This window comes from Mycobacterium sp. DL592 (genome assembly GCF_011694515.1).
In the GTDB taxonomy this organism is placed as follows: Bacteria; Actinomycetota; Actinomycetes; order Mycobacteriales; family Mycobacteriaceae; genus Mycobacterium.
The window spans coordinates 4284407-4399749 of sequence record NZ_CP050192.1 but is presented as its reverse complement, the minus strand read 5'-3'; the positions used below and the strand labels follow the sequence as shown (position 1 = coordinate 4399749).

Genomic DNA, 115343 nt, shown 5'->3' with positions numbered 1-115343 from the left:
CGTCGAAGAACGCAGCGGCGGTCAGATCGGCAGGCGGCGGACCGGGTTCGGGCGCGGCTTCGGGCGCCGGCTCGCGATGCGCGGCCATGCTCGCGTCGCGGGCCACGGCGCTGGCCTGCTCGGCCACCAGCTCGTCGGCCGCACGCTGCGCGCTTGCCTGGCCGGCTTCCAGGCCCGCGAGCTCCTGGTCGTAGTCCCCGGAACCCATGGCACTAACCCTAACTGCGACACTCGTTGGGATGAGCCGCCGACATGTCGAACTGCTGACCCGCGCCGGGTGCAGCATCTGCGAGCGGGTGCACGCACAGCTGACGAAGCTGGCCGCCGAGCTCGGCTTTGAGCTGTCCAGCGTGGATGTGGACGCGGCCGCGGCCGCCGGGGACAGCGCGCTGCGCGCCGAGTTCGGCGACCGGCTGCCCGTCGTTCTGCTCGACGGCAGGGAGCACAGCTACTGGGACGTCGACGAGGCACGGTTGCGGGCCGATTTGGCCGAGGGATGAACAGCCGGACAATTTGGTCAGCCGCCTGCGCACCGATTACCGTGGAAGTAAGTTTCACTAACGGACATTGGCGTGACAGCAAGGGAGCGGGCCAGGTGATCGTGCCGTGAGCGTCCTGCTCTTCGGGGTGTCGCATCGAAGCGCTCCGGTCTCCGTGCTCGAACAGCTGTCGACCGACGAGTCCGACCAGGTCAAAATCATCGACCAGGTGCTGCAGTCCCCGCTGGTGACCGAGGCCATGGTGCTGTCGACCTGCAACCGGGTCGAGGTCTACGCGGTGGTCGACGCCTTCCACGGCGGCCTGTCGGCCATCGGCCAGGTGCTCGCCGAGCATTCCGGGATGTCGATGGGCGACCTCACCAAGTACGCCTACGTCCGCTACAGCGAGGCCGCCGTCGAGCACCTCTTCGCGGTGGCGAGCGGACTGGACAGCGCGGTGATCGGTGAGCAGCAGGTGCTCGGCCAGGTCCGCCGCGCCTACGCGAGCGCCGAAGCCAACCGCACGGTCGGCCGCGTCCTGCACGACCTGGCTCAGCGGGCGCTCTCGGTGGGCAAGCGTGTGCATTCGGAGACCGCGATCGACGCCGCGGGCGCCAGCGTGGTCTCGGTGGCCCTCGATATCGCGGGCGCCCGGCTCGGCAACGGCCTGGCGGGCCGCAGCGCGGCCGTGGTCGGCGCGGGTTCGATGGGCGGGCTGTCGGTGGCGCACCTGGTGCGCGCCGGGGTCACCCACATCCACGTCGTCAACCGCTCGCTGCCCCGCGCGCAGCGGCTGGCCGAATCCATCCGCGAGCAGGGTGTCGGCGCCGTGGCTCTGACGCTGGAGGATCTGCCGACCGCGCTGGCCGCCGCCGACGTGGTGGTCAGCTGCACCGGCGCGGTGCGGCCGGTCGTCTCGCTGGCCGATGTGCACCACGCGCTGGCCGCGACGCAGCGTGACGAGGCCGCGGCCCCGCTGGTGCTGTGTGACCTGGGCATGCCCCGCGATGTCGACCCCGCCGTTGCCGGGCTGCCCGGCGTTTCCGTCATCGACATGGATCGGGTGCAGCGCGAACCGTCGGCCCGCGCCGCGGCCACCGACGCCGAAGCGGCCCGCCAGATCGTCGCTGCCGAGGTTGCTGCCTATCTGGCCGGCCAGCGGATGGCCGAGGTCACCCCGACGGTCACCGCCCTGCGCCAGCGCGCCGCCGACGTTGTGGAGTCCGAGCTGCTGCGGCTCGATCACCGGCTTCCCGGCTTGGACGACGCCCAGCGCGACGAGGTCGCCCGCACCGTGCGTCGGGTGGTCGACAAGCTGCTGCACGCCCCGACGGTACGGGTCAAGCAACTGGCCAGCGCGCCCGGCGGCGACACCTACGCCGAAGCGCTGCGGGAGCTTTTCGAACTGGATCCGCAAGCCGTCGACGCCGTGGCCGCCGGTGAACTGCCTTTGATCACACCGGAATTCGATTCCGGTCTGCCCGAACACACCGAGTAGGACGCTTGGCCGGCAAGGACGACACGGTCATCAGGATCGGCACCCGGGGCAGCCTGCTGGCGACCACCCAGGCCGGAACCATCAGAGACGAGCTCATCGGGCGCGGACGCCGCGCCGAGCTGGTGATCATCAGCACCGACGGTGACCGCTCGCAGCAACCGGTCGCCGAGATCGGGGTGGGGGTGTTCACCGCCGCACTGCGGGAGGCGATCGCCGACGGCCGCGTCGATATGGCCGTGCACTCCTACAAGGATTTGCCGACAGCCCCGGATGACCGCTTCGTCATCGCCGCGATTCCGCGCCGGGAGGACCCGCGCGACGCCCTGGTCGCCCGTGACGGCATGGTTTTGGGGGAGTTGCCAGTCGGGTCGGTGATCGGCACTTCGTCCGTGCGCAGGGCCGCGCAGCTTAAAGCACTGGGTCTCGGTTTGGAAATCCGCCCCCTAAGAGGCAACCTAGATACCAGGTTGAACAGGGTAAGCAGCGGTGATCTCGACGCCATCGTGGTAGCCCGGGCGGGGCTGGCCCGCATCGGACGACTAGGCGATGTCACCGAGACGCTGGAGCCGGTGCAGATGTTGCCAGCGCCGGCTCAAGGTGCGCTTGCGGTCGAGTGCCGCGCGAGCGACACCGGGCTTGCGGCGCTGTTGGCGGAGTTGGATGACCCCGACACCCGCGCCGCAGTCACCGCCGAGCGTGCCCTGCTCGCCAAACTGGAGGCCGGGTGTTCGGCACCCGTGGGAGCGATCGCCGAGGTGGTCGAGTCCATTGATGACGACGGCCGGATCTTCGACGAGCTGTCGCTGCGCGCCTGCGTGGCGGCGGCAGACGGATCCGACGTGATCCGTGCGTCCGGAATCGGAACGCCGGGCCGGTCCGCAGAGCTGGGGCTCTCGGTCGCCGCGGAGTTGTTCGAGCTCGGTGCGCGCGAAGTCATGTCGAACGAACTCCGCGATGGAGCGGTGGAGCGGGAGTGAAGCGATGACTGGCCACGGTAGCGGGCGACGCAAGGCGAAGCCGGGACACATCACGTTCGTCGGTTCGGGTCCTGGTGACCCCAACCTGCTGACGACGCGTGCCCGAACTGTGCTCGCCAATGCGGCGCTGGTCTTCACCGATCCCGACGTGCCCCAGGCCGTGCTCAACGTGGTCGGCATCGACCTGCCGCCCGCCTCCGGTCCGGCCCTGGCGCCGGAAAAGGGCGCGTCGCGCGAGCAGGTTCCCGGCCAGGATTCCGACGGCCCCGTCGCCGACGAGATCGCCCCGCCGGTGGTGTCTGTCGGCCCCGACATCCGGCCCGCGCTCGGCGACCCCGCCGAGGTGGCCAAGATCCTGGTCGCCGAGGCCAAGGCCGGCTTCGACGTCGTGCGTCTGGTCGCCGGTGACCCGCTGTCGGTGGATGCGGTCATCACCGAGGTCAATGCGGTCGCCAGGGCCCACGCCGAGTTCGAGATCGTGCCCGGGCTGCCAGCCACCAGCGCGGTGCCCACCTACGCAGGCCTGCCGCTGGGATCGGCGCACACTGTCGCCGACGTCCGTGGCGAGGTGGACTGGGCGGCGCTGGCCGCCGCGCCCGGCCCGCTGATCCTGACCGCGACCGCGTCGCATCTTCCCGAGGCCGCCCGCACCCTGATCGAGTACGGCCTGGCCGACGCCACCCCGTGCGTGGTCACCTGCAACGGCACCACGTGCGGGCAGCGTTCGGTGGAGACCACCCTGGCCGGCTTGCTGGATCGCGCCACGCTGGCCGGCGGTAACGACCCGGCCGGTCCGCTGACCGGCACGCTGGTGGTCACCATCGGCAAGACCGTGGCCCACCGCGCCAAGCTGAACTGGTGGGAGAGCCGCGCCCTGTACGGCTGGACCGTGCTGGTGCCGCGCACCAAGGATCAGGCCGGTGAGATGAGCGACCGGCTGGTCGGCCACGGTGCGCTGCCGATCGAGGTGCCCACCATCGCCGTGGAGCCGCCGCGCAGCCCGGCCCAGATGGAAAGGGCCGTCAAGGGTTTGGTGGACGGTCGCTACCAGTGGGTGGTGTTCACCTCGACCAACGCCGTTCGCGCGGTGTGGGAGAAGTTCGGCGAGTTCGGTCTGGACGCGCGGGCGTTCTCGGGTGTGAAGATCGCCTGTGTCGGCGAGTCCACCGCGGACCGTGTGCGGGCCTTCGGTGTGAGCCCCGAGCTGATTCCGTCCGGCGAGCAGTCCTCACTGGGCCTGCTCGACGAATTCCCCGAGTACGACAGCATTTTCGATCCGGTCAACCGGGTGCTGCTGCCGCGCGCCGACATCGCCACCGAGACGCTGGCCGAGGGGCTTCGTGAACGTGGCTGGGAGATCGAGGATGTCACCGCCTACCGCACCGTGCGTGCCGCACCGCCGCCGGCCGACACCCGCGAGATGATCAAGACCGGCGGGTTCGACGCCGTCTGCTTCACCTCCAGCTCGACGGTGCGCAACCTCGTCGGCATCGCCGGTAAGCCGCACGCCCGGACCATCGTGGCGTGTATCGGGCCCAAGACCGCCGAGACCGCTGCCGAATTCGGTCTGAGGGTCGACGTTCAGCCGGAGACGGCCGCGGTGGGACCGCTGGTCGACGCGCTCGCCGAGCACGCCGCCCGGCTTCGCGCCGAGGGTGCCCTGCCGCCGCCGCGCAAGAAGAGTCGCCGCCGCTAATCGAAAGCCGGTACATGACTTTCCCCAGGCACCGCCCACGCCGGTTGCGTTCGACCCCGGCCCTGCGCCGTTTGGTAGCCCAAACATCGCTGGAGCCGCGGCATCTGGTGCTTCCGATGTTCGTCGCCGATGGCATCGACGAGCCTCGCCCGATAGCGTCCATGCCTGGCGTGGTGCAGCACACCCGTGATTCGCTGCGCCGTGCGGCGGCCGAGGCTGTCGAAGCCGGCGTCGGCGGACTCATGCTGTTCGGGGTGCCCCGCGACGAGGACAAGGACGCTCTGGGATCGTGCGGTGTGAGTCCCGACGGGATCCTCAACGTCGCACTCCGCGATCTGGCCAAGGACCTCGGTCACGACACCGTGCTGATGGCCGACACCTGTCTGGACGAGTTCACCGACCACGGCCACTGCGGTGTGCTCGATGCCCGCGGCCGTGTCGATAACGACACCACCAACGCGCAGTACGTGAAACTGGCTGTCGCCCAAGCTGAATCGGGTGCCCATGTGGTGGGCCCCAGCGGCATGATGGACGGTCAGGTCGCCGCGATCCGCGACGGTCTCGACGCCGCCGGCTTCACCGATGTGGTGATCCTGGCCTACGCCGCCAAGTTCTCGTCGGCGTTTTACGGCCCGTTCCGCGAAGCTGTCGCCTCCAGCCTGCAGGGCGATCGGCGCACCTACCAGCAGGACAGCGGTAACGCGCGAGAAGCGTTGCGCGAGATCGAACTCGACCTCGACGAGGGTGCCGACATCGTGATGGTCAAACCTGCGATGGCCTACCTCGACATCGTGCGCGCCGCCGCCGAGGTGTCGCCGGTGCCGGTGGCCGCCTACCAGGTCTCGGGTGAGTACGCGATGATCAGCGCCGCCGCGGCCAACGGCTGGATCGACGGCCGCGCCGCCGCGCTGGAGTCGCTGATCGGCATCCGGCGAGCCGGGGCCGACATCGTGCTCACCTACTGGGCCGCCGACGCCGCAGGGTGGCTCGCGTGACGCCGCAGCCGCCCTCGGGCGCACCGGCGCGGCCGACCGACGTCGACACCGGGTTCTGGCTCTGGCTGGTCGCCCTGGTGTTGCTCCTGATCGGCTACGTCGTCGATGCCGTGACGGTCAACCACATCACCAGCGTGGTCATCGCGCTCACCCTGGTGTTCGCGCTGACGCTGGGCGCGGTGGTGCTCACGTTCCTGCTGCTGATGCGGTCGGGCTACCGGTGGACCCGCACAGCGCTCACCGGCGGCGGCGTCGCCACCGTCATCTACACCACGGTGAGCCTGTTCTCGGTACCCCGCGAACCGGTGCCGGCGGTGACCTTCGCGGTCACCGGAATCGTCGGCTCGGTCTTCATCGTCGGCGGCATCTATCTGCTGCACCGCCAGGATGCGCACGGCTTCTTCACCAGATGACTCCGATAGGCTGCCGGACGATGACCGCAACCGAATCCAGGCCCCGCGCCCTCACCATCGCCTTCTGGCTGCTGATCGCAGGCTCCGTGCTGCTGATGGCCGGCGGGCTGCTGGCGCTGACGTTCGGTTTCGAGGCACTTCGCCAGGTGGTCTCACCCACGATCTCCGATGCGTCAGTGCATCAGCTGCTGGCCTTCCGGCGGGCGGCGGGTGCGGTCTGCATCGTCGCCGGCCTCGGCCTGGCCTTCCTTGCCGGCAGGACCCGCGGCGGTGACGTGCGCTACCGCCGTGCGACTCTCGGCCTGGGGCTGACACTGATCGTTCTGGTGGGGGTTCTGCAGGTTTTCGTCAACATCGGCTTGGTGACCCTGCTGAGCCTGCCGCCGATCATCGTCGGGACCCTGCTGCTGAGCCGACCGGTGGTGGGCGCCTGGTTCGATCCCGGCGACACCCCGAGGTCAGATGTCTGAGCAACCACACCCGGAGTCCGGGCCGTTGTTCCACGAGAGCGGCGCGAGCTGGTACTGGCTGCTGGCCGGGCCGGCGGCCGGGCTCTCGATGCTGCTGATCCAGCTCAAGGGCGGTGCCGGCTTTCAGCCGTTCGTACCGATGTTGTTCCTCGTGCTCGTCACCGGCTTTCTCTACCTGCAGGTGAAGGCCGCCCGCATCCACACCAGCGTCGAGCTCACCACGGAGAGCCTGCGCGAAGGTACCGAGGTCACTCCGCTTCGGACGATCGTCGCGGTGTACCCGGAAGCCACCCACAGCGCGAAATCCCGTGAGCCACTGGAGAAATGGCAGACCTCCAGGGCGCTGGGCGAGCTGAGCGGCGTGCCGCGCGGGCGTACCGGGATCGGCGTGCGGCTCAGCGGTGATCGCACCGCGCAGGCGTGGGCCCGCAATCATCGGGAGCTGCGGGCTCAGCTGACGAAGCTCGTCGAGGGCAGGACGGCGAGCTCATCGTGAGGCATGTGGTGCAGCTGGTGCTTGCCGTGCTGGCCGCGGCCGGGGCGGTCGTGAGCTGGATGCAGGTGCGCAGCATCGTCGATGTCGCGCCGGTGACCGACGGGCAGCCCGCCACCACCTCGGTGCTGTACGACCCGCCGCTGATGGTGTTGACGATGGTGCTGGCCACCGCGGCCGGTGTGCTGCTGGTGCTCGGTGTCGCCGGCCTGGTCCGCGCCCGGCGTCGTCGCGCCTAGAAGACGCGCGTCTGTCCTTCCAGCACCGGAACGGTGTCGGGAAGTTTGTAGACCTCGATGCCGTTGCGGAACATCACTGCCTCGCGGGCGTGTTCGGGAAGGTGCTTGACCAGCCAGCGCGGGTCGTCGAACGTCCAGTGCGGGTAGTCCGAGGAGAACAGCAGGATCTTCTCGCATTCCATCCACTCGAAGGCCCGCAGCAGTTCGGTCTTGTCTTCGGGGTAGTCCAGCGGCTGGGTGGTGAACTTGATGTGGTCCTTGACGTACTCGCTGGGTTTGCGCTTGATGTCCATGACGGACTTGCGGGCCTCGTAGATGGCGTCCATCCGCCACATCAGCGGCAGGATCCAGTTGAAGGCGTGCTCTACCAACACAATCCGTAGACCCGGGTAGCGGTCGAAGACGCCATCGAAGACCAGGCTCATCACCTGGTTGGCGGCCAGCAACGAATAGCTCACCATGAAGTCGTGGTTGTAGCTCGGCAGGCCCACTGGCGGGATCGGCAGTGTCTCGAACGAGCCGCGGGCCAGATGGCAGCTGACCGTGATGTCGTGTTTGGTGGCGGCCTGCCAGATCGGGTCGTATTTCGGGTCACCCCACGACGGGCGCGGTTCGGCCTTGATCAGAATCTGCGCCATCAAGGGGTGCCCGGCCCACTTCTCGATTTCGCGGGCCGCGCCCTCGGGATCCTCGATGGCCACCGAGATCGACCCGCGCCAGCGCTGGTGCCAGTTGTTCGCGCCACTGAGCCAGTGCTCGTCGATCCACAGGTTGGTGGCGATCGCTGAGGCCTGCGCCGCCTCGGGCAGTCGCGCTCCGAACGCCAGGGGTTCCAGGATCGCGATGTCGGCGCCGGCCTCCATGATCAGCTGGCGGAACATGAGGTCCGGGTCGGTGCCGGCGAATTCGCCGTCGTCGGGGAAGGTGTCCACCCGCATGGCGTAGGCGTGGGCGTAGTCGGGTGCGTCGTAGTAGATCTTCTCGCCGATCGGATGCGACAGGAAGTACTTCGAGCGCCACGGTTCAGGGATGTAGTCGACGATGACGCCGCGCCGCGGTACGGGGTGCACATCGGAATCGACGCAGCGGACCGCGATGCGTTCGGCGGCCGCGGTCGCGCGATCATGGGTCAGGGTCATCTCGACCACCTCCGCTCGGATGTTCCCATTGTCACTCAGCGCCGCGGTGGTGGCCAGCATCGCCGAGATTGAGTACCCGACTACTCGTGTTCTCGCCGCCCAGGCGCAGCACCGTGGAGGTATGACGGAACCACCGGCAAGCTTGCACGGCCGCCTCTACCTGCTGGCATTCGATCGTGACCGGGGCCGGTTCGGCAGCCGTGACCCGGCGCTGCTGGTCATCGCTCTGCGCGCGGCGAAGGTGACCGATCTCTACCTCAGCGGCCACCTCGTCGACCGGGGTGGCCGGCCCTACCCTGGGCGGGCGGAGGGCCCGGGTGACCCGGTGCTCAACGGGGCCGTCGCGCAGTTCGGCTTCACCACGCAGGTGAGCTGGGACGATGCGGTCACCCGCTCCAACCAGGGCACGACCGCCATGGTCCGTCAGCAACTTCAGGCCGGCGGTTGGTTGCGGCCCCGCGTACACCACGTCCCCGGGCTGTCCGCCGCGACCTGTCTCGAACCGCGTGACGAGGAGATGGTCGCCGAGCTGGCCGGACTGGTCGGCCGGACGCTGGAGCAGGCCATCGCGGGGCAGACGGTCGAGCCGCGGCTGCTGGCGCTCGGCCTGATCGCTGTGCTGGCCGACCTGCCGTGTGTGAGGACCTTCGGTGGGGATGCCCGCCGAAGCCCTCGCCTGTCGGAGTTGGTGCAGGCCGCGGGCCCGCCACTGCAGGCGTTGAGCAGGGTCGTCGAGAGCTATCGCAGCACGTCGCGGTCCTGCGACGGCGACACCGACGCGCGTAACGGGGCGGGCTTCGTCATCCTCTGGTGAGAAGCCTTGACGACATACCCCCCAGGGGTATAGTCGACGGCATGAACACCACCGACCTTCAGTTGAGGGGCATGAGCTGCGCGTCGTGCGCGGCCAAGATCGAGCGCAGCCTCAACAACCTGGACGGCGTAAACGCGACGGTGAACTTCGCCGTCGAGCAGGCGCACGTCCAACACGGGCCGCAGGTGTCCGAACACGACCTCATCCACGCCGTGGAATCCACCGGCTACCACGCCTCGGTCATCGACCACTCCGGTCACATGAACCACTCCGATCACATGAACCACGACGTCCCGGCCGACCAACTGAGGCCGCGGCTCATCGGCTCGGCAATCCTGGCGGTGCCGGTCGTCGCTATCTCGATGGTCATGCCCTGGCAGTTCCCCGGCTGGCAGTGGGTGGTGTTGGCGCTGGCGACGCCGATCGTGTTCTGGGGCGGCTATCCGTTCCACAAGGCAGCCATCAACAGCGCGCGGCACGGCTCGTCGACCATGGACACCCTGGTGTCGATCGGCACGCTGGCGGCCTACCTGTGGTCGGTGTTCACCGTCGTGACGGGGACGGCGCAGCACGGGCACGGCCACGTGTACTTCGAGGTGGCCGCCGCGGTGACCGTCTTCCTGCTGGCCGGCCGGTATGCGGAGGCCAAAGCCAAGCGGTCGGCGGGCGCGGCGTTGCGGGCGCTGCTGTCGCTGGGGGCCAAGGACGCCGTCGTGCTGCGCGATGACACCGAGGTCCGCATCCCCGCCGAGGAACTGCGGGTCGGTGACGTGATCGTGGTGCGCCCCGGGGAACGAGTCGCCACCGACGGAGTGGTCGTCGACGGCGCCTCGGCGCTGGACATTTCGGCGATGACAGGTGAGTCGGTGCCGGCCGACGTCCGGACCGGCGACGAGGTGCTCGGTGGATCGGTCAACACCTACGGGCGAATTCTGTTGCGCGCCAACCGGGTTGGTTCCGACACGCAGCTGGCCCGGATGGCTCGGATGGTTGCCGACGCCCAGGGCGGCAAGGCGTCGATCCAGCGACTGGCCGACCGGGTGTCGGCGGTGTTCGTGCCGGTGGTGCTCGGGATCGCCGCGGTGACATTGGCGGGCTGGTTGGTGTCCGGGCATTCGGTGGCGTCGGCGTTCACCGCCGCGGTGGCGGTGCTGATCATCGCCTGCCCGTGCGCTCTGGGGCTGGCCACCCCGACGGCCATCCTGGTCGGCACCGGCCGCGGCGCCCAGCTCGGCGTGCTGATCAAGGAGCCGCAGGTGCTCGAGACGGTCACCGGTATCGATACCGTCGTGCTGGACAAGACCGGCACGGTGACGACGGGCACGATGAGCGTCGCCGAGGTCGAGGGCGCCGATGCCGATGTCGTGCTGGCTCGGGCGGCGGCCGTCGAATCGGCGTCCGAGCACCCGGTGGCCGCCGCGATCGTGGCCGCGGCCCGCGAGCGCGGGCTCACCGTCGCGCCGGTCAGCGACTTCGTCAACGAACCGGGCACCGGTGTGCGCGGGGTCGTCGACGGGGTGACGGTGCGGGTGGCCAGGGCATCGGACGACGACGGGCGCACCAGCGTCGCGGTGAGCTGGGATGGTCACCAGCAGGGCGTGATCCGGCTGGTCGATTCCGTGAAGCCGACCAGTGCCGAGGCGATCGCCGAGCTCAAGTCCATGGGGATCACCCCGGTGCTGCTGACCGGTGACAACGCCGCGGTGGCGAAGCGGGTGGCCGCCGAGGTGGGTATCGCCCCCGGCGACGTGATCGCCGGCGTGCTGCCCTCGGAGAAGGCCGACGCCATCAAGCGCCTGCAGGATCAGGGCCGCAAGGTCGCGATGGTGGGCGACGGCGTCAACGACTCGGTGGCACTGGCCACCGCGGATGTCGGCATGGCGATGGGCACCGGCACCGACGCCGCCATCGAGGCCGGTGACATCACGCTGGTGCGCGGGGACCTGCGGACGGTGCCGACGGCGTTGCGGTTGTCGGCGCGCACGCTGCGGATCATCAAGCAGAACCTGTTCTGGGCGTTCGGGTACAACGTCGCGGCCATCCCGCTGGCGGCGCTCGGACTGCTCAATCCGATGATCGCCGGCGCGGCGATGGCGTTCTCCTCGGTGCTCGTGGTGACCAACAGCCTGCGCCTCAAGCGGTTTCGCTGACCGCCTCCCTCGCCCAAACGTCGGTTTCGCCGAGGAAGTGCGAGCAGATCCCGACATTTCGTCGATCTCGGCGCAGGGATGGTGCGTGACGTCGGTCACCAGCGGTTGGTACAAAGTGCGGAATCTGTAACACTGTTCCACATGACGGAGCTTGCCGAACCGACGTCGGCCACCGACGCCCTGCCGCTGGGCCCGCAGTCACTGGTGTGGCGCTACTTCGGGGACAACCGCATGCCGCTGATCGGGCCGCGTCCCGCGGTGCTGCAGAACATGCTCGCCGAGCTCGGCCAGGGGGTGTTCGACCACTCGGTGTGGTTCGCTGACACCGCCGCTCGGATCAAGCGCTCACTGCCGCCGATCTTCATGACCGTCTACGGCAGCGACGACGACAACGCCGGCCCGCGGGTCCGCGACTTCCACGTCAACATCAAGGGCGACATGCCAGAGGGCGGCCGCTATCACGCGCTGGATCCCGACACCTACTACTGGGCGCACGCCACCTTCTTCGACCAGGCCCTCTACTTCGCCGACACCTTCGTCAAGCGCCTCACTCGCGCCGAGAAGGAGCAGATGTATCTGGAATCCAAGACCTGGTACCGGCGCTACGGGGTCAGTGATCGCCCGATGCCCGCCGACTACGCCGAGTTCGAGCGCTACTGGGACCGCATGATCAACGAGGTGCTCGTCGCCCACCCCACCGCCAAATACGGCGTCGGCTACGTCACCAAAGGCTTCCCCAGACCCAAAGCGGTCCACCCGCTGGTGTGGCGTCTGGTGGCGCCGGTGTTCAACCCGGTGGCGGCGTTCCTGACCACCGGCGGCATGCCGCCGCGCACCCGCGAGGTACTCGGGCTGCCGTGGAGCGAGCGCAAGGAACGCAACTATCAACGTTTCGCCGCGCTGTGGCGCTCGCGCCCGGTGAACTGGCTATGGGATCATCTGCCGATGAAGGTGCGCTACAACGGTTATGCCAGAGCCGGTTTCGCGCGTGCAGGGCATGCCTGACCTGTCGACGGAAGCCATTCTCGACGCCGCGCTCGTCGAGTTCGACCGGCACGGTATCCGCCGCGTCGCCCTCGACGACGTCGCCCGCCGTGCGGGCGTGAGCCGCACCACCATCTACCGCCGGTTCGCCAACAAGGACGACCTCGTCGCCGCCGTCATGGATCGGGAGAACGTGCGATTGTTCTCCGGCATCGCTGAGGAACTCAAAGACGCACGGCCACAGAGCAATTACTACGTCGAGGCGTTCACCCAGGCCATCCTGCGCAGCCGCGAACACCGGGTGCTGCACCGGATGGTCCTCGACGAGCCCGCGCTCACCCTGGAACTGGCCCGCACCCATTACGCGGCCGCGGTCATGCGTATCGAACAGGCCCTGCAGGTGATCTTCCCGGCCGGTTTCGCCGACCGCATCGGCCCGCAGGCCGTTCACGACCTCGCCGACTGCATCTGGCGTTACGCACTGATGATCCAGCTGCTACCCAGCGCCGAGCCGGTGGAGACCGCCGACGACATCCGGGCTTTCGCCACCAAGCATTTCCTGCCCAGCCTGCCCGAGGCGCTGCGCGCGGTGCCTGTCTAGTCGTTACCGGGGCAGTCGAGGTCGACGTAGGCCGTACCGAACTTGTTGGGGCCCAGCGCGGTTTGATGCACGGCAGTGACTGTGCATTGCGCGAGCGCCCCGTTGGGCTGGCCGTTGAGTTGTACGTCGTAGCCCTGCCCCTGCAGTTCGCTGATGATGTCGACCGCCGAGTTCGTGGTTCTGGCGGCGGCACTCGCAACTCCCGCCGAGGTGGTCACCGCCGCGAGCACTGCTGTCATGATCTCAATTGTCTTGCTGCACTTGTTCATACACCTAGATAGCTGACGGGGTTACAGTTCAGGCCGGCTGACTGGGCGGCGCAAGCACCTCGATGACGCCATCTCTTTCGCGTACTTCGAAGTGCGGCAGCGGTTTCGGCGCGATGGGCAACGCGTGAGTCAAGACCTGGCCGGCGGGGGAGAAGGACGTCGAATGGCAGGGGCAGCGCAGCCTGTCCGAACTCTGGTCGAACCACAGCTTGCAACCCTGATGGGTGCACACTCCGGACACCGCTTCGACGCGACCCCCGGTGCGGCGGACGAAGCCGCTGACCGAACCCAGGTCGAACGCGTGGACTGCGCCCTCGGCCAGTGCGGAACTGTCGGTGATGGTCTCCCATGACCCGTCGGTGGGAATCATCTCCGCCGTGCCCTCGGATGCGACGTCGTTGTCGGCGGTGACTCCGACGAACAACCGGTCCACCGATACCGCGGCCACCGCCGCGGTGGCCGCAGCGGCCGTCCCGACGATCACCTGGCGACGAGTGGCTACCGAGACGCGATCTGGCTGAGGTGCTTTCGGATCAGAGCTCGGGCTCGAGCCATCCTGTGCCAGTATCGCTTTGAGGCCGGCGATGAACTCCGGACGAGGCTCGTCGGCTCCCTCCCGGGCAGCCGTCAATGAGATGGCCGTGCTGATCTGCGCGGCCTCGAAGTCGTCCGGCGTGAATCGCCTGGGACGGCGCCCGGCGACCAGGTCGTCGATGTAGTTGTGCACCTCGCGCTGGCTCATCGCTGCGCTCCTTCGTCGATCTGCGCGGCCAACCGAAGTGCGCGGTGCTGCAGCACCTTGGCGTTGGCGACACTCACACCGAGCTCACCGGCAGTATCGCGCACCGAAAGGCCATGGAGGAAACGATATTCCAGTACCTGCCGGTACCTGTCCGGCAGTGCGGCCAGCACGGCGGCGACCCGCTGGGGAGCGCTGCTCACCTCGGCTGGGGCCTCCACCACGGCGGGAACCTCGGCGATGGTGGTGATCTCGCGGGCCATGGTGGCGCGCCAGTGCGCCGCCAGCACAGTGCGGGCCGTCGCGAGCAGGTAGGCCCGTACCTCGGGCACGCTCGCAGTCAGCCGCAGCGGGCGCATCGCGCTCAGGAACACCTCGGAGGTCAGATCCTCTGCGTCGGCCCGGTTGCCTACCCGACCGAAAATCGTTCGGTACAACCACACCACGTTGTCTTCGTACACCGCCTCCCAGTCCGGATAGCGCTCGTCAGACACCAGGCGCAAAGCACCTCGCGACCGTCGATCGTCGTGCGCGGGCATACTTCCGCCTCTCGTCACATGTTCTAGATATGGCGGGGGGTTACACGCCGCGGCGGTGTAACTACCGACCTACCTCTTGATGAGACGTACCGCGCTACCGAGATGGTTCAGTCCAGGAGGAAATGATCATGAAAACACCACAGCGCCAAAGGTCTGTCGCGCTGACCGCGATCGTGGTGGCCGCGCTCGCCGGCTGCGCACCGACCGGCGGCGCCCCGCCGCCGACGGTCGACTTCGGCGCCAACGGCGGAACATCGGTCGGAATGCCGGGAATGACGGCGATGCCGTCGGCGCCCCCGACGGCTCCGGCGACAGCTTCGTCGGCCGCGCCGCAGGCCCCGGTGGGCGGCACCGCGGTGACCATCACCAATTTCGCCTTCGTCCCGGCCGCGCTCACCGTCACGGTGGGCGCCACCGTGACGTGGTCCAATCACGACGAGGAGCCGCACACCGTTGCCGCCGATGACGGGTCGTTCCACTCGCCCGGAATGGACACCAACGGCACCTACAGCTATACCTTCACCAAACCCGGCAGCTATAGCTACATCTGCAGCATCCATCCGTTCATGCACGGCACCGTGGTGGTGACGCCATGACCGGCGAGCAGGATCCCCGCGAGATGACCCGCCGTCAGCTCATCCGCCACGGTGCCTGGTTCGGGGCCGCCGTCGGCATCGCCGTCGTGGGCGGCGAGGTGCTGTCCCATGTCGCGCCGGCCCCGGCGACCGAGGCCACTCGCCCGACTCTGCGCTTCGTGCAGATCAGCGACAGTCACATCGGTTTCACCGGCACCGCCAATCCCGATGTCACCGCGTCCTTCGGTCGCGCGATCGACCAGATCAACAACCTCGGCTACACGCCGGACTTCGTCATCCACACCGGTGACCTGACCCATCTGGCCACCCCTGCACAGTTCGACCAGGTCAAACAGATGATGAGCGGGATCAACACCCCGCACGTGTTCACCGTTCCGGGCGAGCACGACTCGGTCGACGACGCCGGCCAGAAGTATCGCGCGGCGTTCGGCGCCGGATCGCGCGGCGACGGGTGGTACAGCTTCGACGTCGCCGGTGTCCACGTCATCGGACTGGTCAACACCTTGAACCTGAAGAAGCTTGGCCACCTCGGGGCCGATCAGCTCGATTTCATCGAGAAGGACCTGGCGCCGTTGTCGGCGGACACCCCGATCGTCGTCTTCAGCCACATCCCGCTGTTCGCGATGTACCCGGACTGGGGCTGGGGCACCGACGACGCCACGCAGGCGCTGAGCCACCTGCGCCGGTTCGCGTCGGTCACCTGCCTCAACGGCCATGTGCACCAACTCTTTTCCAAGACCGAAGACAATGTGACGTTCTACAGCGCCACCACCACCGCCTACCCGCTGCCGCACCCCGGCGACGGTCCGGCGCCCAAGCCGCTCACCCTGCCTGCCGCTCAACTCCACGACGCGCTGGGAATCCGCGAGGTCTGCTACCTGCGTGGGCAGCAAGCGCTGGCACTGAAGGAGGAGAGACTGCGATGAGAAGGCTCCTGGACCTCGGCATCGGGCTGACCCTGTTGGTGAGCGCCGCCGCCCACGGTTACCTGTATCTGCACGGTTACCGGCACCTTCCGATGGTCGGTATCGGGTTCCTCGTGCTGACAAGCGCATTCGTCTCACTCGCGGTCCTCATCGCACTGGGTGGACCGCGGTGGCTCCATGCTGCGGCGGTTGCGGGATCGCTTGCGGCGATTGTCGCCTTCGCGCTGTCGCGCACCGTGGGGCTGCTCGGTTTCGTCGAGCACGGCTGGCAGCCCGCGCCGTATGCGGCGATCAGCGTGGGTGCAGAGGTGCTCACCGTGGTGCTGGGCGCCGTCGCGCTCGGGCGCCGACGACACCGTCGGGTGGCGCTCTTGCCTACCGGATAGGCCGGGGTTAAAGTCTTCCCACGAAGAATTCCTCACCCGTGGAATTCAGTGCCTCGAGCAGCAGGAGACTGGGTTGACGGCTAGGCGCGTCCACGCCGGGCGGCGACCGGGGGCAACCACCACCCGTGCGCTCATCGAGGATGCTGCCCGCAAGCAGTTCGCCGAGCAAGGCTACGACCGCACCTCGATCCGATCGGTCGCCAAACAGGCCGGCGTGGACCCGGCGCTGGTCACCCACTTCTTCGGCAAGAAGTGGGAACTCTTCCTGGCCGTCGTGGAACTGGTGATCGATCCGCCCACGCTCATCGAGACCGTCGTGACCGGTGATCAATCCCTGGTGGGCCTGCGGTTGGCCAACGCCCTTGTCGACATCCTCGATGACGAGAGCCGTCGGGGCCGGATGCTGAGCATGATGCGCGCCGCCACCTCCGAGCCCGCCGCGGCGGTGCTGGTTCGTGACTTCCTGACCCGTAACGTGCTGCAGCCCATCGCTGATCGGCTCGGCGTGCCCGACTCGGAGTATCGCGCCGCGCTGGTGATGTCGCAGGTCGTCGGCTTCACCATGGCCCGCTACATCGTGGGTCTGGAACCGCTGGCGAAGCGGCCGCGGGACAAGGTGATCGCTGATCTGGCTGCGACGTTTCAGCGCTACCTGCGCGGGGAGCTCGGACCGTGACAGGCAACAGGATCTCGATCGGCCGTCTGCTCGCCCGCCGCTGGACGGTGTTGGTCGCGGTGGTGGTGATCGCGGTAGCGGGTTTCTGCGTGTACCGGCTGCACGGCATCTTCGGTTCGCACAACAACGTCTCGGCCGGTGGTGCCCTGCCCAACGACAACACCGCGGCGACCCCCAAACGTGTTCTCATCGAGGTCTTCGGCGCACCGGGTTCGGTTGCGACGATCAGCTACCTCGACATCAACGCACAGCCGCAGAAGGTCGTCGACGCTGCCCTGCCGTGGTCCTACGACGTCACAACAACCCAGCCCGGGGTGTTCACCAACGTTGTGGCCCAGGGCAATAGCGATTCCCTCGGCTGCCGGATCACGATCGACGGGCAGGTCAAGGACGAGAGAACGGTCAACACCCTCAACGCCTACACCTACTGCCTGGAGAAGTCCGGATGACCGAGCAGCGAGCTGACGACACGGTGCTCAAGATCGCCCGCGGCATTCGCCGGTTCTCGGTTCCGATCGTGCTGCTGTGGCTGCTCATCGCCGCGACGACCAATGTGTTCGTGCCGCTGCTGGAAGATGTCGGCAAAGCCCACAACGTCTCGTTGATCTCACAGGACTCGCCGTCACTGCAGGCGATGAAGCGTATCGGCAAGGTGTTCGAGGAGTACGACTCGGACAGCGTGGCGATGATCGTGCTCGAAGGCGATCAGCCGCTTGGGCCCGACGCGCACCAGTACTACGACACCCTGGTCCGAAAGCTGATCGCCGACACCAAGCACGTCGAGCACATCCAGGACTTCTGGGGCGACCCGCTCACGGCGGGGGCAGCGCAGAGCAACGACGGCAAGGCCGCCTACGTCCAGGTGAATCTGGCTGGCAATCAGGGTGATTCGCTGTCGCTGCAATCGGTCGAGGCAGTCCGCCATGTCGTTGACACCACTGCGCGCCCCAAAGGCGTCACCACCTACGTCACCGGCGCGGCGCCGTTGTTCGCCGATCAGCTCTCCGTCGGCAGCGCGGGCATCGGCAAGGTCACCGTCATCACCATCGTCGTGATCATGGCCATGCTGCTGTTCATCTACCGGTCCATCTCGGCGGCGGTGGTGACGTTGCTGACGGTGCTCGTCGAGTTGTCGGCGGCGCGCGGCATCGTCAGCCTGCTAGCCAGCTCGGGGATCATCGGCCTGTCCACCTTCGCGACGAACCTGCTCACCCTGCTGGTGATCGCGGCAGGCACCGACTATGCGATCTTCCTGGTCGGTCGCTACCACGAGGCCCGCCAGAACGGCGAGGACCGCGAAAACGCTTTCTACACAATGTATCGCGGGACGGCACACGTGATCCTGGGCTCCGGGCTGACGGTGGTCGGCGCGGTCTTATGCCTGAGCTTCACCAGGTTGCCCTACTTCCACAGCATGGGTCCGCCCGCCGCGATCGGTGTGGCGGTCGCGTTGGCGGCCGCGCTGACGCTGGCGCCCGCCGTGCTGACAGTCGCCTCGCTGTTCGGTCTGCTGGAGCCGCGGCGATCGATGCGCACCCGGACCTGGCGGCGCATCGGGACCGCTGTGGTGCGCTGGCCCGGACCCATCCTGGTGGTTAGCGTCGGGGTGGCCCTGATCGGTTTACTTGCCCTGCCCGGTTACAAGACCAGCTACGACCAGCGCCGGTATCTGCCGTCCAGCGCCCCGGCCGTCGCCGGCTACGCCGCGGCCGAGCGGCATTTCTCGCAGGCCCGGCTCAACCCCGAACTGCTGATGGTCGAAACCGACCACGACATGCGCAACCCGGCCGACATGATCCTGCTGGAACGAGTGGCCAGGGCCATCTTCCACACACCTGGCATCGCCGAGGTGCAGTCGATCACCCGCCCGCTGGGCACCCCGCTGGACCATACGTCGCTCGGCTTCCAGCTCAGCGCGCAGAGCGTCGGCCAGATCGAGAACCTTCCTTTCCAGCAATCCCGGGCGGCGGACATCCTCAAACAGGTCGCCGAGATCGACACCTCCATCGACACCCTCAAGCAGCAACTGACGTTGCAGCAGCAGGCCAACGAGGCCACCGACGAGCAAGCCAAGGCGTTCCACCAGACTGTTGCGATCGCCGAGGATCTGCGCAACAAGATCGCCAACTTCGACGACTTCTTCCGCCCGCTGCGCAACTACTTCTACTGGGAGCCGCACTGTTTCGACATTCCGGCCTGCGCGGCGCTGCGGTCGGTCTTCGATGCCCTCGACGGTCTGGACGCGCTCACCGACCAGTTGGGTAACGTGACGGCCAGCCTCGACAAGTTGACCGCTCTGCAGCCGAAGTTGCTTGCCCTGATCCCGACCCAGATCGCCAGCCAGCAAGCCAACCGCGATCTGGCAATGACCAACTACGCCACCAACTCCGGGATTACCGCCAACAGCGAGGCGAACCTGCAGAACGCGACGGCTATGGGGCAGGCCTTCGACGCCGCCAAGACCGACGACTCGTTCTATCTGCCACCAGAGGTGTTCAGCAACCCCGAGTTCCAGCGCGGGCTCAATCTGTTCCTCTCCCCGGACGGCAAGGCCGCCCGCATGATCATCACCCATGACGGCGATCCCGCCACCCCCGAGGGGATCGCTCACATCAACGCAATCCGTGCGGCCGCAAAGGATGCCGTCAAAGGCACTCCGCTCGGCAACTCCGACATCTACCTCGGTGGCACGGCGTCGACCTACAAGGACATCAGCGAAGGCGCGAAGTACGACCTGATGATCGCCGCCATCTCGGCGCTCAGCCTCATCCTCCTCATCATGGTGTTCGTGACCCGCAGTCTGGTCGCCGCGATCGTCATCGTCGGAACGGTGGCACTGTCGTTGGGCGCCTCCTTCGGGCTGTCGGTCCTGTTGTGGCAGGACATCCTGGGCATCCCGCTGTACTGGATCGTGCTCGCGCTGTCGGTCATCCTGCTGCTGGCTGTGGGATCGGACTACAACCTGCTTCTCATCTCCCGGTTCCGGGAGGAGATCCACGCCGGGCTGAACACGGGCATCATCCGCGCCATGGTGGGATCGGGCTCGGTGGTCACCTCCGCCGGGCTGGTCTTCGCTGCCACGATGGCCGCGTTCGTGTTCAGCGATCTGCGCGCCATCGGCCAGGTCGGCACCACGATCGCGCTCGGCCTGCTCTTCGACACCCTGATCGTGCGTTCGTTCATGACCCCGTCGATCGCGGCGCTGCTGGGGCGCTGGTTCTGGTGGCCACAACGGGTCCGCCCCCGGCCGGCCAGTCAGATGCTGCAGCCGTACGGCACCCGCGCGTCGGTTCGCCAGCTGCTGCTGTGGGATGACGACGAGGACCCCGGCCTCATAGGTGCCAAGGAGACCCGATGACGCAGAGCCTGTGGGGTGTTCTGACGCTGTTCTCGTACGCCGCGATCTTCTTGTTCTCCGCGTGCGCGTTCGTGTTGGTGCAGCGCCTGCTGCGGCGCGCGCCCACCCCGTTGAGCGAGGAGGTGGGCAGCGCCACCATGGTGCTGGGCAAGGTTCGCAAGAAAGAGCCGATGTCGGCCGACGAACTGGCTTACGCCACGCAGATCATCGACGATCGCCGGTCCTTTCTGGCGTTCTGCATTCCCGCCGCGATCATCTCCGTCGGATGCATCTATGTTTTCGGCAGCCTCGAACAGTTGCACGGTCGTCAGCCGTCCATCCGGACCTTCATCGGGCTGGTCCCGATGCTGGCGGGCACCAACTTGACCATTCAGCTGCTGCGCGTCGCGAAGCTGAAGCGCCGACTGCCCGCGGTCTCAGCCCCTGCGGAGCAGGACCGCGTTCTCGAACGGTAGTGCCGCGAAGATCGGTCGCCACAGCACCGAAACATGCTGGGCTGCTTCAGCTTTGGTCGTCACTCGCGGATCGGAGACGGCGAAGGTCCGCCCGTAGCGTTTGAGCCGGCCGCCTCCGGCGGCGGTGATGTTCTTCAGCCAATCCCGGTCCGGGCCGTACGTCAGCAGAACGGCCACCCCCTCGTCGGTGGTGAACACCATCAGCGGGGTGCGGAACGACCGGCCTGATTTGCGGCCGACGTGCTCGAGAATGCCCATTGTCGGCACGAATCCCGCCCACAGTCGCTGCACCGGGTTGGTCACGTGCCTGTTGAATCGGGCCAACCATTGCGGTAGTTGCATCTGCCCATCACACTCGCAACCTATGGCCTATCTCAAGTCCTCATGGTTCACCACGCGCGTGTTCAACAAGATCGCTATGGCGACCGGCATGTTCGGGACCGAGAGCCTGACCCTGACCGCCCGCAACAGTGGAGCCGTGCAAACGATTCCGGTGATCACCGTCGAGGTGGACGGTACCCGCTATCTGGTGTCCACCCGCGGTGAGTCGCAGTGGGTGAAGAACGTGCGGGCCAACCCAACCGTCACCCTCACCACCAAGTCCGGCGCCACCCCGTACCGCGCTGCGGAAGTGCCGGTGGCACAACGTGACCCGATCCTGAAGGCCTACCGTGTCAAAGCGGGCAAGACGGTCGACGGCTACTTCGCGAAGCTGCCCGACCCGGCCGATCACCCGGTGTTCAGCCTCGTCCCGGCCTGAACCCGGATCGGTTCTGCTCACAGATCGCCATTCGGGCCGAAGAACACGATCTGTGCGCAGACTCGATTCAGCCGAGGGCCAGCGTCAGCCGCCCGTCGCGGGATTCCAGCTCGACCAGTTGCGGGCAGCGGCGCTGTAGTTCGCCGACCAGACGCGCACGCAGCGTGTGCTCGGCCGCCGCACAGTTCTGGCAGGCCCCGCCGAGCGCAATCGTCACCGCGTCGCCGGCCCGTTCAGCCGTCACCGAACCGCCGTGCGAGCGCACGAAGTCACCCACCGACCCGTCCAGCAGATCCGCAGTCACCCGCTCCAGGATCTCCCCGGGCGCCGGCTCCACCACCCACCCGTGCGGGTGCACCAGCGCATCCCGCAACGCCGCCGACACCGCCGGGCCGTGCTCGCGCCATGACAGCCCGTCGCGCAGCCACAGCCACACCGCGGTGTGCTCCACCAGCCCGCCGGTCACAGTGCCGTCGGTGAACAGCCGGCCCAGCTCACCCGGGGCAGCGACCACCCGGCCCGGGGGGACACCGTCGGTACCGACCACCCAGCGCACCGCCTGCGGTTCGCCGGTCACCCGCTCGGCGTGCAGCGCGATCACCACAGCGCCGCCACCACCGACCGCGCCGCGAAGGCCAGCACCCACGCCAGCGCGAACATGTAGGCCCACGCGATGGCAGGCCACTTCCAGGAACCTGTTTCGCGGCGCAGCACACCCACCGTCGACATGCACTGCAGCGCGAACATGAAGAACACCAGCAGCGCGGCGATGGTCGGCGCGTCGAACAGCAGCCGGCCCTGTGACGGGCCGCTCTGCACCCGCATCTGGCGCAGGGATTCGGCGGGATGCTCGGGATCCTGCGCGGCGGCCACCTGGCCGAGCGTGGCGACGAACGTCTCGCGCGCCGCCAGCGAGGACAGCACGCCGATGTTGATGCGCCAGTCGAAGCCCAGCGGATTGAACACCGGCTCGAGCGCACGGCCCACCGAGGCGCCGTAGGAGTGATCCAGCACGTAGGCCGACACCGCTGCAGAATCGGAGGTGTCGATACCGGCGGCCGAGATCTCGGCGTCGTGGCGCAGCGGCAGGTTGAGCAGCACCCACAGCACGACGGTGGTGGTCAGGATGATCGAGGAGACCTTGCGCAGGAACGCCGAGGCCGCCGTCCACACCTCGGCGGCCACGGTTCTGAGCCGCGGCACCTGGTAGGGCGGCATCTCCATGTAGAACGGCAGCGATGCCCCGCCGCGTGAGGTGAACCGTTTGAACACCGCGGCCACTGTCATCGCCGCCAGCGCCCCCAGCAGGTACAGCGCGAACATCACCACGCCACGGGCACTGAACGGCCCGACCCGCGCATCGGCGCTCAGCAGCATGCTGATCAGCAGGATGTACACCGGAAGCCGCGCCGAGCACGTCATCAGCGGCGCGCCCATCATCGTCGCCAACCGATCCTTGGCCGACGGCAGCGAGCGGGTCGCCATGATTCCGGGGATGGCACACGCGACCGACGACAGCAGGGCCACGAACGCGCGGCCCTCCAGCCCGGCTCGCGCCATCACCCGGTCCATCAGGAACGCCGCGCGCGCCAGATACCCGGTGCCTTCCAGCACCGCGATCAAGACGAACAGCAGCACGATCTGGGGCACGAACACCAGCACGCTGCCCACGCCGCCGATGATGGCCTGCGACAGGAATGCCGACAGCCACGAGATGTGAACATGGTTGGCCACCTGGTCGCCCAGCCAGCCGAAGAACTGCGCGACGTAGTCCTGCAGTGGGGCGGCGACGGTGAAGATCGTCTGAAAGAAGACGAACATGGTCAGCAGGAAGATCAGCGTGCCGGCCACCGGGTGCAGCAGCACCGCGTCGATGCGCCGGGTCCGGTGGTCGAGGTCGGGGACTTCGTAGCCCGCGGCGCCCAGCACCGAATCCACCCATGCCGTCACTTCGGTGGTCTCGGTGGGCGGCAGCACCACCGGGGTGCTCCACGACTGGTGGTCGGTCATCGTCGCCCGCAGCGCCTCCACCCCGTCGCGGTGCCCGGCCACCACCGGGATCACCGGAACGCCGATTGCCCGGCTCAGCGCGTTGACGTCCAGCGTGCCGCGCCGTCGTGCGAGGTCGTCGGTGAATGTCAGCACCACGCACACCGGCAGCCCGGTCTGCAGCAACTGGGCCAGCAGTCCCAGCGAGCGGCGCAGCGTGGTGGCGTTGAGCAACACCAGCAGGGCGTCGGGGACGTCGACGCGGGTGTTGTGGTGGTCGGTGTCGAGGACGTCGACGACGATCTGCTCGTCGGGGCTGATCGGGTCGAGGCTGTAGGTGCCGGGCAGGTCTTCGACGACGACGCTCTGCTGGTCGTCCAGGCGCATCCGGCCCTCGAAGCGGGCCACGGTGACCCCGGGATAGTTGCCCGTCTTGGCGTGCAATCCGGTCAATGCGTTGAACAGGGTGGTCTTGCCCGAGTTGGGGCTGCCGACGACGGCGAAGCGGGTGAGCCCGACGTTGGCTTCGGCGGTTCCACCGCCGTGGTGGTGGCCGCTCAATGCACCAGTTTCACGTGGATGCAGCGCGACTGTGTGGCCCGCAGGGCGATCTCGTAGTCGCCGACCCGGAAGATCGCCGGGTCGCGCAGGGGTGCCCGGCGCACCATGGTGACCTCGATGCCGGGGACGATGCCGAGGTCGAAGAATCGGCGTGCGGTGCTCGCTTCGACCTCGTCGCCGTAGCCGACGACCGTGGCGCGCTGGCCGCGGTCGAGGTCGGCCAGGGTGGTCGTGTCGGGGGTGCCCACCTGTGAGCCCGAAGCCAGCTGGCGTCGGCTCATGCGGTCGGACACGGAAGACACGGGTAGAGGATATGCGCAGCCGGCAGCACTATTGCTGGGAGTGACGCGCTGTGACCACGCCCACGTCGGCCCGGGAATTTCTCGTCCCTCGGGATGTGTTCAGACGATTGCACGCTTATATAACGTTGTTCCATAAGGAACAGCGAAGTCCTAACAGGAGGACCGTCTCATGACCGACGTCGTCTTCATCCACGGACTGTGGGTCGCCAGTTCCGCCTGGCAGCCGTGGATCGACCACTTCGCCGCCCAGGGCTACCAGGCGATCGCCCCGGGGTGGCCGGGCGAACATGCCACCGTGGCAGCTACCCGCGAAAACCCCTCTGACCAAGCGGGATTCGGCATCGACGAGCTGACCGGCCACTACGCGAAGATCCTCGACCAGTTCGACACCCCGCCGGTGGTGATCGGTCACTCCTTCGGCGGTCTGATCGCCCAGAAGTTGCTCGAACAGAACAAGGCCGCCGCTGCCATCGCCATCGACCCCGCCCCCATCAAGGGCGTCAAGCCGCTGCCGATCGCGCAGTTGCGCTCGGCTTTCCCCGTCCTGGGTAATCCGCTCAACCGTGGCCGGGCCAAGGGGCTGACCCAGGCGCAGTGGCGCTACGCATTCGGCAACGCGCTCACGCCCGCCGAATCGGACGCGCTGTGGGAGCAGTGGTCCATTCCGTCGCCGGCAAAGCCGCTGTTCCAGGCGGCGGTCGCGAACTTCGCTCCGAGCTCGCCCGCGAAGGTGGACACCGCCAAGAGTGATCGCGGACCGCTGTTGATCACCGCGGGAACGGCCGATCACACCGTGCCCTACGTCAGCGCCAAAGCTAGCCACGGGCTGTACCGGAAATCGGATGCGATCACCGATTTCCACGAGTTCGACGGGCGCGGTCACTCACTGACCATCGATCAGGGTTGGCGCGACGTCGCCGACACCGCCCTGACCTGGCTGGCCGACCGAGGTGCCGCCGGTCGGTCATGACGACGTCACCGCGACGTCGCCGCACCAGCAGCGAACAGGTCTCGGCCGCGGTGCTACACGCGGCCGAGACCGTGCTGGACCGCGACGGAACGGCAGGTGTGACGATCCGGGCCGTCGCCCGCGAAGCCGCAGTCGCGCCCATGAGTGTCTACAACAGGTTCGCCAACAAGGAGGCCCTGCTCGCCGCGCTGGCGATGCGGACACTCGACGACCTGGACGTGGCCATCGAAACGCGCGACGGTGATCCCGTCGAGAGGTTCCGCCAAGCCTGCCGCAACTACCGCACGTACGCGCTGGCCCACCCCGCCCGGTACGGGCTGATCTTCTCGAACGGAAGCCCACTGGAGGGCCAGAACACGCCGGCAGCGGCGCACGGCCAGCCCGTCTTCGCCGTCCTGGTGGATCTGGTCCGCGCGTTTGCCACCGAGGCCGCCGCCGTTAACCCGACCGAATCCGCCCAGTCCGTCTGGAGCGCGGTGCACGGCGCCGTCACCATCGAGATCGCCAGGATCGGTCAGACCCCGAACCCGGCCGCCAGCTTCGAGCATCTGCTCGACCTGTTGGTAGCCGGTCTGGCGTGAGCGGGCCGGTTGCCCCGGCTGCTACACCCTGTAGTTGACCGCCCCGCCGCGGCTGGGACACTGGTGGCCATGAGCAGTACGGACCAGGCCGCGCCGACCGCCGCGTCGGCGAGGTTGTTCGCCGAGGCCTGCGCGGTGATCCCCGGCGGGGTCAACTCCCCGGTGCGGGCGTTCAACTCCGTGGGCGGCACCCCGCGGTACATCACCTCGGCCAAGGGCTACTGGCTGACCGACGCCGACGGCAACCGGTACGTCGACCTGGTGTGCTCGTGGGGCCCGATGATCCTCGGTCACGCGCACCCCGCCGTCGTCGAGGCGGTGCAGCGCGCGGCGGCCAACGGCTTGTCGTTCGGTGCCCCCACGCCGGGGGAGACGGACCTGGCCGCCGAGATCATCGCCCGGGTGGCGCCGGTGGAGCGGGTGCGGCTGGTCAACTCCGGCACCGAGGCCACCATGAGTGCGGTGCGCCTGGCCCGCGGCTTCACCGGCCGCGCGAAGGTGATCAAGTTCTCCGGCTGCTATCACGGCCACGTTGATGCACTGCTGGCCGACGCCGGCTCCGGGGTCGCCACGCTGGGCCTGCCGTCCTCGCCCGGTGTCACCGGTGCCACCGCTGCGGACACCATCGTGTTGCCCTACAACGATATTGCCGCCGTCGAAGAGTCGTTCGCCAAGTTCGGCGACACCATCGCCGCGGTGATCACCGAGGCATGCCCGGGCAATATGGGCGCGGTCGCACCGCTGCCGGGCTACAACGCCGCGCTGCGTCGCATCACCGCTCAATACGGGGCGTTACTGATCGTCGACGAGGTGATGACCGGCTTCCGGATGAGCCGAAGTGGTTGGTACGGAATCGATCCCGTCGACGCCGACCTGTTCACCTTCGGCAAGGTCATGAGCGGCGGGCTGCCCGCCGCGGCGTTCGGCGGTCGCCGCGATGTGATGGAACGGCTGGCGCCGCTGGGCCCGGTCTATCAGGCAGGCACGCTGTCGGGGAACCCGGTCGCAGTGGCCGCCGGGCTGGCCACGCTGAGGCATGCCGACGACGAGGTGTACGCCAAGCTGGATGCCAACGCCGACCGGCTGGCCACCCTGCTCACCGAGGCGCTCACCGAAGCCGGTGTCACCCATCAGGTCCCGCGGGCCGGCAACTTCCTGTCGGTGTTCTTCGCCGACGAGCCGGTCACCGACTTCGCCGCGGCGCGCGCCAGCGAGACCTGGCACTTCCCGGCGTTCTTCCACGCCTTGCTCGCCGGTGGCGTGTACGCGCCGCCGAGTGCCTTCGAAACCTGGTTCGTCTCAGCCGCTTTGGACGACGCCGCATTCGACCGGATCGCGGCTGCCCTGCCGGCGGCCGCCCGTGCCGCGGCGGAGGCCAAGCCGTGAGCACCCGCACCCCATCCGATACGCCGGCCGCAGGCGTCCGGACGGTCGTACACGTGATGCGCCACGGCGAGGTCCACAACCCGCAGGGCATCCTCTACGGCCGCCTGCCGGACTTTCACCTCTCCGATCGCGGCCGCGCCCAGGCGCAGGCGGTGGCGAGCTGGCTGGCCAGCCGTGACATCGTCTACGTCGTCGCCTCTCCGCTGGAGCGGGCGCAGGAGACCGCCGCGCCGATCGCCGCCCATCACGGCCTGGCGGTCGACGTCGACGACGAACTCATCGAGTCGCTCAACGTGTTTCAGGGCCAGAAGGTGTCCCCGGGAGACGGCGCGCTGCGCGACCCGCGCAACTGGTGGCATCTTCGCAACCCGCGCCAGCCGACCTGGGGCGAGCCCTACCACCAGATCGCCGTGCGGATGAAGGCCGCCGTCGACCGGGCCAGGGCCAAGGCCACCGGCCACGAGGCGGTGTGCGTCAGCCACCAGCTGCCCGTCGAGACGCTGCGCCGGGCCATGAATGACCTTCCGCTGCACCACTTTCCCACCCGGCGGCTGTGCAACCTGGCGTCGTTGACGTCGTTCTACTTCGACGGCGACGACTACGTCGGCTGGGGTTACGCGGAGCTCGGCGGGCAGTGAAGCGGCTGGCGGTCCTCCTGGTGGCGGCGGCTGTACTGGCCGGCTGCTCCACCGGTGACGACGCCGTCGCCCAGGGCGGGACGTTCGAATTCGTCGCGCCGGGCGGCAAGACCGACATCGTCTACGATCCGCCGGCCAGTCGCGGCAAGCCCGGCCCGCTGTCCGGCCCCGAGCTGATGGACCCGTCGAAAACGATCTCGCTGAACGACTTCGCGGGCAAGGTCGTGGTGGTCAACGTCTGGGGTCAGTGGTGTGGTCCCTGCCGTTCGGAGATCACCCAGCTGGAGAAGGTCTACAACCAGACCCGCGACCTCGGGGTGGCCTTCCTCGGAATCGACGTGCGCGACAACGACATCAGCGCACCACAGGATTTCGTCACTGACCGCAAGGTGACGTTCCCCTCGATCTACGACCCGCCGATGCGGACCATGATCGCCTTCGGCGGCAAGTACCCCACCACCGTCATCCCCTCGACCATCGTGCTGGACCGCGAGCATCGGGTCGCCGCGGTGTTCCTGCGTGAACTGCTCGCCGAAGACCTGCTGCCGGTAGTGCAGCGACTCGCCGCCGAGCCGGGACCGAAACCGGCTGCCCCGTGACCGGATTCGCCGAGACCGCCGCCGCGGGCCCGCTGCTGCTGGCCCTGGGCGTCTGCGTGCTCGCCGGGCTGGTGTCGTTCGCCTCGCCGTGCGTGGTGCCGCTGGTGCCGGGCTACCTGTCGTATCTGGCGGCCGTCGTCGGCGTGGACGATATCGACGCGGCCACCGGCCGGGTGGCCCTGAAGACCACCCGCTGGCGGGTGGCCGGATCGGCACTGCTGTTCGTCGCGGGCTTCACCGCCGTCTTCGTGCTCGGCACGGTCGCGGTGCTGGGCATGACGACGGCCTTGATCACCAATCAGGTTCTGCTGCAACGGGTCGGCGGGGTGCTGACCATCGTGATGGGTTTGGTGTTCATCGGGTTCGTCCCCGCGCTGCAGCGCCAGGCCAGGTTCACCCCGCGCCGGCTCGCCGGTCTGGCGGGTGCGCCCCTGCTGGGTGCGGTGTTCGGGCTCGGCTGGACACCCTGTCTGGGGCCCACCCTGACCGGGGTGATCACAGTCGCCTCGGCCACCGACGGTGCCAACGTCGCCCGCGGAGTGCTGCTGGTGATCGCCTACTGCCTCGGCCTGGGCATCCCGTTCGTGCTGCTGGCACTCGGATCAGGCTGGGCCGTCAATGGATTCGGCTGGCTGCGCCGCCACACCCGCGCCATCCAGATCTTCGGCGGTCTGCTGCTCATCGTCGTCGGCCTGGCCCTGGTCACCGGGTTGTGGAACGACTTCGTGTCCTGGGTGCGCGACGCCTTCGTCTCCGACGTGAGGTTGCCGATCTGATGACCACCACCTCACCGCGAGCCGACGCCGCAGAGCCCGAAACGCCGCGGCGTGGCGGGCCGGTGCGTCGGCTCGGGGGAGTCCTGCGCACCCTGTGGCGCGCACTGACCTCGATGGGCACCGCCCTGGTGCTGTTGTTCCTGCTCGCACTGGGCGCCGTCCCGGGTGCACTGCTGCCGCAGCGCAGCCTCAACGAGGCCAAGGTCGAGCAGTACATCGCCGAGCACAACATCATCGGGCCGTGGCTCAACCGGTTGCAGTTCTTCGAGGTGTTCTCCAGCTTCTGGTTCACCGCCATCTACGCGCTGCTGTTCATCTCGCTGGTGGGCTGCCTCACGCCGCGGATGGTCGAACATGTCCGCACCCTGCGCTCGACCCCGGTTCCCGCGCCCCGCAACCTGTCCCGGCTGCCCAAGTATGCGAGCACCGAGCTGGCCGGCACGCCCGACAGCGTCGCGGCGGCGATCACCGGACGGCTGCGGGGCTGGCGGCGCGTCACCCGCCAGACCGACGAGGGTGTGGAGGTGTCGGCTGAGAAGGGCTACCTGCGCGAGTTCGGCAACATCGTCTTCCACTTCTCACTGCTGGGCCTCCTGGTGGCCATCGCGGTCGGCAAGCTGTTCGGCTACGAGGGCAACGTCATCGTCATTGCCAACGGCGGCCCGGGGTTCTGCTCGGCGTCCCCGGCCGCGTTCGACTCGTTCCGCGCCGGCAACAGCGTCGACGGCACCTCGTTGTACCCGATGTGCGTCAAAGTCAACGACTTCCAGGCCAGGTATCTACCCGGCGGGCAGGCCACGTCCTTCGCGTCGGACATCGAGTACCAGGCCGGGGCCGACCTGGCCACCGACGCCTGGCGGCCCTACCGGCTCGAGGTCAACCACCCGCTGCGCATCGGCGGCGACCGGGTGTATCTGCAGGGCCACGGTTACGCACCGACGTTTACCGTCACCTTCCCCAACGGGCAGAAGCGCACCCAGACCCTGCAGTGGCGGCCCGACGACCCGCGCACACTGCTGTCCTCGGGTGTGATCCGCGTCGACCCGCCCGGTGGCATGTATCCCGACGCCGACGAACGCCGCAAGCATCAGCTGGCCATCATGGGTCTGTTCGCGCCGACCGCCGAGTTCGACGGGACCCTGCTGTCGTCGAGCTACCCGGCGCTCAACGACCCTGCCGTGGCCATCGACATCTACCGCGGCGACACCGGCCTGGACACCGGGCGCCCGCAGTCGCTGTTCACCCTCGATCACCGGCTGCTCGAGCAGAAGCGGCTGACCAAGGTCAAGCGGGTCAACCTGCGCAAGGGCGAGGAAGTGCGGCTCGACGACGGCACCGTGGTGAGGTTCGACGGTGCCACCCCGTTCGTCAACCTGCAGGTGTCCCACGACCCCGGCCAGGTGTGGGTGCTGGTGTTCGCGATGTCGATGATGGCCGGGCTGCTGGTGTCGCTGATCGTGCGCCGCCGCAGGGTCTGGGCCAGGATTGAGCCCTCCCCAACACAGCCCGGTACGGTGAATATCGAGCTGGGCGGACTGGCCCGCACCGACAACTCCGGGTGGGGCAGCGAGTTCGAGAAGCTCACCGAGCGGTTATTGACCGACGTGCCGGACGCGGCGCCGTCGCAAGAGAAGGTCTGAGAGCGTGAATACCGAACACATCGACATCGGCCTGGCCCGGTACTCCGACTGGGCGTTCACCTCATCGATCGTCGTCCTGGTCGGTGCACTGCTGCTGCTGGCCGTCGAGCTGGCCTACAGCCGCGGCCGCAAGGTCGAAGCCCGGGAACTGGTGGCGGCCGGCACAGGAGCGGTCAGTGCCGACAGCGACCGGCCCGGTGTGGTGGTCGACGCCCCCACACTGTCGACCGACGAGCGCATCGGCAAGGCCGGTCTGGCCCTGGTCTACGTCGGCATCGCGCTGTTGTTCGCCTGCATCGTGCTGCGCGGCCTGGCCACCATGCGGCCCCCGTGGGGCAACATGTACGAGTTCATCAACCTGACCAGCTTCTGCGGTCTGGTGGCGGCCGCGGTCGTGCTGCGCAAGCCGCAGTTCCGTGCGCTGTGGGTGTTCGTCCTGGTTCCGGTGCTCATCCTGCTGGCGGTGTCGGGCAAGTGGCTCTACACCAACGCCGCGCCCGTCATGCCCGCGCTGCAGTCCTACTGGCTGCCCATCCACGTCTCGGTGGTCAGCCTCGGCTCGGGAGTGTTCCTGGTCGCCGGTGTGGCCAGCATCCTGTTCCTGCTGAAGATGTCGCGGTTCAACGATCCGACGAGTGACGGCACGCTCGCCCGGATCGTGGCGAAGCTGCCCGACGCGCAGACCCTGGACCGCATCGCCTACCGCACCACGATCTTCGCGTTCCCGATCTTCGGGTTCGGTGTGATCTTCGGCGCCATCTGGGCCGAGGAGGCCTGGGGCCGCTACTGGGGCTGGGACCCCAAGGAGACGGTGTCGTTCATCGCGTGGGTGGTCTACGCCGCCTACCTGCACGCCCGCTCGACCGCCGGGTGGCGGGACAAGAAGGCCGCCTGGATCAACGTCGTCGGCTTCGTGGCGATGGTCTTCAACCTGTTCTTCATCAACCTGGTGACCGTCGGCCTGCACTCGTACGCCGGCGTCAGCTGATCGCGGCTAGGGTTTTGACGTACCGCACGAGAATCACTCGACCCCAAACGAATGTCAGGGGGAAGTGCACGTGTCCGATCGACACGGTCTGCGTCCAGACCACGAATTGACTGATGCGACAACGGTGTTCCGCGCGCAGCGGTTCTCCGATCCCGCCACGTCGGCGTCCCAGCCGGAACCCGATTGGTTGGCTCCGACGCCGCCCATCGGCATCCCGCTCGATCCCATCCCGGCGGCGTCGGCGTACTACAACTCCTACGTCAACGAGGTGCCGGAGCCGTCGTATCGGCCCACTGTGCCGCCGTCGCCGTACCCGGATCTGTCGACGAGTGCCCTGCTGCGCCAGCTGAAGCCGCCGCCGTCCTCGGGCTGGCGCAGGCTGCTGTATCTGGCCTCGGGCAAGCTGATCAACGTCGGCGAGAGCCCCCGCGACTCCCGCAACAAGAATCTCATCGCCCAGGTGAACCGTCCCCTGCAGGGCTGCTACAAGATTGCCCTGCTGTCGTTGAAGGGCGGCGTGGGCAAGACGACGATCACCGCGACGCTCGGCGGCACGTTCGCCTCGATCCGGGGCGACCGGGTGATCGCCGTGGACGCCAACCCGGACCGCGGGACGCTGAGCCAGAAGGTGCCGCTGGAGACCCCGGCCACCGTGCGGCACCTGCTGCGCGACGCCGAGGGCATCGAGCGTTACAGCGACGTCCGGGGTTACACCTCGCAGGGCCCCAGCCGACTCGAGGTGCTGGCCTCCGAAAGCGACCCGGCAGTGTCCCAGGCGTTCAGCGCCGAGGATTACGACCGGGCACTGGAGGTGCTGGAGCGCTTCTACAGCCTGGTCCTGACGGACTGCGGCACCGGCCTGTTGCATTCGGCGATGTCGTCGGTACTGGCCAAGGCCGACTCGCTGATCGTGGTCAGTTCGGGTTCGGTGGACGGCGCGCGCAGCGCCTCGGCGACTCTGGACTGGCTCGACGCCCACGGCCACCAGGATCTGGTGCGTCGCTCGGTGTGCGTGATCAATGCCGTGCGCCCGCGCTCCGGCAAGGTCGACATGCAGAAGGTGGTCGACCACTTCTCCCGGCGGTGCCGGGCGGTGCGGGTGGTCCCGTTCGACCCGCACCTCGAAGAGGGCGCGGAGATCGAACTGGATCGGCTACGACCCAAAACCAGGGAAGCGTTGGTGGAGCTGGCGGCGGTCGTCGCCGAGGGGTTTTCCGCGGCCGAGCCTCAGGACCGGTTCGCCTAGCGGGGTTTGTTGTCCCCGTGGTTGAGCCGCCACAGGAAATCCGGATCGTCGTCAGGCCCGATGACGCGGGTCTTGGGGCGGTTCGCCTGGGCGCGCACGGCCCGCCAGCCGAGGTAAACAACGGCGGCGATAATCAAGGCCAGCAACATGAACAGCACGACAACCTCCTTGGTCCGAATATACGCGCGTCGGTAGGCTCGGCGCCGTGTCAGACAATTCGGGCGGCTCGACTGGCCGCATGATCCGGGACGTCGTCGTGTACACGCTGGCGAGGCTCGTTCTGGTGGTCGTTCTGACCGCTGCGATCTATTACTTCGCCCAGCTGATCGGCATCCATGAGTTCCCTCTGGTGATCGCGGCGCTGTTCGCGATCGTCATCGCGCTGCCGTTGGGCATCTGGGTGCTGGCCCCGCTGCGTAAGCGCGCGACCGCCAGCATCGCGCTGGTCGACGAGCGCCGCCGCACCGACCGGGAGCAACTGCGGGCCCGGCTACGCGGGGACACCCCGGGGGACTAGCCGGCCGGAATCGATTCTGCGGTGAGGGCGGGCCTGAGGCCCATTTCGACGCCCTCAGCGCAGAATCGATGCGTGACGGGGGACTAGCCGAGACCGAGCGCCAGGGCGACGGCGATCGACCACACCAGCATCGTCAGCCCGGTGTCCCGAAGCACCGGGATCAGCTCGCGCCCACCCAATCCACGCCGGACCGGGGCGGCGGCGCGGATCGCCAGCGGGGTGGCCACTAGGCCGGCTGCACACCACGGGGTGGCCGCCGTCAGCGCCAGGGTCAGCACTCCGGCCAGCCCCAGCAGGCACTGGTACAGCATGCGGGTGCGGGCGTCGCCGAGGCGCACCGCCAGCGTCACCTTGCCGGCCACCGTGTCGGTGGGGATGTCGCGCAGGTTGTTGGCCACGAGCACGGCCGAGGACAGCGCCCCGGTGGCCACCGCCAGCGCCGCACCGACCCAGTCGACGCGCAGCGCCTGGGTGTACTGGGTGCCCAGGACCGCGACGAGCCCGAAGAATACGAACACCGCGACCTCACCGAGTCCGGCGTAGCCGTAGGGCCGGGAGCCGCCGGTGTAGAGCCACGCCCCGGCGATACAGACCGCGCCGACCGCGATCAGCCATGGCGCGCTCACGACCGCCAGGGCCAGCCCGGCGACCGCACCGAGAGCGAGGCTCACTACAGCGGCGGTGAGCACGGCGCGTGGAGTGGCCAGTTTGGATCCGACCAGCCGCAGCGGCCCGGAGCGCACGTCGTCGGTGCCGCGGATTCCGTCGGAGTAGTCGTTGGCGTAGTTGACGCCGATGATCAGTGCCATCGAAACGGCCAGCGCCAGCAGGGCTTTCCACCACACGGCGCCGTGCAGCCAGGCCGCCGCCCCGGTGCCGGCGATCACCGGTGCGATCGCGTTGGGCAGGGTCCTTGGTCTGGCCCCCTCGATCCACTGCGCGACGCTTGCCATGCCCGCCATCGTTGCACGCACGCAATGGCTGGCAACTGCGGCGTCCGCCGTGGGCCGTGGTCTCAGGTTTGCTGATTTGTCACGGGCATTGTTTGTGGCGGATAGCTGATGGCGGCGACTGTCAGTTTCGCTGGGACTGGTCAGGCTCTGGCATCTGGCCTCCGAACGAGCACTGAGAAAGGGCGATCACAGCTTTGCCGCAGGATTGCTTCAGGGAGTAGCTGATGTCCATTAAGCGAAGCCTGCCGATCCGCGCGAAGGCATCTCGGAAGATCCTCTTATCAGCAAACTGAATATATGCCTTTGCACTGTTAAGACGGTTCTAGCTACCGAATCAGCTAAGCGCAACTCATTCGATAACGCATTCCAGTCTCGGTCGATGTTCTTGCCACCTTAAATATTTTGCGCGTGAATTGAGTTTGCTATAACCAGCGAAACCATGCCTTACCAGGTCATCCTTCGCGGCGTGGGCTTGCGGGAACGCTCACTGAAACCGCCGATTGGTAGGTTTTTTGATGAATGCCGACGGACCTCGGATTTTCCTCAGGTAGCTTTTGCCGCGTCCACAGAGATCCCCCGACGGGAGTAGTTATGCGCATTGCTGTGCGGTCATCGTTCTCAACCGGGGTAGCGCTGGTGGGGGTCGGAGCTATCGCGTTGGCTCCCATACATCCACGCGCAGCGCTGCCGGGGATCGAAGCCCCCGCGGCTGTCTCCGCGGTGGGCCTCGAACTCACCGCATTCTCCGATCTCCTGGCCGCGCTTCCCGATCCCGTCACACCGTGGGTCAACGTGTTCACCAACGCGGTGACCAATGCGGGCGTGCTCGGCACGGCATGGCTGGCTGACCCGCTGCCCGCGGGCAAGCAGGCCCTGACCAACCTGATCGGTTATGGCGAGACCACCGCGACCGCGCTCGGCGGCGTGGCCACGGCGGCGTTCGACTACCTGACGACGACGGCGCCGCAAGCACTCCAGACGGCATTCCAACAGCTCGGCGACGGGCAGCCCTCTGCGGCGGCATCCACCTTGACCGATGCGTTCGTCGGGTTCGTCCTGGCGGTCGGCTTCCCGCTGTTTCCCGTCGTCGCCATACCCGCACAGATCACTGACAACCTGACCGCGGTGGTTCACGCGGTCACCGACGTCAGCACGCTCGTCAATCTCCTCATCGGTGCCATAGGACCGGTCGGCGGGGTGATCAGGGCGGTCGGCGACTCCGCACAGGATTTCGTCGATGCGGTCGGAACAGCGAATTACTCGGCTGCCGTCCAGGCCGTCTTCGACGTGGCGCCCCGTGTGGTCGGCGCGATCATCAACGGCTACACAACTACTGACGGCTCCCTCTACCCGGGTTTGCTCACACCACCCGATGAGAACGGCGCCAACGCGGGCCTCGCATACACCCTGTTGGTGACCATTCCGCGCGCGATCGGTACCGCGCTCGGAGCCACTGCGCCCAGTAGTGCGGCGTTGCCGGTTGCAGCAGGCGCGAGCGCGGCAGTAGCGCCGCCAACAAGCACCGAAGCAGAGGACACCCCGGAGTCAACCGGCCAGGCCGGGTCGAAGGAGACGACCAATTCGGGTGGATCAGCAACGCCTGGCGATCAGTCCGAACCGGCGAAGATCACCCAGGGCGGCAATGGCTCTTCACGCTCTGGCACGGGTGGCTTCCGCCCAAGCGGCAAGGTGCCGGCTAAATCGTCTGAAGCCGCGGCTTCGCCGGCCGGTAGTGGTGTTCCCGATGGGGGTGACGCGGCCAAGGGGTCAGGCGCCAAGAAGGCTGCCGGCGCCAAGAGTGCCAGGTCCCGTTCGGACGCGGGTAACGACGGTGCCGGAGGCGCGGCAGAGTAGCCGACCGGATGCCGCGCGGCGATGCGGACGGCGGGTCCTCAGCGCAGACGGCAGAGGATCGGCCGTCGCAGCGTGGGCGACGGCTGCGCTGCCGGAGACTTGGCTTCGACGAGGTCGAGACTGATGCGTGGCTGCTTTTCGAGTCCGTCGCGACGGTGCTGCACGACATCGTCAACCGAGGTCTGGTCCAGACCCACCGGCTGACTCTGGTCGACGTCCAGATGTTGGCCTACCTGAAAAGCCATGGGCCCAGCCCGATGGGTGCGATCGCCGAGACGCTGATGGTCACACCGGGTGCTCTCACCCAACAGACCCAACGGCTGGAGCGGCGCCGACTGGTGTACCGGCGCGCGAGCAGTGATGACGGGAGACGGGTGATCGCAAGGATCACCCCGGAAGGTGCCAGAACGTTGATGGCTGCGCTGGAGACGTATTCCCGGCTCGTGCGGGCGAACTTTCTCGACACGCTGAGCAGACGTCAGGTGATCGCCCTTGGCGACGGTTGCCGCCGTATCAACGTCCGCTTGAAGGAGCTCGATCCGTCACCGGGCGTGCCGCGTTCGTAGCGGCTTAGGGGATAGCCGCCGCAATAGCCCACAATGGTCGGATGATCGGAGTCATCGGCGGTAGCGGCTTCTACAGCTTCTTCGGTGCCGACGCCCGCAGTGTCAACCTCGACACCCCCTACGGCGAGCCCAGCGCGCCGATCACCGTCGGGCGGGTGGGGGAGCACGACGTGGCGTTCCTGCCGCGGCACGGCCTGAGCCACGAGTATTCGCCGCACACCGTGCCCTACCGGGCCAACATGTGGGCGCTGCGCGCGCTCGGGGTGCGCCGGGTGTTCGGTCCCTGCGCGGTGGGCAGTCTCACCCACGAACTGGGCCCGGGTTCGATCGTGGTGCCCGACCAGCTGGTAGACCGCACCCGCGGCCGCGCCGACACCTACTTCGACTCCGGCGGCATCCACGTCGGCTTCGCCGACCCGTACTGCCCGACGCTGCGTGCCGCGGCCACCGATCTGCCCGGGGTGATCGACGGCGGAACCATGGTGGTGGTGCAGGGTCCGCGGTTTTCCACCCGCGCGGAAAGTCAGTGGTTCGCCCGTCAGGGTTTCACCCTGATCAACATGACCGGATATCCCGAGGCCGTGCTGGCTCGCGAGCTGGAGATGTGTTATGCGGCAATCGCTTTGGTGACCGACCTGGACGCCGGGATCGATGTCGGCGCCGGGGTGCGCGCGGTCGACGTGTTCGCGGAGTTCGAGAAGAACCTGGTGCCGTTCAAGAAACTCGTGCACGAGGCGATCGACCAGGTGGCCTCCGAGCGAGTCTGCACGCACTGCCTGGCACATGAGGGCGTCGAGCTCCCCTTCGACCTACCGTGAGGATTCTGCTCACCGGGGCGGCCGGCTTCATCGGCAGCCGGGTCTGGGCGGCACTGGTGGCCGACGGGCACGAGGTGGTGGCGGCCGACGCTCTGCTGGACGCTGCGCACGGCCCCGGCGCCGAACTCCCCGAGGATTGTCACCGCCTCGACGTGCGTGACGCAGATGCGTTGAGGCCCTTGCTTGTTGGAGTCGACGCGGTCTGCCATCAGGCCGCCGTCGTCGGTGCGGGGGTCAACGCGGCCGACGCGCCCTCCTATGCCACGCACAACGACTACGGCACCGCGGTGTTGTTGGCCCAGATGTACGAGGTGGGCATCACGCGGCTGGTGCTGGCGTCGTCGATGGTGGTCTACGGGCAGGGCCGGTTCGCCTGTCCGGTGCACGGCGTGGTCGACCCGTTGCCGCGGACCCGGGCCGATCTGGACGCCGGGGTGTTCGAGCACCGCTGCCCACTCGGCGGTGAGCAGCTGAGCTGGCAGCTGGTCGACGAGGATGCGGCGCTGACGCCGCGCAGTCTGTACGCGGCCAGCAAGACCGCCCAGGAGCACTATGCACTGGCGTGGGCCGAATCGACCGGCGGTTCGGTGGTGGCGCTGCGCTACCACAATGTCTATGGCCCCGGTATGCCGCGCGACACCCCGTATTCCGGGGTGGCCGCGATCTTCCGGTCGTCGCTGGAAAAGGGTTTCCCGCCAAGGGTTTTTGAGGACGGCGGTCAGATGCGGGATTTCGTGCATGTCGACGACGTCGCCGCCGCCAATGTCGCCGCGGTGCGATCGGAGGCGGGCGGGTTCCTGGCGGCCAATGTCTGCTCGGGACGCCCGATCTCGATTCTGGACGTGGCCACCCGGTTGTGTGAGGCCCGAGGGGGGCCGGCGCCCCTGGTCACCGGGCAGTACCGCAGCGGCGACGTCCGCCACATCGTGGCCGATCCGGCCCGGGCGCGCGAGCGGCTCGGCTTCCACGCCGCGATCGACCCGGCGGCTGGTTTGCAGGAGTTCGCGTTCGCCCCGCTGCGGGCCTGACCTTTCCCAACCCGGTGGTTGGTCGGGGACCGCTGCGGGCGCATACTGGGGCGCGTGAAGACAGAGATCTGTGACCAGTTCGGCATCGACTTCCCGCTGTTTGCCTTCAGCCACTGCCGCGACGTCGTCGCGGCGGTGACCAACGCGGGCGGCTTCGGTGTGCTCGGCGGCACCGCATTTCGGCCCGATCAGCTCGAGGCGGAGCTGAGCTGGATCGACGAGCAGGTCAAGGGCAAGCCCTACGGCGTGGACATCATCGTGCCCGCTAAGTTCGAGGGCAAAGGCGAGAACCTGACCGTTGGCCAGCTCGCCGACCGCATCCCCGATGACTTCCGCGGCTTCATCGACGAACTCCTGGCCGCCCACGACATCGAGGCCGACGACAAGCCGCGTATCGCGGCGTCGTCGCTGTCCGGCGATACCGGCGCGAGCTTGCTCGAAGTCGCGCTGAACCACCCGATCAAATTGATGGCCAACGCACTTGGCGTGCCGCCGGACTACATGATCGAGGCGGGCAAGCAGACCGGCATTCCGGTGGCGGCTCTGGTCGGCGCCAAGGAGCACGCCATCAAGCAGGTCAACGCCGGCGTCGACCTGATCATCGCCCAAGGCACCGAGGCCGGCGGCCACTGCGGGGAGGTCACCACACTGGTGCTGATCCCCGAAGTGATCGAAGCCATCGAGGCGATCGGCAAGCCGGTGCCGGTGCTGGCCGCCGGCGGGATCGTGACCGGGCGGCAGATGGCGGCGTCGGTGGCGCTCGGTGCGGCCGGTGCGTGGACGGGGTCGGTGTGGTTGACCACGGAGGAGGCCGAGACCGCCCCCTACACCGTGCAGAAGATGCTGGCCGCGTCTTCGCGGGACACCGTCCGCTCGGCCGGACGCACCGGAAAGCCGTCGCGCCAACTACGTTCGGACTGGACCGACGCGTGGCTGCCGAACCAGGGCGGCCGGCAGCCGCTGCCCCTGCCGCTGCAGTCGATGATCGCCGAGCCCGTGCTGCGTCGCATCGACAAGCTCGCCGAGAGTGGCCATCCGGGCGCCCAGCAGCTGGCGACGTACTTCGTCGGTCAGGGCGTCGGGCTGATGAACAAGGTCCGGCCCGCGCGCGAGGTGGTGCTGGAGTTCATCGAGGACTACGTCAACGCCGCCGAGCGGCTGTGCCGGTCCCTGGAGGACTGAGCGGCCGACAGTAACGCCACTGCGTTCAGAACCCCGAAATGCCGCCGTCGGGTTACTGTCGGACCATCGGACTACAAGCCTTTGGGGGCATCGCGCACCGCCTGCACGGCAGCCTCATCGCCGTCGAAGTCGACCCGGGCCAGGCGCCCCGACGCGAACAGCACGAGTTCCTCGATCGGACCGGTGACCGTCACGGCGGGTCCGCTGCCCGCGGTCAGTACCGTCTGCCCGTCCGGTGTGCGCAGTTCCACCCGGGCCGGAATCTTGGCCAGCGTCAGCCGGGCCGTCATCCCCAGCGTGCGGCGCAACTTGGCGCCCAGCTCCGGGTCCGTCGGCCGCGGCGCCCAGTCCGGCTGGGCCCGCCGCACGTCCTCGGTGTGGATGAACATCTCGGCGACGTTGGCCACCGCGTCGAGGGCCTTCAGCGGCGAATACAACGGTGGCCCCGCGGCGATCTTGTCCAGCAGCGCGTTCCACTCGGTGCCGCGTGCCACGTCGTCCTGCACTTTGGCGGTGTGGGCGGCGAACGCCGGGATGAGAATTCCCGGTGCAGCGTCGAGGCGGTATTCGCGGATCACCAAGTGGGCAGCCAGGTCTCGGGCCGTCCAGCCTTCACATAGCGTCGGGGCATCAGGTCCAACACTGCGCAGGCTCTCGACGAGTGCGGCACGTTCACGCTGGGCAACAGACAACGGGGTCTCCCTTCACCGGCATGTCCAAGACTAGTCGGCGAGCGGAAGCCGCACCTCGAACCGTGCCCCGGTCGGCAGGTTGTGTGCTGAGAGTGTGCCGCGGTGGGCCTGCACCAGCCCGGCGGCGATCGCCAGTCCCAGGCCGGAGCCGCTCGGCAGTGACGGGTCGGCACGCGACACCCGGCCGTTGGAGCCGCGGTAAGCGACGTCGAACACCCGCGGCAGATCGGCTTCATTGATGCCCACGCCGGTGTCGTCGACCCGGGCCCAGGCGCCCTTGGCGTCCGAGCCGACCGCCAGTTTCACCGTCCCGCCGGTCGGGGTGTGGGCGATCGCGTTGGCCACCAGATTCGACAGCACGCGCACCAGTGCCCGGTCGCTGCCGACGACCCGTACCGGTTTGGGCGGCATCGACACCTCCAGGTGCACACCGGCGCGCTCGGAGGCGATCCGGTGCGCCGACAGAACGTCGTCGACGACCTCGTCGAGGGCCACCTTCTCGTACGGCGCGTATACCGCACCGGCGTTGATCTTCGACATCTCGAACAGGTCGTCAACCATCTCGGAGAGCCGGATCGATTCCTGCTCAATGTGTTTGGCCTGAACCTGTACTTCGTCGTCACGCACCACACCGTCGGCGATCGCCTCGGCCAGCGCGCGGATACCGGCAAGGGGAGTGCGAAGGTCATGGCTGACGAACGCGACCAACCGACGCCGGGACTGCTCGGCAGCCCGCTCGGCGTCGCGAATCTCCTGCTCCCACACCGTTCTTCGGGCCTGGTAGCGGGCCAGCATCACCGCCGAGGGGACCGTCACCACCGCGACGATGCCCAGCACCACGGCGGTGCGGGCGAACGTGTCGGTGATCATGAACCCGCTGGCCCCAACGACGCCGGTCAGAGTCGCCAGCACCGGTATCAGCACCAGCGCCACCATCGTGACCGTCATCGACCACGACCTGGCCAGCCGAATGATCAGCCAGCCGAGAACAACCACCGGCAGTGAACACGCCAGCGCCAGCAGTGCGATTTCGGCGATGTCACGCGGTGGCACGATCACCGCCGCCGGCTTCACCGCGCCACAAATATCCACGGCCCCAGACCGTTTGGACGCGATGGTGCTCGCCAAGCTTGGAACGCAATCGCTTGACGTGCACTGTGACCGTCGACAAGTCACCGAAATCCCAGCGCCACACCTTCTGCAGCAACTCCTCGCGGGAGAAGACGGTGTCGGTGTGGGTCAAGAAGAACAGCAGCAGATCAAACTCTCGGTTGGTCAGCCCCACCGGGCTGCCGTCGATGGTCACTGACCGCGACGCCGTCGACACCGTCAGGTCACCGACGGTGATCTCCAGCGGTAGCGCCGCCGCCGGCGACGGCGCACGGCGCAGCACCGAACGCACCCGCAGTGCCAGTTCGCGCGGACTGAACGGCTTGGTCAGGTAGTCGTCGGCGCCGGCCTCCAAGCCGGCGATGCGGTCGTCCTCTTCGCCGAGGGCGGTCAGCAGAATCACCGGCACGCTGTAGTCGCCGCCCTGGCGCAGCGTGCGGCACAGTGACAGCCCGTTGGGCCCGGGCATCATCACGTCGAGCACCGCCACGTCGATGCGCTGGGTGCCCAGCACCCGCAGTGCCTCGCTGCCGTCGCCGGCAACCGTGACTTCCAGGCCGTCGCGCTCCAGGTAACGACGCACCACATCGCGCACGACGGTGTCATCGTCGGCGATCAGAACCCTGGCCGTCATAGGTCCGAGGGTAGCGAACAATGGCCCTCACCTGCACCAACGTCACGGTTTCGTCATTGACTCCCCATCGCTGCCCTAAGTTGTCATCATGCCCGAGTGTCCGGTGACCGTGGTGCTGCCCTGCCTCGACGAGGCGGAGTCACTTCCTGCCGTACTCGCGGCCATACCGGCTGGTTACCGCGCTCTGGTCGTTGACAACAACAGCACCGACGGCACCGCCGAGGTCGCCCGAACCCACGGCGCGGACGTCGTTTTCGAGTCACAGCCCGGCTACGGGGCCGCCGTACAGGCCGGAATTGTCGCCGCCGGGACCGCGTTGGTGGCGGTGCTCGACGGGGACGGATCGCTGAATCCGGCCGATTTGCCGCGGCTGGTCGCCGAGTTGGACCGTGGTGCCGACATGGTCACCGGGCGCCGCCGACCCGTGCGCGGACTGAAATGGCCCTGGCATGCGCGGCTGGGCACCGCGGCGGTGTGCTGGCGGTTGCGCACCCGGCACAAACTGGCCGTACACGACATCGCCCCGATGCGGGTGGCCCGCCGCGAGGCGCTACTCGGGCTGGGGGTGACCGATCGCCGATCGGGGTACCCGCTCGAACTACTGGTCCGCGCCGCGGCTGCCGGCTGGCGAGTTGTCGAGGTCGACGTCGACTACGGGCCCCGTACCGGAGGGAAGTCGAAAGTGAGCGGGTCGGTGCGGGGCAGTTTCACGGCAGCAGTCGACTTCTGGAAGGTCATCTCGTGATGCAGCCCCCGATACCGGTGACGGCCCTCGTGGTGGCCAAGGCGCCGGTGCCGGGGCTGGCCAAGACCCGACTGGCAGCGACCCTGGGTGACGAGGCCGCCGCCGAGATCGCCGCGGCGGCATTGCTGGACACCCTCGACGCGGTGGCCGATACCCCGGTGGCGTCCCGCGTGGTGGCGATGACCGGTGAGCTCGACCGGGCGTGCCGCCAGGCGGAGATCCGCGAGCGGTTGCGCGCGTTCACCGTGATCGACCAGCGCGGCGACGATTTCGCCGAGCGCCTGGCCAACGCCCACGCCGACGCCGCGGCGGGGCGGCCGGTGCTGCAGATCGGGATGGACACCCCGCAGGTGAGTGCCGAGTTGCTCACCTCGTGCGCCCGAACGTTGTTGGCCACACCCGCGCTCCTCGGGATGGCGCGCGACGGCGGCTGGTGGATTCTCGGGGTGTCCGAGGCCCGCACTGCCGAATGCCTGCGTGAGGTGCCGATGTCGCAGGCTGACACCGGTGCTGTAACGCTTGCGGCGCTGCGGCACACAGTGCAGAACGTGTCGCTCGTCGAGGAGTTGCACGACGTCGACACCGTCGACGACATCCCTACGGTCCGCGCGGCCTGCCGGTCAACGAGCCGGTTCGCGCACGCCACACGAGAGGTTTGACATGTTGGGACAGCTCTACGACCGCGCACTGGACGGCGAGTGTTGCTGGCTTCGCCACGACGACGGACGGCTGCACAAGCTGCCGGTGCACAGCTGGCTCGGGCAGGGTTCGGATAAGAGCTTCGACACCGCCGTCGTCGATCTGTGTGACGGCCCCACCATCGACTTAGGTTGCGGTCCAGGGCGTTTGGTGGCGCATCTGGTGCGCCGTGGTATTCCCGCACTCGGGGTCGATCAGTCCGAGACCGCGGTAAGGATGGCCCGGCGAAGCGGGGCTCCGGCACTTCTGCGCGACGTGTTCGACCCGCTGCCCGGGACCGGGCGCTGGCGCACGGTGCTGCTGGCCGACGGCAATATCGGCCTGGCGGGTGATCCGCGGCGGGTGCTGCGCCGGGCGGCCGAACTGATGTCGCGCGGTGGCCGCTGCGTGGCGGAATTCGATCCGGATGTGGCCGGAGTGCGTACCAGTTGGGTGCGCCTGGAATCCTCGCGCAGCATCGGGCCGTGGTTTCAATGGGCGGCGGTCGGCGTGGATTGTGCGGCCACGTTGGCAGATGAAGTTGGGATGGCGTTGGTGTCGATTCACCCGATCGGCAACCGTGTTGTGGCTACACTCGCGCTGAAATGACGGGGGACGCGAAAGCTGCCACCAAGTACACCTTGCGTGGCACCGCGGTGACGGCCCGGGTCGGGGTCGCACTGGGCATTGCCGTGACCATCTGCTTTGTCACCGGATTGATCAGCCACTTCATCCAGCATCCCCAGCCGTGGTTCTTCTGGCCCACCCGGCCGGTGTGGCTCTACCAGTTCACCCAGGGGCTGCACGTGATCTCCGGTATCGCGGCGATCCCGCTGCTGGTGGTCAAGCTGTGGTCGGTGTACCCGAAACTGTTCGAGCGGCCCATCATCGGCGGGCTCACCCGGCAGCTGGAGCGGGCCTCGATCCTGGTCCTGGTGGGCGCCATGTTGTTTCAGCTGTCCACCGGGATCATGAACATCGCGCAGTGGTATGCGTTCGAGTTCTTCTTCACCACAAGCCATTACGCGATGGCCTATGTCGCGGCCGGTGCTGTGCTGGTGCACATCGGTGTCAAGCTGCCGGTGATCCGTCGCGCGCTGGGTGAGCCGCTCGACGATGTTCCGGCAGGCGGGCTGATGCCGCACCACGGACCGCGCCGTCGCGCGGTGTTGGCAGGCACCGGGCTGGCGGTGGGTGCGGCGACGATTCTGACTGCCGGGCAAACGGTTTCCTGGCTCAGGAAGGTCTCCCTGCTGGCACCCCGTTCGGGTGATGGGCCGCAGGGCCTTCCGGTGAACCGGACGGCGTGGGCCGCCGGGGTGATCCAGGCTGCACAGTCGCCGCAGTACCGGCTGACCGTCGTCAACGGCGCGACCACCAAGGCGTTCTCGTTGGCCGAGCTTGCCGCGCTACCGCAGACCACCCATCGGTTGCCGATCGCCTGCGTCGAAGGCTGGAGTGCAGAGGCCGACTGGACCGGCGTGGTGCTGGCAGATCTGGTCAAAGCGGTTGGTGGCAAGCCGGATTCCGATGTCCGGATGATCTCGCTGGAGCCGCCGGGCCCGTACTCGCGCACGGTGCTGCCGGCCCGGCACGCCGGTGACTCGATGACGTTGATCGCGCTGAAGGTCAACGGTCAGACCCTCGACCTCGACCACGGGTACCCGTGCCGGCTGATCGCACCCACGCGACCCGGTGTGCTGCAGACGAAGTGGCTGACCAGGATTGAGGTCGTGCAGTGAACGGTATCCGGGTAGCTCTCGTTGTCGCGGGCCTGGCCGTCGGGGTCTACGGCGCGGTGCTGGTGTGGGACAACTCGACCGAGGTGATCATCCGCATCGTGGCCTGGGCGCTGATCGGGGTGCTGTTGCATGATGCGGTGTTCGCGCCGCTGTGCGTGGCACTCGGGTTCGCCGGTCGGCGGCTGCTGCCGCACCGGTGGTGGACGCCGGTGCTGGTGGCCGGGCTGCTGACGGTGGTGCTGGTGGCGCTGGCCATTCCGGTGTACTCCAAGCCGGGTCAGCATCTGGACAATCTCACGGTGCTCGACCGCGACTATCAGACCGGGTTCTGGATCGCGTTGGCGGTGGTGTGGGGCGCGGCGTTGCTTTACCTGGTCGGCGACCGCTTGCTACCAGTTCGTCAGGATCAGGTGGTTCAACAGCAGGGCGCCGGTGATATTGAGGCTCAGCCACCATCGGTGGGTGCGGGCGGGTAACAGGGCACCCGCGGCGGTCAGCCACACCGTGAACGGCAGCCAGATCCGTTCGGTCTCGGCCTTGGACAGCATCGACAGGTCGGCGAACACGATTGCCGCCAGGGCAGCCAGCACCAGCATGTGCAGGCCCGAGCGGCGCTTGATCGCCGCGATGTCGAGTACCCGGCCGATACCGGCCACGCTGCCCAGGCCGATGGCGCACACCACGGACGCGAAGTTGGCCCAACCCCAGTACTGGAACGGCCGGTTGTTCGCGATGCCCTGCCAATAGCGTTGTTGGACAAGAACGTAGCCGTCGAACCACCAGAATCCGGCCACGGCGAACACGGCGACGACCGCCAGCGCGGCCAGCACCGCAGGGATCAGTGTGCGTAGCGCGGTGCGGCAGTCGGCGGCACAGATCAGCACCGCCACCGCGGGCAGCGCAATCAACGCCAGGCCATAGTTGACGAAGATGCCCCACCCCAGCAGCAGCCCCGCCCCGGTGGCGGCAAGCCACGGCCGGCGCACTCGTTGGCGAACGGCCAACGCCAGCAGGGCGATACCCCAGGCGGCCACCCCGGTGAAGTAGCCGTCGGCCGAGACCGCGATCCAGATGGCCGTGGGGGCCACCGCGACGAACGGTGCGACCAGGCGCGCGGTGGCCTCGTCGCTGAGCGCCCGCACCGCCACGATCACCGCCGCGGCTGCGCTGGACCCGATCAGCACGCACCACAACGCGGCCCAGGCGCCGCCGCCGAGTCCGATCCGCTCGAGCCATACGAAGGTCAGCAGGGCGCCAGGTGGGTGGCCGGAGACGTGGGTGATCCACGAATTCGGTTGGAAATCCAGGATTCTGCTCGAGAACGTGCGAACAGCCTCGGGGATGTCAGTGATGGTGGGCACCTGGCGCAGGTACTCGTGGCGTGCGGTGAGCCGGCCGGCGAACCCGCGCTGCCAGCCGTCGATCATCGCCAGCGCGAACGCCCACGCGAAGGACGTCGCCCACACCGTGAAGGTCAGCGCACGCCAGGACAGCCGTTGGGCGAGCGCGGCCCCCCAGATCACGGCGGCGGCGCCGATCACAATCGCCGGTACGGTGCCCCAGCCGATATGGGCGTTCCACCAGCCGAAGATCGGGGCGGCGTCGGCGAACGCCTTGATCTCCGCCGGCTTCATGTTGACCAGCGGTGTGACGATGCCCAGGTTCAGGTGCGGGACGATGAATGCCGCAGCCACCAGGAGAACACCGACGCTGACCGCGATCGCTTCCTTGCGCCCGATGCTCACGGTTATCCAGCTTACGAGGGCCCTCAACCCGGCCAGGACGTCCACTTCTGCACCGTCACCACCAGCGCCGGACCGTCGAGTGAAACCGATTCATACTGAGGGTATTTCGCCCGCAACAACCTCACGCCCCGGTCGAACTCGGGTCCGTCCGCCACGATCGAGGCGACACCGTCGGCCCGTACCCACCACAGCTGGGACCAGTCGTCGCCGTAGTGGTCGACCAGCACACTCACCGATGGATTGGCCGCGATATTGGCCAGCCTGCGCAGCCGCTGCGTGGACTTCGGTTTGCCGTCGACCGCGGTGTAGATGACGTCGCCGTCGACGGCGAACACGATCGGCACCACGTGCGGACGGCCCTCGGGTGTCACCGTCGCCAGCCGCGCGACGGGTGCGGAGGCGAACCGCTCGGTCACACCGGGGTGGCGGGCTGCTCGATGACGGCGCCCGGCTCGGTGGCGATGAAGTCCTCGATGAGCTCGACGACCTCGGCCGGCCGCTCGACCTGGGGGAAGTGCCCCACACCGGTCAGCACTTCCAGCCGGACGTCGGGCCGGGTTGCCTGGGCGGCGTAGGCGTGGTCGACGGGGATGATCGCGTCCTGGTCGCCCCAGATCGCCATCGTCGGCAGGTTTGCCTTGACGTGCAAGCGGTTCAACGCGCTGACCGACTGACCGCGGAAGTCGACCACGGAGCGCAGTGTGCGCAGGAACGCCTGCCGGGTCTCGGCGTCGGAGAACGAGCTGTAGGCGTTCCAGATCTCGGCGCCGCGCGGCGACTCGATCCCCATCTTGGCGAACAGGGAGCGAACCTTTTCGCCGACCGACAGCACCGGCGGTGGCGCGATGATCGGCATGATGAACTCGGCTCCCGGTGCCGACAGCAGTCGCAGGGTCCAGCCGACATCGGGACCCAGCCCACCGCTGCCGATCAGGATCAGGCGCTGGGCGTAGTCGGGATGCTGGTAGACGAACTGCATGGCCACCCCGCCGCCGAGCGAATGGCCGACGACGGTGGCCTGCGCGACGCCCAACTCGTCGAGCAGGTCGCGCAGTGACACCGCGAACGCGCCCAGCGAGTAGTCGCTGCGCGGTTTGGCGGAGTTGCCGTGCCCGAGCAGGTCCGGTGCCACGACGCGGTACTTGCGCGACAGCGGCCGGATTACCGACCGCCAGGTCTGCGAGCTGCCTGCCATGCCGTGGATCAGCAGGATCACCTCGCCCTGGCCTTCGTCGAGGTAGGCCACGCGGTCACCGTGCAGGTCGAGATATTTCAGGTCGCCCATAGGAAAGACCTCCTTCAGTGAACAATTGTTCACCAACCGTAGCCGCCTGGCAAATCTCCGCCGTTTTCGAAGCGGAGCCGCAATGCCCGGCGGTCCAACTTGCCGATGCCCCGGCGGGGCAGTTCGTCGATGATGTGGAGTTCCCGCGGTGCGGCCGTCGAATCCAGCGAGTGGGCGAGGTAGTCCTTGATGTCGTCGATGCTCGGCTCGACCGCGCCGGGGACGACGACGACCGCGGCCACCACCCGCTGACCCAGACGTTCGTCGGGCACCCCGAACACCGCGCAGTCGGCGATGGCCGGGTGCCGCGACAGTACGGCCTCGACGGGTCCGGGCAGCACAGTCAGCCCACCGGTGCTGATCGCTTCGTCGGCGCGCCCCAGAACCACCAGCCGCCCGTTGTCGTCGACCATGCCGAGGTCGTCGGTGTGAAACCAGCCCGCCTCGGCGAACGGGTCGGGGTCAGGCGGGTTGCGATAGCCCTTGGCCAGTGTCGGCCCGCCGATCACGATGCGTCCCTCGCCCGGCTCGGTGCCGTCGTCCAGCCGTATCCGCACCCCGTCGAGCGGAACCCCGTCGTAGACGCAGCCGCCGGCGGTCTCGCTCGAACCGTAGGTGCGCACCACCGCGATTCCGGCGGCCGCCGCGCCGTCGAGTACCGGTCGCGGGGCCGGCCCGCCGCCGAGCAGCACAGCGTCGAGTTCAGCCAGTGCCGCGGTGGCTTCGGGATCCAGCAGCGCCTTGGCGAGCTGAGTGGCCACCATCGAGGTGTAACGCCGACCGGAGCCCAATTGGGCTACCGCCGTTGGCAATTCGGTTGGGTCGAAGCCCGCCGAGACGTCGAGTTCGACGGGCACCGTGCCGGCCTGCAGGCTGCGCACCAGAACCTGGATCCCGGCGATGTGGTGGGTGGGCAGCGCCAGCAGCCAGGTGCCCGGACCGCCGAGGCGGTCGTGCGTCGCCGCCGCGCTCGCGATCAGTGCGGCCGGGGTGAGCATCGCGCCCTTGGGTGTTCCGGTGGTGCCCGACGTCGACACCACCAGTGCGACGTCGTCGTCGATCTCTTCACCGACCCGCAACGAGGTCGTCAGCAGTTCGCTCTCCCGCAGATCTCCGGCAGGGATGGGAACCAGTGGGGCGTCACGCCCGTCGAGGACACCCCCGAGCGCTGCCAGCAGTGACTGTGCCGAGGGGCCGGGGGGGATGGCGAGGGCTCGCAGCGTGGTTATTCGGCTTCCTCACTGTCCCGCGGATCATCCAGCGGCCAGCCGTAGGTGGCCAGCTTGGCCCGGACCCGCTCCACGTCCTCCGGTGAGGGCAGGTCATCGGTGATCTCGGTGATGAGGACGCCGATGTCGACGTGGTCGAACTCGCCGCTGTCGAGAAGCGTCTGCGCGACGGCTTTGACCTCGTCGTCGGTGAGCCGACGACGCAGAAGCGCAAACAGTGGAACCTGGTCCGGGCGGGGAACACCGTCGGGGTAGCCGGATTTGATCCAGGCCACGATCTTGGTGATGAAATTGGACACCACGGCATCTCCCTGGCCGGGGCGTCCGCAGGCGCCCGATGGACGTCGAGAATCTTAGTCGGCACCAAGGGGTGCCGCGCTATGGATCTACCCTGCGCCCGGCGGAACAGGCCAACGTCGGCACTATGGCAGGTGAACAACCGATGAACACCTGCCGGGGGGTTTGCAAATGCCCTGCTTACAGCGATTTCGGTGACTTTCGGCAACTAGGCAAAGGGTCGTCTGACCCAGCAGAATCACAGCCTATGAGCGCCGAGATGATCATCCTGGTGCTGTTGATTGCGACAGCACTGGCATTCGATTTCACCAATGGGTTCCATGACACCGGTAACGCCATGGCCACCTCGATCGCCACAGGGGCGCTGAAGCCCAAGACAGCGGTGCTCCTCGCGGGCATCCTGAACCTGGTCGGCGCCTTCCTGTCGGTCGAGGTCGCTGTCACGGTCACCACGTCCGTGCTGAAGGTGCAGGACTCGAAGACCGGTCACCTGCTGCCGAACATCGATGCGTCGATGGGGCTCACGATCATCTTCGCGGGCCTGATCGGCGGCATTCTGTGGAACCTGCTGACCTGGCTGTTCGGCATCCCGTCCAGCTCGTCTCACGCGCTGTTCGGCGGCTTGATCGGCGCCGGCCTGGCCGCGCTCGGGATGGCGGGTGTCAACTGGAAGGGCGTCACCGAGAAGGTGCTCATCCCGGCGGTTGCCGCACCGGTCATCGCCGGCGTCGTCGCAGCGTGCGGGACCTGGTTGGTGTACCGGATCACCCGCAAGGTGCTCGCGCGTCGCCGCGAGGAGGGCTTCCGGTGGGGCCAGATCGCGACGGCGTCGCTGGTCGCGCTCGCCCACGGCACCAATGACGCACAGAAGACCATGGGCGTGATCGCGCTGGCGCTGATCACCACGGGTCACCTTACCGGCGACGTGAAGAAGGACGGTCTGCCGTTCTGGATCATCCTCTCCTGCGCCTTGGCCATCGGCCTCGGTACCTACATCGGCGGCTGGCGCGTCATCCGGACGCTCGGTAAGGGCCTGGTGGAGATCGAGTCCCCCCAGGGCCTGGCTGCTGAGGCCTCCTCGGCCGCGATCATCCTGAGCTCCAGCGCGGCCGGTATGGCGCTGTCGACCACTCACGTCGCCACCGGCTCGATCCTGGGCAGCGGCGTGGGCAAGCCGGGGGCTGAGGTCCGCTGGGCAGTCGCCGGCCGGATGGCGGTGGCCTGGCTGGTCACCCTGCCGGCAGCTGCACTCGTCGGTGCACTGTCCTACTGGCTGTCCGACGCAGTGAAGTCCCTGACCTCCTCGCAGTTGGCAGGGGATGGCCTGATCTTCGTGATCCTGGTTGGGCTCTCGTTCTACATGTGGTGGCGGGCCCAGCAGCAGAAGGTCGACAGCAGCAACGTCAATGCGGACTGGGACACCTCCACCAACTCGGTAGTCCCAGCTGAGGTCCGCGAGGCAACCAAGGTTGCAAAGCCGACTTCGCCCAAAGCGTCCGTCTGATCGTCGCCCGGAGTAAAGGACAGACCTCATGCAGTATTTCGAGTCCATTATCAAAGTCCTGATCGTCGGACTTGTCCTCGGCGCCGGCCTGCCGGCTCTGTTCGCCACGGGGATGCTGGCCTACTCGTTCGGCGCCGGCGGCGAAGAGGCCGACCACGTCATCCACAAGCCCAATCCGGCGCTGAAGTACTTCGGGATTCTGTTGTTTCTCTTCGTCTCCCTGGTGATCGTGACCGCCGTCCTGTGGATCACCCGGGCGACGATCATCCATCACTTCGGCGTCGACCTGTTCCCGATGCTCCCCAAGAAGTGAGCGGACGATGACTGCTGAAGAGCACACCAATTTTCTGGAGAGCGTTCTCGATTGGCTGCACAAGGGGTACCCCGAGGGAGTTCCTCCAAAGGACTACTACCCCCTGCTCGCCCTGCTGAAGAGGTCGCTGACCGAAGACGAGGTCGTCCAGGCTGCCTCGACGATCCTGCGGCATACTGACTACGACACGCCCGTCACGCCCGAGCAGCTGCGTCAGGCGATCCGGGACGTGATCGAAAAAGAGCCGAATCCTGAAGAGCTGAACCAGGTTGCGGCCCGGTTGGCCTCAGTGGGCTGGCCGTTGGTGGGGGCCACGCACTAGCCGCGGGTGTCCCGGCGTAGCGGGTGGTCGTCGGGAATCTGGACGAAGATCAGCGTCACCCCGTCCGGGTCGACGACGTGCATCTCGTGCAGACCCCACGGCTCCTGCCGGGCTTCGCGGACGATTTCCACACTGCGACTTCGCAATTCGTCTCGCGTGGCGTAGAGGTCGCGGACCTGAAGCCACAGCGCGCCGGGAAACGGGCCGCCCGGAGCCGTCGGCGCGCCGTGGGCGGCGAGTTCGATCAACGACTGCCCGGCGTAGAACACGGTGCCGCCGACGTACTCGCGGGCGACAGCCAGTCCGATGGCGTCGCGATAGAAGCTGACCGAGTGCGGATAGTCGGCCGGCCGGAACAACGTCCGGCTCGCCAGGATCTCCATGGCTTCGTGTCTACCTCAGTTGGGCTGCACGCGCTGACGCTTCATCATCCGGTTGAGCACACCCGGAGCGACGACGTCGATGGCGCGGGCGGTGACGGCGATCCGCGGGGCGATGCGCACCGGTCGGTGCCGGGCGGCGTCGATCATCCACTGGCCGGCCTCCTGCGGGGTGAGCGCGGGAAGGCCGTCGTAGGCCCGGGTCGGGGCGATCATCGGGGTCGCGACCAAGGGGTAGTACAGGGTTGTCGAGTGTACGCCCTGGCCGGACCATTCGGTTTCGATGACGCGGCTGACCGCGCTGAGCGCCGCCTTGGAGGCGTTGTAGACACCGAACAAGGGCGAGGCCTCGCTGAGCACTCCCCACGTCGAGACGTTGATGATGTGCCCGTCGCCGCGTTCGATCATGCCCGGGGCGAAACCCCGGATGAGCCGCAGCGGCGAGTAGTAGTTCAGGGTCATGGTGCGTTCGACGTCATGCCAGCGGTCCAGCGACTCGGCCAGCGGCCGCCGGATCGACCGGCCCGCGTTGTTGACCAGGATGTCGACGGCGCCGACGGTGTCCACCAGGGCGTCGACGGCGTCGAGGTCGGCAAGGTCGCAGGGGATCGCGGTGGCCTGCCCGCCCCCGGTGGTGATGCGTTCGGCGACCGCCTCGAGCAGGTCCGCACGACGGGCGACGACAATCACATCGGCTCCCGCCCGGGCGAACAACTCCGCGCCGGCTTCCCCGATCCCGGAGGATGCGCCGGTCACCAGGACCCGCTTGCCGCGCAGGTCGACGGTGGTGCCGGTGGGCACGCTGAGCGGGGGACGCATGCCGGCCAGCGCGATGGCCTCGGTCAACCTGCGGCGCAAAGGGTTCACGAGCCGTGAGTCTATGGACTGCCCGGAATCAGAAGTACCGCGGGAACGGGCTCCAGTCCGGATCGCGCTTCTCGAGGAACGCATCGCGGCCCTCGACGGCTTCGTCGGTCATGTAGGCCAGCCGGGTGGCCTCCCCGGCGAACAGCTGCTGGCCGACCAGTCCGTCGTCGAGCAGGTTGAACGCGAACTTCAACATGCGTTGCGCCTGAGGCGATTTGCCGTTGATGGCCTTGGCCCAGGCCACCCCGGCGGTCTCCAGCTCGGCGTGGTCGATCACCCGGTTGACGGCGCCCATCTGGTGCATCTGCTCGGCGGTGTAGGTCTCGCCGAGGAAGAAGATCTCCCTGGCGAACTTCTGTCCGACCTGGCGGGCCAGGTACGCGCTGCCGTAGCCGCCGTCGAAGCTGCCCACGTCGGCGTCGGTCTGCTTGAAGCGGGCGTGCTCGCGGCTGGCCAGGGTGAGGTCGCACACCACGTGCAGGCTGTGCCCGCCGCCGGCGGCCCAGCCGTTGACCAGGCAGATGACCACCTTGGGCATGAAGCGGATGAGCCGCTGCACCTCGAGGATGTGCAGCCGGCCCGCCCGGGCCACGTCGACGGTGTCGGCCGTCTCGCCCTCGGCGTACTGATATCCGGTGCGCCCGCGGATGCGCTGATCGCCGCCCGAGCAGAACGCCCAGCCGCCGTCCTTGGCCGAGGGGCCGTTGCCGGTCAGCAGCACCACACCGACATCCGGTGACATCCGGGCGTGATCAAGCGCGCGGTACAGCTCGTCGACAGTGTGGGGGCGAAACGCGTTGCGCACCTCCGGCCGGTTGAACGCCACCCGCACCGTGCCGTCGGAGACGTGCCGGTGGTAGGTGATGTCGGTCAGGTCCTCGAAGCCGTCGACGGCTCGCCACAGGGACGGGTCGAAGGGGTTGTCCGCACTCAAGGTTGTTGAACTCCGTCCTGGGTGATGGTCTGTGCGCCGCAGCTGATGGTCATCGCCGAGGCGACGACCGGGTCCTGCTGGGAGCCACCGGGAACGGTATCGGAGCGGCCGATGGTCGCGACCGGCCCGTCCAGGTCGATCTCGGTGCGGCGCACCGTGTACCCGGCACCGTCGGGCAGCGCCTGCAGTCCTACCAGACGGCGGCCGTCGCCGAGATCGCTGCACCCGATTCCGGTGCCGTTGCCGCGCAGGTTCTGCAGGTCGAACAGGAATGGTTCGCCCTGCCCGTCGTAGACGGTGGAGATCGTGCAGCCGGTGAGGGCGAAGAGGTGCGCGACGCGGCCGTCGCTGACGATGAGTTGTTGCTGACCGTCGGATTGGGCGTCGATCACCAGCGCCTGAAGCGGCATCGGCGACGCGCTGGGTACCCGAACCCGGCCGTTGCCGTCCGCGGTGGAGACGCCGACGAGCCCGTCGGGGCTGATCCACACGGTGCCGCCGGCGTAGGCCTTACTGGCCGAGCCGGGGGGCGGGCCGCCAGCCGTGCAGATCGGATTCGCCTGGGCGGCAGGAGCATTCGTGACAGCACACACCAGTGCGGCCGTGACGATCAACCAGAGCCGGGTCATGAGATCGGGTCGAACCGGAACACCGCGCACCGCCCGGCCAATGCTTCGAACTCGTCGGGCTTGCCCTCGGTGACCAGGCCGGCGTTCTTCATGAAGCTCACGCCGGTCGGCACCAGGGCGGGAAAGGCCCGCAGCAGTGGGCGGGCCTCGTCAGGCGGCAGCTCGACCATGTGCAGGCGTTCGGAGCGTTTGCCCTGGGTCACGGTGACGGCGTCAGCGGCGCGGACGTTGCGCACCCAGTCCGCGCCCGGGAAGCCGCCGACCACATAGCGCTTGCCGTCGACGGTGAACGGGGTGATCGGGGTCGAGCGCGGCTTGCCTGACTTGCGGCCCGGCACCGTCAGCACCACCGGGCCGTCCTTGACGATGCCCAGCCGCATCGCCCCCATGAAGACCTTGTTCATGGGCTTCAGCCACCACGGCGGGATGATGCGCTCAGAGTCGGCCATGACGTCAAACGCTACCCCTCGCGCCGGCCGCTGTGGGGGAGTCGTCGCGCGTGTGCTGCAGCCGCCCCGGATCTGCAGTGCGGCAACCACTTCCGTTGCGCTGCGCCAAGCCCGGCAGTCGCTCAGAGGCGGGCCAGCAGCCCGTCGATCAGCCCGGTCGGCCGCTGCGCAATCGGCAACGGGTCGACCAGAACGAACTCGCACCCGAGATCGCGCGCCGCACCGTCGTTCTCCTCGCTGTCGCCGACCATGATCGCCTCCTCGGCGCTGACGCCCAGCCGCTCGAGTGCGACCAGGAAGATGCGCGGGTCGGGTTTGACCGCGCCGACCTCGAACGAGAGCACGAACTCATCGGCGTCGGCTCCCGCCGTCACGAACGCCGGCCGGATGTCGAACGCGATGTTGGAGACCACCGCGGTGCGCAGTCCACGCTCGCGCAGCGACCGCAGCACCTCGACGGTGTCGGGGTAGGGCCGCCACGAGGCCGGGTCGACGACTTTGTCGTAGAGGGACTCGGCGTGGCGCGACGGCAGGCCTGACTCGCGCAGCACGTGCAGGTAGGCCTCCCGGTGCAGGTACGGCGCGAGGTCGCGGTTCAGCCATGTCTGGTAGGCCGCCTCGGTCAGCTCGATGTTGCCGCCGGTGGGGTGGGTGAGCCGTTCCATCAGCTCGGCCTGGACGTGCGTGTCGACAGCGCGGCGGCCGGCCGGGGACAACGAGTCGTCGACCAGTTCCATGCCGGCGAACCAGCTGTCGTCCTCCTCCAGGCGGAACAGCGTGCCGGAAAAATCGAAGAGGACGGCGCGGATGGGCATGGCACCCATCGTTCCACTCCCGTTATTGACACCCCCGGTAGTAAGTGACGCGCATCACGTATTTCTGATAAGGTGAGCACCCTCACATATGGAGGTGTTCGATGACGGCTGTGAACGAACCGACCCATGCGGCGCTGGCCGCTTCGTCGTCGCCAGGCAACATTTCCCGCATCTTCATGGCCGTCGTGCTGACGGTTCTCGTGATCGCGGCCATCGTGGGCATCGTGATCGCGGCAGCAACAGGACAGGGCCACGCCGTCGTCGGCATCACCCTGATCGCAGGCGGGGTGCTGGGCGCCGCAGCGCTCTGCTGACTCCTGCTTGACGCCAGGGCATCCCTGGCGACCACCGCCGCCGTGGCCTAGTGTTCCCATCACTTCCCCCACCGGACGGCGGCTGATGTCAAGACTGCGCATCGCGATCGCCACCGTGCTGGTGTTGGCGCTGACGTCCCCTGGCGGCGCGGCCGCCCAGCCCGAGGGGCCGTCCTCATTACCAGCCCGGCTGCTGCCGCTGATCACCGCGCAGATGACAACGATGGGCATCCCAGGGTTGATCGTCTCGGTGCAGACACCGGGCGGGGCGTCGTGGCAAGCCGCGCTCGGTGTGTCCAATGTCGCGACCCGCGCCCCCATGGATGTCGCCGACCATATGCGCATCGGCAGCATCACCAAGTCGCTGACGGCGACGGTGGTCCTTCAGCTGGCCCAGGAGGGCAGGCTGCGCCTCGACGATCCGCTGGCAGCGTACTTCCCCGGTGTGCAGACCAATCGGGCCACGATCCGCCAGGCCCTGCAGCTGACCAGTGGAATCGCCGACTACACCACCGATGCGTTTCTCAATGCACTCGCCGTTGCGCCACAACGGGTTTGGTCACCCGCCGAGCTGGTCGGCCTGATCGCCGACCAACCGCCCATGTTTCCCGCCGGGACCAGCTGGTACTACTCGAACACCAACTACGTGATGCTGGGCATGCTCGCCGAGCAGGTCACCGGGCAGCCGTTGGGGCGGCTCATCTCCGATCGCATCTTCACTCCGCTGGGCACGACCGGCTGTTCGTTCCCCGACGCCGCGGACAACACGATTCCCGCGCCGAGCTCACGCGGCTACATGCTCAGCACGGCCTGGGACCGTCCGCCCACTCCGCCGGCGCCGTTGCCGGCCCTGGTCGACGTCACCGACTTCAACCCGTCGTGGGCGGCCGGGGCCGGGCAGGCCATCTGCACCGTCGACGATCTGGTGATCTGGGCACGTGCGCTGGCCACCGGTGAGCTTCTGGACTCAGACATGCGGGCGCAACGATTCACGTGGTACCCGACCGTGGATCCGCATGCGAAATACGGTCTCGGGGTCGTGAACATCAACGGCCTGGTCGGGCACAACGGGGAGATCACCGGCTTCATGAGCCAGACCGCTCGCCGCGAGTCCGACGGCACCGTCATCGTGGTGCTCAGCAACCTGATGCTCGCACCGGATCTCACCGAGCCCGCGACGGCGATCAGTGAGCTGATCTCGCGGGCGTTGCCGCCGCAGCGGTAGCGGTCAGCCGATCGCCCGGCCGGCGCCTTCCCAGAATCGTGCGCGCACGGCCTTCTTGTCGGGCTTGCCCAGCGCGGTCACCGGCACCGAGTCGACGACGATGATCTGCTTGGGTGATTGCACCGAACCCTTGCGTTCCTTGACCGCGGCCTGGATCTCCTCGGTCAGGGTGGCCACCGACGCCTCGTCGGAGGGATGATCCGGGCGCAGCACGATCACCGCGGTGACGGCCTCACCCCACTTCTCGTCGGGGGTGCCGATCACACAGACTTGCGCGACGGCCGGATGCTCGGCCACGACGTCTTCGACCTCGCGGGGGAACACGTTGAACCCGCCGGTGACGATCATGTCCTTGACCCGGTCGACGATGAACCAGAAGCCGTCCTCGTCCTCGCGGGCCATGTCCCCGGTGTGCAGCCAGCCGTCCTTGAAGGTCTTGGCGGTCTCCTCGGGCAGGTTGTGGTACCCGCCGGACAGCAGCGGCCCGGATACGCAGATCTCGCCGACCTCACCTTGGGGTACTTCGTTGCCGTCGGCATCCAGCAGCGCGGTGCGGGCGAACAGGGTGGGCCGCCCGCAGGAGGTCAGCCGCTTCTCGTCGTGGTCGGCCTTGGCCAGATACGAGATCACCATCGGCGCCTCGGACTGCCCGTAGTACTGGGCGAAGATCGGCCCGAAGCGGCGGATCGCCTCGGCCAGGCGCACCGGATTCATCGCCGAGGCGCCGTAGTAGACGGTCTCCAGCGAGGACAGGTCGCGGGTGTGCGAATCCGGATGGTCCATCAGCGCGTAGATCATTGACGGCACCAACATGGTCGCGGTGATCTTCTGCTCCTCGATCACCCGCAGCACCTCGGCCGGGTCGAACTTGGTCAGCACCACCAGTTCGCCGCCCTTGATGATCGTCGGCACGAAGAACGCGGCCCCGGCATGGGACAGCGGGGTGCACATCAGGAAGCGCGGGTTCTCCGGCCATTCCCACTCGGCGAGCTGAACCGTCGTCATAGTGGTGATCGACTGGGCGGTGCCCAGCACACCCTTGGGCTTGCCGGTAGTGCCGCCGGTGTAGGCCATGCCGCCGACGTGATCGGGCGGAAGGTCGGCCGCCACCAACGGTTTCGGCGTGTACTTGGCGGCCTCGGCGATCAGGTCGACCGCCGAATCGGCCAGCGCCTCGGGCACCGGGCCGAGCGTGAGCACCTGCTTGAGGCCGGGCACCTTGTCCAACAAACCCTGCGCCCGCTCGATGAACATCGGGTTGGGGTCGATGATCAACGACGTCACGCCGGCATCGTTGAGTACGTACGCGTGGTCGTCGAGCGAGCCTAGAGGGTGTAGTGCCACCCGCCGGTAGCCCTGGGTCTGGCCGGCGCCGATGATCATCAACACCTCGGGCCGGTTCAGCGACAGCAGCCCGGCGGTCGCGCCGGTGCCCGCGCCGAGGGCCTCGAAAGCCTGGATGTATTGGCTGATCCGGTCGGCCAGCTGGCCACCGGTCAGGGTGGTGTCACCCAGGTGCAGCACCGGCTTGTTCTTGTTGCGCTTGAGCGCACCGACGGTCAGATGGCCGGAATGCAGGGGATGGCGCAGCAGGTCACTCATGCGGTCCACATTAGAACGTGTTCCAGATCGCAAGGAAGGGCTGTCTTACTTCGCCCGGCGCTGCTGATGCCCCCGTACCGATATCTGCAAGCTGCAGACCCTCTTTTCGCCGACGTGGCACCCTGTCCGGTATGCAACAGCCTCCCGAACCGCGTTTCCTCGACGACCGGCCGGCGTACTGGGCCGAGCACACCCCCGACAGGGAAGCCGTCGCGTATCTGGGCCGCAGCTGGACCTGGGCGCAGTGGTACGACCGGATCCGCCGCTGCGCCGGCGCGCTCAAGGACCGCGGTATCGGCCGCGGCGACGTCGTCGCATTCCTGGACAAGAACCACCCGGCCTGTGTCGAGGTGACGATCGCGGCGTCCTCGCTGGGGGCCGCTGCCGCGATCATCAACTTCCGGCTGGCCGCCGACGAGATGGACTACGTCCTCAACGACTGCGGCGCCAAGCTGCTCGTTGTCGGCACCGAGCTGATCCCGGCCATCGACAAGATCCGCGACAAGCTGATCCACGTCGACAGCGTCATCGAGGTCACCCCCGACGGCGAGCAGGGCGACCAGTACGAGGCCATGCTCAAAGCGGCCACTCCCGTCGGGCGCCAGCCTGACGTGAAGCCCGACGACGCCTGCCTGATCATGTACTCCTCGGGGACCACCGGGCACCCGAAGGGCGTCACGCTCAGTCAGCGAAACCTGTTGGCGCACACCCTGAACGCCGGCACGTTCGAGTTCGGGCCCGACGACAAGAACATGGTGGCGATGCCGCTGTTCCACGTCGGCGGCTCGGCGTATGTGCAGTACGGCATCCACGCCGGCATCCCGACGATCATCACCCGCGAGGCCGACGGTGCGTCACTGGCCGGGGCGATCCTGCAGGGCGCCAACCGCACCTTCCTGGTGCCCGCGGTGCTGGGCAAGGTTCTCGAATCCGGGGATGACGCCATCAAGCTTTTCGGCGCGCTCAAGACCTTCGTCTACGGGGCCTCGCCGATGCCGCCCGCGTTGCTCAAGGCCGCGCTGAAGGCTTGGCCGGAAACCGATTTCATCCAGGTGTACGGGCTGACCGAAGTCTGCGGATCCATCACCCAACTCTCACCGGAGGTGCACCGCGACGAGTCCCGCTCGGACCGTCTGGTCAGCGCCGGTCGGCCCGCGCCCGAGGTCGAGTTACGAGTGGTGGACCCCGACACCCTTGACGAGGTACCGACCGGCCGGCCCGGTGAACTGTGGTTCCGCACACCGCAGTTGATGCTGCGCTACCACAACAAGCCCGAGGCCACCGCGGCGGCGATCACCGAGGACGGCTGGTTCCGCTCGGGCGACATCGGCCGCGTCGACGCCGACGGGTTCATCTTCGTCGAGGACCGCCTCAAGGACATGATCATCTCGGGTGGTGAGAACATCTACTCCGTCGAGGTGGAGCGGGTGCTCACCGACCACCCGGCGGTACTCGACGCAGCCGTATTCGGTGTCCCCGACGACAAGTGGGGTGAGTCGGTCAAGGCCGTTGTCGAATTGTCTGCGGGGCAAAGCACTTCCGAGGAGGAGTTGATCGCGTGGTGCCGCGAGCACCTGGCACGCTACAAGTGCCCCCGCAGCATCGAGATCTCCCCGGAGCTGCCGCGCAACCCCACCGGCAAGCTGCTCAAGCGGGATCTGCGCAAGCCGTACTGGGAGAACCGCGACCGCGCCATCTGATGGTGCCATCGCTCGAGGATCTGCTGGAGCGTCTGCACGTCGTCTCGCTGCCGATGCGAGTTCGGTTCCGTGGCATCACTGTTCGCGAGGTGGCGCTTATCGACGGCCCCTCGGGCTGGGGTGAGTTCGGTGCGTTTCTGGAGTACGAGCCGCCGGAGGCCGCTTTCTGGCTCGCCGCGGGAGTCGAATCTGCTTACGGGGCAAAGGTTCCCACGGTCCGCGAGGTCATCGCGATCAATGCGACGGTGCCCGCGGTGCCGCCGGATCAGGTGCCTGCCGTGCTGGCCCGGTTCCCGGGTGCGCGTACCGCGAAGGTCAAGGTCGCCGAGCCGGGACAGACGCTGGCCGACGACGTCGCGCGGGTCAATGTGGTGCGTTCGGTGATCCCCACGGTTCGGGTGGACGCCAACGGCGGCTGGACGGTCGACGAGGCGGTCGCCGCGGCGCGTGCGCTGACAGCCGACGGGGGGCTGGAGTACATCGAGCAGCCCTGCCGCACTGTGGCCGAGCTGGCCGAGGTGCGACGGCGGGTGGGTGTCGCGATCGCTGCCGACGAGAGCATCCGCAAGGCGTCCGACCCGCTGGCGGTCGTCCGCGCCGGGGCTGCCGACATCGCGGTGGTGAAGGTCGCACCGCTAGGCGGGGTCCGTGCCCTGTTGGACATCGCCGCCCAGATCGACATTCCGGTGGTGGTCTCCAGTGCGCTGGATTCGGCCGTGGGCATTGCGGCCGGGCTGGCGGCGGCAGCGGCGCTGCCGCACCTGGAGCACGCCTGCGGTCTGGGCACCGGCGGGCTGTTCGTCTCCGACGTCGCCGACATCACCCCGGTCGACGGCGGCCTCCGCGTCGTCGACGTCAGCCCCGATCCCGCGCGGCTCGCTGCGCTCGCGGCCCCCGCCGACCGCCGCGACTGGTGGATCGCGCGGATCCGCGCCTGCCACCCCCTGCTCCCTTCCGCCCAAGCCGACAAACGGGCGCGAAAGTTCGAGTAGATCGCGCCGTTTCGTCGATCTCGGTCATCGATTCGTCACCCCACCGCAGTCCGCCGCGCGCCATACTGATTCCCACGCGTGTATCGGAGGTTCGGCCATGAGGAAAAGGGTGCTGTCGGTGACGATGGCCTCGCTTATCCGGCCGACCGGACCCGCCGCGGTGAAGGTCAGCACTGACGGCTGCGTCGGCATGGTCGCGCGCGAATTGGTCGCCGCCTCGGTGAGCGGCTCGCGGTGGGAGTCGCTGAGCAGCCGCCACGGTGTGGTGTTCTGGTTCACCGGCCCCGGCGCGCAAGGATTGGCGGTGAATCCCCTTGCAACACAGTTACTTTTGGCGACCTCGGGCTGGACGGCGGTAGATGTACCGCTGTTGCGGGGGCCGGTTCTGGTGGGTGCCCGCAACGCCGTCGGGACACCGACGGCGTTGTCGATGGCTCAGTTCGAGGTGCTCAACTCGTGGTCGCTACTGTCCTGGCGGTCCCGCCGAACGCTGCGACGGCGACTCGAGCGGGCCGGCTAGAGGCAGGCCGAAAACAAACTTCGATGTCCTGATTTGTGGGATACCTGGCGTAGACGCCATGGCTTTCAGCGCGAACACTCAAGGACATGACGCGATCGGTGGTGATTCTCGGCTTCCCCGGTGTCCAGGCACTGGACCTGGTCGGGCCCTACGACGTGTTCACCGGCGCGGCACTGCTCACCGAGGACGGCTACCGCGTCAGCGTGGTCTCGCGCGACGGGGAACCGGTCGCCACCCCGACCGGGCTGGCGTTCGTCGCCGAGGCGATGCCGCACCCTGAAGGCATCGACACCCTGGTGCTTCCCGGTGGCGGCGGCGTCGATGCCGCGCGGGCCCACCCGGCCACCATGACCTGGATCGGCCGCGCCATCGCCAACTCCCGCCGCGTCGTCAGTGTCTGCACCGGCGCCTTCCTGGCCGCGCAGGCCGGCCTGCTCGACGGCCACCGGGCCACCACGCACTGGGCCTACGCCGACCGGTTGGCGGCCGAGTTCCCTGCCGTCACCGTCGACCCCGAGCCGATCTTCGTGCGCAGCACCCCGACGGTGTGGACGGCGGCCGGCGTGACCGCCGGGATCGACCTCGCGCTCGCGCTCGTCGAGGAGGACCACGGCACCGAGGTCGCCCAGACCGTCGCCCGCTGGCTGGTGCTCTACCTGCGCAGGCCGGGCGGCCAGACGCAGTTCGCCGCGCCGGTCTGGATGCCGCGCGCCAAACGTGAGCCCATCCGCGAGGTTCAGGAGATCATCGAATCCGAACCCGGTGCCGCACACAGCGTCACCGAGTTGGCGCGGCGCGCGGCGATGAGTCCCCGGCACTTCACCCGGGTCTTCACCGACGAGGTCGGCGAGGCGCCGGGGACCTACGTCGAGCGGGTCCGCACCGAAGCAGCCCGCAGGCAGTTGGAGGAGACCGACGACACCGTCGTCGCCATCGCCGCGCGCTGCGGGTTCGGAACCGCGGAAACCATGCGCCGCAACTTCATTCGCCGCATCGGTATCTCACCCGACCAATACCGCAAAACGTTCGCCTAAGGACGAAGAGGAGAAGGCCATGACCCAGATCGCCATCGTGTTGTACCCGGGTTTCACCGCGCTCGACTTCATCGGGCCCTACGAGGTGTTGCGCAATCTGCCCGACACCGAGGTGCGCTTCGTGTGGCACGAACCCGGCCCGATCGCCGCCGACTCGGGCGTACTCGTCGTCGGCGCCACCCACTCTTTCGACGAAACACCCTCGCCGGACATCGTTTTGGTGCCTGGCGGCATGTCCACCTTCGAACACGCCCAGGACCAGAAGGTGCTCGACTGGGTGCGCCAGGCACACGAGACCGCCAGCTGGACGACGTCGGTGTGCTCGGGGTCGCTGATCCTGGCCGCCGCCGGGGTACTCGACGGCAAACGCGCGACGTCACATTGGATGGTGGTGCCGATGCTGCGCACCTTCGGCGTCACCCCGGTCAGCGACGAGCGGATCGTGCGGCAGGGCCAGATCGTCACCGCCGCGGGGGTGTCGGCCGGTATCGATCTGGGTCTGTGGCTGGCCGGACAACTCGGCGGTGACGCGCGGGCCAAGGCGATCCAGCTCGCCATCGAATACGACCCGCAGCCGCCCTTCGACTCCGGCCACCTCTCCAAAGCCTCCGCCGCCACCAAGGCGTCGGCCACCGCGATGCTGTCGAAAGAGACCGTTGCCGGCCATCAGCTCACCCAGTCCGTGCGGCTGCTGTGGCGGGCGGCGTTGCAGACGGCCCGCGATAAGCGCAGGAAGGGTCGCGTAGCCTCTGCCAGGTGATCAACCTGGCCTACGACGACACCGGCTCCGGCGAGCCGGTGTTGTTCATCGCTGGAACCGGCGGCGCTGGCCGCACCTGGCACATCTACCAGGTCCCTGCCTTCCAGGCCGCCGGCTACCGCTGCATCACCTTCGACAACCGCGGTATCGGCGCCACCGAGAACGCGGGTGGCTTCTCCACCGAGCAGATGATCGCCGACACCGCGACGATCATCGAAGAGCTCGTGGGCGGTCCCACCCGCATCGTGGCGATGTCGATGGGTGCCTTCATCGCCCAGGAGCTGATGCTGGCCCGCCCGGAGCTGGTCAGCCAGGCCGTGCTGATGGGCACCCGTGGCCGCGTCGACACCACCCGGCAGTCGTTCCGCGCCGCCGAGGACGTGCTGGCCGACTCCGGCATCGAATTGCCGCCGGCGTATGCGGCGAAAGTGCGTGTGCTGGAGAACTTTTCGCCGAAGACCATCAACAACGACAACGCGATCACCGAGTGGTACGAGATGTTCACCGCGTTTCCGCTCAAGCGCACGCCGGGCTGGCGCGCACAGCTGACGGTGGTGCCCACCCAGAACCGGCTGCCGGCCTACCGGTCGATCACCACGCCGGTGCTCGTGATCGGTTTCGCCGACGACGTGATCACCCCGGCGGCGCTGGGCCGCGAGGTGGCCGACGCCCTGCCCAACGGCCGCTACATCCAGATCGGGCACACCGGTCACCTTGGCTTCCTGGAGCGCCCGGACACCGTCAACAGCGCGATGCTGGACTTCTTCGCCGGCACGCTCGTCTGACCTGACCTGGGCGTTCCCGCCCCAAATCTTGATATGACACGCTGTAGTGGTGAACCCATCGACGGCTCAGGCTCGGGTCGTCGTCGACGAACTGATTCGCGGCGGCGTCCGCGACGTCGTGCTGTGCCCCGGCTCCCGTAACGCGCCGCTGGCGTTTGCCCTGCACGACGCCGACCGTGCGGGCCGGCTGCGCCTGCATGTGCGTATCGACGAGCGCACCGCCGGCTACCTGGCGATCGGCCTCGCGCTGGGCGAGGGTGCGCCGGTGTGCGTGGCGATGACCTCGGGCACGGCGGTCGCCAACATGGGCCCCGCGGTGGTGGAGGCCAACTACGCCCGGGTGCCGCTGATCCTGCTGAGCGCCAACCGGCCGTATGAGTTGCTGGGCACCGGCGCCAATCAGACTTTCGAGCAGCTCGGCTACTTCGGTACCCAGGTTCGCGCGGCGATCAGCCTGGGCCTGGCGGAAGATGCCCCCGAGAAGCTGGACTCGCTCAACGCTCAGTGGCGCTCGGCCACCTGCCGGGTGGTCGCCGCCGCGACCGGTGCGCGCACCGCGAATGCCGGTCCGGTGCAGTTCGACATCCCGCTTCGCGAGCCGCTGGTGCCCAATGAGAGTGGGCAGCCCAGTGAGGTCCCGCCCGGCCGCCCTGACGGCAGGCCGTGGACGTACACCCCGCCGGTGACGTTCGACCAGCCGCTGGAGATCGACCTCACCCCGGACACCGTCGTCATCGCCGGGCACGGCGCGGGCGTGCACCCCAACCTGGCGCATCTGCCGACGGTCGCCGAGCCGACGGCCCCGCACGCCTCGAACGCCCTGCACCCGCTGGCCCTGCCGCTGCTGCGGCCCAAGCAGGTGATCATGCTGGGCCGCCCGACGCTGCACCGGCCGGTGTCGAATCTGCTGGCCGATCCGTCGTTGCCGGTGTTCGCCCTGACCACCGGCCCGCGCTGGCCGGACGTCTCAGGCAACTCGCAGGCCACCGGGACCCGGGCCGAGACCATCGGCGAGCCGGACCCGGACTGGCTGCGCCGGTGCGCGCAGGCCAACGAGCATGCGGTGGCGGCGGTCCGCGAGCAGCTGGCCGCCCACCCGCTGACCACCGGGCTGCACGTCGCCGCCGCGGTGGCCGACGCGGTCGGCCCGGGGGACCAGGTCGTTCTGGGCGCATCCAACCCGGTGCGCGACGCCGCGCTGGTCGGGCTGAACACCGAGGGCCTCAAGGTGCGTTCCAACCGCGGGGTGGCCGGTATCGACGGCACGGTGTCGACGATCATCGGTGCCGCCCTGGCTCATTCGGGCCGCACCGTGGCGCTCATCGGTGACCTGACGTTCGTCCACGACAGTTCGGGTCTGTTGATCGGGCCGACGGAGCCGACGCCGCGCAACCTCACCATCGTGGTGTCCAACGACAACGGCGGCGGCATCTTCGAACTGCTCGAGCAGGGTGACCCGCGGTTCTCCGATGTGTCCTCGCGGATCTTCGGCACCCCGCACGACGTCGACGTCGGCGCGCTGTGCCGGGCCTATCACGTCGATTCGCGGCAGATCGAGGTCGACGAACTCGGTGCCGCACTTGCCGAAAGCCACGACGGGATGCGGGTTTTGGAGGTCAAGGCCGACCGGTCCTCGCTGCGGCAGTTGCATGCGGCGATCAAGGCGGCACTGTGATCGGCAGGCTGCGAGCCCTGCTGGAACCCGCGCTGCCACGGCGCACACCCGACGTTCCCGACACACCCATTCGGAAAGTGTTGCGCTGGAGCAAGTGTGCGGTGTGGATCGTCATCGGGCTGGTCACGTTGCAGTCGATCCTGCTGGTGGCCGGGGCCTGGCGTAACGACCGTCAGATCGAACGCAACATGGGAGTCGCTCAGGCCGAAGTGCTGTCGGCCGGCCCGCGCCGTTCGACGATCGAGTTCGTCACCCCCGACCGGATCACCTACCGTCCCGAGCTCGGGGTGCTGTATCCCTCGGAGCTGGCCGAGGGGATGCGCATCTACGTCGAGTACGACAGGAGCGATCCGGATCTCGTTCGGGTGCAATACCGTAACGCCTCGCTGGCGATCATCCCGGCCGGGTCGATCGCGGTGGTGGGCTGGCTGATCGGTGGGCTGCTGCTAGCGGGCCTTGTGGTGGCCGAACGCCGGGTGAACCGTCACGACGACATCAGTTTGGACAGCCAGTTGTTGTCGTAGATGTCGACGGTGTCGCCCTTCTTCAGGTCGTACACCGTGGGTGTTCCGGTGTTGACCGGGTCCACCTCGTAGAGGTACTCGAAGTTGGCGTCGCCCAACTGTTTCGCGTCCACCGCGTCCTTGCCTGCCTTGATGGCGGCGACCGCCTCGGCCGGGATTCCGCTGTCGCGTGCCATGTTGGCCAGCTCGTCGTTGCCCGGTCCGGTGCCGCCGGGATCCTGATGGCCCCACAGATCCTCGACGAACTTCTGGAACGCTCGGGCCGACGTCTTGGGACCGGCGGCGGCGAACAGGACATTGGCGACGCGCTCGGAGTGTCGTTTTGTGTCAGGGGTGTCCAGGAAGGTCAGCGGCCGGTAGGTGACGGCGAGCTGGCCGAGGTCCATGTAGCTGGCCAGCTGATCGCCGAAGTCCTTCTGCAGATCCGCGCAGTGGGTGCATTGCGGTTCGGTGTAGAGCTCGATCTGCACCGGGGCTTTGGGGTCACCGGAGAGGATGCCGAAGCCGTCTTTAGTGATCGCCGTCACCGGGCCGTTCGGATCCACTTGTGCCACACCGGCGACAGCCTTGGTGCAGCCGGTGAGCAGGAGGAGCGTCAGCACGAGCGCAGACAGGTAGCGCATGCCTCGCACCGTACCGCCCCACCAGCTTTTCGTGTCGCGTATGCCTGGGCGAAACCTTGCTGACAGGCGCCGCTGAGACCCTCGATACGTGCGCGTAGCGATTGTCGCGGAGTCTTTCCTGCCCAACGTCAACGGAGTCAGCAACTCGGTGCTGCGGGTGCTGGAGCATCTGCGTCGTACCGGCCATGAAGCTCTGGTCATCGCACCGGACAATCCGCGCGGTGAGCAACCCGCCGACCGTATCCATGACGGGATCCGGGTGCACCGGGTGCCGGCCCGGATGTTCCCGAAGGTGACCTCACTGCCGCTCGGGGTGCCGCGACCGCGGATGGTGGGGGTGTTGCGCGGCTTCGATCCGCACGTCGTGCATCTGGCCTCCCCGGCGCTGCTGGGTTACGGCGGCTTGCATGCCGCGCGGTATCTCGGGGTGCCGACGGTCGCGGTGTTCCAGACCGACGTCGCCGGGTTCGCCGAGAGCTACGGCATCGGTGTGGCCTCTCGTGCGGCGTGGGCGTGGACGCGGCACCTGCATTCGCGCGCCGACCGCACCCTGGCGCCGTCCACTGCGGCCATGGAAGACCTTGCCGCGCATAACATTCCGCGGGTCCATCACTGGGGGCGCGGTGTCGACGTCACCGGTTTCGCGCCGTCCAATCGTGACAGCGAGCTGCGCCGGGTGTGGTCGCCGCAGGGCAAGCCGATCGTCGGCTTCGTGGGGCGGCTGGCCCCGGAGAAACACGTCGAACGTCTTGCGGCCCTTGGCCACCGCGACGATCTGCAGGTGGTGATCGTCGGTGACGGTGTCGACCGGGCCAAGCTGGCCGCCCAGCTGCCGCGCGCGGTGTTCACCGGCGCGCTCTACGGCGAGCAGCTGGCCGCCGCCTACGCCAGCATGGACGTCTTCGTCCATCCCGGCGAGCACGAGACGTTCTGCCAGGCCGTCCAGGAGGCGATGGCCTCTGGGCTCCCGGTGATCGCACCCGACGCGGGCGGGCCCCGCGATCTCGTCGCGCCATATCGCACCGGGCTGCTGTTGCCGGTGGCCGAATTCGAGCAGCGGCTCACCCAGTCCGTCGAGCATCTGCTCGACGAGCGGCCCCGCTACGCACAGGCCGCGCGGCGCAGCGTGCTGGGCCGCACCTGGCCGGCGATCTGCGACCAACTGCTGGGCCACTACGAGGCCGTGCAGGCCGAGGGGCGCGGGCGGCGCCGGTCTCGGGCGGCATGATCCGTGCCCGCCTCCGAGCGACTTTCGGGCACTCCCGTCTGGAGATTCGCTGAGAGCCGGGCACATATCGTGGCTACGCCCGGATGGCAGTCGCCTGAATTGTTGCTGAGATGGGTTTTGTTCCAGTGTGATTCGGGGCACACTGGAGTGCACAAGTAGTCCCAAGGTCTGGGAGACCTCATGAGTGACACCACGCTTCGTCAAGAACTGCAAGCCTTTGCCACCGAGCTACGCAAGCTGGCATACACGATGCCGGCCGGCCACGAGGATCGGCTGATTCACCTCAGTGAACGCATGGCCGGGCGGGCGCGCCAGCTGCTGGCGCGTGACGCGCACGCCATATAACTAGCCCTGCGCCTCCACGGCCACCGACTGCCACTGCTCCCAGTTGGCCAGCCGGCTCTCGTAGTCGGCCCTGGCGACCTGCAGCGGTGACTCCCCGAAGAACACCCGCAGCGGCGGGTTCTCGGCGTCGACCACCTTCAGCAGGGCAGCGGCCGAGGCCTGCGGGTTGCCGGGCTTGGCCCAGCGCTGCGCACGCGCCTCGGCGACCTGCAGGTGCAACTCGGCGTAGTCGGGCAACGGCTCGGAGCGCTTCGACGACGGCCCCGACCAGTCGGTGTCGAACCCGCCGGGCTCGATCAGCGTGACGTGGATGCCGAACGGCGCGACTTCCTGGGCCAGCGACTGGGAGAAGCCTTCCAGCGCCCACTTCGAGGCGTGGTAGATGCCGACGAGGGGAAACGCGGTGATCCCGCCGATCGAGGACACCTGGATGATGTGGCCGCTGCGCTGGGCCCGCAGGAACGGCAGCGCGGCCTGGGTCACCCACAGCGCCCCGAAGACGTTCGTCTCGATCTGGTCGCGCGCGTCGGCCTCGCTGAGTTCCTCGACGAAGCCGAAGTGGCCGTAGCCGGCGTTGTTCACGACGATGTCGAGCCGGCCGAAGTGGTCGTGAGCGGCCTTGACCGCGGCGAAGTCGGCGTCACGGTCGGTGACGTCGAGCGCGATCGGCAGGATCGCGTCGCCGTACTTGTCGACCAGGTCGGCCAGGGTGTCGGTGTTGCGGGCGGTCGCGGCGACCTTGTCACCGCGTTCGAGGGCCGCGATCGTCCATTCCCGGCCGAAGCCGCGGGATGTTCCGGTAATGAACCACACTTTTTCACTCATGGTTGTAGGCAACGCACGACGCGGCTCAGGATTCCCACTCGGGTAGCGTCGGTTCGGTGAGCCGCGCGACGCTGGACAAGGATCCCCGTGACGTGGCGTCGATGTTTGACGCCGTGGCGCGCCGCTATGACATCACCAACACGGTGCTCTCGCTGGGCCAGGACCGGGCCTGGCGGCGGGCCACCCGCTCGGCACTGAGCATCGGGCCGGGCGACGCCGTGCTGGACCTGGCCGCCGGGACGGCGGTGTCGACGGTCGAGCTGGCCAAGTCCGGGGCGTGGTGTGTGGCCGCCGACTTCTCGGTGGGCATGCTGCAGGCCGGGCTGGAGCGGCCGGTGCCCAAGGTGGGCGCCGACGCCACCAAGCTGCCGTTCGCCGACGAGGTCTTCGATGCGGTGACGATCAGCTTCGGTCTGCGCAATGTCGTCGACCACTCGGCCGGGCTGCGCGAGATGGCCCGCGTCACCAAGCCGGGTGGCCGGCTGGTGGTGTGCGAGTTCTCCACTCCCGTGGTGCCGGTGTTTTCGACGGTTTACAAGGAGTACCTGATGCGGGCGCTGCCGAAGGTGGCCACCGCCGTGTCGAGCAACCCCGAGGCCTACGTCTATCTCGCCGAGTCCATCCGCGCCTGGCCCGACCAGGCCGAGCTGGCCCGTCGCATCGAGGCGGCCGGCTGGTCACAGGTGCGCTGGCGCAACCTCACCGGCGGCATCGTCGCCCTGCACGCCGCCATCAAGCCCTAGCGGCCGGCGTCGGCGAGCACCTGATAGCCGGCGTTGTAGCCCGGGATGAACGTGATGCCCGGCCCGCCGTGGCAGCCCGCACCGCCGAGGTACAGGCCCTCGATCGGGATGGGCTCGTCGAGAAAACCCTTGGGCCCCGGCCGGTTTGGCCCCATCAGCTCGGGCTGCAGCAGGCCCTGGCAGAAGTCGCCGTTGGGTGCGCCGAACATGGTGTTCATGTGGTACGGCGCGAACGTGATGTTGCGGATGACGATGTCTTTGAAGTTCGGCGCGTACTTGGTGATCTTGTCGATGACGACCTTGGCCATCTCGTTCTTGAGGTGACCGTGCTGTTCGCGCGGCGCCTCGGTGGGGAAGGCGTAGACGTACACGCTGGCCGCGTGCTTGCCCTCCGGCGCCAGCTCCGGATCGCCGACGGTCGGGATCTGGATCGACAGCGCCGGGTTGTCCGGGATAATTCCGAAGCGGCAGTTGTCCCATTGGCGCTGCTGGGTTTCCGGCGAGCCGAACATGCCCACCGACATCTGCATGCCCGGCTCGTTGAGGAACTCGTGCGGCCCGGCGTATTCGGGCAGGCCGTCGAGCGCGAAGTGGATCTGCAGGTAGGAGCCGCGGTGGTCACGTCCGCCGAGCCGGGTCACCAGTGACGACGGAAGGTGTTCGGCCCCAACCAGATCCAGCAGTGTGGTGTCGGGTGCCAGGTTGGAGACGACGACCGGTGCGCTGATGGTGGTGCCGTCCTTGAGGCGGACGCCGTTGACTTTGGCGTTCTCGACGAGGATCTTGTCGACCTTGGCGCGGTAGCGGATCTCGCCTGCGGCCTCGAGGTAGAGCTTCTTGAGGTGGTCGGACAGTGCGCCGATGCCGCCCTTGATCTTGCTGGTCATCTGGCCGCCTTCTTCGGGGATGGCCAGGGCGAACGCCAAACATGTTGCGCTGCCGGGGGTGTAGGGCCCGCGGTAGGTGGAGTTGACCGCCAGGAAGGCCAGCATGCCGCGGATGACGGCGTGCTTCTCCTTGTCTGGCACGTAGCGGTCGATGACGTCCATGGCCGAGCCGAACAACATGTCGTGGATGGCGCGGCGCTCGTTCTCGTCGGCGGCGCAGGCGTACATCTCGTCGATGGTCTTCGGCGGTTCGAGAGCGTCGAAGCGGCCCAGCGCTTTTCGCGGCCCGGTGGCCCAGCCGTACAGCTCGGCCATGCCCATGACGGCCTCCATGCCGTGCTTCTCGGCCATTTGGGTCATCATCACCATGGGGTCGTGGTGGAAGACCATCGGCTCTTCACCGTTCTCGCCGAGGTTGACCGACATGATCTCGTTCTCGAGGACCGGCAGCGTGTCCAGGCCGAGCTCGGAGTTGATCTTCGGCGCGGTGGGGAAGCGGATCGACCCGGCGATCTCGAACTGGAACCCGTCGATGAGCTCGACGGTGGCGGCCATGCCGCCGCTGTAGGTGTTCTGCTCCAGGATCAGCGTGCGCAAACCCGCTTGTTGCAGCACCGCTGCCGCGGTCAAACCGTTGTGTCCAGCCCCCACGATGATGGCGTCGTAATCAGTCATGCGGCGGAGTTTATGCAGCGCGGGCCCACTTTGGGCCAAGTTTTGTCAAATTTGTCATTTATCCGCGCCGCGGGCAGTTCGCGCACGCTCGGGGCTGGCGCGCTCAGCTGAAAGGCGTGCGGCGATCCAGGATTCGCGACGCGAAGCCGGTCGAACGCCAGACCCGGGCCACCATGTCGGCGTCGTCGTCGGTGACGAGATTGCCCATCACCCGCACCGCCAGGCCCATCAGTCGTGATGAGCGCATCGCCACCGGGCCCGTCGCGGGCAGGAAGCGCGGCAGCGTCAGCAGCAGCCCGAGGCGCCGCGCCGCCGAGAAGCAACGCCCGTAGTGCGCCTGCAGCAGCGCGGGCCAGGCCGACGCAACATCGGCGGCGCCGAGCATGTCGGCGGCCAGCCGCCCGGTCTCCAGCCCGTAGTCGATGCCCTCACCGTTGAGCGGGTTCACGCATGCCGCGGCGTCGCCGATCAACATCCAGTTGGGTCCCGCCACCCCGGACACCGCGCCGCCCATCGGCAGTAGCGCCGAGGACACCGCCCGCGGCGGGCCCTCAAAACCCCAGGATGCGCGCTTGAGATCGGTGTAGTGCTTGATCAGCGGACGTAACGCCACGTCAGCGGGCCTCTTCGCGGTCGCCAGCGCGCCGACGCCGATGTTCACCTCGCCGTTGCCCAGCGGGAAGATCCAGCCGTAGCCGGGCAGCACCTGCCCGTCGACCGACCGCAGCTCGAGGTCAGAGGAGATCCACGGCTCCGAGGCCCGCGGCGAGGCCACGTAGCCGCGCGCGGCCACCCCGTAGACGGTCTCCTGATGCCACTGCCGGCCCAGTACCCGCCCGAACGGCGAGCGAGCCCCGTCGGCCACGATCACCCAGCGGCACCGCACCGACGACCCGTCGGCCAACACTACTGCTGACACCCGGCCCGACGAATCCCTCGACACGTCAACGGCTTTCACGCCGAGCAGCATCGCCGCCCCGGATTCCTCGGCGACCTTGCGGATCCGGTCGTCGAGCTCGGTGCGCGGCACCGCCGAACCCCAGCCCGGGAACGACGGGCCCGGCCACGGCACTTCCACGTCGGCGCCGAACCCGGCCAGCCGCAACCCGTGGTGGCGGATGCGCCCGTCGAGCCAGTCGCCCAGACCCAGGCCCTGCAGTTCGAGGATCGCGCGCGGGGTCAGCCCGTCACCGCACGCCTTGTCGCGGGGGAACTCGGCGGCGTCGATGACGAGGACCTCCCGGCCCGCGCGAGCGGCCCAGGCGGCCGCGGCAGAGCCCGCCGGTCCCGCCCCGACGATGACCACATCCGCGTGCCTGTCCACTCTCCCAGTATGTTGGCAGGGTGAGGACACCGGCGACCGTGGTAGCTGGGGTGGACTTCGGAGACCCGGAGTTCGCCCAGAACGTCCGCGACGGGGTGGGCCGCGTCGAAGAGCTCATGGGCACCGAACTGCGCGGCGGTGACGAGCTGATGACCGAGGCCGTCCTGCACCTCTTCGAGGCCGGCGGCAAGCGGTTCCGCCCGCTGTTCACGGTGCTCTCGGCCCAGATCGGGCCCGAGCCGGACGCCTGGCAGGTCACCGTGGCCGGTGCGGTCATCGAGATGGTGCACCTGGCCACGCTGTACCACGACGACGTGATGGACGAGGCGCAGATCCGGCGCGGTGCGCCCAGCGCCAACGCCCGCTGGGGCAACAACATCGCGATCCTGGCCGGCGACTACCTGTTCGCAACGGCCTCCCGACTGGTCAGCCAGCTCGGCCCGGACGCGGTGCGCATCATCGCCGAGACGTTCGCCCAGCTCGTGACCGGTCAGATGCGCGAAACCAAGGGCGCGGCCACCAACGTCGACCCCGTCGACCATTACCTCAAGGTCGTCTACGAGAAGACGGCCTGTCTGATCGCGGCGTCGGGCCAGTTCGGCGGCACGTTCTCCGGGGCCACTCCGGATCAGGTCGAGCGGCTGAGCCGGCTGGGCGGCATCGTCGGCACCGCGTTCCAGATCTCCGACGACATCATCGACATCGACTCCAACCCCGACGAGTCGGGGAAGCTGCCGGGCACCGACCTGCGTGAGGGCGTGCATACCCTGCCGGTGCTGTACGCCCTGAACGAGACCGGCCCGGACGCCGACCGGTTGCGTCAGCTGGTGGCGGGCCCGATCGAGGACGACGACAAGCTGGCCGAGGCGCTGGGGCTGTTGCGCGCCGGTGACGGGCTGGCCAAGGCGAAGGCGACTGTGGCCCGGTATGCCGAGCAGGCCGGTGAAGAGCTGGCGGGGCTGCCGGACGTGCCGGGTCGCCGTGCGCTGGCTTCTCTGGTCGACTACACCATCAATCGACACGGCTGACTCCCTGAGGAACCTTGCGGCATGCGCGGGGCGTTAGTCTGCCGAAGAGTGCGTTCGTAGGAGGAAACCCGATGACCTGGCATCCGACCACCAACCGGCTCAAGACGTTCGTTCTGCTCGTCGGGATGTCGGCCTTTATCGTCTTCCTCGGCTCGCTGTTCGGCCGCAACGTCATGTTCCTGGCGCTGATCTTCGCGATCGGCATGAACGTGTACGTCTACTTCAACTCCGACAAGCTGGCGCTGCGCGCGATGCACGCCCAGCCCATCACCGAGGTGCAGGCTCCGCAGATCTACGCCATGGTGCGTGAGCTGGCCACCACCGCGCACCAGCCGATGCCGCGGCTCTACATCAGCGACACCGCCAACCCCAACGCGTTCGCCACCGGGCGCAACCCACGCAATGCCGCGGTGTGCGTCACCACCGGCATTCTGAACCTGCTCAGCGAACGTGAACTGCGTGCCGTCCTGGGCCATGAACTCTCCCACGTCTACAACCGCGACATCCTGATCTCCTGTGTCGCGGGCGCTCTCGCCTCGGTGGTCACCGCGCTGGCCAACATGGCGATGTTCGCCGGGGCCTTCGGCGGCAACCGCGAAGGTGGCGCGAATCCTTTTGCGCTGCTGCTGGTTTCGCTGCTCGGCCCGATCGCCGCGACGCTGATCCGACTGGCGGTCTCGCGGTCGCGGGAGTACCAGGCCGACGAGTCCGGTGCCGAGCTGTCCGGCGACCCGCTGTCGCTGGCCTCGGCGCTGCGCAAGATCAGCGGTGGTGTGGAAGCCGCGCCGCTGCCGCCGAACCCGCAGCTGGCCGACCAGGCGCACCTGATGATCGCCAGCCCGTTCCGCTCCGGTGAGAAGATCGGCAAGCTGTTCTCCACCCACCCGCCGATCCCGGACCGGATCGCGCGCCTGGAGAAAATGGCGGGGCTGTAACCCCTGGGGTCCCGCGAGCAGTCGCAAAATCGCACAATCCGGCCCCATTTCATGCGATTTTGAGCCAGCTGGCGCAGGCGGCGGAGCAGCCGGGGTAACGCTGGGCCGCCGAACGCCGACAGTGCAACAAAGCAAGCGACTGAATAGGGTGGGCGGATGCTGAGCAGAATCCTGATCGGCGTGCTGGGCGCTACCGCGGCGGTCGGTCTGGCGGGCAGCGCCGGGGCCGATCCGACGCCTGCCCCCGCGCCCGTGCTTCCCAACGTCAACGTCTACACCCCGATCAGCCCGGTGGACTACACCGTGATGGGCGGCAACTGGTACGCCTTCGCCGGTCCGCCCGGTGTGACATGCGTGATCAACAAGCAGAACACCACCTACGGCTGCAGTGGGCCGCTGCCTGGCGCGCCGGACGGGGCGAACCTGGTCAGCGCCGGCGCCTCCGGCGAACCGGGCTTCTCGTCGACGGGGCAGCCGATCTTCGCCTCCGCAGGCCCGGTCAAGCCGCTGCCGCCGAACACGCGCCTGGGCTTCCGTGAGATCAGCTGCGGGGTTGACGGCGGCGGCGTGGTGGCGTGCGTCAACCAGCACGACCAGGTGGGCTTCGTCGTCGGCCCGACCGCGACCTTTACCTCAGGGCCCAGCCCGATGCTGGATCGGCCGCAGGGCACCAACCCGTACTTCCCGTCACTTCCGCCAGGCTAGAACCGCGAGCCGTGCACTTCGTGGCCGGGCTTCTCGGCCATCAGTCCGCGGTAGGCGTCCTCGACGGTGGCCCCGTGGTTGACGACTGCGTCGACTTCCCGGGCGATCGGCATGTTGATGCCGTACTTCTCGGCGAACTCCATGATGACGCTGGCGGCTTTGACGCCCTCGGCGACCTGGTTCATCGAGTCGATGATCTCCTGGACGGTCTTGCCTGAGCCCAACTCTTCGCCGACGTGGCGGTTGCGGGAGCGCTTGGAGGTGCAGGTGACGATGAGGTCGCCCATGCCGGCCAGGCCGGAGAACGTGTCGCGCTGGCCGCCGACGGCTTCGCCGAGTTTGGACATCTCGCGCACGGCGCGGGCCATCACCATGGCGCGGGTGTTCTCGCCGATGCCCAGCGAGTAGCCCATGCCGACGGCGATAGCGTAGACGTTCTTCAGGGCTCCGGCGATTTCGACGCCGACGACGTCGTCGGTGGTGTAGGTGCGGAATCGTTTGGTGCGGAACATCTTTGCGAGGTTGGCGGCCAGGTTCTGGTCGGGCATGGCCAGCACGGCAGCCGCGGCGTAGCCCTCGGCGACCTCTTTGGCGATGTTGGGTCCGGCCAGGATTCCGGCCGGGTGGCCGGGCAGTACTTCGTCGACGATCTGGCTCATCCGCAGGTTGGTGCCCTGCTCGAGGCCCTTGACCAGGCTGACCACCGGCACCCAGGGGCGCAGCTCCTTGCCGAGTTCGGTGAGCACCCCGCGGAAGCCGTGGCTGGGGACACCCATCACCACCACGTCGGCGCAACTGGCCGCCTCGGCGAAATCGGTGGTCGCACGCAGAGTTTCGGACAGCTCCACCTCGTCACCGAGGTACTTGGAGTTGCGATGGTTCTTGTTGATGTCCTCGGCAGTCTCCTCCGAACGGACCCACTGCAGGGTCGGGCCGCGGCGGGAACAGATGGAGGCCACAGTGGTTCCCCAGGAGCCTCCGCCGAGGACGACGACATTGGGTTCGCGGCGGTCAGGTGTCATGGCGTTCAGGTTATTGCCGAAGTTGGTTGTTTACATGGAGTTCGGCAATTGGGACCGACTACGCCGTCCGGCGAGCCTTGCGCGCTCGCGCCACCGCCAGGACGGCGACCGCGGCGACCGCCGACGCAGCCACCGCCTTCTTCGCCGTCCCACCCGCGCGCACCGCGACGTCGGCGCTCAGCGGCGAGCCGACCCGGCCGAAGGTCATGTCCTCGCCGATCTTGTCGATGAAGTGGTGGTCGATGGTGTCGGCCCAGTAGTTCTGCCGAGTGACCCATGGCCGCTTGGTGCCCGACTTCGGTAGCGCGTGCAGGTTGCGCAGCACATAGCCCGCCTGCAGATCCCACAGCGGCTTCTCGGCGATCGGCTGGCCACCCAGATGCGGGGAGGCGTGGGTGAACCCGTTGGCCTTCATGTACTCCATCAGCTTGGCCGTTGAGCGTGCGGTCATGTCGGCGCGCAGCGTCCAGGAGGCGTTGGTGTAGCCGATGCACCAGATCAGGTTGGGCACGTCCTCGAGCATGTGCGCCTTGTAGGAGAACCGGTCCTGCGGCTTGATCTCGTTGCCGTCCAAGCTGATTCGCACACCGCCGAGTGCCTGCAGCTGCAGGCCGGTGGCGGTAACGACGATGTCGGCGTCCAGATGCTCACCGGACTTCAGCACGATGCCGGTTTCGTCGAAGTGGTCGATGTGGTCGGTGACCACCTCGGCGCGGCCGTCGGAGATCGCCTCGAACATGTCGCCGTCGGCCACCAGGCACATCCGCTGATCCCACGGGTTGTAGTGCGGCTTGAAGTGCACGTCCACCGGATATCCCGGCGGCAGCAGGCTCTTGTTCTGCGCGCGGATGAGGCTCTTCATCACCTCCGGGGTGCGGCGCGACAGCAGCCATGTCGACCCTTCGAAGAGTGTCGCGATGAATCGCACGGTCATATGAGAGGCCCTGCGCGGCAACGTCGTTCGGATGGCCTCGTTCAGCGGGTTCACCCGCGAGCCGGAGAACAGGTAGCTCGGCGAGCGCTGCAGCATCGTCACCTTGGCGGCCTTGCGGGCCAAGGCGGGCATCAGCGACACCGCGGTGGCCCCGCTGCCGATGACGACCACCTTCTTGCCGGTGTAGTCGAGGTCCTCGGGCCAGAACTGCGGGTGCACCACGGTGCCGGCGAATTTCTCGATGCCGGGAAACTCGGGGGTGTAGCCCTCGTCGTAGTTGTAGTAGCCGGAGCCGAAGAAGACGAATCGGCTGCGGTAGGCCTTCGGTGTGCCGTCCTCGTTGACGTGGACGGTCCAGGTGTCGGTGGCCGAGTCCCAGTCCGCGGACAGCACGTGGGTGTCGAACCGGATGTGCGGGGTGATGCCGTGCTTGCGGGCGGTGTCTTCCATGTACTCGCGGATGTGGTCGCCGTCGGCCACGCCCTCCTTGCGGGTCCACGGCTCCCACGGCCAGGACAGGGTGAAGATTGATGAGTCCGAGCGCACGCCGGGGTAGCGGAAGATGTCCCACGTACCGCCGATACGGTCGCGGCGTTCCAGGATGACGTAGCGGGTGCCGGGGTTGCGTTCGGTGATCCGGTAGGCGGCGCCGATCCCGGAGAAACCGGCGCCGATGATGACGACGTCCAAGACGCCGCCGTCCTGCTCGGCGAGTTTCGGGGCAATCTCCGGGGTAGCGGTCATCGCGGTCCTCGCTTCGTGCGTTATGTGGTCTCGGTCACCACATTAGGCACTAGCCGGTGGGTTGAGCGAGGGCCCTTGGTCTACCGGTTCTACCGATAGTTGACGAACTGCAGGGCGACGTCGAGATCGGCGCCCTTGAGCAGAGCGATGACAGCCTGCAGGTCGTCGCGCTTCTTGGAGCTCACCCGGATCTCGTCGCCCTGGACCTGGGACTTGACGCCCTTGGGGCCTTCGTCGCGGATGAGCTTGTTGATCTTCTTGGCGTGCTCTTGGTCGATGCCCTGCTTGAGGGTGCCGCTGACCCGGTAGGTCTTGCCGCTGGCCTGCGGTTCGCCGGCATCGAACGCCTTCATGGAGATGTCGCGGCGGATCAGCTTTTCCTTGAAGACGTCGACGGCGGCTTTGACGCGCTCCTCGGTGGAGCTGACGAGCTCGATGACCTCATCGCCCTTCCAGGCGATGGTGGTGTCGGTGCCGCGGAAGTCGAACCGGGTGGACAGCTCCTTGGCCGCCTGGTTCAGCGCGTTGTCGACCTCCTGGCGGTCGACCTTGCTGACGATGTCGAACGATGAATCCGCCATTGGACCCCTCCTCGGTGTGATCGGCCGGTTTGTGTTTGGGGTACATCCTCGTTGTACCCTGCTACTCGCACCAAACCGGTTCCCGGTGCGGCGCGACCCGGCAGGTTGCCCGAGCGGCCAATGGGAGCGGACTGTAAATCCGTCGGCGAAAGCCTACACAGGTTCGAATCCTGTACCTGCCACGTTCTGTGTGTTAAAGCCCGTCTTGCGACGGGCTTGATTGCATTGTGGGGGCCAATGTTGTCTTGCTGCTCTAGCATCTTGTGCCGACGTCAATTTATCTAAAGGGGAGCGGCACTATGGCCACCACTGTGAAGTCTCGTGCCGTGATCACAAGCGTGCTGGCGGCCGGCGCCGCCGCGACGGGGTTGCTCGCCGGAGCGCTGGGATCGGCTCCCACCGCGAACGCCACGTGCGCCTCGTTCTTCGGTCTCGGTAACAGCGCCGACTGCACCAGCACTCCCCTGAGCATCGCGATCGCGATCGGCAACGGCGCCACCGCGAATGCCACCGGATTGTTCGGCGCGGCCTTCGCCCTCGGCACGAACTCCGCGGCGACCACCAGTGACGCCTTCACCTTCGCTACCGCGGTCGGTGACGGGTCGGCGGCCAACGCCGGAGGTCTGTTCGCCTTCGCCACCCAGCTCGGCCCCAACGGCTCCGCCATCACCAAGGGTTCGGGTCTGTTCGGAAATCTCGGTGCCAACATCGCGCTGAACGTCACCGCGCCGTGGGCCCCGACGAACAGCAGCACCGTGACGGCCGGTGGCGCCGGTGCCGGCGGCAACGTGGCCATCAACCTGTTCGGTACTGGGACGGCCGGGAATCCGACCAGCATGCACGTCACGTCAGCTGGCCAGTTCGGCATTGCCACCAATGTCGGCGGCAGCAATAACACCGTCGAGTCGGGTCTCTCGGGGGCCGGGTCGGTGATCAACCTCGCGACCAACTTGTTCGGTAGCAACAACATCGTGTCGGCGCAGGGCGGAATCTTCAACTGGGCCACCAGCATCCTGGGCAACGGCAATACCGTCCAGACCAACGGCAGCCTGGTGAACACCGCGAGCAGCCTCTTCGGCAGCAACAACACCGTGCAGACGTTGGGCGGCTACCTGAACTGGGGCCGCAGCATCTTCGGCGACGGCAACGTCGTCACCGTCGCCGGCGGATATCAGAACGCGGCTCGCAGCCTGTTCGGCGGCGGCAACACCATCGCGATCGCCGGCGGCTTCGGCAACACCGCGCAGAACATCTTCGGCACCGACAACACCGTGGGGATCACGAACGGCTTCAATAACGTCGCCAGTAACCTGCTGGGCGGCACCAACAACAAGCTGGTTTCCGATGGGGGGAATCAGAACTCGGTGCGCAACATCATCGGCAGCAACAACAACCTGACCGTCGGCGGCGTCGGCTCCAACTGGAACACGGTGCTCAATTCGCTGAGCAACGGCAACACCATCAACGGCGGCGGGCCGGGCGGCAACTTCACCGCCGGATTCAACATCCTCGGCGGCTCCAACACCGTCAACGCCGGCCCGGGACCGCTCGTCCTGGCCGGAACCATCTTCACGACCGGCCAGTCGGTCACCAAGGTCAACCCCGGCATCGCGATCAACAACTTCCGTATCGGCGGAGCGTCGGCGGTCAACCCGCAGAGCGGCAAGTCCGCCGCGAAGAGCGGAGCGGCCGCCAAGAGCAGTGGAAACTCGTCCGCGACCGGTGGAAGCAAGCGGGGCAACCAGTAGTCGACCGCCCCGATAAGGCCTGCTGAACGATTTATTTGCCATCAGCAAATGGCGCGCGTGGCGTGCGGACCTGTGATATCCCTGTCAGACGTATCTTTCTCACGCGTCAAATTGGGTGGCAGCTATGGGGAGTTCACATAAGCGTCTGTACGTGGGCCGAGTCGGCGCGTTGGCGGTCGCGCTCGGTGTAGGCGGATTCATCGCGGGGCTGCCGATCGCGGCCGCCGACACCGGTCCCGTCGACTCGGGCAAGACGCCGGGGTCGTCGGTGGCGCACAGTGCCCGCAAGGCCGCCGCGGAGCGCGGTACGGGCAGCACTTCGTCTGGCAACGCCGGCAAGGGCGCAGGGGCGGACAAGCCCGCCAGTGCGGCCAGCACGGAGGTTGCGGGCGGAACATCGGCTCGCCGAATTCACACCGGCAGCACCGCAAGTTCCGACGCACCCGAGTCGGTGACACCCACGGCGGCCGACTCGTCGACGGTGACCGCAGACGCTCCCGTCGCCGCCGCCGACGCTGCGCAGCCGTCGCCTCCGGTGCTCACGGTGGCTTCACCCCGCGGCTCGCTGTCGGCGACCAGTGGTTCGCCGGGCTCCCTGGCCGCTGGAGATGATCCTCTTGCCGCGTTGACCGCTCCGTTGGCATGGGCCGCGCTGGCGGTCAGCCGACGGGAGACCTCCAACAGCTCCGCCGCTGCACCCGCGGCGGCCTCGGTGACCACCAGCCAGCCGATCGCCTCCGCCCTCGCGGTCGACCCGCTGGCCGCCTTCATCCGAATCTTCGTTGGCGACGGCACCGCCGATCATCCCGACGCCGGCATCCTGTTCGGCAACGGCTACAGCTACACCAGCTACGAGGGTGCGTGCCAAAGCGGCGCATGCAACGGCGGCAGGGCCGGACTGATTGGCAACGGCGGTAACGGTTTCAACGGCGGTGACGGCGGCTCGGCGGTCCTGCTCGGTAACGGCGGCGCCGGTGGCCAAGGAGTCGAAGGCATCAACGGCGGTGCCGGCGGCAACGGCGGCCGGGGTGGGTTGTTGATGGGCGACGGTGGGCGCGGCGGTGACGGCGCGACGGTGGTCTCCGGTGCGGGCGGTCACGGCGGTAAGGGCGGTGACGGCGGGTTCTTCGACGGCAACGGCGGCGCCGGCGGGAACGGCGGCAACGGTGTGACCGCGGGCGGTGCGGGCGGAACCGGCGGCCGCAGTGCGGTTCTCGTCGGCAATGGCGGTAAGGGCGGGGCCGGCGGGACGGCCAGCAGCGGTCCGCAGAACGACGGCGCTGGCGGCGCAGGGGGAGCGGGTGGGTTGATCTCCGGCTCGTCCGGGGGTTCGGCGGCGGTTGCGCTGTCAGCGGAGGCGGTCACGACGCCGCCGGTGGTGGGCGCCAGTCTCTCGGTGTACATCTACGAGAAGCTGGTGGCGATCGCCGCCTGGGCACTTGCTGGTGATACCGGTGAGATCAAGTCCGACATCCTCGACATCATCCAGGATTCAACCTTCGTCACCTACGTCGCCGAAACCGTTGCTGCAGCGGTCGAGCCGGCGCTGGCGCTCATCTCGACACCGGCCACGGCGCAGCAGGATGTTGCCAACATCATCGGGAACACGGTCGCCACCGCAATAGTGGTGCTATTCAGTGATGACGCGGTCCGCCACTACACGGCGAAATTGCTCGAGGGCTTGCCCGGCGATGCACTGGATGCGTTGGTGGACTTCGTTGCTGGCGAGGGCAGCCTCCTCCACCTCCTTGAAAAGGTCAGTGCTGAACCAGTCGCAAACGAAATCGCAATTGCGCTGAGTGACGGTGAAGTTCAGACAACTTTGGTCGACACCGCGGAAACGTTCATCCGAGTGCTGCTTGGAGAGCAGACACCTTCCGACGGAGCTATCCCAGTCGAGGAAGCCGATGAGTTCGGTTGGACAGTAAACCAGCTGATCGTTCCCTCGCTGACCTCGGCGCTGGGCGGTGGTCCAATCGGACTGGCCGCTGCCGTACAGATCGGCCTCGCGGTGCAGACCTTCCTCACTGCCGACGGCAACCTCGGTGGTCAAGTGGCTACCGGGTTGAGCGCAATGGTGGGCGGTGCCCTCAGCACGTTCCTCGCCCAGAACGGAATCCCCGATGCCGTCAAGGTTCTCATCGAGGGTTTGATCAACCAAGAACCCTCCGCGACAGTGATTGCCGACTTCCAGGCCAACCCCGCCGTCACGGCTGCGCTGGCGCCGACTCTGGTAGCCGCACTAACAGGCTTAGAAAGCGAATTGTTGGGTTTGTCTGATGTCCAACAGCTCGTCGGCGTATCCCTCAGCCAACTGGCGGAAGGGCTGCTGCTTGATCCTGACGTGAAGTCGTACGCCAGCCAGTGGCTCGGTCAACTCGTGACGACCGAACTTAACAAGAATCCGTTGACCGCCGGTCTGAGCACTGCCATCGGCTACGCCGCCGAACAGGCGGTGTATGCGCTGTTGGCCAACAACTCGATGAGCGAACTGGTTTCATCGATAGTGCGCACCGGCGTCGATACATTCCTGAATGACAACACCGTCTCCGCGCTGGTGGAAGCCGGGACACAGTTCATCAATGACGTCGCCGGCGGAACCTCGACCACGGTAGCCGCACAGAATGCCGTCAACTTGTTCCTATCGGAATACGGTGTTGAGAGCACGATCCAGGCTACCGTCAGCGCGGCACTCGACGAATTGCAAACGCAGTTGGAGCTTTCGGGGGTCCAACAGGCCCTCGCATCTGCGGCCGGAGCCCTGATCGACGGGCTCTTGCTGTCGCCCGACGTGCCTAACTTCGTCTCCCAGTTGGCTGGCCAATGGGTGGCCGAGCAGCTCGGCAACACCACTCTCGGTACAGCTCTGGGCGCCGCAGTGGACCAGACAATCAATGCGCTGCTTCAGGATTCGGCCTTCGGTCAGGGGCTGGGCGCTGCGGTCAGCGCGGCGGTGAGCGGATTCTTCGGCCAGACGGGTGTGCCTGCCGCCCTGATCGCCACCGCCCAGCAGATCGCTACCGACGTTCTCGACGGGACTGCCACCGCCGCCACCGTGCAGGCAGCCTTGACGGCGCTGCTGGGCCAGGTCGCCACCGGCGTCGGTGCCGCGACCAATGATGCTCTCTCGGCACTCTTGAACAGCCCGGGTGTCGTGTCGGCGTTGGGCGTCGTACCCACCTTGTTCATCAGCACGGCATTGTCTGAGACCGGCGCCGTGCAGGCCATTGCGGCGCAGGTTGGCCAGTGGCTGGCCAGCGAGCTCCAAAACAACCCTGCCACAGCCGGATTCAGCACTCTGGTTGGTAACACGGTAAGCGCTGCGATCGCCGATCTACTCGGCAACGCGGAGGTCGTCGACGGGATCGGCAACGTGGCAGGTTCGGCCATCTCCGGTCTGCTGAACCACAGTGGCGTGATCACTGCTCTCTCCGACGTCGCGGGGCTGCTCGCCCAGCACTTGGCGGCGGGGATGGATCCGTCCGAGGCGGTGGCCACCGCTGTGCAATCGCTGGAGAGCAGCACGACCGTTCAGTCCGGCGCCGGAGCGGCGGTCAAGGATGCGGTGGCGTCACTGCTCGGCGACTCCGCGGTGCTGCAGGGCCTCGGTACCGCGGTCTCCGACATCGTCACGACACTGGCCGGCAACACCGTGATCCAGACCTTCGTCGGGAAACTCGTCGGGGATTGGGCGACAACAGCATTGGGTGGCGGCGCTGCCGCTTCGGCATTCGGCAGCCAGCTCAACGCCGCTGTGCAGGGCCTGCTCGCCAACACCGCGGGCGTCGACGGGGCACTGGCTGTCATCAGTTCCGCGGTGTCGACCCTGCTGAACGCCCCCGGGGTCGTTGCCGCCTTGGCCGATGCGGCCGGTCAGATCGTGTCGGCGGTGGTCGCCGGCACCGACCCGGCGGTGGCGGTGCAGACGCTGTTGGGTAAGAGCGCATTCCAGCAGGGCGCCGGCGCTGCCGTCGGTACTGCGGTGAACACGTTGCTGACCTCGCCGGGACTGCTCTCCGCGTTGGGCGCTTTTGCCCACGACGTGCTCGCGGGGGCTGCCGGCCAGGAATCGATCCGGGCGTGGATCGGCCAAGAGGTCGCCGGCATCGTCAGTTCGGTGCTGAACAACACCCCGCTGGCAACGGCGGTCGCCGATGCGGCACGCGCGGCCGTGCAGCATTTCCTGGCCGACTCGGCCGCCATTGACGGTCTGCTGTCGGCACTCGGCCAGACGGTGTCGGATCTCGTTGGCGCCCAAGGGGTTGCGGCGGCGTTGTCCCACGCGGCCGATCAGCTCGTCACGGCACTGTTGTCCGGGAGCAATCTGAGTGCGGCGTTGGCTACGGCATGGCAAGGGCTGCAAGCGAATCAGCCGTTCGTCTCGGCCGTCATCAGCACCGCTGGCGCCGCGGTGTATGCCGCAGTGACCGATTCGGGTCTGATCTCTGCGCTGGGTTCGACGGTGGAGACCTTGGTCGCCCAGTTGGCGCCGAGCCCCGCTGTTCAGGCCTACATCAACGGACTACTCGGGCCCACCTACGGCCCGGTCGTGGTGAGCATCCTCGCGACTCCCCACACCGCCGCCGACCTAGCCGCCGGTCTGGGCGCCCTGCTCAGCGGTGTGCTGGCGCAACCGGGGGTAGCGACCGCGCTGTCCTCGATCGCCAGCCAGTTCGCCGCGACGGTGTTGGGCGGCACCAGCGTCGATGCTGCGGTGCAAGCCGCGCTGGCGGCCTTGGCGGCCAATCCGGCGATCAGGAAGGCCATCGAAGTGGTGACTCCCGGTGCGCTCCAGTCGGTGTTGAGCCTGCCCGCCGTCCAGCAAGCGGCGAGTGACGCGGTGGGGGATCTGGTGACCAACCTGCTCAAGGGCACCGTGCTGGACAACCCGCTGGTGGACTCGGCCCTGGGCGGAGTCGCCAAGGCGGCAGTGGCGTCGCTGCTGTCGGATCCGGCCGTGCAGGGCCTGATCTCCACGCTCGCCCTCGACGTCCTCAGCGGAACGCCGACCGACCAGCTCGCCGGCACCGTGGTGCAGGCCGTCATCACCACCCCGAACCTGCAGTACGCGTTCGGGTACGCGATCGGCCGCGGCGTGGGTTCACTGTTCGGCGACAACCCGATTGCCACTCTCATCGGCAATATCGTCGGGACGGGCGCCGCGGTGGCGATCGGGCTTACGGCCAGTACTGCGTTGCTCATCGAAAAGATCAGTGCGCTCTTCGGTGGCCCGCTCCCGAACCCGGCCGGCAGCAGTTTGCTGCTGGTCCCGGCGGCCGCCGTCCGCCCTGAGGCGACCCTCGGTGACGGGCGAGGCTCCTCGCAGCTGCGTCAAGCGACCTCGACGGACAGCCCGTGGTTCCTCATCGAGGTGGCGGTGGCCTGAACGGGTCGGCTACCGGCTGTTTAGCTGCTTGCCATCAGCAAATGGCGCCATGGTCCACGCCGCTGTGATATCTCTGACTGACAGATCTTTCTCAGGCGTCAAATCGGGGGTTGCAACAATGGGAATGGGACACAAAGGCCACTACGTCGGACGGGTCGGCGCACTGGCCGTGGCCCTGGGTGTCGGCGGAGCGATCGCCGGTATGCCCGTTGCAGCAGCCGACACCGGTGCCGGCGACTCGGGAAAGACGCCGGGGTCCTCAGTGGCGCACAGCGCCCGCAAGGCCGCCGCGGACCACAGCCCCGGCAGTGCCGCGTCGAGCAACGGCGGCAAGGGTCGCGCAACCGACAAGCCGGCCAGCGCCGCCAGCGTCGAATCCGGCGCCGCCACCTCCGCGCGGCGCATCCACCTCGGGGCCACCGACGGCAATACCACGGACACCAATACTGTTGCGGTGGGCGAGGTTTCGCCGGTCGAGACGAATCCGACCGCCGACGCGCCGACAGCGACGCCAGCCGCTCCGGTTCTCACCGCCGCCGCACCGCGGGGATCGCTGTCGGCGACCGACCAGGGCCCGCTGGACTGGCTGGCCGGGGGCAACGACCCGCTGTCGCAGTTGGTCGCGCCGTTCGCGTGGGCCGCAGCGGCCGTGAGCCGCCGCGAGACCGCCAACTCCACGGCCGTCGCACCCGCGGCAGCGTCGGTGACCACCAGCCAACCCGTCGCGTCCGCCGTGGCGGTCGACCCGGTGGCGGCGTTCATCCGGATCTTCATCGGCGACGGCACCGCCGACCATCCCGACGCCGGCATCCTCTTCGGCAACGGCTACACCTACACCAGCTACGAGGGTGCCTGCCTCAGCGGCGCCTGCAACGGCGGCAAGGCCGGTTTCATCGGCAACGGCGGTGACGGGTTCAACGGAGGCGACGGCGGCTCGGCGGTCTTCTTCGGCAACGGCGGCAAGGGCGCCAACGGCGTCGTCGGAGTCAACGGTGGTGCCGGCGGCAACGGCGGCAACGGCGGTTTGATCGCCGGCAACGGCGGTGACGGCGGCAACGGTGCCAGCCTCACCGCACAGGGCGGCAAGGGCGGTAAAGCCGGCTTCTTCGGCAAGAAGGGTAAGGACGGGACGACCGGCTCGGCCGCGGCCGTCGGCGGTCCGAAGACCGTCGGTGCCGCCACCGCGGTCAATGGCAACACCAACGTGACGGGTCAAACAGTGACGGTCGACCCGGTCCAGTGGTCGCTGTGGAACGACGTCGTCGCACCGGCGCTGACCGATCTGATCAAGACCGGCATCAACTACGCCGGGCTCAGCCCCGCCGCACAGGCTGCCGCCGACGCCTTCATCCCCGTCGCGGTGGAGTTGTTCGGAGACAACTACTTCGGCGACTCGGTCAACGGCGCGCTCTCGAGCCTGGCCGGCAATACCAACTTCCTCAACTACGTCGTCACCAAGGTTGCCGGCGGGCTCACGGGCGCGGGTGTGCCCTCCCAGGCAGCCGTAGTCGTCGGCAACGCAGTGGCCGCCCTGGCGCAGAGCGTGTTGAACAACACCGCCTTCCAGAACGCCTTCGGCACGTTCTTCCAGAGCCTGACTCTGGTTCCCAACGGGTGGGGCTTGACGGAACTGGCTGCCGCCCTGGCCGCCACGGACTACACCCTCGAGGACCTTGTCGGCCAGGACATTTCGCAGAGCGCCGCTGCGCTGGCCAGTAACCTGCCGACCTTCCTCGCCAACGGCGGCGTGCAGAGCGCGATGTCCACCGGGATCAGCACCGCGGTCAATGTGCTGACCGGGGTCAGCAGCCCGTCCTGGGCGCAGCCGTCCACCGCATTCGTGTCGTTCCTGGGCAGTGCGCTCGGCCAGTCGGTGACCTCGGCACTGGGTGGCGGCTCGGTCGCCACCACCATCGGCACAGCGATCGGCACCTCGCTCACCAACCTGCTGACCACTCCGGCGGTCGACGCGACGTTGGCCTCGGTGCTCGCCGGATTGGTCGGCGGCGTGCAGGTCGGCGACGTTGTCACCTGCCGCGGCCTGCTCTGCCAGGACGGGGTCGCCGACGCGCTGGGGACGTTCGCCAGTTCGGTCGCCACGGCGGTCGGTGCCGGTGGCAATCCCCAGGCTGCGGTGGCCGCCGCGCTGCAGACACTGCTGGCCAACACGAGCATCCAGAATGGCGTCGGTCAGACGATCGGCAACGCGGTCCTCGGCCTGCTGGGTGATCCCGCTGTGCGCTCCGCCCTGTCCACCAACGTGAACAACCTGGTCACCCAGCTCAGCGGCAACTCGTCGGTGCGGACGTGGGTCGGCCAGGTGATTACGCAGAAGCTGACGTCGGCGCTGGGCGGCAGCCCGGTCGCATCCGGGGTGGCCTCAGCGATCGGCGGCGCGGTACAGAACCTGCTGGCGAATTCCGCTGCGGTGCAAGGCTTCCTGGCGGTTGTCGCATCGGCTGTTGGTAACGACCAGATCCCCGTGGTCCTGGCCGATGTGATCGATGCGGTGCTCCCGAAGGTTCTGGGCGGTCAAAATCTGTTCGCGGCGCTGTCCGCTGCGTGGCCGTCGCTGAAGACCGAGGTGGCCCCCGTGGTGGGGCAAGTCGTGCACGACGTGGTGCAGACCGTGCTGGCGGCTCCGGGTCTGCTGCCGGCGCTGGGCGCGTTCGTCTCCGACGTGGTGTCCGGAATCGTCGGGAATTCCGCGGTGTCGACGGCCGTCGGCGGGCAGATCGCAGGTTTCCTGTCCACCGCGCTGAGCAGCTACACGGGTGGGCAGCAGATCGCCTCGGCGGTCGGCGCTGCGGTGGCCGGCCTCTTGGCCAACCCGGTGTTCAGTGACGAGCTGGGTGCCGTGACGGGTTCGGTGTTGACCGCGTTCTTCGGCCAGTCCGGTGTGGTGACCGCGTTGACGTCTGCGGCGCAGAACGCCGCCACGGCTCTGCTCAACGGGACGGACCTCGGAACTATCATCCATGGGGCATTGGCTGCACTGCAAGCGAGTTCGGCCATCCGTACGGCGCTGGCGTCGACGCTGAGCAGTGTGGTGAACTCGGTGGTGACTGATACGCCGCTGATCTCAGCGCTGGCTTCGACGGCGACGTCGTTGATCACCCAGCTGGCGGGCAACCCGGCGGTGCAGTCGCTCGTCGGTGGGCTGCTCGGCCCGACCTATGGCCCCGCGATCGTGAGCATCCTGGCCGACCCGTCGGCGGCGGCCGACCTTGCCGCCGCGGTCGGCGGCGCGGTCAGCAGCTTCCTGGCGCAGACCGGGGTGCCGGCGGCGCTGTCGGGTGCGACCAGCCAGATCGTCACCGCGGTGCTCGGCGGCACCACGGTGGCGGCCGCGATCCAGGCCGCGCTGCAGACGTTGGCGGCCAACCCGGCGGTCAAGGCCGCCATCGACGCCTTCACGGCCCAGGTACTCAAGGCGACGCTGGATGTGCCGGCGGTGCAGGGGGCTGTCTCCGGGGCGGCGAAGGACGTCATTACCCAGGTGCTCGGGTCCGGGCTCGGTTCGGTGGCCGGCAAGCTGGTCCAGGGGGCGGTCGACTCGCTGGTGTCCAACTCCGCGGCACAGACGCTGCTGAGCAACGTTGTCGTGGACCTCGCCAATGGAACGCCGCCCACCGATGTGATCAACACGGTGATCAACGCGGTGCTTCTCAGCCCGCCGCTGCAGTTCGCCTTCGGGATGGCGATCGGCCAGGGCATCGGGTCGCTGCTGGGTGACAACCCGGTCGGTGCCATCGTCGGCGGGGTGATCGGGACGGCGGCGACACTGCTGCTCAGTGCGGCGTCCGGGCTGACACTGCTGTTCAACGGGCTGCGCAACCTGTTTGGCGGTGCTGCCGCGGTCGCCCCGGCGTCGAGCATCTACCTGATCGAGCCGGTGCCGTCGGCGGCTTTGGTCGACGCGGTGGACGGGGTCAGCGGGCTGCCGCGGGTGGACTCGGCGGACTTCGGCGGATTCCTCGGCGGGCACCGACTGGTCACCGTCGAGCTGGCCCTGGCCGCCGGATAGTGCCTGGTTAGAAAAGCTCTAACTGCCGGTTCGCGGGGCTCGTGGGATACGGTTCGGGAGATCTTGATCGAACTCGTTCCTGAAGGAGCTCGCATGACGACCGGTAGCCGGGTGGCTTCGGTGGGCGCAGCGCTGTGCTTCGCAATGCTCGGTGTTGCCCCGGTGGCGCACGCTGACGGCGACATCCTGGCCGGCACCTATGACGTGCTCGGGCCCAACAGCAAGCTGGACACCTGGACCATCACGCCGCAGTGCGCTCAGGTGTCGATCGGGTGTGAGTCCGACGTGCATTCGGCGACGCTCGACGGGCAGGCGTACTACCGCGGCGGGCACACCTGGGTGATGACGCTCAAGGGCCAGGTGCCGATCTGCCCGGACAAGACCACCACCAAGGGCATCATGCAGTTCGTCTGGAACGCCCAGACCCTGGATGGTCAGCTGACCGCGGTGCAGCAGGGCGTGTGCCAGATGACCCGGCCTGGGCAGGAACAGATTCCGATCAGGTTGGTGAAGTCGGGGGGATAGGGGCGGCGTTGGTGGATGCGCTCCAACGTTGTGCTCTCCCAAGAAGTGCTTGCTTTGATCTGCATGCGTATCCCTTTTTCTTGTTTACCGCTGACCGCGAAAGACCAGTGCTGCGCAGCCACTACTGCAACCGGCCTTGACAGATACTTTCGAAGCGAACTTTCCAATAGATGTCGTAAGGCTGACCTAAAGTGCCTCAGGGTAAGCAAACTGACCTGGGGGAGCAGCTGTCATGTCGACGCCTTTGTCGGACTGGATTAGCGATGCCGATTACGAGTGGCGGCAGCGGTTGGCGCCGGTCAGGCTCGTTATCGAAACCGACTTCACTGCAGACGAGGTCCGCGAAGCGCAGAACAACTTCGGCCGCGAAGCTGAGCACCTGGTAAAGCAAGGTTGGTCGCACGAGAAGATCATCAAGCGCTACCCGGCGCTGACTTTGGTGAGCCTGGTCGGTCATGCCGCGCTGGCCTATGACCAGGGTGCGTATTGGCAGAGCTTCTGGGAAGAACTCGGCCTATCCCATGACGCCGATTTCGAGAACGAGATTCGTCGCCAATTGTCGACCCTGCTCGACAAGTTCTCACTAGCCCGGTTCCCCGACATCGAGCAGGGGGGTGGCAACAAGTACGTTATGACCCTCGCACTCCATGCCGGCATTCCGATTCACTGCCTCCGAGACTTGTTGGACATCATCACCGACCACATCGTGCAGGGGCGGCCAGCGACAGGCTCCGGTGTCATGGAATGGCTGCAGGAGCCCGGTAAGGAATACCGCGCGACCACCCTAGACGTCCCTGTCCGCAACTTCTTGATACACGGAGCCGAGTTCGCCGCAGACATTCTCGATCGCATCATCGAGTTCATCGAGGCCGGCACCGCCGATCCAACACTTCTCGGCGCGGAGTTGGATTCCTCGACCACAGGCCTACCGGGAGTACTGCTCGATGAACTGATCCTCCAGCTGATGAACACGCCGCTCCATCTGGACAAGAAGCAGCTAAGTTCTAGGGCGGCAACACATCCCACGATCAGTTATAGCGTGCAGGATGACGAGGTCGTTCTGGTGCTACCCGCACCTTCGGAGGAGGCGGACAAGGCATGGTGGGTGTCCTTCGACGGTGACGTTCGCGAAGTCCACGCGGTACGGAGGTGGGGTAGTGATTCCCAAGCTGCACTTGCTCGCGTCGCGGTGCCCGGTCCGGTTCGTGAGGTCGTCATTACCCAGCCGGCCGCGGCTGGGACGTCGCTTCCACTGGTCTTGGAATCTGATCCGCTACTGATCTTTGACCAAGCTGGGCGATGGATCGGCCGACACGACGGGCTCAAAGACAGCGCGTGGGCTATCTATCCGAACGGCTACGAACTGGTAGACACACGTACAGCGACGAAGGTGGATACCCAAGGCACAGGTCACCCGGCCGGCTGGCACGGCTGGAGTGCTGTGTTCGTCGACCTAGAGCTCGTGGATGCCCTGCAGCTGACCCACGACGGTAATCCGATTGGTACCCCGCGTCGGGTAAGAAAGGACTCACGCCCCCGCTTCGTCTTGGGCGACGAAGTTGCGGGCCTGAGCACGACCGAGGGACGAACGGTCTACTGCAGGCGACCATGGGTCTTGTTGCCGCCCAGCGGAGCCGATCCGGCACCAGTCTGGAATGTGCGCGTCCGACGCTTTGGAGAATCGCAGTGGATCGTCGACGAATCCTGGCGCGGCGAGGATGTCGAAACGTGTGTTGATCCGTTCGACGAAGCTGAGGAATCGCAGATCGGCTTGTTTGAAGTCGTCGTCACCGGCCCGATGGGAGCGGACGCACGCTGTGTGGTGTTCCTCGCCGAGGGAGTCGACACAACTTTCGAGCCGGTTATTCGGATACCAGAATCTGGGGGTCTGACGCCCTGCACTGCCACGGTCCAGAGCGTCGACCTCGCACTCAGCTCTCCTGGCGCAATCGCATTCGATCACCGAAAGACCACTGCCGATCTAGTCATTCGATCGGCGGATCGCAGCGTGGATTTCGTGTTAACACCGCCGCACATCGAGATCCGCAGCGGCGAAACGGGGATGCCAGTGCCCTGGAGGATGAGTGCCGATATCTGCGACCCCGAGGACTTCGCCGAGGATCGGTTCGTCGCAATTCGCGCTCCCGGTATCGACGCCGTCACTTTCGGATACCGCCCCGAAAATGGTGACCTGCTTCAACTCGACGCGCACCCGCGGCGGCGGCAGGGCAACGTGTTCGAGACCCGAACCCAGCAATTCGCCGACACGGTCCGTTCGCATCCAACTGGAGCACTTGTCGCCAACTTGTACACGAACGCGGGCGTTCTCGCGGTCGCTGTGCTGGTCGCTCGCCCACGCCTCTTGGCTTCCGGTGTTGAACTGGTCGATCACGACACATTGGTATTCGTCGACGCTGCCGACATCGACGATCTGGCGGCTTACGTCTGGAGTGCGACTGCGCCGTGGCACGCGCCGGATGTCATTCCGCTCACGGCAGGGCGAGGGCGGCTGCCTCAGCATCTAGTAGGCCGCGGGGAGTTACGCTGCCAACTTTTCGTCGACGATCCTTGGGTGTACATCGAACGCCCGGCCTCACCACCCGACACCGCGTTCCGCGTTTCACAATCAGGTTGGCGCGTTGACGGCACACCCAAGCAGCGGGAGCTGGCACGGTTCCTCGGCGGCTCGGGTCCAGTTCCCGTGAATGTCGGTGCAATTCATGAGGTATGGGTAGCCCTTACTCGTCTGCGTGCCGACGGCAGAATGAAGCGGTTCAAAGAGCTGACGGTCCTGCTGGCAGAGGATCCGCGAAGAGCACTGGAGTGTCTGGGGGACGGCACAACTCCCGCCGGCGACAAAATGGCCGCTTTTGTTCGCAGTGAACTGGTCAATCACAGCTTTGCGGCGGAACAGACCCATAACGAATTGCACGCTCATCCTTGGTTCGGCTGCATGGTCGAACTTGCGGATTTGCCCTCGCTGTTTCACCGGCGCCATAAGGTCCGCGGCGAGCGCGCTGAAACACTCGCGTATCTGAGAGAGCGTGGGGGTGTACCCCTGATGGAGTTGCTGCAGACAGGCAAGACGGTGCGATTCGACGACGCCTGTTTCACTCCGGCCGTGCTCGAACTCAGCTCCATTCTTGGAAATAGCGTGGATGCGAAGTTGGCTGAGATTCAACAGATTCCGAAGGCACAGTTGCACCCGGAGAGTCTTCGCGCAGGAGTCTATGAGGGATTGTGCCACCGAAAGGAGTGGATGGCCGCGGGGTGGTCGGCCAACTTCGCCACCCAATTGGATCTAGTGCGGAATCCGATCAAGAAGGCCTCCCTGCTGGCTTACGAGACTATTGCCTTACGGCTCTACCGGCTAAGCGGAGTCGACGTCGAGGAGCATCCGTGGATGTTGATGTCGGTGCAATCCCTGACCCTGGCACTGCTTGCCCGCCTGGAAGCACACAAACGCATTGGTGGGCAGTACCTGAACAGGGGCCTGCTCGATGACTGGGCGCACATGTCCCATCTGTGCCCGACGATGGTGGCTAACGACATTCTGATCGCTGAAGCCCTGGTGCTCTACGACCGCCGTGGTGACCTGACTGGAGAGGCTGAATGATCGACCGACTGGATCCGCTGGAGACCGCACAGCAGATTGAAAGCAGCTACAAGCGATACCTCAAGACCTTGCTGGCACCGCGTGACGAAGTCCTGGCAACGGCTTTCGATGCCGAGATTGACGCGAGCAGGCTCCTCACCAAAGGCCCGATCCTGGAGATAACGCCTCCGTACCAGACAGGTGCGACGTGCCGGCAGTTGATCGACGAAGGCGTGCTGCACCCGGATTTCATCGCCGCGCATGGATCGTCGTTCTCGCTCGACAGGCCGCTGTACATCCATCAGGAAACTGCGATCCGCAAGTTCGTTAAGGGCCGAAACCTGGTGGTGAGTACTGGCACTGGTTCGGGCAAGACCGAAAGCTTCCTCATCCCGATTATCAACTCACTAATCGCCGAGTCGGCGAAGGGAACGTTGCGGCCAGGGGTTCGGGCGCTGCTGCTCTACCCGATGAACGCCCTGGCGAACGACCAACTGAAGCGCCTGCGTGCGGTTCTCGCGGGCCTGCCGCAGATCACATTCGGACGCTATACCGGTGAAACCGAAGACCACGCACGCGATGCTGAAAACGGCTTCCTGCAGAATAATCCGGGCGAACTTCGGTTGCCCAACGAGTTGCTCAGCCGCGATGAGATGCGGTTGACGCCGCCGCATCTACTCCTAACGAACTACGCGATGTTGGAATACCTGCTAATGCGTCCCATAGACATCGACCTGTTCGACGGTCCGCACGCCGGAACCTGGCGATTCATCGTCATGGACGAGGCACATGTCTATGACGGTGCCCAGGGCTCCGAGGTCGCACTGCTGATTCGCAGGCTCAAGCAACGTGTGGCTCCGGGAGCGGACCTACAGTGCATCGCCACGTCGGCGTCACTGACCGGTTCGGTGCGGAATGACCCGCGCGGGGAGGCAATGGAGTTCGCGGCAAACCTTTTCGATGCTCCCTTCGAGTACATCGAGGGCGACGTCGACCGCCAGGACCTTGTTGAGCCGGTCCGCAAAAACCAACTGCCGACGCCGACCTGGCGCCTGACCGGCGAGCAACTGCTCGACATCCACCGCGCACAAGTCGAACCTATTGATGTGATCCCGCCCGGTGTCGACCCGGCGGACGCGTTGGCCACGGAGCAGTCCATGGTCGAACTGAAGACTGCTCTCAGCGGTGGGCCGGTCGATGTTCGCGCCTTGCGCGAACACCTCTGGCCTGAGGATGAGCACTCAGCCGGGAAGCTCGACGCGCTAGTCGAGCTCGGCAGCAGTGTGCACGATGAATCTGGCAATCCTGTGCTGTCCGCCCGGTACCACTTGTTCGTGCGCGCGACGGAGGGAGCCTTCGTCAGTTTCAACGACAGCGGCCCGCACATTTTCCTGGGCCGCCACGAGGTGGATGCCAACACCCGTCGGGCCGTCTTCGAGTTCGGCACTTGCACCCGGTGCGGGGCGGTTCATCTCGCCGGAGATCTCGAGACACGCAACGGCATCGAGTTCTTCACACCTGCGAAAGCGGCAGATCGTTCGGTCAACTGGCTGGTCCTCGCTGACGACCAGGGCGATGTTGTGGTGGACGAGGACGAACTCACGCTGGCCGACGACGAGCCGAAGACAGCCAAGTCAGACCCCACCTCCCGGCGGTTGTGCGCCGGATGCGGCCTGCTTGCCGGCGCTGCCACGAATACCTGCCCGTCGTGTCACGGCGACGGGATGCTGCCGGTACGTGAGCATCCGCGCGCCAAGCGGGTCATGACTCGGTGTACCGAGTGCGGCACCCTGTCGCGGCAAGGAATCCGACGGCTCCGAACCGATGTCAATGCCGCCCCCGCCGTCGTAACAACGGCGTTGTACCAACAACTTCCGAAGGCTGCAGACGAGGCCGCCGATCAGGTCGGTGGGGGCCGCAAGCTGTTGATGTTCGCGGACTCGCGCCAATCGGCTGCATTTGCGGCGCCCTATCTGGACCGCACCTACGCACGGATGCTGGAACGGCGCTACATCACCCAGGCGCTGCGTGACCCCGCCGTGCTTGGTGAGGACCTGACCGCAGGTGACCTGGCGATCCTGGCTCGAGAGAAGGCCGATGCGGCCGGTCATTTCCCATGGGGTATGGGCAAAGTCGAGATTACAAAGGCAGTCAACCAGTGGATCTCCGGTGAGTTAATGACCCTCGAGACTAGGCAGTCGTTAGAAGGGCTGGGACTGATGCGGGTGGCGCTGCAAAGCGACGCCCGGGTCAAACTGAGTAGTTTGACCTCGCTGGGATTGACCGAGGAGGAGGGTTGGGCGCTGTTGAACGAACTTGTCAAGACCGTTCGGCTCCAGGGCGCTGTCACGGTGCTCGATCGCGTCGACGTGAAAGACGAGCGTTTTGCCCCCCGCAACAGCCGGGTACGAATGCGTTCGACGGGTTCGGACCGGACAAAACAGGTAATAAGCTGGAGCCCGAGCGGCACCGGCGTTACAAACAGCCGGATCACATTCGTTCGCAAAGTGCTGGCCACACTGTCGAATGACGCTCCACCAGGGCGTATTCTGCAGGGCTGCTGGAAGATCCTCGAATCTGCCGGTTTCCTAACCGTCGAGTCGGATCGCACGCTGGGCCCGCTCAACCAACTCGATCACCGCATGCTGATCGTGACTGACGGTGGCAGGTGCAGCTGGTATCAGTGCAACACCTGCCGTCAGCTGACGGCATTCTCGGTGCGCGCAGTTTGCCCCAATAGTCGGTGCACGGGCAAGTTGAAACCCTTTGTCCTGCCTGACTCGCATAGCGACGCGAACCACTATCGGGTGACGTATCAGACCATGAATACCGCGCCGATGACCGCACGAGAACACACCGCGCAATGGAACGCCAAGGAAGCGACTAAGATTCAAGACGACTTCATCACGGGCAAGGTCAACGTGCTTTCATGCTCGACGACGTTCGAACTCGGTGTGGACGTTGGTGACCTGCAATCTGTCTTCATGCGCAACATGCCGCCCAGGACAGCCAACTACGTGCAGCGCGCTGGTCGCGCTGGGCGGAGGGCCGACTCAGCGGCCCTCGTCGTCACCTACGCAAACCGTGCCGCGCATGACCTTGCGCAGTATCAGAATCCCAACGCCATGATCGCGGGCCGGATGCGGATTCCTTGGGTACCGGTCGATAATCCACGGATCGCGCGGCGCCATGCGCATTCTGTGGCCTTGGCCTCGTACTTCCGGCACTGCTTCGAAGCACGAGACGAGCAGTGGACGAGGGCGGGGGAGTTCTTCTTACCGGCTGCCGATGGTGGGCCCTCGCCGGCCTCCAAAGTCCGAGAGTATTTGACCCCGGTTCCCGCCAGCGTCACCGAAGCGTTGCAGATGGCGCTGCCCGCCGCAGTGCAGGACGAGATTGGTGTGGCCGAGGGCAGCTGGGTGCAACCGCTGGTCGAACTCCTCGAAACGGTAGGGAAGGAACTGGTCAAGGATGTCGATGACATCGAGCAACGGATCGAGGACTCCGTCAAAGAGCGCAAGTTCGCCTTAAGTAAGCGGCTCGAAGATACCAAGCGGACGGTCATCGGTCGGAATCTGCTCGGTTACCTCGCCAATCGAAACATTCTGCCCAAGTACGGCTTTCCGGTCGATACCGTCGGACTCAGCACGATTAACTCAGTTGACCCAGTGGGAAGCAAGCTCGAACTCGACCGCGACCTCGGGCTAGCCATTTACGACTACGCTCCTGGCAATCAGGTGGTGGCTGGAGGAAAGCTTTGGACATCAGCGGGCCTGAAGAAGCGCCCCGATAGAGAGCTGATCCGACACAAGTACCGAATCTGCCAGACCTGCAGCAGGTTCGAGCGCGGAGAACGCCTTAATGTCGGGGACACCTGTCCGAGTTGTGGCGAGGAGTTCAAAGCCAGCAAGACCCTCATCATCCCGGAGTTTGGTTTCATCGCAGCGCCGGAGAATCAAGACGTGGGGAGCTCCCCGCCTGAGCGCCGTTGGCATGGCGGTAGTTACGTCGAGACCCGCGGCGACGAGATCGGCCAGTATCACTGGTCCGGCGGCGGAGGCCTGCGGGTGACGGCCCGGGCTGGTGTTCGCGCCTGGCTGGCAGCGGTTTCGGATGGAACGGGTGATGGGTTTCAGCTGTGCGAGTGGTGCGGTTGGTCGGCTCCCGCAGTTAGGGGCAGCAAGGCAAAGAAACACCAGCGACCCGACAATGGTCGCGACTGCGGCGGCAGGTGGGAAACGATTTCCCTCGGACACCGCTATCAGTCCGACGTCGCAGAGTTTACTTTCGACGGGCTTCCGTATCAGAAAGACCATGAGGGGAACTGGATCTCTGCGCTCTATGCGATTCTCGAAGGCGCTTCCTACGGGTTGGAGATCAGCCGTGACGACATAGGCGGATCCCTGTCGTGGAGCGCCGATCAACGGCGCAGCATCGTGCTGTATGACACGGTGCCGGGTGGTGCGGGAGCGGCGAAGAAGATCGCCGAGAACATCGGCGTCGTGATGCAGTCAGCAGTCAAGCGGGTAACCGACTGCGACTGCGGCGAAGAGACCTCGTGCTACGGGTGTCTGCGGACATACCGCAATGCCCGAGAACATGAAAGGCTTTCGCGGCGGGGGGCATTGGCCTTGTTGAGTACCTAGCTGTCCCGAAACCGTCCGGATCGCAGAGAGTTTTCCGAAAGGTGATGACCAATGCCCCGTGGCCCGCACGTGCCGTCGATTAGTCACATCCGGAAGGCGCTGGACGAGGTAGCAGGCGCAACTCGATACGACGACCCATCAACGGATAAGAGAGGCACAGGCGCCGACCCGGCCATGGCCGTGTGGATATCGGACCCCGAGCGCCAAGGCAATGCCGGCTACGCGATGGACGCGGATCCCGACGCGGGGTTGGATGCCGATACAGACTCTAGCGACACCGTGGTCGACGAACCGGTTGTGGTGTTCGAGATTCCTCCACAAGTCACCGAATCCGAGATCCACCATGTACTTGGTGATGACCAGCTGACGAAAATCGAACAGCTCGCGCAGCTAAGCGGAAGTGACGTCTACGGGTGGTACACCACATTTCACCAGAAGCGATTTCAGTATGGGGTACACATCCCGTTCGAGGGAATTCTGGCATTCGCTTTGCATGCTTGCGCGGATGTGAATGTGTCACTGGAACGCAAGCTACATCTGGCGTACCACGCGATCTTGCGCCACGAGCTGTTCCACTTCAACGTCGATTGCATGATCGCCAATTGGGAGTTGACGACGGGCGCGCCCGTCTATTGGAACGCCAAGGAGCGGTACAGGGAACCTCACGGCTACGTGACACTGGAAGAGGGCCTTGCCAACGCGTACATGTTGCGGGGCTTCAAACACCGGTCGCGGCCCCTGGCGAATTCGGTTGGCGCCTATCAGGCATTGAAACGATTCTGCAAACGGCAGCCGGAAGGATACCGAGACGCCGAACAGTACGTGAGGACCCGCGGTCCGTATGGCCGCATGGACTCATTCTTCGACGCTTCTTGTGAGCTATCAGTGCAATATCAGCACGAGTCGAAGCCACTGTGGGTTCCGCCCGACCACGCGCTGGATACCCTGATGTTCTACCCGGACCTCATCCATATCGACTGGACTAGGTGTCCAATCATCATTCTCGACGAGCACAACCTCCGGGGCGCGCTTGGCATAGGTATCTCCTTCTTTCAGGTGATCACTGATATCAAGCAGACGGAGGATTTCTCGAAAACCCTTAAGAGACTTGACAGGAGCATCCAAAAGCGTTGGCAGAACACTGTGGACAAGCTTGCACTGTCTACCGCTTTGAATGGTCTGGGCTTCCAGCCGTGGAAGAAGGATGGGCGCGAGTGCTACTCGGTGAACGTCGGTGGTAACTTCCGGGCGCATCTCCGCTATGACCGCTCCGGATCGACTTGGTACGCGGAATCAATAGGAGACCACAAGGAGATGGGCCACGGTTGATCGTGTCCCAGGTCATGCGGGCACCATCCGCCGATGTCCGTTGGTGCTCCATTAGCGCATTCGAAGGTCCCGCGACCGATCCATATTGCAGATCGGTCAGGATGTAGTTGTGGTGAAAGTCGTTTTCCTGCATGGGATCGGCGGAGCGCCGTGTCCCAGCGTAGGGCGGGACCCCGCGTCCCACAGTCAGTCGCCCGGTTCTGCTTCGACGATCGCGTCGTCTGGACGGTCCTTCCGCCGCACTGTGAAGGCGATCCTCCCAGCCGGCGCCGACAGCAATGGCAGCGCATAGGAGAACAGCGTCGCAATGTTCTTCGGGTCTGTTGGATTGGGCAACATCTTCGGGTCGGTCACACCCTTTGCATCGTGGTACCGCGCCGAGGTGCTGTCACCCGCAAACGTCAACAGCAACGCGCCGCGGGTCGCAACCTTGAGTTCGTTGACGTGCTTGTACTCGGGCCGTTGCAACGCCGATTCGATCTCATGATCGATATCGACCGTTTCAGCGTCAATCCCGCCGGAGATCGCCAGCAATGCATCGCGTTGGCGAGTCGACGAACCCGAGAACTGCCATGGCCTGTCAGGGCGGCGGTAGCGACGAATTATCCTCAGGTCCCGGCCTCCGACAGTCCTAGTCGGGAGTGAATCGATCTCTGGCACAATAATGGCCCAGTCCTTGAGAGTGCCCTCAGCGATTGCCTTTCGCATGAACGCCACGTAAGGATCGAACTTGAAGTTGTTGGCCCACCTGAACTTGCTGACGATCTCAATAAGTACTTCGGCATCGACGACGCCGTACCGAGCGTTCCACGGCCGTGGCGTTCCGACTTCGTTGATGTAGAAGAACTCGCCCTGAGTATCGGCGGCATCAAGCAGCGGTTGAACTGCGTCGAAGTGCATCCGGTTCACGTTGTCGTCGTGAACCCCTTGCTGATTGAAGTCGACAACCTTCCCGCCTTCGCCCTGTTCGGTGAGCTCGGCGTTGTACATCTTGTTGCTGCTCGTCGGCTTGAGGTAGGGCAGGCTTTGGTAGACCAATGGGGGTACATCCATCGGGCGCACCCGGGGCCGCCCGTCGTCATCAAATCCCTGAAACTTGCGGAGCTCCTCGCGAAAGTCCTCCTCGTCGCGCACTATCGCCTCAAAAGCCTTGTAGAGGTCGATGACCGTCTTTCGGGGACCGGGCACATTTCGGCCGATGTATAGGCGCACGAGGTCGCGATAGCCGGGTCGGTAGCCGAACCAACGTCCCATCTGCATGAGCGTGTCCGCGGCGGTCGTCCTTCGTGTGTAGTACGAGACCGTCAACCCCTCGACGGTGAAGCCACGGGAGAGCTTGGTGCCGCCGACGAGGATCTTCCAGACATCCCCGGCCTGAAAGTTGATGTCAGCCTGGAGGTAGTCCTTTTCCGCCTTACCGTTGACGATGACGACGGGATTCACGCCCGCCTGGATTCGGTCGACTGCTCGCCCGACAAATGGGATCAGCTCGGCGAAGCTTCCGATTGCCGGTGCCTCCGGTGCGCGGGCCGCCGTTACTCGCTGGAAGTCAGTCAGCCAGAGATCCTGGAGCCGCTTGAGGCCCATCGGCAGGTCATAGCCGGCCGATCCCCAGAGGCGACGGATATCGTTGGCCAGCAACGTGTGCTCGTCGGTGCTAACCGATTCGTGGACGAGCATCGTGTGGTGACGAAAGAGCTTCGGCTTTCCAAGCGCAGAGGCCCGGTGAAGTTTGATTGCTCCGGCGAGAACGTAAGCGTCCAAGGCTCCGAGCATTTCTTTGTCTCGGGCGTCCAAGTCATCGGCTCCGGCGAGAAGTGAACGGATGAATGCCTTCTCGTTTGAGTTCGCAACAGTGCGTTCTTCATCTGATTCGCCGTCGTCGCCCGACGTGTCGGTGTCGAGATCGTGAAAGGCTTTGCCTCCCATGTACCCGGGGGGAGGTTCGAGGCTGACGATGAAGTCCTTCGGGAAGATGTCCTCGGAATCCTCGGGGTCGACGAAGACGTTCGCGAAGGGCGTCGCTGTGTAGCCCACGTATTGGGCTCGCTCCAGCTCCGTCAGAAGTTGCGCGATCAGGCGATTGATCGCCGTACGTTCTTTCTCTTCCTCGGACTTCTTCTCCTTGTCCTTCTTCGGTCGCGTCGTATTGATCGAGGCTTGGTCTGCCTCATCATCGATGATGAGTGTGGGGATCTCACCGAGATCGGTCTTTGTGGACTGCAGATCATGGACAAGCTTCTTCAATACTGTCGAGTTCTTCTTCACGACGGCCACCCGGATGTCCGGACGGTAGAGGTTCTGCGGGTCGTAAAGCGGGCGCGCGGGATCGGCGAGATGGTCGGTTTGGCGGAAATCGAGATAGCCGAGCCCGGCCTTCAGCAGTTTGTAGTCGTCACGAGCTCCGGTCAGTCGACGGATTCCGGGGAGCCCTAGTTCCTTGGGGTCCTTGCCGTAAGAAACGAACTTCCCTTCGTACCAGTCGATGTCGCCGTCACCGATGTAATCGACCGAGGCGGTGAGCTCGTCGTTGTCGCGAGGCACCCCACCAAGGATGTTTTCCTCCCCGATGAGTTCCATGTCGATGCGGCGTTGAGTCTGGCCACGCAGGAGCTCGATAGTTCCGGTTAGGACAATGACGAGCTTGTAACCGGCGTCGATCGCCTTGGCGATTACCCCGGTGAAGTTGGCGGTCTTGCCGGACTGCACATGGCCGACGACAAGGCCCTTCGCCTGGTAGGGATCTTCCCGTGCCGGATTTGCCAGGCGCTTCACCACCTCGTCCGTTATCCGACTCATTTCGGCGATCGCGTCTGGGTCCCAGCCTTTGGACTCCAGAACGCCTCGATACCCATCCCAGTAGAAAGAACGTCCCGCTTCAGAGTCGTACCAAGGATCCCAGTCGGCTGGCTTGCCCGAGATCACGACCGCACCAGACAGGTTCACTTGAAAGGCGTGGTTGATAAGCGCTTGACCATCTTCGGAGAAGCCGAGAGCCGTGAGGATAGCGTCGCGTCGTTGCTGGGAATAAGGTGCCGTGTCTGTTGCCCACGTCGGGTCGGGCAGCGCGTCCCATTTGGAGAGCTGGATATGGAACTCGTAGCGCGCGGGAGCATTCACGTCGGTGGACGTGATCGCGTCGACCAGGCCGGTCTCCGCGAAATCAGTATCAATGCCAGCTTCTTCCAGCTCGAAACGCACGCGCTTAAGCATCGGCTTGGGTTCGCTCTTGCTCATCCCGCGCACGATGCTAACGATTGCGTCGGTATACGCGTCGGTCACGTCATTACTCCTGTGCAAGTGGTGGACTTATGAATCCGCTTAGCGGTTCGCCGGGGTCTCCTGGCGTGCGTGAGGAGACGTTGACACGGTAAGTCACTGCACTGACGAGATCGCTGTGCGGAACAACCGAATGCAGGCGCTTGCCAGTTACCGCCGGGAAATCGTCATCAACCGCGTATGCCGCCGGTGTGCTGCGCAGGATATAGGCGGTGGGATACATTGCTGCGTCGTCATCTTCCCAGTTCTCCGACGCTAGGTATGCCACGAAGCGGTCTCGCGTTGTAGTGAGCCGTTCGCGGATCTCCTGGATCAGTGCGGGGAGAGTGAACCCGTTTGGATCGCCGCCGGCCCGAGTGACTTGGATAGACACGAGCCACAGCGGCCGCCCAGGGCTCGGCTCCAGCTGGCTTGCCCCGTTTATGACATGCGCCCGTAGCTCGCCGATGGTGGTCTTGACCTCCGCGTCGAACGTGGGGAACGCATAGTCGCGTTCCTCGGCGAGCGGGCCCAACCACCAGTCGATGACCGAATATTCATCGAAACCGTCTAGCAGAGAGCGGAATAGCAGAAGCTCGCCAATCAACCCAATCTGCTTTTCCTCCGATATCCGCGGTTTGGCGGCGAGCAGAGCTTTCATGTTCGTCATCGCGGCAGATGTGGCGGCAGCAAAGGTCGCGCCGCCGCGCATTGCCTGAACGATGGAGAGCACCAGTCCGTAGGCCTCGCTGTACATATTGCGTGCGTCGACTGTGACGCGAGCCCACTCGCCGCCGTTCCAAGTCTCGAGGCCCGTGCTGACGTGCTTAAGCTCGGCGGTGTTCTGGAGCATCCCGGTGTGAGGCGTCAGTAGTGAAATCTTCTGTCCGGAACCGTCGATCCTGACGATTGCTTCCGGAGAGTTGCTCACGAGATGCGTAGTCACCACCCCACTGCGGAAGTACTTCTCCAGCGTGTCCGGGTTCAGCTCCGACACCGGCTCACTCATAGTGGTCTCACCTCTCGGGCGGGTTGCGCTCTGATGGCGGCCAGGAGGATCGCTTGCCATGCTGCTTCCTCACGCTTCTTCTTCGCCCCGCCGCCTGTCCCGACGAAGTGGTCTTCGAGTAGAAGAAGCAGCAGACTTTTGATGACGGGCGCGTCATCGATATCGAGGCTGCGGTGGCCGACGACAGCCGAACGGTACCTTGCATTCAGGATGAGTTGGTGCTTGTCGATGTCGATGTCGTAGACCTGCTCCTCGGGTAGCAGGCTCCATCGGATATCGATCGGGAACACGTCGTTGGGCTCGGTGTGTGTTGCGAACGCCTCTTTGACCAAGGCAGGAAGTCCGTCGCCGGGCAGCGGGGCTTCGATGGGGGAAGCCGAACGCTGCTTCGCGAGCTTCGCCGCGTGCTTCGCGTCCTCCTGAAATGACGCTAGGGTGGTGTCGTCCGCAGCCCGTGCGCGCGCCAACGCACCCCGCAATTCATCATCGAATGTCGTCCCGACCTTCTCGGGGTTGATTGTGACGTGCGGTTCCAGCTCGGGCGTCAGATCGAACGCTACGCGCGCGAAGGCCAAGTCGACCCTCGATGTTGCCAGCCCGTTCCAACCGCCGGCCTGGAGGAGACGGTCGTTGCGATAAATGTAGAGCCCTTGAGACTCTGTTTCGGGGCGACCGCCCTGCACGAAGCCCGGCCCCTTGTCGCGGTACGGCCATATATGCAGCTGTGCGGTTCCAATCGCATCGCCAAGATCCACGCGCAGCTCCTTCGGATAACCCGAGTGGGCAGCAACGCGATAAGAGAAGGGATCAATGGCTTTAACCGCACGTGGAGGTCCGGGAATGCCCAGCCCCACGTCAAAGGTGTCGACTAGCACGGTCAGGTCGCCGCGCTCGAGGATTCGATGCAGCACTAAACCGAGATGGTTGATCAGCTCCTGCATGGTGCGGTTCATCCATGCCCGCTGTTCTTCTTCGCTTGACGAGGTGAGAAACGTTTGTATTTCATGCCATTCGACGATGGTCCCGGTGTCCATAGCGAAGTTGACACCAGGATTGGCAAGCCGTTCGGCGGCGTCGGCTGTGGAGAACTCCTCGACCACGGGTCCCGTGTCGATCGTGTCCTTGCGTAAACGTCGGCCCACCGCCGGTGATCCGTAACGCTTCGACCACACGATCAAAGTCTTTGCTTGACTGAGTGAGGCGGCCTTGAGTCCGATCCCGAAGTGGCCGAGATCGCGGCCCTTGTATTCGCGCTTCTTGGCGTAGGTCATCGCGTCGTCGATCGCCGTTGAATCCATACCGGCCGCGTTGTCGATCACCTGTAGACCTACTGGTCGTGGTCCCTGCATCAGAAATCTGACCAGGACGTGTGTCGCACCGAAGTCGATGCTGTTGTCCACGAGATCGGCCACGGCCGTCGCCAGGGTGTGATGGCGACCGATGGCCGAGGTGATAGACGGGTCGGGGGGGACGACCTTCGATCCGACCGGCTGAGGTGCCGAAGTCAACTCCACTACAGATCCTTGAAGCCGCTATCTGTCATGCCTAGGTCACCGGCGTTTTGTGTGATCGCACGGACGGTATTCGCGTCAAAACCATCGGCCTTCTGAGCGTCCACGGTCAAGGTGATGTCGAGGACGTCAGGGCCCGCGTTACGGAGGACCTCCAGGATTTCCCGAGCGATCGTCTGAAGTTCGCCTGGCATGTCGGCTGTCGGATCGATGAGGTGCCGGAGCGAGAACGTTGCGTTGACCACTGTTCGCGACGGGGGCGTCTGGGAGGGGGATGGGTATGTGGTGGCCTTGTGATCCGTAGTAGGTGTTGGCGACGGATCTGGCCTTGGTGCGTTCGCCTTCTCCTGCTCGCGCTTCCGCTGCTCGACCGCAAGATCCGGGCGAACGACCAGTGTCATGTCGTCGAACGGAGCGAAATCCGTATCCTCCAGCGGGACCGCCAGTCCGTCAAAGTCGCCTGTCGTCGAGTCGAATCCGGTCGCCAGCGCGAAGCCGGTCTCGACAAATGCGGCGTCAAGTAGAGATTCCTCCAGTGCTCTGACGAGTACCGACCTGTCGCGCAGTCTGTGTAGATAGGGATAGCGGCAAAAGTAGTTCCACAGTTCGGTGAAGCCGATGAATCCGCGGGTCCACCGCGCCCGCAGGAACTCTTCGATGTCCAGACGGACGACGCGGTTGGCAACGTACGAGTGGGCGGCGTCGACCGAAGCGAGTTTGGCGCCAATGCGCTTGGTGAGGTTCTTCTCTGGGCCGTCTGCACGAACCTGCCCAACGGCGTAGGGCGCCTGCGGATCATCTTGCACCGCATGTAGTCCCCAGATCCACGTATGCGCTAGGCGATCGTCCACCGTTCGGTTGGCGGTCTCGAGTGACGACTGTGCCTGCGCCGCGGCTGACTGCGTCAAATCCAGTCGCGCGATCTCGTTGAAGATCGAGTGCCATGCCAAGTACGACCGCACAGCCGACTCCAAAGTGCCCCAATGCTTTTCATCCGCCGCAACAGCTACGATGGTGTTGACATTCGAACGTGGAGCGTTGCCGCGCTGCCGCAGCAGGTCCTGTACCCACTTGGAGGCGCTGGATTCCTTGTCCTTGCCGTTGTGGGTGTACCGCGGCGGAACGACGACCAAGCGAAGGTGGTCGGCTTCATCAACATCTGACGATGACTCGGGGTGTACTACGTCGGCGATGACGTCTGTGGAGCCCTTGAAAACCCTCTTAAGCCGGGCCGCCACCTCGCCGTAGACAGCGTCCACTGACAGTTGCGTGGCTCGTTCGGCAGCGAGGCGATTGAGCGACGGTTGGGTGTCGTACCAGTACCGGCCGTCGTCGGAGTAGTAATGGGACGACTTCTCCTGTAGTCCCTCGAGCGCGGAGCCGATGTTGCCGAGCACGTCGCCGGGCATCGCGACGCCGAGCGTGATGCTCTTGCGGACCTTTCCCTTAAGTGCGGCGTCCAGGGTTGGCGTAGCTTCCATGAATATTGCTCTCGCTGTGCGTAGAGCGAGTGAGCGGTCCTTCAACACGGGTCTTTCGGCATCGACGATTCGGGCGACGGCATTGTCGCCGTCGATCTCGGATTGAATGATCGCGTCCCATGCGTTGTCCACGTACTGCGTAATCTCTGACCGCACCGGCTGCGCATCCAGGGGGACAGATCCAGGCATGATGAGCGGTGAAGGATCCTCGCGCGCATATAACTGGTGGATCACGTGACTCATGAGGCGCAACACGCCTCGAGTGCGCTGGAACCTCTCCAAAGTCGACCAGTCCGAGTAGAGGCAGTCGAGAAGTTCGGGGTGGACCGGATACGCGGCTTTGATGCGCGACTCGTACTCGGATTCTCCGACCCCGGTCGGGAACTCCTTGGGGTGGTGGCGGTAGTAGTCGGTAAACCGCCGCGCTGCAGTTGCAATTGTTGCGATAGCCTTTGCGTCGGGCTCGACAAACAGCCGGCGTCGCACGATTTCATAGGACTCGTCCCGTGTTGCCGGGCTCCATTGGTACGCCACTCGGCGGATGACGTAGTCCAGCCGGTGTAGAGCGTCGTGGCCGCGTTGCCCGCCGACTTCGAGATCGTTCGCGGTGGCCTCCGCATTTTCCATGCCACCATCGCCTGGCGTGACTCTTCGCCCTTCGCTAGCGGGTACCGACACCAGCAGCAACGTGCCGGGTACGTTCTCCGCCGCGAGGGTTAACGCTTGAGCGAAGGTGAATTGTGTCTCGAATAGACCCGCACCCACGCGCTGGGCGTGTGGATCGTTTTTGTCGTAGCTGTCCGGTAGTTGGCGGGCATAAGCGACCCATTCATCGATCAGGACGACCGCTGGCCCGAACTTGTTAAAGAGTTCCCGCAGTAAGCTCCCGGGGTTCGTGCCCGTCCGGTCGGCGTCGGCGACGATTCTATAGCCTTCCGCGCCGCCTAGCTGCCACGCGAGCTCACCCCACAGGGTGTGTACCACTGTGCCGTCCGGCTTGCGCGACGGGGTAGCTGGAGGGATTTCATTACCCACGAGTGCGGCCTTATGCACGGGCTTACCCAAGACGCTCGCGTCCTGGCCGGTCAATAGGTCCTGCACGCTTTGCGGGAACGCGTGCAGTTCCCGGCCAGAGAACAGGTGCCACACGGCCAGCATTGAATGTGTCTTGCCGCCGCCGAATGTCGTCTGCAGGTTGATTACCGGATTGGCCGACTCCGATCCTGAGATGCGGTCCACCGCCCGGCGCAGCAGGTCCTTGAGGCCGTCGGTCAGATAGGTTCGGCGGAAGAACTCGACGGGTTCCTGGTATTCCTTGGCTGCGTTCTGTTGGACGGCAACGGAATAGAGGTCGGCGGCGAACTCGGCATTGTTGTATTGACCCGAAGCCACGTCGGGGTGCGGCTTGAGCACGTCGCGCCACGACGGCAGCTCCGCATCCGGCGTGCCGGGAAGGGAGACCGCCTCGCGCACGGCCTTGCGTGTCTGTTGCTCGAAGTTGCCGCGCAGGATGTCCTGGCGCGATGTGCGAATCGCATCGGCTTCCCGTACCGCGCCGATCGCGCGCATGACTCGCTCGATCGTGTCCAGCGCGCGGACCGCGTCGTCGGGGGAAAACGGCTTGAAGTGGGCGACGTCGTTGCGAACAGTGCGCAGCTCACTGACGAAACCTTGTTCTCCCCGAGACAGGTGATCGTTGAAGATGTACCCGAGTGAGGACATCGGCTCGGTGACGATCCGGAACTGGTTCTGCGGGTCGGTGCGGGAATAATCCTTGCCGCGGATGCCTTTCTCGGCGTCCTTGGCTGCGAGGAGCACCGTCCAGTCCTTGCCCGCTGGCACATGCTTGGCGGCGATCTGTTCGATATACGGATCGAGAACGTCGGAAAGGGACTGAAGCGCCGTGCGGACCACGTCGATGTTGCTTTTCGCCATCAGCCTTCCTCCTCGAAGTCAATCTCCGCCTGCGCCGCGTCAGGCCCGCGCACACGGCCAGCTGCTTCAGTCAGCTCCGTCCATGATCCGCCGACCAGATTGAACAGACGCGCATCGTCCGTGCGGGACGTCTTGGTCATCTCGTATAGGCGGTACGCGAGGCGTTGTACGGCCTCGATGTCGATCTCCGACCGCGTCGATGAGGCTGCCATGAGCCTCGCCGCTGGCCCCACACCACCGTCCTCGGCGGAGAGTGCCCGGCCTATGTGGCACATCACCTCCCATACAGAGATACGATCATCAGTGACTGGGTCCCAGGTCGGAGGAAGGTCGGCGGGCCTGACGAGCTGGACGATCCCTTCGCCCTGGGTCAGCACTCCGGAATCGGCAACACCCCGCACCGACGTGTCGTAACGCAGTGCGAGGAGTTCGGCGTCACCGTAAGGGCCTTTGCCCCAGCCGTACTGCTCGTACCACTTCAGGCAGAAGCGCGTGTCCGCGTCGAGGTTGCCCTCTTGCTCGGCGAGCACCTCGTCCAGGGCCTGATTGATTAGAGCTAGCGCTGCCTTCACGGACATATCTGAGCCGTCGTTCTCGATCACTCTGGGATAGCTGGAGAATACGGCCATACCAGGACCGAGCGTCGCCTGGGCGAGGTCTACCGGTGCGATTGCGCCTTCGCGCATCCTCTCCAGCGCGGCTGGCAGTGCACGTTTCAATGCGGCGACGAAGCCCCTGCGGGAGGTTGGGCCAGCCGTCTCGTGACGCGGGCGCAGTACGAGGACAATGGACGACGCGAGAGCATTCGAGCCGATGCTCCTAAGCCGATTCGGCATTTCGGATCGAATCGGCCAGGTTGCCGTGATTGCCCAGCCAGACTGGATCATCCCATCGAGGACCGTTGCCCAGCCGGTCGAGGTGGTTCCCTCCTTGCTGAGTTCTTGTTGCTTGAACGCGTAATAGACTGTAATCGGGTAGTTGGCCGACGCCGACTTACGCGCGCTCTCGAAGACGCGCCGAAACCCATCCTCGAAAAACCGCTCGGCCCCGTCCACGCCGCCATGTCGGGCGGGCTCGGCGACCAGCTCTTCGGCTTTCGGCACGAGCATCGTCGAGAAGAGTGCGGGATGAACTGGGCGCAGCGAGCGCCGAAGCCAAACGTAAAACAAGTCGCTTAGAGCGGCGTATCCCACATTGCTGTAGTAGGGCGGATCTGTGGAGACTACGACGTCTGCGTATGAGCGCGCGGCCGCGTCTGTCTGTGAGACGTTCCCGCTAGTGCCGATGGGCAGGCCAGCCAGAGCTCGTTCGACCCACGCGAGGCTTGCCGATATGTCGGCACCCGCATCGCCAAAAGGGTTGGACTCAACAAAGTCTGAGGCCATCTGAAGTTTGGGACCCGCAAACGCGCTGCGTTCATACTCTTTCTTCGGTCCACTGTCCCAAGTGGTCATGCGCGAGTGGCGATCGACAAATCGGGAGATCCCGAGCCCGAGATAGGTTGCGACGGCATCCGCGTAGGCTTCTGCTCCGGTGCCGCCTTGTGCAAGGGGAAGGCCGAGTTGATTCTGGCTTAAAAGTGCGTCGGCTCGGATGCGTTCGCGCGTGGTGGTGACCAAGTCGCTGAGGGTGGTGAGCGTGGAGAGTTGGCGGTTGGTGAAAAGCTGAGACCATTCGGTATACCCGTATCCCTGAACGCGAAATCCAAGCGCAGACTTGGGCAACGACCCGGAGGGTACCGAAGCTGGAGGGGCAACTATCGCGGCCTTCTCGTGTTCGTGGTTCGGTGCGAGGTACACGCGGCCTCTGGGTCCCTGCGCGACGACCGCCATCAGCTGAGCACCGACCCGGCCGCTCTTGCCCTCAGATCGGATATACGCGGCGGGTGAAACACTCCCGCAGCCGATGCAGCGCCCGTTTCCGCCAGTCGATGTCCCATCGTTGGCTGCGTTTGGGGCTTTAGTTGGATCGTGACCAATAAGGAACTCTGTGCGCCGGCCGCTGGGCGCTTCCACGTCGTCAATCACAGTAGGTACGACGTACGACTCCTTACCTTTCTTCTTGCCGAGCCACCAGGATCGCACGAGCGGCATCTCGATGCCGCAGGCCGGATTTGAGCACGTGACCGTACGGGCCCAGATCCAGGCGATCGTCGTCGCTTTGGTTTCTTTCTTGGTCTTCTCGTCAACGACGATGGCGTCGGGGTAGAAGTTTCCGATGCGGTCCTTGGCCTGCTGGCGCATCCACGCGCCATATTGGCGTACATCCTCGGCAAGGCCAGTGGCGCGCGGCCAGTCTCCGAGCTTGGTGGCGGCAGCCCCGGGAAAGACCGGCGGGCGGCCGGCGAACTTGGGTGGGATCTCTATAAGAGCCATGTTGATGAGCACGGCTACGGGGTTGAGGTCCGACGCGTAGGCCTCGAGGCCGAGCCGCTGGGCCTCGAGTGGGATCGTGCCGCCGCCGGCGAACGGATCGAGAATCGCAGGTGGGTTCCCTCCGGTGGACTTGAGGATCTCCTCGTGCGCCTCGCGCAGCACGGTCTCGTTGTTGACGTTCTCCCACTTGACCAGGCGCCGGATGATCCCGTGCAGGCGCTCGCGCTCGACCTTCTGCTGCTCCTCTGTCAGGTCTGGGTCTGAGGAGGGGTCGTCGACGAGTTGCGCGAACAGGACGGCACGAGCCGCGGCCAGAGGCCGGCGCGCCCACCAGAGATGCAGCGTCGATGGGTGGCCGTAGCGGATGGACTTCTCTCGCACGGATTCAGCGTTGATGTCCTCCAGCGGGATCGACACCTCGATCAGCTTCTTGCGGATCGGAGTGCTAGGGGGCGTCGTCATGCGTGAAAACTCCAGGTGGCTTCGGCTGCTCCGATGCTAACGGCCGGACCCGACAGATACTCGGAGGTCAGGCATTCCACGGGTGTTCTACACAGCCATCTTTAGGAGCAGCCCTCGATGCCGTGGAGTTGACGGTCTTCAGTCCTCCCCTGATGCGGCGGCTTCGAAACCGGCGGCGCAAAGCCTCCCGCCGCGGACGATCTGTTCTATGTCGGCGGCTGCGTGTGTAATGTCCTCATGCTCCCAGACCCGGCGCACGGTCCACCCCATGGAGATCAGATGGCCATCCGTCTCACGGTCCCGTTCGACGTTCCGGGTGAGTTTGGCAGCCCACCAGGGTGCGTTGGTGGTGGGTGCGGTCTTGTGCTCGCGACAGCCGTGCCAGAAGCACCCGTCGACGAACACCGCGACCTTGGCGCGGGTGAACAGGATGTCCGCACGTCGACGGGGCATGCCGGGAAGCGAGGCATCGACGCGGTACCGCAGACCGCGTCGATGAAGCTCGCGACGGAGGAGCATTTCAGGCCCAGTATCGCGAGTTCGTTGGCGGGACATGCGTCGGGAGGTATCGACGCTAACGGATGCCGGGGAGAGGCTCGAGATCTTCATGGCGTCTCCTCCCCAGGCCGGCTAACCTGACGTACCATGCCGACTCCCTCGACATTGTCCGACTCCCTGCCGACGCTGGCAAAGTCGCATGACCGGAACGCGAAGATCACGACGTTGGATCTGTTCGCTGGAGCCGGTGGACTGTCCGAAGGGTTGAACGCTGCTCCCGGCAAGAGATTCAAGGCCGTTCGGGCAGTGGAGTGGGAGTCTCCCGCCGCCGCCACTTACACACTCAATCACGGCGGGCGTCTCCGTGATGGGCGGGTCGAAGGCGGGCCCGTGTACGCGGGCGCGATCGAAGACTGGCTTGCGGAAGACGACGTCCCGCAGGTTGACGTGGTCGTCGGAGGGCCACCCTGTCAAGGGTTCTCGACGCTCAACCGCGCTGGCGTCGGAGCGCACCGCAACGAACTCTGGCGCCTGTATGCGCAGACTGTTCAGAAGGCCATGCCAAGGTATTTCGTGTTGGAGAATGTGCCTGCCTTTCTGAAGTCCGACCAGTGGTGTGTGTTCCGGGACGAGCTCAAGGACGGGATTCTAAAGGACTACAAGATCGATTTCGATGTTCTCAATGCCGCGGATTACGGTGCATTCCAGGCGCGAAAGCGAGTGATTGTCGTTGGCCACCACAGAGACCTCCCGGTGCTCGGCCTGCCCGAGGCAACGCATGTAGGTAGACACCGCCGTCTTGCCGAGGCGCTCCTCGGCGTGCCTTATGCCGTCGACCGGATCGGTATCCCGGATGGCACCGTCGAGTTCCGCAAAGAGGAGATTCCAGGGGCTTTCTTCACCAAGGACCTCCATTTCGGACGTTTCTACACGCAGCTCTCGCTCGATCGGTTCAAGGCGATCTCACCCAATGGCGGCAGCCGATCGGAATTGCCTGACCACCTGAAAGCTCGTTGCTGGCTCAACCACAACAAGGGAACCGGTGATGTGATGGGCCGGTTGACGTGGGAGAAGCCGTCAGTGACGATCCGGACTGAGTTCTTCAAGCCGGAGAAGGGTCGCTACATACACCCGGATGCGGACCGCGTGATTACCCACTATGAGGCCGCGCTCATTCAGGGTTTTCGGGATGACTATCGGTGGGTCGGAACT

General features: G+C 66.5%; 107 protein-coding genes and 1 tRNA gene (2 of these 108 running past the window's edge). 69 read left to right on the top strand and 39 right to left on the bottom strand.

Going from position 1 to position 115343, the window contains the following annotated elements; translation table 11 throughout:
- Window positions 1-88, bottom strand: the 5' end (the start) of a protein-coding gene (locus HBE64_RS21140; protein WP_243841708.1) for an HAD family phosphatase. 740 nt of this gene lie to the left of the window's left edge; the window shows 88 of its 828 coding nt (coding positions 1-88); the start codon lies at window positions 86-88; the stop codon falls past the left edge of the window.
- A gap of 151 nt (window positions 89-239) precedes the next feature.
- Here HBE64_RS21140 and HBE64_RS21135 point away from each other — a divergent pair, with 151 nt between their 5' ends.
- The 9 genes from HBE64_RS21135 to HBE64_RS21095 all read left to right on the top strand — a co-directional run bounded on the left by HBE64_RS21135 (window position 240) and on the right by HBE64_RS21095 (window position 7260).
- A complete protein-coding gene (locus HBE64_RS21135; RefSeq protein WP_167106670.1) occupies window positions 240-500 on the top strand; it encodes a glutaredoxin family protein in 261 nt (86 codons plus the stop codon).
- Between the two features lie 106 nt (window positions 501-606).
- Window positions 607-1977 carry a glutamyl-tRNA reductase gene (locus HBE64_RS21130; protein WP_167106668.1) on the top strand — a complete coding sequence of 457 codons (1371 nt, stop codon included), beginning with the start codon at window positions 607-609 and terminating at the stop codon, window positions 1975-1977.
- 5 nt (window positions 1978-1982) lie between these two features.
- Window positions 1983-2954: a hydroxymethylbilane synthase gene (gene hemC / locus HBE64_RS21125; RefSeq protein WP_167106666.1), complete on the top strand. Its 972-nt coding sequence runs from the start codon at window positions 1983-1985 to the stop codon at window positions 2952-2954.
- 4 nt (window positions 2955-2958) lie between these two features.
- Window positions 2959-4650, top strand: coding sequence for a uroporphyrinogen-III synthase (locus HBE64_RS21120; RefSeq protein WP_167106664.1), 1692 nt, complete (start codon window positions 2959-2961; stop codon window positions 4648-4650).
- 14 nt (window positions 4651-4664) lie between these two features.
- On the top strand, window positions 4665-5645 hold the full coding sequence (gene hemB / locus HBE64_RS21115; RefSeq protein WP_167106662.1) for a porphobilinogen synthase: 981 nt from the start codon (window positions 4665-4667) through the stop codon (window positions 5643-5645).
- On the top strand, window positions 5642-6058 hold the full coding sequence (locus HBE64_RS21110; protein ID WP_167106660.1) for a hypothetical protein: 417 nt from the start codon (window positions 5642-5644) through the stop codon (window positions 6056-6058). The genes hemB and HBE64_RS21110 overlap by 4 nt, the downstream gene beginning before the upstream one ends.
- A 20-nt stretch (window positions 6059-6078) precedes the next feature.
- Entirely contained in the window at window positions 6079-6528 is a 450-nt protein-coding gene (locus HBE64_RS21105; protein ID WP_167106658.1) for a hypothetical protein, read from the top strand.
- Window positions 6521-7024 carry a DUF3093 domain-containing protein gene (locus HBE64_RS21100; protein WP_167106655.1) on the top strand — a complete coding sequence of 168 codons (504 nt, stop codon included), beginning with the start codon at window positions 6521-6523 and terminating at the stop codon, window positions 7022-7024. Before HBE64_RS21105 ends, HBE64_RS21100 begins: the two co-directional genes overlap by 8 nt.
- Window positions 7021-7260, top strand: coding sequence for a cytochrome c-type biogenesis protein CcmH (locus HBE64_RS21095; protein WP_167106653.1), 240 nt, complete (start codon window positions 7021-7023; stop codon window positions 7258-7260). Before HBE64_RS21100 ends, HBE64_RS21095 begins: the two co-directional genes overlap by 4 nt.
- Here the strand turns inward: HBE64_RS21095 and HBE64_RS21090 are convergent.
- Complete coding sequence (locus HBE64_RS21090) at window positions 7257-8399, bottom strand: amidohydrolase family protein (protein WP_167106651.1); 1143 nt, start codon at window positions 8397-8399, stop codon at window positions 7257-7259. The genes HBE64_RS21095 and HBE64_RS21090 overlap by 4 nt on opposite strands.
- A gap of 121 nt (window positions 8400-8520) precedes the next feature.
- On the opposite strand from HBE64_RS21090, the gene HBE64_RS21085 reads away from it, so the two are divergent.
- The 4 genes from HBE64_RS21085 to HBE64_RS21070 all read left to right on the top strand — a co-directional run bounded on the left by HBE64_RS21085 (window position 8521) and on the right by HBE64_RS21070 (window position 12948).
- Window positions 8521-9213: a GPP34 family phosphoprotein gene (locus HBE64_RS21085; protein WP_167106649.1), complete on the top strand. Its 693-nt coding sequence runs from the start codon at window positions 8521-8523 to the stop codon at window positions 9211-9213.
- A gap of 41 nt (window positions 9214-9254) precedes the next feature.
- Window positions 9255-11363, top strand: a complete 2109-nt coding sequence (locus tag HBE64_RS21080) for a cation-translocating P-type ATPase (protein ID WP_167106648.1) — start codon at window positions 9255-9257, stop codon at window positions 11361-11363.
- A 141-nt stretch (window positions 11364-11504) separates the two neighbouring features.
- Window positions 11505-12368, top strand: coding sequence for an oxygenase MpaB family protein (locus HBE64_RS21075; protein WP_167106645.1), 864 nt, complete (start codon window positions 11505-11507; stop codon window positions 12366-12368).
- The gene (locus tag HBE64_RS21070; protein ID WP_167106643.1) at window positions 12361-12948 is read left to right on the top strand and encodes a TetR/AcrR family transcriptional regulator; all 588 of its coding nucleotides are present in this window, start codon (window positions 12361-12363) and stop codon (window positions 12946-12948) included. The genes HBE64_RS21075 and HBE64_RS21070 overlap by 8 nt, the downstream gene beginning before the upstream one ends.
- Here HBE64_RS21070 and HBE64_RS21065 read toward each other — a convergent pair.
- From HBE64_RS21065 to HBE64_RS21055, 3 genes are read right to left on the bottom strand one after another with little or no spacing between them, the layout of a single operon-like run.
- Entirely contained in the window at window positions 12945-13187 is a 243-nt protein-coding gene (locus HBE64_RS21065; RefSeq protein ID WP_167106640.1) for a hypothetical protein, read from the bottom strand. The two genes, HBE64_RS21070 and HBE64_RS21065, sit on opposite strands and share 4 nt — an antisense overlap.
- A 58-nt stretch (window positions 13188-13245) precedes the next feature.
- Window positions 13246-13959, bottom strand: coding sequence for a Rieske (2Fe-2S) protein (locus HBE64_RS21060; protein ID WP_167106638.1), 714 nt, complete (start codon window positions 13957-13959; stop codon window positions 13246-13248).
- Window positions 13956-14495, bottom strand: a complete 540-nt coding sequence (locus HBE64_RS21055; RefSeq protein WP_167106636.1) for an RNA polymerase sigma factor — start codon at window positions 14493-14495, stop codon at window positions 13956-13958. The genes HBE64_RS21060 and HBE64_RS21055 overlap by 4 nt, the downstream gene beginning before the upstream one ends.
- Window positions 14496-14623: 128 nt before the next feature.
- Here HBE64_RS21055 and HBE64_RS21050 point away from each other — a divergent pair, with 128 nt between their 5' ends.
- From HBE64_RS21050 to HBE64_RS21020, 7 genes are all read left to right on the top strand, one after another.
- A complete protein-coding gene (locus HBE64_RS21050) occupies window positions 14624-15091 on the top strand; it encodes a cupredoxin family copper-binding protein (protein ID WP_167106634.1) in 468 nt (155 codons plus the stop codon).
- Window positions 15088-16017, top strand: a complete 930-nt coding sequence (locus tag HBE64_RS21045; RefSeq protein ID WP_167106632.1) for a metallophosphoesterase — start codon at window positions 15088-15090, stop codon at window positions 16015-16017. The genes HBE64_RS21050 and HBE64_RS21045 overlap by 4 nt, the downstream gene beginning before the upstream one ends.
- A complete protein-coding gene (locus HBE64_RS21040; protein WP_167106630.1) occupies window positions 16014-16403 on the top strand; it encodes a hypothetical protein in 390 nt (129 codons plus the stop codon). The genes HBE64_RS21045 and HBE64_RS21040 overlap by 4 nt, the downstream gene beginning before the upstream one ends.
- 73 nt (window positions 16404-16476) lie before the next feature.
- On the top strand, window positions 16477-17079 hold the full coding sequence (locus HBE64_RS21035; protein ID WP_243841404.1) for a TetR family transcriptional regulator: 603 nt from the start codon (window positions 16477-16479) through the stop codon (window positions 17077-17079).
- A complete protein-coding gene (locus tag HBE64_RS21030; protein WP_243841403.1) occupies window positions 17076-17528 on the top strand; it encodes an MmpS family transport accessory protein in 453 nt (150 codons plus the stop codon). The genes HBE64_RS21035 and HBE64_RS21030 overlap by 4 nt, the downstream gene beginning before the upstream one ends.
- Window positions 17525-20437, top strand: coding sequence for an RND family transporter (locus HBE64_RS21025; protein ID WP_167106626.1), 2913 nt, complete (start codon window positions 17525-17527; stop codon window positions 20435-20437). Before HBE64_RS21030 ends, HBE64_RS21025 begins: the two co-directional genes overlap by 4 nt.
- Window positions 20434-20892, top strand: a complete 459-nt coding sequence (locus HBE64_RS21020; RefSeq protein ID WP_167106623.1) for a hypothetical protein — start codon at window positions 20434-20436, stop codon at window positions 20890-20892. Before HBE64_RS21025 ends, HBE64_RS21020 begins: the two co-directional genes overlap by 4 nt.
- Here HBE64_RS21020 and HBE64_RS21015 read toward each other — a convergent pair.
- Window positions 20854-21234 (bottom strand): nitroreductase family deazaflavin-dependent oxidoreductase, encoded by a 381-nt coding sequence (locus tag HBE64_RS21015; protein WP_167106621.1) that lies wholly within the window; start codon window positions 21232-21234, stop codon window positions 20854-20856. The two genes, HBE64_RS21020 and HBE64_RS21015, sit on opposite strands and share 39 nt — an antisense overlap.
- Window positions 21235-21256: 22 nt before the next feature.
- Between HBE64_RS21015 and HBE64_RS21010 the strand changes: the two genes are divergently transcribed.
- Window positions 21257-21652, top strand: a complete 396-nt coding sequence (locus tag HBE64_RS21010) for a nitroreductase/quinone reductase family protein (protein ID WP_167106619.1) — start codon at window positions 21257-21259, stop codon at window positions 21650-21652.
- A 67-nt stretch (window positions 21653-21719) separates the two neighbouring features.
- Here the strand turns inward: HBE64_RS21010 and HBE64_RS21005 are convergent, their stop codons facing one another.
- The 3 genes from HBE64_RS21005 to HBE64_RS20995 are packed head-to-tail and all read right to left on the bottom strand — an operon-like array spanning window position 21720 to window position 24504.
- A complete protein-coding gene (locus tag HBE64_RS21005) occupies window positions 21720-22298 on the bottom strand; it encodes a NifU family protein (RefSeq protein ID WP_167106617.1) in 579 nt (192 codons plus the stop codon).
- A complete protein-coding gene (locus HBE64_RS21000) occupies window positions 22250-24202 on the bottom strand; it encodes a ferrous iron transporter B (protein WP_167106615.1) in 1953 nt (650 codons plus the stop codon). The genes HBE64_RS21005 and HBE64_RS21000 overlap by 49 nt, the downstream gene beginning before the upstream one ends.
- Window positions 24199-24504, bottom strand: coding sequence for a FeoA family protein (locus HBE64_RS20995; protein ID WP_208300519.1), 306 nt, complete (start codon window positions 24502-24504; stop codon window positions 24199-24201). Before HBE64_RS20995 ends, HBE64_RS21000 begins: the two co-directional genes overlap by 4 nt.
- Window positions 24505-24673: 169 nt before the next feature.
- Between HBE64_RS20995 and HBE64_RS20990 the strand changes: the two genes are divergently transcribed.
- The 9 genes from HBE64_RS20990 to HBE64_RS20950 all read left to right on the top strand — a co-directional run bounded on the left by HBE64_RS20990 (window position 24674) and on the right by HBE64_RS20950 (window position 33328).
- Window positions 24674-25474 carry an alpha/beta hydrolase gene (locus HBE64_RS20990; protein WP_167106613.1) on the top strand — a complete coding sequence of 267 codons (801 nt, stop codon included), beginning with the start codon at window positions 24674-24676 and terminating at the stop codon, window positions 25472-25474.
- Window positions 25471-26055: a TetR/AcrR family transcriptional regulator gene (locus HBE64_RS20985; protein WP_167106611.1), complete on the top strand. Its 585-nt coding sequence runs from the start codon at window positions 25471-25473 to the stop codon at window positions 26053-26055. Before HBE64_RS20990 ends, HBE64_RS20985 begins: the two co-directional genes overlap by 4 nt.
- A gap of 69 nt (window positions 26056-26124) precedes the next feature.
- Window positions 26125-27441, top strand: a complete 1317-nt coding sequence (gene hemL / locus HBE64_RS20980) for a glutamate-1-semialdehyde 2,1-aminomutase (protein ID WP_167106609.1) — start codon at window positions 26125-26127, stop codon at window positions 27439-27441.
- A 56-nt stretch (window positions 27442-27497) separates the two neighbouring features.
- Window positions 27498-28079, top strand: coding sequence for a histidine phosphatase family protein (locus HBE64_RS20975; RefSeq protein ID WP_167109513.1), 582 nt, complete (start codon window positions 27498-27500; stop codon window positions 28077-28079).
- Entirely contained in the window at window positions 28076-28678 is a 603-nt protein-coding gene (locus HBE64_RS20970) for a TlpA disulfide reductase family protein (RefSeq protein WP_167106606.1), read from the top strand. The genes HBE64_RS20975 and HBE64_RS20970 overlap by 4 nt, the downstream gene beginning before the upstream one ends.
- Window positions 28675-29454 carry a cytochrome c biogenesis CcdA family protein gene (locus HBE64_RS20965; RefSeq protein WP_167106604.1) on the top strand — a complete coding sequence of 260 codons (780 nt, stop codon included), beginning with the start codon at window positions 28675-28677 and terminating at the stop codon, window positions 29452-29454. Before HBE64_RS20970 ends, HBE64_RS20965 begins: the two co-directional genes overlap by 4 nt.
- 92 nt (window positions 29455-29546) lie before the next feature.
- A complete protein-coding gene (locus HBE64_RS20960; protein WP_167109511.1) occupies window positions 29547-31094 on the top strand; it encodes a cytochrome c biogenesis protein ResB in 1548 nt (515 codons plus the stop codon).
- Between the two features lie 4 nt (window positions 31095-31098).
- The gene (ccsB, locus tag HBE64_RS20955) at window positions 31099-32082 is read left to right on the top strand and encodes a c-type cytochrome biogenesis protein CcsB (RefSeq protein WP_167106601.1); all 984 of its coding nucleotides are present in this window, start codon (window positions 31099-31101) and stop codon (window positions 32080-32082) included.
- 70 nt (window positions 32083-32152) lie between these two features.
- Window positions 32153-33328 carry a MinD/ParA family protein gene (locus HBE64_RS20950; RefSeq protein WP_167106599.1) on the top strand — a complete coding sequence of 392 codons (1176 nt, stop codon included), beginning with the start codon at window positions 32153-32155 and terminating at the stop codon, window positions 33326-33328.
- Here the strand turns inward: HBE64_RS20950 and HBE64_RS20945 are convergent.
- Window positions 33325-33486: a hypothetical protein gene (locus HBE64_RS20945; RefSeq protein ID WP_167106596.1), complete on the bottom strand. Its 162-nt coding sequence runs from the start codon at window positions 33484-33486 to the stop codon at window positions 33325-33327. The two genes, HBE64_RS20950 and HBE64_RS20945, sit on opposite strands and share 4 nt — an antisense overlap.
- Window positions 33487-33566: 80 nt before the next feature.
- Between HBE64_RS20945 and HBE64_RS20940 the strand changes: the two genes are divergently transcribed.
- Window positions 33567-33845 carry a DUF4229 domain-containing protein gene (locus HBE64_RS20940; protein ID WP_167109509.1) on the top strand — a complete coding sequence of 93 codons (279 nt, stop codon included), beginning with the start codon at window positions 33567-33569 and terminating at the stop codon, window positions 33843-33845.
- A gap of 83 nt (window positions 33846-33928) precedes the next feature.
- Here HBE64_RS20940 and HBE64_RS20935 read toward each other — a convergent pair whose 3' ends face one another.
- A complete protein-coding gene (locus tag HBE64_RS20935; protein ID WP_167106594.1) occupies window positions 33929-34798 on the bottom strand; it encodes a 1,4-dihydroxy-2-naphthoate polyprenyltransferase in 870 nt (289 codons plus the stop codon).
- Window positions 34799-35434: 636 nt separating this feature from the next.
- Between HBE64_RS20935 and HBE64_RS20930 the strand changes: the two genes are divergently transcribed.
- The 5 genes from HBE64_RS20930 to HBE64_RS20910 are packed head-to-tail and all read left to right on the top strand — an operon-like array spanning window position 35435 to window position 40246.
- Window positions 35435-36652 carry a hypothetical protein gene (locus HBE64_RS20930; protein WP_167106591.1) on the top strand — a complete coding sequence of 406 codons (1218 nt, stop codon included), beginning with the start codon at window positions 35435-35437 and terminating at the stop codon, window positions 36650-36652.
- 8 nt (window positions 36653-36660) lie between these two features.
- On the top strand, window positions 36661-37218 hold the full coding sequence (locus tag HBE64_RS20925; protein ID WP_167106588.1) for a MarR family winged helix-turn-helix transcriptional regulator: 558 nt from the start codon (window positions 36661-36663) through the stop codon (window positions 37216-37218).
- Window positions 37219-37259: 41 nt separating this feature from the next.
- The gene (locus HBE64_RS20920) at window positions 37260-38036 is read left to right on the top strand and encodes an S-methyl-5'-thioadenosine phosphorylase (protein ID WP_167106585.1); all 777 of its coding nucleotides are present in this window, start codon (window positions 37260-37262) and stop codon (window positions 38034-38036) included.
- Window positions 38033-39064 carry an NAD(P)-dependent oxidoreductase gene (locus HBE64_RS20915; protein ID WP_167106582.1) on the top strand — a complete coding sequence of 344 codons (1032 nt, stop codon included), beginning with the start codon at window positions 38033-38035 and terminating at the stop codon, window positions 39062-39064. The genes HBE64_RS20920 and HBE64_RS20915 overlap by 4 nt, the downstream gene beginning before the upstream one ends.
- 54 nt (window positions 39065-39118) lie before the next feature.
- Window positions 39119-40246 carry a nitronate monooxygenase family protein gene (locus HBE64_RS20910; RefSeq protein WP_167106579.1) on the top strand — a complete coding sequence of 376 codons (1128 nt, stop codon included), beginning with the start codon at window positions 39119-39121 and terminating at the stop codon, window positions 40244-40246.
- 71 nt (window positions 40247-40317) lie between these two features.
- Here the strand turns inward: HBE64_RS20910 and HBE64_RS20905 are convergent, their stop codons facing one another.
- The 3 genes from HBE64_RS20905 to HBE64_RS20895 are packed head-to-tail and all read right to left on the bottom strand — an operon-like array spanning window position 40318 to window position 42682.
- Window positions 40318-40938, bottom strand: a complete 621-nt coding sequence (locus HBE64_RS20905) for a TIGR03085 family metal-binding protein (protein WP_167106576.1) — start codon at window positions 40936-40938, stop codon at window positions 40318-40320.
- Window positions 40939-40968: 30 nt separating this feature from the next.
- Complete coding sequence (locus HBE64_RS20900; RefSeq protein ID WP_371744021.1) at window positions 40969-41997, bottom strand: sensor histidine kinase; 1029 nt, start codon at window positions 41995-41997, stop codon at window positions 40969-40971.
- A complete protein-coding gene (locus tag HBE64_RS20895; protein WP_167106573.1) occupies window positions 41978-42682 on the bottom strand; it encodes a response regulator transcription factor in 705 nt (234 codons plus the stop codon). Before HBE64_RS20895 ends, HBE64_RS20900 begins: the two co-directional genes overlap by 20 nt.
- An 88-nt stretch (window positions 42683-42770) precedes the next feature.
- Here HBE64_RS20895 and HBE64_RS20890 point away from each other — a divergent pair, with 88 nt between their 5' ends.
- From HBE64_RS20890 to HBE64_RS20870, 5 genes are read left to right on the top strand one after another with little or no spacing between them, the layout of a single operon-like run.
- Window positions 42771-43427, top strand: a complete 657-nt coding sequence (locus HBE64_RS20890; RefSeq protein ID WP_208300518.1) for a glycosyltransferase family 2 protein — start codon at window positions 42771-42773, stop codon at window positions 43425-43427.
- Window positions 43427-44086 carry a DUF2064 domain-containing protein gene (locus HBE64_RS20885; RefSeq protein WP_167109503.1) on the top strand — a complete coding sequence of 220 codons (660 nt, stop codon included), beginning with the start codon at window positions 43427-43429 and terminating at the stop codon, window positions 44084-44086. Before HBE64_RS20890 ends, HBE64_RS20885 begins: the two co-directional genes overlap by 1 nt.
- A 1-nt stretch (window position 44087) precedes the next feature.
- Entirely contained in the window at window positions 44088-44714 is a 627-nt protein-coding gene (locus HBE64_RS20880) for a methyltransferase domain-containing protein (protein ID WP_167106570.1), read from the top strand.
- Window positions 44711-45847 carry a molybdopterin-dependent oxidoreductase gene (locus HBE64_RS20875; RefSeq protein WP_167106567.1) on the top strand — a complete coding sequence of 379 codons (1137 nt, stop codon included), beginning with the start codon at window positions 44711-44713 and terminating at the stop codon, window positions 45845-45847. Before HBE64_RS20880 ends, HBE64_RS20875 begins: the two co-directional genes overlap by 4 nt.
- Window positions 45844-46323, top strand: coding sequence for a hypothetical protein (locus HBE64_RS20870; protein WP_167106564.1), 480 nt, complete (start codon window positions 45844-45846; stop codon window positions 46321-46323). Before HBE64_RS20875 ends, HBE64_RS20870 begins: the two co-directional genes overlap by 4 nt.
- Here HBE64_RS20870 and HBE64_RS20865 read toward each other — a convergent pair.
- Genes HBE64_RS20865 through HBE64_RS20845 form a run of 5 tightly spaced genes read right to left on the bottom strand, consistent with a single transcriptional unit; the run spans window position 46237 to window position 50405 of the window.
- Window positions 46237-47592 (bottom strand): hypothetical protein, encoded by a 1356-nt coding sequence (locus tag HBE64_RS20865; RefSeq protein WP_167106562.1) that lies wholly within the window; start codon window positions 47590-47592, stop codon window positions 46237-46239. The two genes, HBE64_RS20870 and HBE64_RS20865, sit on opposite strands and share 87 nt — an antisense overlap.
- A gap of 23 nt (window positions 47593-47615) precedes the next feature.
- Window positions 47616-48008, bottom strand: coding sequence for a TIGR03668 family PPOX class F420-dependent oxidoreductase (locus HBE64_RS20860; protein WP_167106559.1), 393 nt, complete (start codon window positions 48006-48008; stop codon window positions 47616-47618).
- Entirely contained in the window at window positions 48005-48877 is an 873-nt protein-coding gene (locus HBE64_RS20855) for an alpha/beta fold hydrolase (RefSeq protein WP_167106556.1), read from the bottom strand. Before HBE64_RS20855 ends, HBE64_RS20860 begins: the two co-directional genes overlap by 4 nt.
- Window positions 48878-48906: 29 nt before the next feature.
- Window positions 48907-50052: an o-succinylbenzoate--CoA ligase gene (menE, locus tag HBE64_RS20850; protein ID WP_371744208.1), complete on the bottom strand. Its 1146-nt coding sequence runs from the start codon at window positions 50050-50052 to the stop codon at window positions 48907-48909.
- Between the two features lie 50 nt (window positions 50053-50102).
- The gene (locus HBE64_RS20845) at window positions 50103-50405 is read right to left on the bottom strand and encodes a DUF3349 domain-containing protein (RefSeq protein WP_167109499.1); all 303 of its coding nucleotides are present in this window, start codon (window positions 50403-50405) and stop codon (window positions 50103-50105) included.
- A 245-nt stretch (window positions 50406-50650) separates the two neighbouring features.
- Between HBE64_RS20845 and HBE64_RS20840 the strand changes: the two genes are divergently transcribed.
- The 3 genes from HBE64_RS20840 to HBE64_RS20830 are packed head-to-tail and all read left to right on the top strand — an operon-like array spanning window position 50651 to window position 52542.
- A complete protein-coding gene (locus HBE64_RS20840; protein ID WP_167106553.1) occupies window positions 50651-51907 on the top strand; it encodes an inorganic phosphate transporter in 1257 nt (418 codons plus the stop codon).
- A 28-nt stretch (window positions 51908-51935) separates the two neighbouring features.
- Window positions 51936-52220, top strand: coding sequence for a hypothetical protein (locus HBE64_RS20835; RefSeq protein ID WP_167106550.1), 285 nt, complete (start codon window positions 51936-51938; stop codon window positions 52218-52220).
- 7 nt (window positions 52221-52227) lie between these two features.
- The gene (locus tag HBE64_RS20830; protein ID WP_167106547.1) at window positions 52228-52542 is read left to right on the top strand and encodes a DUF3349 domain-containing protein; all 315 of its coding nucleotides are present in this window, start codon (window positions 52228-52230) and stop codon (window positions 52540-52542) included.
- Here the strand turns inward: HBE64_RS20830 and HBE64_RS20825 are convergent.
- The 6 genes from HBE64_RS20825 to HBE64_RS20800 form a co-directional block, all read right to left on the bottom strand.
- The gene (locus tag HBE64_RS20825; protein WP_167106544.1) at window positions 52539-52925 is read right to left on the bottom strand and encodes a VOC family protein; all 387 of its coding nucleotides are present in this window, start codon (window positions 52923-52925) and stop codon (window positions 52539-52541) included. The genes HBE64_RS20830 and HBE64_RS20825 overlap by 4 nt on opposite strands.
- A gap of 15 nt (window positions 52926-52940) precedes the next feature.
- Window positions 52941-53741 (bottom strand): SDR family oxidoreductase, encoded by an 801-nt coding sequence (locus tag HBE64_RS20820; protein ID WP_243841704.1) that lies wholly within the window; start codon window positions 53739-53741, stop codon window positions 52941-52943.
- Window positions 53742-53817: 76 nt separating this feature from the next.
- On the bottom strand, window positions 53818-54723 hold the full coding sequence (locus tag HBE64_RS20815) for a 1,4-dihydroxy-2-naphthoyl-CoA synthase (RefSeq protein ID WP_208300517.1): 906 nt from the start codon (window positions 54721-54723) through the stop codon (window positions 53818-53820).
- Complete coding sequence (locus tag HBE64_RS20810) at window positions 54720-55352, bottom strand: hypothetical protein (RefSeq protein WP_167106538.1); 633 nt, start codon at window positions 55350-55352, stop codon at window positions 54720-54722. Before HBE64_RS20810 ends, HBE64_RS20815 begins: the two co-directional genes overlap by 4 nt.
- Entirely contained in the window at window positions 55349-55801 is a 453-nt protein-coding gene (locus tag HBE64_RS20805; protein ID WP_167106535.1) for a nitroreductase family deazaflavin-dependent oxidoreductase, read from the bottom strand. The genes HBE64_RS20810 and HBE64_RS20805 overlap by 4 nt, the downstream gene beginning before the upstream one ends.
- Window positions 55802-55923: 122 nt before the next feature.
- Window positions 55924-56625, bottom strand: a complete 702-nt coding sequence (locus HBE64_RS20800) for an HAD family hydrolase (RefSeq protein WP_167106532.1) — start codon at window positions 56623-56625, stop codon at window positions 55924-55926.
- A gap of 92 nt (window positions 56626-56717) precedes the next feature.
- Between HBE64_RS20800 and HBE64_RS20795 the strand changes: the two genes are divergently transcribed.
- Window positions 56718-56930, top strand: coding sequence for a hypothetical protein (locus tag HBE64_RS20795; RefSeq protein ID WP_167096578.1), 213 nt, complete (start codon window positions 56718-56720; stop codon window positions 56928-56930).
- Window positions 56931-57015: 85 nt separating this feature from the next.
- Complete coding sequence (locus HBE64_RS20790; protein WP_167106529.1) at window positions 57016-58155, top strand: serine hydrolase; 1140 nt, start codon at window positions 57016-57018, stop codon at window positions 58153-58155.
- A gap of 3 nt (window positions 58156-58158) precedes the next feature.
- On the opposite strand, the gene fadD8 is transcribed toward HBE64_RS20790, so the two are convergent.
- Entirely contained in the window at window positions 58159-59757 is a 1599-nt protein-coding gene (fadD8, locus tag HBE64_RS20785; protein ID WP_167106526.1) for a fatty-acid--CoA ligase FadD8, read from the bottom strand.
- Between the two features lie 131 nt (window positions 59758-59888).
- On the opposite strand from fadD8, the gene HBE64_RS20780 reads away from it, so the two are divergent.
- The 8 genes from HBE64_RS20780 (at window position 59889) to HBE64_RS20745 (ending at window position 67747) form a co-directional block, all read left to right on the top strand.
- Complete coding sequence (locus HBE64_RS20780) at window positions 59889-61457, top strand: long-chain-fatty-acid--CoA ligase (RefSeq protein WP_167106523.1); 1569 nt, start codon at window positions 59889-59891, stop codon at window positions 61455-61457.
- The gene (locus HBE64_RS20775; protein WP_167106520.1) at window positions 61457-62449 is read left to right on the top strand and encodes an o-succinylbenzoate synthase; all 993 of its coding nucleotides are present in this window, start codon (window positions 61457-61459) and stop codon (window positions 62447-62449) included. The genes HBE64_RS20780 and HBE64_RS20775 overlap by 1 nt, the downstream gene beginning before the upstream one ends.
- 97 nt (window positions 62450-62546) lie before the next feature.
- Window positions 62547-62969, top strand: a complete 423-nt coding sequence (locus HBE64_RS20770; RefSeq protein WP_167106517.1) for a hypothetical protein — start codon at window positions 62547-62549, stop codon at window positions 62967-62969.
- Window positions 62970-63055: 86 nt separating this feature from the next.
- A complete protein-coding gene (locus HBE64_RS20765) occupies window positions 63056-64003 on the top strand; it encodes a GlxA family transcriptional regulator (protein WP_167106514.1) in 948 nt (315 codons plus the stop codon).
- Window positions 64004-64022: 19 nt separating this feature from the next.
- Window positions 64023-64763, top strand: a complete 741-nt coding sequence (locus HBE64_RS20760) for a DJ-1/PfpI family protein (RefSeq protein WP_167106511.1) — start codon at window positions 64023-64025, stop codon at window positions 64761-64763.
- Entirely contained in the window at window positions 64760-65548 is a 789-nt protein-coding gene (locus HBE64_RS20755) for an alpha/beta fold hydrolase (RefSeq protein ID WP_208300516.1), read from the top strand. The genes HBE64_RS20760 and HBE64_RS20755 overlap by 4 nt, the downstream gene beginning before the upstream one ends.
- Before the next feature lie 49 nt (window positions 65549-65597).
- Window positions 65598-67223, top strand: coding sequence for a 2-succinyl-5-enolpyruvyl-6-hydroxy-3-cyclohexene-1-carboxylic-acid synthase (gene menD, locus HBE64_RS20750; RefSeq protein WP_167106508.1), 1626 nt, complete (start codon window positions 65598-65600; stop codon window positions 67221-67223).
- Window positions 67220-67747 (top strand): DUF3592 domain-containing protein, encoded by a 528-nt coding sequence (locus HBE64_RS20745; RefSeq protein ID WP_167106505.1) that lies wholly within the window; start codon window positions 67220-67222, stop codon window positions 67745-67747. The genes menD and HBE64_RS20745 overlap by 4 nt, the downstream gene beginning before the upstream one ends.
- Here HBE64_RS20745 and HBE64_RS20740 read toward each other — a convergent pair.
- Window positions 67708-68370 (bottom strand): thioredoxin domain-containing protein, encoded by a 663-nt coding sequence (locus tag HBE64_RS20740; protein WP_167106502.1) that lies wholly within the window; start codon window positions 68368-68370, stop codon window positions 67708-67710. The two genes, HBE64_RS20745 and HBE64_RS20740, sit on opposite strands and share 40 nt — an antisense overlap.
- Before the next feature lie 88 nt (window positions 68371-68458).
- Here HBE64_RS20740 and HBE64_RS20735 point away from each other — a divergent pair, with 88 nt between their 5' ends.
- Entirely contained in the window at window positions 68459-69598 is a 1140-nt protein-coding gene (locus HBE64_RS20735; RefSeq protein WP_167106498.1) for a glycosyltransferase family 1 protein, read from the top strand.
- A 180-nt stretch (window positions 69599-69778) separates the two neighbouring features.
- Window positions 69779-69943, top strand: a complete 165-nt coding sequence (locus HBE64_RS20730) for a hypothetical protein (RefSeq protein WP_167106495.1) — start codon at window positions 69779-69781, stop codon at window positions 69941-69943.
- Here the strand turns inward: HBE64_RS20730 and HBE64_RS20725 are convergent, their stop codons facing one another.
- The gene (locus HBE64_RS20725) at window positions 69944-70768 is read right to left on the bottom strand and encodes an SDR family oxidoreductase (RefSeq protein WP_167106492.1); all 825 of its coding nucleotides are present in this window, start codon (window positions 70766-70768) and stop codon (window positions 69944-69946) included.
- A gap of 56 nt (window positions 70769-70824) precedes the next feature.
- On the opposite strand from HBE64_RS20725, the gene HBE64_RS20720 reads away from it, so the two are divergent.
- A complete protein-coding gene (locus HBE64_RS20720) occupies window positions 70825-71511 on the top strand; it encodes a demethylmenaquinone methyltransferase (protein ID WP_167106489.1) in 687 nt (228 codons plus the stop codon).
- Here the strand turns inward: HBE64_RS20720 and HBE64_RS20715 are convergent.
- Both HBE64_RS20715 and menJ read right to left on the bottom strand, forming a co-directional pair.
- The gene (locus HBE64_RS20715) at window positions 71508-73073 is read right to left on the bottom strand and encodes an NAD(P)/FAD-dependent oxidoreductase (RefSeq protein WP_167106486.1); all 1566 of its coding nucleotides are present in this window, start codon (window positions 73071-73073) and stop codon (window positions 71508-71510) included. The genes HBE64_RS20720 and HBE64_RS20715 overlap by 4 nt on opposite strands.
- A gap of 103 nt (window positions 73074-73176) precedes the next feature.
- On the bottom strand, window positions 73177-74397 hold the full coding sequence (gene menJ / locus HBE64_RS20710) for a menaquinone reductase (RefSeq protein WP_167106483.1): 1221 nt from the start codon (window positions 74395-74397) through the stop codon (window positions 73177-73179).
- A 20-nt stretch (window positions 74398-74417) separates the two neighbouring features.
- Here menJ and grcC1 point away from each other — a divergent pair, with 20 nt between their 5' ends.
- The 3 genes from grcC1 to HBE64_RS20695 all read left to right on the top strand — a co-directional run bounded on the left by grcC1 (window position 74418) and on the right by HBE64_RS20695 (window position 77065).
- Complete coding sequence (gene grcC1, locus HBE64_RS20705) at window positions 74418-75425, top strand: nonaprenyl/(2E,6E)-farnesyl/geranylgeranyl diphosphat synthase (protein WP_208300515.1); 1008 nt, start codon at window positions 74418-74420, stop codon at window positions 75423-75425.
- A 71-nt stretch (window positions 75426-75496) separates the two neighbouring features.
- On the top strand, window positions 75497-76360 hold the full coding sequence (htpX, locus tag HBE64_RS20700; RefSeq protein WP_167106480.1) for a zinc metalloprotease HtpX: 864 nt from the start codon (window positions 75497-75499) through the stop codon (window positions 76358-76360).
- Between the two features lie 156 nt (window positions 76361-76516).
- Window positions 76517-77065, top strand: coding sequence for a hypothetical protein (locus HBE64_RS20695; protein ID WP_167106477.1), 549 nt, complete (start codon window positions 76517-76519; stop codon window positions 77063-77065).
- Here the strand turns inward: HBE64_RS20695 and HBE64_RS20690 are convergent.
- From HBE64_RS20690 to HBE64_RS20680, 3 genes are all read right to left on the bottom strand, one after another.
- On the bottom strand, window positions 77062-78087 hold the full coding sequence (locus tag HBE64_RS20690) for an NAD(P)H-dependent glycerol-3-phosphate dehydrogenase (RefSeq protein WP_167106474.1): 1026 nt from the start codon (window positions 78085-78087) through the stop codon (window positions 77062-77064). The genes HBE64_RS20695 and HBE64_RS20690 overlap by 4 nt on opposite strands.
- 58 nt (window positions 78088-78145) lie before the next feature.
- Entirely contained in the window at window positions 78146-79765 is a 1620-nt protein-coding gene (locus HBE64_RS20685) for an NAD(P)/FAD-dependent oxidoreductase (RefSeq protein WP_167106471.1), read from the bottom strand.
- An 89-nt stretch (window positions 79766-79854) separates the two neighbouring features.
- Window positions 79855-80346 carry a YajQ family cyclic di-GMP-binding protein gene (locus HBE64_RS20680; protein ID WP_102809248.1) on the bottom strand — a complete coding sequence of 164 codons (492 nt, stop codon included), beginning with the start codon at window positions 80344-80346 and terminating at the stop codon, window positions 79855-79857.
- Between the two features lie 99 nt (window positions 80347-80445).
- Between HBE64_RS20680 and HBE64_RS20675 the strand changes: the two genes are divergently transcribed.
- The 8 genes from HBE64_RS20675 (at window position 80446) to HBE64_RS20640 (ending at window position 101602) form a co-directional block, all read left to right on the top strand.
- Window positions 80446-80528: transfer RNA gene (locus HBE64_RS20675), tRNA-Tyr, on the top strand.
- Between the two features lie 117 nt (window positions 80529-80645).
- Window positions 80646-82094, top strand: a complete 1449-nt coding sequence (locus HBE64_RS20670) for a hypothetical protein (protein WP_167106468.1) — start codon at window positions 80646-80648, stop codon at window positions 82092-82094.
- A 124-nt stretch (window positions 82095-82218) separates the two neighbouring features.
- Window positions 82219-87480, top strand: coding sequence for a hypothetical protein (locus tag HBE64_RS24920; RefSeq protein ID WP_167106465.1), 5262 nt, complete (start codon window positions 82219-82221; stop codon window positions 87478-87480).
- Window positions 87481-87598: 118 nt separating this feature from the next.
- Window positions 87599-91507 (top strand): hypothetical protein, encoded by a 3909-nt coding sequence (locus tag HBE64_RS20660; protein WP_167106462.1) that lies wholly within the window; start codon window positions 87599-87601, stop codon window positions 91505-91507.
- 93 nt (window positions 91508-91600) lie between these two features.
- Entirely contained in the window at window positions 91601-92032 is a 432-nt protein-coding gene (locus HBE64_RS20655; protein WP_167106459.1) for a hypothetical protein, read from the top strand.
- Between the two features lie 232 nt (window positions 92033-92264).
- Window positions 92265-95648 carry a hypothetical protein gene (locus HBE64_RS20650; protein ID WP_167106456.1) on the top strand — a complete coding sequence of 1128 codons (3384 nt, stop codon included), beginning with the start codon at window positions 92265-92267 and terminating at the stop codon, window positions 95646-95648.
- Complete coding sequence (locus HBE64_RS20645; RefSeq protein ID WP_167106453.1) at window positions 95645-100273, top strand: DEAD/DEAH box helicase; 4629 nt, start codon at window positions 95645-95647, stop codon at window positions 100271-100273. Before HBE64_RS20650 ends, HBE64_RS20645 begins: the two co-directional genes overlap by 4 nt.
- 51 nt (window positions 100274-100324) lie before the next feature.
- Complete coding sequence (locus HBE64_RS20640; RefSeq protein WP_167106450.1) at window positions 100325-101602, top strand: hypothetical protein; 1278 nt, start codon at window positions 100325-100327, stop codon at window positions 101600-101602.
- Between the two features lie 186 nt (window positions 101603-101788).
- Here HBE64_RS20640 and HBE64_RS20635 read toward each other — a convergent pair whose 3' ends face one another.
- From HBE64_RS20635 to HBE64_RS20610, 6 genes are all read right to left on the bottom strand, one after another.
- The gene (locus tag HBE64_RS20635; RefSeq protein ID WP_167106447.1) at window positions 101789-104884 is read right to left on the bottom strand and encodes a Z1 domain-containing protein; all 3096 of its coding nucleotides are present in this window, start codon (window positions 104882-104884) and stop codon (window positions 101789-101791) included.
- 4 nt (window positions 104885-104888) lie between these two features.
- Window positions 104889-105869: a PD-(D/E)XK motif protein gene (locus HBE64_RS20630; protein WP_167106444.1), complete on the bottom strand. Its 981-nt coding sequence runs from the start codon at window positions 105867-105869 to the stop codon at window positions 104889-104891.
- Window positions 105866-107383 (bottom strand): ATP-binding protein, encoded by a 1518-nt coding sequence (locus HBE64_RS20625; RefSeq protein ID WP_167106441.1) that lies wholly within the window; start codon window positions 107381-107383, stop codon window positions 105866-105868. The genes HBE64_RS20630 and HBE64_RS20625 overlap by 4 nt, the downstream gene beginning before the upstream one ends.
- Entirely contained in the window at window positions 107383-110796 is a 3414-nt protein-coding gene (locus tag HBE64_RS20620; RefSeq protein ID WP_167106438.1) for a DUF499 domain-containing protein, read from the bottom strand. The genes HBE64_RS20625 and HBE64_RS20620 overlap by 1 nt, the downstream gene beginning before the upstream one ends.
- The gene (locus tag HBE64_RS20615; protein WP_167106435.1) at window positions 110796-113633 is read right to left on the bottom strand and encodes a DUF1156 domain-containing protein; all 2838 of its coding nucleotides are present in this window, start codon (window positions 113631-113633) and stop codon (window positions 110796-110798) included. The genes HBE64_RS20620 and HBE64_RS20615 overlap by 1 nt, the downstream gene beginning before the upstream one ends.
- A gap of 138 nt (window positions 113634-113771) precedes the next feature.
- Window positions 113772-114242: a very short patch repair endonuclease gene (locus HBE64_RS20610; RefSeq protein ID WP_243841399.1), complete on the bottom strand. Its 471-nt coding sequence runs from the start codon at window positions 114240-114242 to the stop codon at window positions 113772-113774.
- A 36-nt stretch (window positions 114243-114278) separates the two neighbouring features.
- On the opposite strand from HBE64_RS20610, the gene HBE64_RS20605 reads away from it, so the two are divergent.
- Window positions 114279-115343: the 5' portion of a DNA cytosine methyltransferase gene (locus HBE64_RS20605; protein ID WP_167106432.1), read on the top strand. The gene runs 72 nt beyond the window's last position; only the first 1065 of its 1137 coding nucleotides appear in the window; the start codon lies at window positions 114279-114281; its stop codon lies beyond the right edge, outside the window.

What these genes read in the sequence shown, in the direction of transcription:
- HBE64_RS21135 (WP_167106670.1), top strand. Translation starts at nt 240, where the DNA reads ATGAGCCGCCGACATGTCGAACTGCTGACCCGCGCCGGGTGCAGCATC.
- HBE64_RS21120 (WP_167106664.1), top strand. Translation starts at nt 2,959, where the DNA reads ATGACTGGCCACGGTAGCGGGCGACGCAAGGCGAAGCCGGGACACATC.
- hemB (WP_167106662.1), top strand. Translation starts at nt 4,665, where the DNA reads ATGACTTTCCCCAGGCACCGCCCACGCCGGTTGCGTTCGACCCCGGCC.
- HBE64_RS21105 (WP_167106658.1), top strand. Translation starts at nt 6,079, where the DNA reads ATGACCGCAACCGAATCCAGGCCCCGCGCCCTCACCATCGCCTTCTGG.
- HBE64_RS21100 (WP_167106655.1), top strand. Translation starts at nt 6,521, where the DNA reads ATGTCTGAGCAACCACACCCGGAGTCCGGGCCGTTGTTCCACGAGAGC.
- HBE64_RS21090 (WP_167106651.1), bottom strand. Translation starts at nt 8,399, where the DNA reads ATGACCCTGACCCATGATCGCGCGACCGCGGCCGCCGAACGCATCGCG.
- HBE64_RS21085 (WP_167106649.1), top strand. Translation starts at nt 8,521, where the DNA reads ATGACGGAACCACCGGCAAGCTTGCACGGCCGCCTCTACCTGCTGGCA.
- HBE64_RS21080 (WP_167106648.1), top strand. Translation starts at nt 9,255, where the DNA reads ATGAACACCACCGACCTTCAGTTGAGGGGCATGAGCTGCGCGTCGTGC.
- HBE64_RS21075 (WP_167106645.1), top strand. Translation starts at nt 11,505, where the DNA reads ATGACGGAGCTTGCCGAACCGACGTCGGCCACCGACGCCCTGCCGCTG.
- HBE64_RS21070 (WP_167106643.1), top strand. Translation starts at nt 12,361, where the DNA reads ATGCCTGACCTGTCGACGGAAGCCATTCTCGACGCCGCGCTCGTCGAG.
- HBE64_RS21065 (WP_167106640.1), bottom strand. Translation starts at nt 13,187, where the DNA reads ATGACAGCAGTGCTCGCGGCGGTGACCACCTCGGCGGGAGTTGCGAGT.
- HBE64_RS21060 (WP_167106638.1), bottom strand. Translation starts at nt 13,959, where the DNA reads ATGAGCCAGCGCGAGGTGCACAACTACATCGACGACCTGGTCGCCGGG.
- HBE64_RS21055 (WP_167106636.1), bottom strand. Translation starts at nt 14,495, where the DNA reads ATGCCCGCGCACGACGATCGACGGTCGCGAGGTGCTTTGCGCCTGGTG.
- HBE64_RS21050 (WP_167106634.1), top strand. Translation starts at nt 14,624, where the DNA reads ATGAAAACACCACAGCGCCAAAGGTCTGTCGCGCTGACCGCGATCGTG.
- HBE64_RS21045 (WP_167106632.1), top strand. Translation starts at nt 15,088, where the DNA reads ATGACCGGCGAGCAGGATCCCCGCGAGATGACCCGCCGTCAGCTCATC.
- HBE64_RS21040 (WP_167106630.1), top strand. Translation starts at nt 16,014, where the DNA reads ATGAGAAGGCTCCTGGACCTCGGCATCGGGCTGACCCTGTTGGTGAGC.
- HBE64_RS21025 (WP_167106626.1), top strand. Translation starts at nt 17,525, where the DNA reads ATGACCGAGCAGCGAGCTGACGACACGGTGCTCAAGATCGCCCGCGGC.
- HBE64_RS21020 (WP_167106623.1), top strand. Translation starts at nt 20,434, where the DNA reads ATGACGCAGAGCCTGTGGGGTGTTCTGACGCTGTTCTCGTACGCCGCG.
- HBE64_RS21015 (WP_167106621.1), bottom strand. Translation starts at nt 21,234, where the DNA reads ATGCAACTACCGCAATGGTTGGCCCGATTCAACAGGCACGTGACCAAC.
- HBE64_RS21010 (WP_167106619.1), top strand. Translation starts at nt 21,257, where the DNA reads ATGGCCTATCTCAAGTCCTCATGGTTCACCACGCGCGTGTTCAACAAG.
- HBE64_RS20990 (WP_167106613.1), top strand. Translation starts at nt 24,674, where the DNA reads ATGACCGACGTCGTCTTCATCCACGGACTGTGGGTCGCCAGTTCCGCC.
- HBE64_RS20985 (WP_167106611.1), top strand. Translation starts at nt 25,471, where the DNA reads ATGACGACGTCACCGCGACGTCGCCGCACCAGCAGCGAACAGGTCTCG.
- hemL (WP_167106609.1), top strand. Translation starts at nt 26,125, where the DNA reads ATGAGCAGTACGGACCAGGCCGCGCCGACCGCCGCGTCGGCGAGGTTG.
- HBE64_RS20975 (WP_167109513.1), top strand. Translation starts at nt 27,498, where the DNA reads ATGCGCCACGGCGAGGTCCACAACCCGCAGGGCATCCTCTACGGCCGC.
- HBE64_RS20940 (WP_167109509.1), top strand. Translation starts at nt 33,567, where the DNA reads ATGATCCGGGACGTCGTCGTGTACACGCTGGCGAGGCTCGTTCTGGTG.
- HBE64_RS20935 (WP_167106594.1), bottom strand. Translation starts at nt 34,798, where the DNA reads ATGGCAAGCGTCGCGCAGTGGATCGAGGGGGCCAGACCAAGGACCCTG.
- HBE64_RS20925 (WP_167106588.1), top strand. Translation starts at nt 36,661, where the DNA reads ATGCCGCGCGGCGATGCGGACGGCGGGTCCTCAGCGCAGACGGCAGAG.
- HBE64_RS20920 (WP_167106585.1), top strand. Translation starts at nt 37,260, where the DNA reads ATGATCGGAGTCATCGGCGGTAGCGGCTTCTACAGCTTCTTCGGTGCC.
- HBE64_RS20895 (WP_167106573.1), bottom strand. Translation starts at nt 42,682, where the DNA reads ATGACGGCCAGGGTTCTGATCGCCGACGATGACACCGTCGTGCGCGAT.
- HBE64_RS20890 (WP_208300518.1), top strand. Translation starts at nt 42,771, where the DNA reads ATGCCCGAGTGTCCGGTGACCGTGGTGCTGCCCTGCCTCGACGAGGCG.
- HBE64_RS20885 (WP_167109503.1), top strand. Translation starts at nt 43,427, where the DNA reads ATGCAGCCCCCGATACCGGTGACGGCCCTCGTGGTGGCCAAGGCGCCG.
- HBE64_RS20880 (WP_167106570.1), top strand. Translation starts at nt 44,088, where the DNA reads ATGTTGGGACAGCTCTACGACCGCGCACTGGACGGCGAGTGTTGCTGG.
- HBE64_RS20875 (WP_167106567.1), top strand. Translation starts at nt 44,711, where the DNA reads ATGACGGGGGACGCGAAAGCTGCCACCAAGTACACCTTGCGTGGCACC.
- HBE64_RS20855 (WP_167106556.1), bottom strand. Translation starts at nt 48,877, where the DNA reads ATGGGCGACCTGAAATATCTCGACCTGCACGGTGACCGCGTGGCCTAC.
- HBE64_RS20840 (WP_167106553.1), top strand. Translation starts at nt 50,651, where the DNA reads ATGAGCGCCGAGATGATCATCCTGGTGCTGTTGATTGCGACAGCACTG.
- HBE64_RS20835 (WP_167106550.1), top strand. Translation starts at nt 51,936, where the DNA reads ATGCAGTATTTCGAGTCCATTATCAAAGTCCTGATCGTCGGACTTGTC.
- HBE64_RS20830 (WP_167106547.1), top strand. Translation starts at nt 52,228, where the DNA reads ATGACTGCTGAAGAGCACACCAATTTTCTGGAGAGCGTTCTCGATTGG.
- HBE64_RS20825 (WP_167106544.1), bottom strand. Translation starts at nt 52,925, where the DNA reads ATGGAGATCCTGGCGAGCCGGACGTTGTTCCGGCCGGCCGACTATCCG.
- HBE64_RS20820 (WP_243841704.1), bottom strand. Translation starts at nt 53,741, where the DNA reads ATGCGTCCCCCGCTCAGCGTGCCCACCGGCACCACCGTCGACCTGCGC.
- HBE64_RS20810 (WP_167106538.1), bottom strand. Translation starts at nt 55,352, where the DNA reads ATGACCCGGCTCTGGTTGATCGTCACGGCCGCACTGGTGTGTGCTGTC.
- HBE64_RS20805 (WP_167106535.1), bottom strand. Translation starts at nt 55,801, where the DNA reads ATGGCCGACTCTGAGCGCATCATCCCGCCGTGGTGGCTGAAGCCCATG.
- HBE64_RS20800 (WP_167106532.1), bottom strand. Translation starts at nt 56,625, where the DNA reads ATGGGTGCCATGCCCATCCGCGCCGTCCTCTTCGATTTTTCCGGCACG.
- HBE64_RS20795 (WP_167096578.1), top strand. Translation starts at nt 56,718, where the DNA reads ATGACGGCTGTGAACGAACCGACCCATGCGGCGCTGGCCGCTTCGTCG.
- HBE64_RS20790 (WP_167106529.1), top strand. Translation starts at nt 57,016, where the DNA reads ATGTCAAGACTGCGCATCGCGATCGCCACCGTGCTGGTGTTGGCGCTG.
- fadD8 (WP_167106526.1), bottom strand. Translation starts at nt 59,757, where the DNA reads ATGAGTGACCTGCTGCGCCATCCCCTGCATTCCGGCCATCTGACCGTC.
- HBE64_RS20780 (WP_167106523.1), top strand. Translation starts at nt 59,889, where the DNA reads ATGCAACAGCCTCCCGAACCGCGTTTCCTCGACGACCGGCCGGCGTAC.
- HBE64_RS20775 (WP_167106520.1), top strand. Translation starts at nt 61,457, where the DNA reads ATGGTGCCATCGCTCGAGGATCTGCTGGAGCGTCTGCACGTCGTCTCG.
- HBE64_RS20770 (WP_167106517.1), top strand. Translation starts at nt 62,547, where the DNA reads ATGAGGAAAAGGGTGCTGTCGGTGACGATGGCCTCGCTTATCCGGCCG.
- HBE64_RS20765 (WP_167106514.1), top strand. Translation starts at nt 63,056, where the DNA reads ATGACGCGATCGGTGGTGATTCTCGGCTTCCCCGGTGTCCAGGCACTG.
- HBE64_RS20760 (WP_167106511.1), top strand. Translation starts at nt 64,023, where the DNA reads ATGACCCAGATCGCCATCGTGTTGTACCCGGGTTTCACCGCGCTCGAC.
- HBE64_RS20740 (WP_167106502.1), bottom strand. Translation starts at nt 68,370, where the DNA reads ATGCGCTACCTGTCTGCGCTCGTGCTGACGCTCCTCCTGCTCACCGGC.
- HBE64_RS20730 (WP_167106495.1), top strand. Translation starts at nt 69,779, where the DNA reads ATGAGTGACACCACGCTTCGTCAAGAACTGCAAGCCTTTGCCACCGAG.
- HBE64_RS20725 (WP_167106492.1), bottom strand. Translation starts at nt 70,768, where the DNA reads ATGAGTGAAAAAGTGTGGTTCATTACCGGAACATCCCGCGGCTTCGGC.
- HBE64_RS20715 (WP_167106486.1), bottom strand. Translation starts at nt 73,073, where the DNA reads ATGACTGATTACGACGCCATCATCGTGGGGGCTGGACACAACGGTTTG.
- htpX (WP_167106480.1), top strand. Translation starts at nt 75,497, where the DNA reads ATGACCTGGCATCCGACCACCAACCGGCTCAAGACGTTCGTTCTGCTC.
- HBE64_RS20695 (WP_167106477.1), top strand. Translation starts at nt 76,517, where the DNA reads ATGCTGAGCAGAATCCTGATCGGCGTGCTGGGCGCTACCGCGGCGGTC.
- HBE64_RS20690 (WP_167106474.1), bottom strand. Translation starts at nt 78,087, where the DNA reads ATGACACCTGACCGCCGCGAACCCAATGTCGTCGTCCTCGGCGGAGGC.
- HBE64_RS20685 (WP_167106471.1), bottom strand. Translation starts at nt 79,765, where the DNA reads ATGACCGCTACCCCGGAGATTGCCCCGAAACTCGCCGAGCAGGACGGC.
- HBE64_RS20680 (WP_102809248.1), bottom strand. Translation starts at nt 80,346, where the DNA reads ATGGCGGATTCATCGTTCGACATCGTCAGCAAGGTCGACCGCCAGGAG.
- HBE64_RS20670 (WP_167106468.1), top strand. Translation starts at nt 80,646, where the DNA reads ATGGCCACCACTGTGAAGTCTCGTGCCGTGATCACAAGCGTGCTGGCG.
- HBE64_RS24920 (WP_167106465.1), top strand. Translation starts at nt 82,219, where the DNA reads ATGGGGAGTTCACATAAGCGTCTGTACGTGGGCCGAGTCGGCGCGTTG.
- HBE64_RS20660 (WP_167106462.1), top strand. Translation starts at nt 87,599, where the DNA reads ATGGGAATGGGACACAAAGGCCACTACGTCGGACGGGTCGGCGCACTG.
- HBE64_RS20655 (WP_167106459.1), top strand. Translation starts at nt 91,601, where the DNA reads ATGACGACCGGTAGCCGGGTGGCTTCGGTGGGCGCAGCGCTGTGCTTC.
- HBE64_RS20650 (WP_167106456.1), top strand. Translation starts at nt 92,265, where the DNA reads ATGTCGACGCCTTTGTCGGACTGGATTAGCGATGCCGATTACGAGTGG.
- HBE64_RS20645 (WP_167106453.1), top strand. Translation starts at nt 95,645, where the DNA reads ATGATCGACCGACTGGATCCGCTGGAGACCGCACAGCAGATTGAAAGC.
- HBE64_RS20640 (WP_167106450.1), top strand. Translation starts at nt 100,325, where the DNA reads ATGCCCCGTGGCCCGCACGTGCCGTCGATTAGTCACATCCGGAAGGCG.
- HBE64_RS20630 (WP_167106444.1), bottom strand. Translation starts at nt 105,869, where the DNA reads ATGAGTGAGCCGGTGTCGGAGCTGAACCCGGACACGCTGGAGAAGTAC.
- HBE64_RS20620 (WP_167106438.1), bottom strand. Translation starts at nt 110,796, where the DNA reads ATGGCGAAAAGCAACATCGACGTGGTCCGCACGGCGCTTCAGTCCCTT.
- HBE64_RS20615 (WP_167106435.1), bottom strand. Translation starts at nt 113,633, where the DNA reads ATGACGACGCCCCCTAGCACTCCGATCCGCAAGAAGCTGATCGAGGTG.
- HBE64_RS20610 (WP_243841399.1), bottom strand. Translation starts at nt 114,242, where the DNA reads ATGAAGATCTCGAGCCTCTCCCCGGCATCCGTTAGCGTCGATACCTCC.